At 62.4% G+C, this 111415-nt stretch carries 111 protein-coding genes and 1 tRNA gene (2 of these 112 running past the window's edge); 55 read left to right on the forward strand and 57 right to left on the reverse strand.

The features are described 5' to 3' along the window. On the reverse strand, positions 1 to 174 hold the 5' portion of the coding sequence (locus DT070_RS13610; protein ID WP_122955887.1) for an inositol monophosphatase family protein. 816 nt of this gene lie to the left of the window's left edge; only the first 174 of its 990 coding nucleotides appear in the window; its start codon is at positions 172 to 174; the stop codon falls past the left edge of the window. 141 nt (positions 175 to 315) lie between these two features. Here DT070_RS13610 and DT070_RS13615 point away from each other — a divergent pair, with 141 nt between their 5' ends. Together DT070_RS13615 and cysE are read left to right on the forward strand one after the other, a co-directional pair. After that, on the forward strand, positions 316 to 1122 hold the full coding sequence (locus tag DT070_RS13615) for an RNA methyltransferase (RefSeq protein ID WP_122955888.1): 807 nt from the start codon (positions 316 to 318) through the stop codon (positions 1120 to 1122). Positions 1123 to 1131: 9 nt separating this feature from the next. After that, on the forward strand, positions 1132 to 1908 hold the full coding sequence (gene cysE, locus DT070_RS13620) for a serine O-acetyltransferase (RefSeq protein WP_122955889.1): 777 nt from the start codon (positions 1132 to 1134) through the stop codon (positions 1906 to 1908). A gap of 22 nt (positions 1909 to 1930) precedes the next feature. On the opposite strand, the gene DT070_RS13625 is transcribed toward cysE, so the two are convergent. From DT070_RS13625 to yjgA, 3 genes are read right to left on the reverse strand one after another with little or no spacing between them, the layout of a single operon-like run. Beyond that, positions 1931 to 3202 (reverse strand): amidase, encoded by a 1272-nt coding sequence (locus DT070_RS13625; RefSeq protein ID WP_122955890.1) that lies wholly within the window; start codon positions 3200 to 3202, stop codon positions 1931 to 1933. Next, positions 3199 to 3813 (reverse strand): molybdopterin adenylyltransferase, encoded by a 615-nt coding sequence (gene mog, locus DT070_RS13630; RefSeq protein ID WP_122955891.1) that lies wholly within the window; start codon positions 3811 to 3813, stop codon positions 3199 to 3201. The genes DT070_RS13625 and mog overlap by 4 nt, the downstream gene beginning before the upstream one ends. Next, a complete protein-coding gene (gene yjgA, locus DT070_RS13635) occupies positions 3810 to 4439 on the reverse strand; it encodes a ribosome biogenesis factor YjgA (RefSeq protein ID WP_228778496.1) in 630 nt (209 codons plus the stop codon). Before yjgA ends, mog begins: the two co-directional genes overlap by 4 nt. Positions 4440 to 4464: 25 nt before the next feature. Between yjgA and pmbA the strand changes: the two genes are divergently transcribed. Both pmbA and DT070_RS13645 read left to right on the forward strand, forming a co-directional pair. Continuing rightward, positions 4465 to 5868 (forward strand): metalloprotease PmbA, encoded by a 1404-nt coding sequence (gene pmbA / locus DT070_RS13640; protein ID WP_122955893.1) that lies wholly within the window; start codon positions 4465 to 4467, stop codon positions 5866 to 5868. Positions 5869 to 5897: 29 nt separating this feature from the next. Beyond that, positions 5898 to 6797: a DMT family transporter gene (locus DT070_RS13645; protein WP_122955894.1), complete on the forward strand. Its 900-nt coding sequence runs from the start codon at positions 5898 to 5900 to the stop codon at positions 6795 to 6797. A gap of 7 nt (positions 6798 to 6804) precedes the next feature. Here DT070_RS13645 and DT070_RS13650 read toward each other — a convergent pair whose 3' ends face one another. From DT070_RS13650 to DT070_RS13710, 13 genes are all read right to left on the reverse strand, one after another. Then, positions 6805 to 7254: a GatB/YqeY domain-containing protein gene (locus DT070_RS13650; protein ID WP_122955895.1), complete on the reverse strand. Its 450-nt coding sequence runs from the start codon at positions 7252 to 7254 to the stop codon at positions 6805 to 6807. Positions 7255 to 7380: 126 nt separating this feature from the next. Then, the gene (rpsU, locus tag DT070_RS13655; RefSeq protein ID WP_007872347.1) at positions 7381 to 7593 is read right to left on the reverse strand and encodes a 30S ribosomal protein S21; all 213 of its coding nucleotides are present in this window, start codon (positions 7591 to 7593) and stop codon (positions 7381 to 7383) included. A 368-nt stretch (positions 7594 to 7961) separates the two neighbouring features. Then, on the reverse strand, positions 7962 to 9233 hold the full coding sequence (locus DT070_RS13660; RefSeq protein WP_240642551.1) for an NAD(P)/FAD-dependent oxidoreductase: 1272 nt from the start codon (positions 9231 to 9233) through the stop codon (positions 7962 to 7964). 135 nt (positions 9234 to 9368) lie between these two features. After that, the gene (locus DT070_RS13665; RefSeq protein ID WP_122955897.1) at positions 9369 to 10493 is read right to left on the reverse strand and encodes a sterol desaturase family protein; all 1125 of its coding nucleotides are present in this window, start codon (positions 10491 to 10493) and stop codon (positions 9369 to 9371) included. Between the two features lie 82 nt (positions 10494 to 10575). Further along, positions 10576 to 11343: a uroporphyrinogen-III C-methyltransferase gene (gene cobA / locus DT070_RS13670; protein ID WP_122955898.1), complete on the reverse strand. Its 768-nt coding sequence runs from the start codon at positions 11341 to 11343 to the stop codon at positions 10576 to 10578. Then, a complete protein-coding gene (gene ybiB / locus DT070_RS13675; RefSeq protein ID WP_122955899.1) occupies positions 11340 to 12263 on the reverse strand; it encodes a DNA-binding protein YbiB in 924 nt (307 codons plus the stop codon). The genes cobA and ybiB overlap by 4 nt, the downstream gene beginning before the upstream one ends. Before the next feature lie 243 nt (positions 12264 to 12506). Then, positions 12507 to 15395 carry a nitrate reductase gene (locus tag DT070_RS13680; RefSeq protein WP_122955900.1) on the reverse strand — a complete coding sequence of 963 codons (2889 nt, stop codon included), beginning with the start codon at positions 15393 to 15395 and terminating at the stop codon, positions 12507 to 12509. A gap of 22 nt (positions 15396 to 15417) precedes the next feature. Beyond that, complete coding sequence (nirD, locus tag DT070_RS13685; RefSeq protein ID WP_122955901.1) at positions 15418 to 15840, reverse strand: nitrite reductase small subunit NirD; 423 nt, start codon at positions 15838 to 15840, stop codon at positions 15418 to 15420. A 23-nt stretch (positions 15841 to 15863) separates the two neighbouring features. Continuing rightward, entirely contained in the window at positions 15864 to 18311 is a 2448-nt protein-coding gene (nirB, locus tag DT070_RS13690) for a nitrite reductase large subunit NirB (protein WP_122955902.1), read from the reverse strand. Positions 18312 to 18359: 48 nt separating this feature from the next. Next, positions 18360 to 19172, reverse strand: coding sequence for an ABC transporter ATP-binding protein (locus DT070_RS13695; protein WP_122955903.1), 813 nt, complete (start codon positions 19170 to 19172; stop codon positions 18360 to 18362). A 108-nt stretch (positions 19173 to 19280) separates the two neighbouring features. Further along, the gene (gene ntrB, locus DT070_RS13700) at positions 19281 to 20243 is read right to left on the reverse strand and encodes a nitrate ABC transporter permease (protein ID WP_122955904.1); all 963 of its coding nucleotides are present in this window, start codon (positions 20241 to 20243) and stop codon (positions 19281 to 19283) included. A gap of 25 nt (positions 20244 to 20268) precedes the next feature. Continuing rightward, positions 20269 to 21525 (reverse strand): CmpA/NrtA family ABC transporter substrate-binding protein, encoded by a 1257-nt coding sequence (locus DT070_RS13705; protein ID WP_122957404.1) that lies wholly within the window; start codon positions 21523 to 21525, stop codon positions 20269 to 20271. A gap of 345 nt (positions 21526 to 21870) precedes the next feature. Next, a complete protein-coding gene (locus DT070_RS13710; RefSeq protein WP_122957405.1) occupies positions 21871 to 23082 on the reverse strand; it encodes a nitrate regulatory protein in 1212 nt (403 codons plus the stop codon). A gap of 90 nt (positions 23083 to 23172) precedes the next feature. Here DT070_RS13710 and tsaD point away from each other — a divergent pair, with 90 nt between their 5' ends. Next, complete coding sequence (gene tsaD, locus DT070_RS13715; RefSeq protein WP_122955905.1) at positions 23173 to 24216, forward strand: tRNA (adenosine(37)-N6)-threonylcarbamoyltransferase complex transferase subunit TsaD; 1044 nt, start codon at positions 23173 to 23175, stop codon at positions 24214 to 24216. Between the two features lie 100 nt (positions 24217 to 24316). On the opposite strand, the gene DT070_RS13720 is transcribed toward tsaD, so the two are convergent. Further along, positions 24317 to 24727: an Hsp20/alpha crystallin family protein gene (locus DT070_RS13720; protein ID WP_122955906.1), complete on the reverse strand. Its 411-nt coding sequence runs from the start codon at positions 24725 to 24727 to the stop codon at positions 24317 to 24319. 141 nt (positions 24728 to 24868) lie between these two features. Here DT070_RS13720 and DT070_RS13725 point away from each other — a divergent pair, with 141 nt between their 5' ends. The 25 genes from DT070_RS13725 to DT070_RS13845 all read left to right on the forward strand — a co-directional run bounded on the left by DT070_RS13725 (position 24869) and on the right by DT070_RS13845 (position 48731). Further along, a complete protein-coding gene (locus DT070_RS13725) occupies positions 24869 to 26146 on the forward strand; it encodes a branched-chain amino acid ABC transporter substrate-binding protein (protein WP_122955907.1) in 1278 nt (425 codons plus the stop codon). A gap of 24 nt (positions 26147 to 26170) precedes the next feature. Beyond that, positions 26171 to 27406: a pyridoxal phosphate-dependent aminotransferase gene (locus tag DT070_RS13730; protein ID WP_255416871.1), complete on the forward strand. Its 1236-nt coding sequence runs from the start codon at positions 26171 to 26173 to the stop codon at positions 27404 to 27406. Positions 27407 to 27561: 155 nt separating this feature from the next. Further along, positions 27562 to 27828 carry a 30S ribosomal protein S15 gene (gene rpsO, locus DT070_RS13735; RefSeq protein WP_007864491.1) on the forward strand — a complete coding sequence of 89 codons (267 nt, stop codon included), beginning with the start codon at positions 27562 to 27564 and terminating at the stop codon, positions 27826 to 27828. Between the two features lie 220 nt (positions 27829 to 28048). Next, positions 28049 to 30166 carry a polyribonucleotide nucleotidyltransferase gene (gene pnp, locus DT070_RS13740; RefSeq protein ID WP_122955909.1) on the forward strand — a complete coding sequence of 706 codons (2118 nt, stop codon included), beginning with the start codon at positions 28049 to 28051 and terminating at the stop codon, positions 30164 to 30166. Positions 30167 to 30242: 76 nt separating this feature from the next. Then, positions 30243 to 31229 (forward strand): NAD(P)H-quinone oxidoreductase, encoded by a 987-nt coding sequence (locus DT070_RS13745; protein WP_122957406.1) that lies wholly within the window; start codon positions 30243 to 30245, stop codon positions 31227 to 31229. 7 nt (positions 31230 to 31236) lie between these two features. Further along, on the forward strand, positions 31237 to 31995 hold the full coding sequence (tpiA, locus tag DT070_RS13750) for a triose-phosphate isomerase (protein WP_122955910.1): 759 nt from the start codon (positions 31237 to 31239) through the stop codon (positions 31993 to 31995). A 33-nt stretch (positions 31996 to 32028) separates the two neighbouring features. Continuing rightward, entirely contained in the window at positions 32029 to 32448 is a 420-nt protein-coding gene (secG, locus tag DT070_RS13755; RefSeq protein WP_122955911.1) for a preprotein translocase subunit SecG, read from the forward strand. 114 nt (positions 32449 to 32562) lie between these two features. Next, positions 32563 to 32647: transfer RNA gene (locus tag DT070_RS13760), tRNA-Leu, on the forward strand. A 99-nt stretch (positions 32648 to 32746) separates the two neighbouring features. Beyond that, a complete protein-coding gene (locus DT070_RS13765; protein WP_007864471.1) occupies positions 32747 to 33106 on the forward strand; it encodes an NADH-quinone oxidoreductase subunit A in 360 nt (119 codons plus the stop codon). A 48-nt stretch (positions 33107 to 33154) separates the two neighbouring features. Next, positions 33155 to 33634, forward strand: coding sequence for an NADH-quinone oxidoreductase subunit B family protein (locus tag DT070_RS13770; RefSeq protein ID WP_092126779.1), 480 nt, complete (start codon positions 33155 to 33157; stop codon positions 33632 to 33634). A 2-nt stretch (positions 33635 to 33636) separates the two neighbouring features. Next, positions 33637 to 34245 carry an NADH-quinone oxidoreductase subunit C gene (locus DT070_RS13775; protein WP_122955912.1) on the forward strand — a complete coding sequence of 203 codons (609 nt, stop codon included), beginning with the start codon at positions 33637 to 33639 and terminating at the stop codon, positions 34243 to 34245. A gap of 23 nt (positions 34246 to 34268) precedes the next feature. Beyond that, positions 34269 to 35522, forward strand: a complete 1254-nt coding sequence (locus tag DT070_RS13780; RefSeq protein ID WP_122955913.1) for an NADH-quinone oxidoreductase subunit D — start codon at positions 34269 to 34271, stop codon at positions 35520 to 35522. 17 nt (positions 35523 to 35539) lie between these two features. Further along, positions 35540 to 36034 carry an NADH-quinone oxidoreductase subunit NuoE gene (gene nuoE, locus DT070_RS13785; RefSeq protein WP_122957407.1) on the forward strand — a complete coding sequence of 165 codons (495 nt, stop codon included), beginning with the start codon at positions 35540 to 35542 and terminating at the stop codon, positions 36032 to 36034. After that, entirely contained in the window at positions 36031 to 37425 is a 1395-nt protein-coding gene (nuoF, locus tag DT070_RS13790) for an NADH-quinone oxidoreductase subunit NuoF (RefSeq protein ID WP_122955914.1), read from the forward strand. The genes nuoE and nuoF overlap by 4 nt, the downstream gene beginning before the upstream one ends. Before the next feature lie 20 nt (positions 37426 to 37445). Beyond that, positions 37446 to 39602, forward strand: a complete 2157-nt coding sequence (gene nuoG, locus DT070_RS13795; protein ID WP_122955915.1) for an NADH-quinone oxidoreductase subunit NuoG — start codon at positions 37446 to 37448, stop codon at positions 39600 to 39602. After that, a complete protein-coding gene (nuoH, locus tag DT070_RS13800; RefSeq protein ID WP_122955916.1) occupies positions 39599 to 40672 on the forward strand; it encodes an NADH-quinone oxidoreductase subunit NuoH in 1074 nt (357 codons plus the stop codon). The genes nuoG and nuoH overlap by 4 nt, the downstream gene beginning before the upstream one ends. Before the next feature lie 3 nt (positions 40673 to 40675). Next, entirely contained in the window at positions 40676 to 41176 is a 501-nt protein-coding gene (gene nuoI, locus DT070_RS13805; RefSeq protein WP_122955917.1) for an NADH-quinone oxidoreductase subunit NuoI, read from the forward strand. 44 nt (positions 41177 to 41220) lie between these two features. Beyond that, the gene (locus DT070_RS13810) at positions 41221 to 41874 is read left to right on the forward strand and encodes an NADH-quinone oxidoreductase subunit J (RefSeq protein ID WP_122955918.1); all 654 of its coding nucleotides are present in this window, start codon (positions 41221 to 41223) and stop codon (positions 41872 to 41874) included. Continuing rightward, positions 41871 to 42179, forward strand: coding sequence for an NADH-quinone oxidoreductase subunit NuoK (gene nuoK / locus DT070_RS13815; protein WP_007864437.1), 309 nt, complete (start codon positions 41871 to 41873; stop codon positions 42177 to 42179). The genes DT070_RS13810 and nuoK overlap by 4 nt, the downstream gene beginning before the upstream one ends. 7 nt (positions 42180 to 42186) lie before the next feature. Next, positions 42187 to 44211 carry an NADH-quinone oxidoreductase subunit L gene (gene nuoL, locus DT070_RS13820; RefSeq protein ID WP_122955919.1) on the forward strand — a complete coding sequence of 675 codons (2025 nt, stop codon included), beginning with the start codon at positions 42187 to 42189 and terminating at the stop codon, positions 44209 to 44211. Between the two features lie 30 nt (positions 44212 to 44241). Then, entirely contained in the window at positions 44242 to 45717 is a 1476-nt protein-coding gene (locus DT070_RS13825; RefSeq protein WP_122955920.1) for an NADH-quinone oxidoreductase subunit M, read from the forward strand. A 30-nt stretch (positions 45718 to 45747) separates the two neighbouring features. Further along, positions 45748 to 47250, forward strand: a complete 1503-nt coding sequence (gene nuoN, locus DT070_RS13830) for an NADH-quinone oxidoreductase subunit NuoN (protein ID WP_122955921.1) — start codon at positions 45748 to 45750, stop codon at positions 47248 to 47250. A gap of 24 nt (positions 47251 to 47274) precedes the next feature. After that, entirely contained in the window at positions 47275 to 47577 is a 303-nt protein-coding gene (locus DT070_RS13835; RefSeq protein WP_122955922.1) for a DUF2818 family protein, read from the forward strand. Then, complete coding sequence (locus DT070_RS13840; RefSeq protein ID WP_228778495.1) at positions 47574 to 48188, forward strand: NUDIX domain-containing protein; 615 nt, start codon at positions 47574 to 47576, stop codon at positions 48186 to 48188. Before DT070_RS13835 ends, DT070_RS13840 begins: the two co-directional genes overlap by 4 nt. A 21-nt stretch (positions 48189 to 48209) precedes the next feature. Then, the gene (locus DT070_RS13845) at positions 48210 to 48731 is read left to right on the forward strand and encodes a DUF1178 family protein (RefSeq protein WP_122955923.1); all 522 of its coding nucleotides are present in this window, start codon (positions 48210 to 48212) and stop codon (positions 48729 to 48731) included. Positions 48732 to 48814: 83 nt separating this feature from the next. Here the strand turns inward: DT070_RS13845 and DT070_RS13850 are convergent, their stop codons facing one another. The 8 genes from DT070_RS13850 to DT070_RS13885 form a co-directional block, all read right to left on the reverse strand. Continuing rightward, a complete protein-coding gene (locus DT070_RS13850; protein ID WP_122955924.1) occupies positions 48815 to 49396 on the reverse strand; it encodes a GspH/FimT family pseudopilin in 582 nt (193 codons plus the stop codon). Further along, positions 49396 to 49926 carry a type IV pilin protein gene (locus tag DT070_RS13855; RefSeq protein WP_122955925.1) on the reverse strand — a complete coding sequence of 177 codons (531 nt, stop codon included), beginning with the start codon at positions 49924 to 49926 and terminating at the stop codon, positions 49396 to 49398. The genes DT070_RS13850 and DT070_RS13855 overlap by 1 nt, the downstream gene beginning before the upstream one ends. Next, the gene (locus DT070_RS13860) at positions 49923 to 54389 is read right to left on the reverse strand and encodes a pilus assembly protein (RefSeq protein WP_122955926.1); all 4467 of its coding nucleotides are present in this window, start codon (positions 54387 to 54389) and stop codon (positions 49923 to 49925) included. Before DT070_RS13860 ends, DT070_RS13855 begins: the two co-directional genes overlap by 4 nt. Before the next feature lie 22 nt (positions 54390 to 54411). Continuing rightward, positions 54412 to 55029: a pilus assembly protein gene (locus tag DT070_RS13865; RefSeq protein WP_122955927.1), complete on the reverse strand. Its 618-nt coding sequence runs from the start codon at positions 55027 to 55029 to the stop codon at positions 54412 to 54414. Position 55030: 1 nt separating this feature from the next. Further along, positions 55031 to 56068 (reverse strand): PilW family protein, encoded by a 1038-nt coding sequence (locus DT070_RS13870; protein WP_122955928.1) that lies wholly within the window; start codon positions 56066 to 56068, stop codon positions 55031 to 55033. A 1-nt stretch (position 56069) separates the two neighbouring features. Next, on the reverse strand, positions 56070 to 56690 hold the full coding sequence (gene pilV / locus DT070_RS13875; RefSeq protein ID WP_122955929.1) for a type IV pilus modification protein PilV: 621 nt from the start codon (positions 56688 to 56690) through the stop codon (positions 56070 to 56072). A gap of 421 nt (positions 56691 to 57111) precedes the next feature. Next, positions 57112 to 58425: a Glu/Leu/Phe/Val dehydrogenase gene (locus DT070_RS13880; RefSeq protein WP_122955930.1), complete on the reverse strand. Its 1314-nt coding sequence runs from the start codon at positions 58423 to 58425 to the stop codon at positions 57112 to 57114. Between the two features lie 185 nt (positions 58426 to 58610). After that, positions 58611 to 60449 (reverse strand): ABC transporter transmembrane domain-containing protein, encoded by a 1839-nt coding sequence (locus DT070_RS13885; protein ID WP_122955931.1) that lies wholly within the window; start codon positions 60447 to 60449, stop codon positions 58611 to 58613. 120 nt (positions 60450 to 60569) lie between these two features. Here DT070_RS13885 and DT070_RS13890 point away from each other — a divergent pair, with 120 nt between their 5' ends. The 9 genes from DT070_RS13890 to DT070_RS13925 all read left to right on the forward strand — a co-directional run bounded on the left by DT070_RS13890 (position 60570) and on the right by DT070_RS13925 (position 68637). Next, positions 60570 to 61136, forward strand: coding sequence for a MarR family winged helix-turn-helix transcriptional regulator (locus tag DT070_RS13890; protein WP_194965918.1), 567 nt, complete (start codon positions 60570 to 60572; stop codon positions 61134 to 61136). A gap of 100 nt (positions 61137 to 61236) precedes the next feature. Continuing rightward, positions 61237 to 62745: an efflux transporter outer membrane subunit gene (locus DT070_RS13895; protein WP_228778690.1), complete on the forward strand. Its 1509-nt coding sequence runs from the start codon at positions 61237 to 61239 to the stop codon at positions 62743 to 62745. Positions 62746 to 62846: 101 nt separating this feature from the next. Next, on the forward strand, positions 62847 to 64232 hold the full coding sequence (locus DT070_RS13900; protein ID WP_122955932.1) for an efflux RND transporter periplasmic adaptor subunit: 1386 nt from the start codon (positions 62847 to 62849) through the stop codon (positions 64230 to 64232). A 96-nt stretch (positions 64233 to 64328) separates the two neighbouring features. Continuing rightward, positions 64329 to 65897, forward strand: a complete 1569-nt coding sequence (locus DT070_RS13905) for a DHA2 family efflux MFS transporter permease subunit (protein WP_122955933.1) — start codon at positions 64329 to 64331, stop codon at positions 65895 to 65897. Positions 65898 to 66244: 347 nt separating this feature from the next. Continuing rightward, positions 66245 to 66547, forward strand: coding sequence for a hypothetical protein (locus tag DT070_RS21375; RefSeq protein ID WP_153976365.1), 303 nt, complete (start codon positions 66245 to 66247; stop codon positions 66545 to 66547). A gap of 126 nt (positions 66548 to 66673) precedes the next feature. Further along, positions 66674 to 67168, forward strand: coding sequence for a hypothetical protein (locus tag DT070_RS13910; protein WP_122955934.1), 495 nt, complete (start codon positions 66674 to 66676; stop codon positions 67166 to 67168). 166 nt (positions 67169 to 67334) lie between these two features. After that, positions 67335 to 67700, forward strand: coding sequence for a hypothetical protein (locus DT070_RS13915; RefSeq protein ID WP_122955935.1), 366 nt, complete (start codon positions 67335 to 67337; stop codon positions 67698 to 67700). Positions 67701 to 67921: 221 nt separating this feature from the next. Continuing rightward, entirely contained in the window at positions 67922 to 68107 is a 186-nt protein-coding gene (locus DT070_RS21780) for a DUF4375 domain-containing protein (RefSeq protein WP_369973953.1), read from the forward strand. A gap of 20 nt (positions 68108 to 68127) precedes the next feature. Further along, positions 68128 to 68637, forward strand: coding sequence for a hypothetical protein (locus DT070_RS13925; RefSeq protein WP_153976364.1), 510 nt, complete (start codon positions 68128 to 68130; stop codon positions 68635 to 68637). A 75-nt stretch (positions 68638 to 68712) separates the two neighbouring features. On the opposite strand, the gene DT070_RS13930 is transcribed toward DT070_RS13925, so the two are convergent. Beyond that, positions 68713 to 69150, reverse strand: coding sequence for a PaaI family thioesterase (locus tag DT070_RS13930; RefSeq protein WP_122955938.1), 438 nt, complete (start codon positions 69148 to 69150; stop codon positions 68713 to 68715). A gap of 192 nt (positions 69151 to 69342) precedes the next feature. Here DT070_RS13930 and DT070_RS13935 point away from each other — a divergent pair, with 192 nt between their 5' ends. Both DT070_RS13935 and DT070_RS13940 read left to right on the forward strand, forming a co-directional pair. After that, positions 69343 to 70317 carry a tripartite tricarboxylate transporter substrate binding protein gene (locus tag DT070_RS13935; protein WP_122955939.1) on the forward strand — a complete coding sequence of 325 codons (975 nt, stop codon included), beginning with the start codon at positions 69343 to 69345 and terminating at the stop codon, positions 70315 to 70317. Between the two features lie 12 nt (positions 70318 to 70329). Further along, positions 70330 to 71427, forward strand: a complete 1098-nt coding sequence (locus DT070_RS13940; RefSeq protein WP_122955940.1) for an ABC transporter substrate-binding protein — start codon at positions 70330 to 70332, stop codon at positions 71425 to 71427. A 9-nt stretch (positions 71428 to 71436) separates the two neighbouring features. Here DT070_RS13940 and DT070_RS13945 read toward each other — a convergent pair whose 3' ends face one another. Continuing rightward, a complete protein-coding gene (locus tag DT070_RS13945) occupies positions 71437 to 72042 on the reverse strand; it encodes a hypothetical protein (RefSeq protein ID WP_122955941.1) in 606 nt (201 codons plus the stop codon). A gap of 118 nt (positions 72043 to 72160) precedes the next feature. Continuing rightward, positions 72161 to 73081 carry a LysR family transcriptional regulator gene (locus DT070_RS13950; protein ID WP_122955942.1) on the reverse strand — a complete coding sequence of 307 codons (921 nt, stop codon included), beginning with the start codon at positions 73079 to 73081 and terminating at the stop codon, positions 72161 to 72163. Positions 73082 to 73282: 201 nt separating this feature from the next. On the opposite strand from DT070_RS13950, the gene DT070_RS13955 reads away from it, so the two are divergent. After that, complete coding sequence (locus DT070_RS13955) at positions 73283 to 73534, forward strand: hypothetical protein (protein ID WP_122955943.1); 252 nt, start codon at positions 73283 to 73285, stop codon at positions 73532 to 73534. A gap of 42 nt (positions 73535 to 73576) precedes the next feature. Here the strand turns inward: DT070_RS13955 and DT070_RS13960 are convergent, their stop codons facing one another. Genes DT070_RS13960 through DT070_RS21380 form a run of 3 tightly spaced genes read right to left on the reverse strand, consistent with a single transcriptional unit; the run spans position 73577 to position 76105 of the window. Continuing rightward, complete coding sequence (locus DT070_RS13960; protein ID WP_122955944.1) at positions 73577 to 74668, reverse strand: lipocalin-like domain-containing protein; 1092 nt, start codon at positions 74666 to 74668, stop codon at positions 73577 to 73579. 9 nt (positions 74669 to 74677) lie between these two features. Next, a complete protein-coding gene (locus tag DT070_RS13965; protein WP_122955945.1) occupies positions 74678 to 75757 on the reverse strand; it encodes a PLP-dependent cysteine synthase family protein in 1080 nt (359 codons plus the stop codon). Between the two features lie 54 nt (positions 75758 to 75811). After that, complete coding sequence (locus tag DT070_RS21380) at positions 75812 to 76105, reverse strand: DUF1127 domain-containing protein (RefSeq protein WP_164483762.1); 294 nt, start codon at positions 76103 to 76105, stop codon at positions 75812 to 75814. Positions 76106 to 76241: 136 nt separating this feature from the next. Between DT070_RS21380 and DT070_RS13975 the strand changes: the two genes are divergently transcribed. Beyond that, the gene (locus DT070_RS13975; protein WP_122955947.1) at positions 76242 to 77135 is read left to right on the forward strand and encodes a LysR family transcriptional regulator; all 894 of its coding nucleotides are present in this window, start codon (positions 76242 to 76244) and stop codon (positions 77133 to 77135) included. Positions 77136 to 77217: 82 nt separating this feature from the next. Here DT070_RS13975 and DT070_RS13980 read toward each other — a convergent pair whose 3' ends face one another. The 3 genes from DT070_RS13980 to DT070_RS13990 all read right to left on the reverse strand — a co-directional run bounded on the left by DT070_RS13980 (position 77218) and on the right by DT070_RS13990 (position 78779). Further along, entirely contained in the window at positions 77218 to 77565 is a 348-nt protein-coding gene (locus DT070_RS13980; RefSeq protein WP_153976363.1) for a hypothetical protein, read from the reverse strand. Positions 77566 to 77663: 98 nt separating this feature from the next. Then, positions 77664 to 78335 carry a glutathione S-transferase family protein gene (locus DT070_RS13985; protein ID WP_122955949.1) on the reverse strand — a complete coding sequence of 224 codons (672 nt, stop codon included), beginning with the start codon at positions 78333 to 78335 and terminating at the stop codon, positions 77664 to 77666. Positions 78336 to 78347: 12 nt separating this feature from the next. Next, positions 78348 to 78779 carry a DoxX family protein gene (locus tag DT070_RS13990; RefSeq protein ID WP_122955950.1) on the reverse strand — a complete coding sequence of 144 codons (432 nt, stop codon included), beginning with the start codon at positions 78777 to 78779 and terminating at the stop codon, positions 78348 to 78350. Between the two features lie 70 nt (positions 78780 to 78849). Between DT070_RS13990 and DT070_RS13995 the strand changes: the two genes are divergently transcribed. Continuing rightward, positions 78850 to 79761, forward strand: a complete 912-nt coding sequence (locus DT070_RS13995) for a LysR family transcriptional regulator (RefSeq protein WP_122955951.1) — start codon at positions 78850 to 78852, stop codon at positions 79759 to 79761. 20 nt (positions 79762 to 79781) lie between these two features. On the opposite strand, the gene DT070_RS14000 is transcribed toward DT070_RS13995, so the two are convergent. From DT070_RS14000 to DT070_RS14020, 5 genes are all read right to left on the reverse strand, one after another. Further along, positions 79782 to 80009, reverse strand: coding sequence for a hypothetical protein (locus DT070_RS14000; protein WP_122955952.1), 228 nt, complete (start codon positions 80007 to 80009; stop codon positions 79782 to 79784). Positions 80010 to 80214: 205 nt separating this feature from the next. After that, the gene (locus DT070_RS14005; protein ID WP_122955953.1) at positions 80215 to 80706 is read right to left on the reverse strand and encodes a hypothetical protein; all 492 of its coding nucleotides are present in this window, start codon (positions 80704 to 80706) and stop codon (positions 80215 to 80217) included. Positions 80707 to 80837: 131 nt separating this feature from the next. Next, positions 80838 to 81431 carry a tetratricopeptide repeat protein gene (locus DT070_RS14010; RefSeq protein ID WP_122955954.1) on the reverse strand — a complete coding sequence of 198 codons (594 nt, stop codon included), beginning with the start codon at positions 81429 to 81431 and terminating at the stop codon, positions 80838 to 80840. Positions 81432 to 81545: 114 nt separating this feature from the next. Then, entirely contained in the window at positions 81546 to 84149 is a 2604-nt protein-coding gene (locus tag DT070_RS14015; protein ID WP_122955955.1) for an ABC transporter permease, read from the reverse strand. A gap of 18 nt (positions 84150 to 84167) precedes the next feature. Then, complete coding sequence (locus DT070_RS14020; protein ID WP_122955956.1) at positions 84168 to 86048, reverse strand: tetratricopeptide repeat protein; 1881 nt, start codon at positions 86046 to 86048, stop codon at positions 84168 to 84170. A gap of 132 nt (positions 86049 to 86180) precedes the next feature. On the opposite strand from DT070_RS14020, the gene DT070_RS14025 reads away from it, so the two are divergent. Beyond that, a complete protein-coding gene (locus DT070_RS14025) occupies positions 86181 to 87149 on the forward strand; it encodes a threo-3-hydroxy-L-aspartate ammonia-lyase (RefSeq protein WP_122955957.1) in 969 nt (322 codons plus the stop codon). 5 nt (positions 87150 to 87154) lie between these two features. Here the strand turns inward: DT070_RS14025 and DT070_RS14030 are convergent, their stop codons facing one another. The 5 genes from DT070_RS14030 to mutL all read right to left on the reverse strand — a co-directional run bounded on the left by DT070_RS14030 (position 87155) and on the right by mutL (position 93039). Next, positions 87155 to 87799, reverse strand: a complete 645-nt coding sequence (locus tag DT070_RS14030; RefSeq protein ID WP_122955958.1) for an ABC transporter ATP-binding protein — start codon at positions 87797 to 87799, stop codon at positions 87155 to 87157. A gap of 9 nt (positions 87800 to 87808) precedes the next feature. Further along, a complete protein-coding gene (miaA, locus tag DT070_RS14035; protein WP_228778689.1) occupies positions 87809 to 88711 on the reverse strand; it encodes a tRNA (adenosine(37)-N6)-dimethylallyltransferase MiaA in 903 nt (300 codons plus the stop codon). Positions 88712 to 88786: 75 nt separating this feature from the next. Next, entirely contained in the window at positions 88787 to 90043 is a 1257-nt protein-coding gene (locus tag DT070_RS14040) for a multidrug effflux MFS transporter (protein ID WP_122955960.1), read from the reverse strand. 50 nt (positions 90044 to 90093) lie between these two features. Continuing rightward, the gene (locus DT070_RS14045) at positions 90094 to 90942 is read right to left on the reverse strand and encodes an alpha/beta hydrolase (RefSeq protein WP_122957410.1); all 849 of its coding nucleotides are present in this window, start codon (positions 90940 to 90942) and stop codon (positions 90094 to 90096) included. 156 nt (positions 90943 to 91098) lie between these two features. Then, entirely contained in the window at positions 91099 to 93039 is a 1941-nt protein-coding gene (mutL, locus tag DT070_RS14050) for a DNA mismatch repair endonuclease MutL (RefSeq protein ID WP_122955961.1), read from the reverse strand. 157 nt (positions 93040 to 93196) lie between these two features. Here mutL and DT070_RS14055 point away from each other — a divergent pair, with 157 nt between their 5' ends. From DT070_RS14055 to DT070_RS14070, 4 genes are all read left to right on the forward strand, one after another. Next, positions 93197 to 93850, forward strand: coding sequence for a hypothetical protein (locus tag DT070_RS14055; protein WP_122955962.1), 654 nt, complete (start codon positions 93197 to 93199; stop codon positions 93848 to 93850). 80 nt (positions 93851 to 93930) lie between these two features. Next, positions 93931 to 94590 carry a DedA family protein gene (locus DT070_RS14060; protein WP_122955963.1) on the forward strand — a complete coding sequence of 220 codons (660 nt, stop codon included), beginning with the start codon at positions 93931 to 93933 and terminating at the stop codon, positions 94588 to 94590. A gap of 90 nt (positions 94591 to 94680) precedes the next feature. After that, positions 94681 to 96015, forward strand: coding sequence for an aromatic ring-hydroxylating dioxygenase subunit alpha (locus DT070_RS14065; RefSeq protein WP_122955964.1), 1335 nt, complete (start codon positions 94681 to 94683; stop codon positions 96013 to 96015). Continuing rightward, the gene (locus DT070_RS14070; protein WP_122955965.1) at positions 96012 to 96506 is read left to right on the forward strand and encodes an aromatic-ring-hydroxylating dioxygenase subunit beta; all 495 of its coding nucleotides are present in this window, start codon (positions 96012 to 96014) and stop codon (positions 96504 to 96506) included. Before DT070_RS14065 ends, DT070_RS14070 begins: the two co-directional genes overlap by 4 nt. On the opposite strand, the gene DT070_RS14075 is transcribed toward DT070_RS14070, so the two are convergent. From DT070_RS14075 to tsaE, 4 genes are all read right to left on the reverse strand, one after another. Continuing rightward, positions 96507 to 96725: a glycine zipper 2TM domain-containing protein gene (locus DT070_RS14075; RefSeq protein WP_122955966.1), complete on the reverse strand. Its 219-nt coding sequence runs from the start codon at positions 96723 to 96725 to the stop codon at positions 96507 to 96509. It abuts the gene before it with no gap. Between the two features lie 151 nt (positions 96726 to 96876). Continuing rightward, positions 96877 to 97092, reverse strand: coding sequence for a glycine zipper 2TM domain-containing protein (locus tag DT070_RS14080; RefSeq protein WP_122955967.1), 216 nt, complete (start codon positions 97090 to 97092; stop codon positions 96877 to 96879). Positions 97093 to 97306: 214 nt separating this feature from the next. Beyond that, a complete protein-coding gene (locus DT070_RS14085; protein ID WP_122955968.1) occupies positions 97307 to 98698 on the reverse strand; it encodes an N-acetylmuramoyl-L-alanine amidase in 1392 nt (463 codons plus the stop codon). After that, the gene (gene tsaE, locus DT070_RS14090; RefSeq protein ID WP_164483763.1) at positions 98695 to 99183 is read right to left on the reverse strand and encodes a tRNA (adenosine(37)-N6)-threonylcarbamoyltransferase complex ATPase subunit type 1 TsaE; all 489 of its coding nucleotides are present in this window, start codon (positions 99181 to 99183) and stop codon (positions 98695 to 98697) included. The genes DT070_RS14085 and tsaE overlap by 4 nt, the downstream gene beginning before the upstream one ends. A 15-nt stretch (positions 99184 to 99198) precedes the next feature. On the opposite strand from tsaE, the gene queG reads away from it, so the two are divergent. Together queG and DT070_RS14100 are read left to right on the forward strand one after the other, a co-directional pair. Further along, entirely contained in the window at positions 99199 to 100272 is a 1074-nt protein-coding gene (queG, locus tag DT070_RS14095) for a tRNA epoxyqueuosine(34) reductase QueG (RefSeq protein WP_164483811.1), read from the forward strand. Between the two features lie 116 nt (positions 100273 to 100388). Continuing rightward, positions 100389 to 100742, forward strand: a complete 354-nt coding sequence (locus DT070_RS14100; RefSeq protein WP_122955970.1) for a hypothetical protein — start codon at positions 100389 to 100391, stop codon at positions 100740 to 100742. A gap of 291 nt (positions 100743 to 101033) precedes the next feature. On the opposite strand, the gene DT070_RS14105 is transcribed toward DT070_RS14100, so the two are convergent. Continuing rightward, complete coding sequence (locus DT070_RS14105; protein WP_122955971.1) at positions 101034 to 101939, reverse strand: AEC family transporter; 906 nt, start codon at positions 101937 to 101939, stop codon at positions 101034 to 101036. Between the two features lie 115 nt (positions 101940 to 102054). On the opposite strand from DT070_RS14105, the gene DT070_RS14110 reads away from it, so the two are divergent. After that, positions 102055 to 103035: a tripartite tricarboxylate transporter substrate binding protein BugE gene (locus DT070_RS14110; protein ID WP_122955972.1), complete on the forward strand. Its 981-nt coding sequence runs from the start codon at positions 102055 to 102057 to the stop codon at positions 103033 to 103035. Between the two features lie 92 nt (positions 103036 to 103127). Next, positions 103128 to 104030: a site-specific tyrosine recombinase XerD gene (xerD, locus tag DT070_RS14115; protein WP_122955973.1), complete on the forward strand. Its 903-nt coding sequence runs from the start codon at positions 103128 to 103130 to the stop codon at positions 104028 to 104030. Between the two features lie 215 nt (positions 104031 to 104245). Here xerD and DT070_RS14120 read toward each other — a convergent pair whose 3' ends face one another. Beyond that, complete coding sequence (locus DT070_RS14120) at positions 104246 to 105532, reverse strand: class I SAM-dependent methyltransferase (protein ID WP_194965917.1); 1287 nt, start codon at positions 105530 to 105532, stop codon at positions 104246 to 104248. Between the two features lie 89 nt (positions 105533 to 105621). Continuing rightward, entirely contained in the window at positions 105622 to 106437 is an 816-nt protein-coding gene (locus tag DT070_RS14125) for a ferritin-like domain-containing protein (protein ID WP_122955974.1), read from the reverse strand. A 149-nt stretch (positions 106438 to 106586) separates the two neighbouring features. Here DT070_RS14125 and DT070_RS14130 point away from each other — a divergent pair, with 149 nt between their 5' ends. Then, complete coding sequence (locus tag DT070_RS14130; protein WP_122955975.1) at positions 106587 to 107111, forward strand: gamma carbonic anhydrase family protein; 525 nt, start codon at positions 106587 to 106589, stop codon at positions 107109 to 107111. A 75-nt stretch (positions 107112 to 107186) separates the two neighbouring features. After that, the gene (locus DT070_RS14135) at positions 107187 to 108155 is read left to right on the forward strand and encodes an Hsp33 family molecular chaperone HslO (RefSeq protein ID WP_122955976.1); all 969 of its coding nucleotides are present in this window, start codon (positions 107187 to 107189) and stop codon (positions 108153 to 108155) included. Between the two features lie 29 nt (positions 108156 to 108184). On the opposite strand, the gene DT070_RS14140 is transcribed toward DT070_RS14135, so the two are convergent. From DT070_RS14140 to DT070_RS14160, 5 genes are all read right to left on the reverse strand, one after another. Continuing rightward, positions 108185 to 108640 (reverse strand): hypothetical protein, encoded by a 456-nt coding sequence (locus DT070_RS14140; protein ID WP_122955977.1) that lies wholly within the window; start codon positions 108638 to 108640, stop codon positions 108185 to 108187. Between the two features lie 9 nt (positions 108641 to 108649). Continuing rightward, a complete protein-coding gene (locus DT070_RS14145) occupies positions 108650 to 108925 on the reverse strand; it encodes a septum formation initiator family protein (protein ID WP_122955978.1) in 276 nt (91 codons plus the stop codon). A gap of 116 nt (positions 108926 to 109041) precedes the next feature. Continuing rightward, on the reverse strand, positions 109042 to 110325 hold the full coding sequence (gene eno, locus DT070_RS14150) for a phosphopyruvate hydratase (protein WP_122955979.1): 1284 nt from the start codon (positions 110323 to 110325) through the stop codon (positions 109042 to 109044). Positions 110326 to 110373: 48 nt separating this feature from the next. Further along, positions 110374 to 110664 (reverse strand): DUF1330 domain-containing protein, encoded by a 291-nt coding sequence (locus DT070_RS14155; RefSeq protein ID WP_122955980.1) that lies wholly within the window; start codon positions 110662 to 110664, stop codon positions 110374 to 110376. A 108-nt stretch (positions 110665 to 110772) separates the two neighbouring features. Next, positions 110773 to 111415, reverse strand: partial view of an FkbM family methyltransferase gene (locus DT070_RS14160; protein ID WP_122955981.1) — the 3' portion only. Its footprint extends 242 nt past the window's final position; only the last 643 of its 885 coding nucleotides appear in the window; the start codon falls outside the window, past its right edge; the stop codon is at positions 110773 to 110775.

Genomic DNA, 111415 nt, shown 5'->3' on the forward strand with positions numbered 1-111415 from the left:
GGTTTCGATGATCGCGGCTTCGGCGGCCTGGTCGATCTCGGTGACGAAGTCGTTGGTCTGCTTGACGGAGACGCGGACCGCTTCGACGTCAAGCGCCGCGCGGTTGATGATGGCGCCGGCAGCGCGCGCAGCCTTGATGGCCACGTTGAGCATGGGATGGAGATTGCTGGACATGATTTGTAGGGAAGAACGGGATAAACCGGCGCTGACGATGCGGGCGGCGGGCAATGGGGGGTATTTTCCCATAAATGGAATTTCCCCCGGTTTTTTGCCCGCCAGGCAGCCTCTTCAAGCGCTTCTAGGACAATCCAGCCCATGCGAACCCGATTTGTCCTGATCAACACCAGCCACGCCGGCAATGTGGGCGCCACCGCCCGCGCCATGAAAACCATGGGTTTTGACGACCTGGTCCTGGTGGCGCCGCGCTGGGCCAATGTGCTGAACCGCGAAGAAACCATCCAGCGGGCCAGCGGCGCCCTCGACGTGCTCAAAAACGCCCGCATCGTCGAAACGCTGGACGAGGCGCTGGACGGCATGGCCCACCTCTGCGCCACCGCCATGACGCCGCGCGACTTCGGCCCGCCCACGCGGGCGCCGCGCGAGCACTTTGCCGATTTGCTATCAAAAAAGGAGCTAAAAGCCAAGGCGCCGTATGGGCTGGAGCCCGATTCGGTTGCTTTTTTGTTCGGCTCCGAGCGCTTCGGCATGCAAAACGAAGACGTCTACCGCTGCCATGTGGCGCTGAGCATCCCGACCGACCCGAAGTTCGGCTCGCTCAACCTGGGCGCCGCCGTGCAGCTGATTGCCTATGACTGGCGCCAGGCGCTGGGCGGCTTCAGCGTGCAGCCGGCCATGGCCGAGCCGACGCAGGCCGACGCCGCGGCGGTGGCCGGCATGCTCAAACACTGGGAAGAGGCTTTGACCGGCATCGGCTTCCTGGACCCGGCCTCGCCTAAAAAGCTGATGCCGCGGCTCAATCAGCTCTTCAACCGCGCACAGCTCAGCCCCGAGGAAATCCACATCCTGCGTGGCGTGGCCAAGGCGATGCTGCAAAACGCGGCCATCACCACCCCAACGCCGCCTAAAGACAGCAGGCCAGCAGGGTCGGCGGACGGCCACTAAACTCCCCCCATGTTTTCCCGACTCCGCTCCGACATCCAGTGCATCCTCGACCGCGACCCCGCCGCCCGTACGGCCTGGGAAGCGCTGACCTGCTACCCGGGCCTGCATGCCCTGGTGCTGCACCGCCGGGCGCACTGGTGCTGGAACCACGGCTTCAAGTGGCTGGGCCGGTTTATCTCGCATGTTTCGCGCTGGATGACGGGCATTGAAATCCACCCCGGCGCCAAAATCGGCGAACGCGTGTTTTTTGACCACGCCATGGGCGTTGTCGTCGGCGAAACCGCCGAAATCGGCGACGGCTGCACGATTTACCAGGGCGTGACGCTGGGCGGCACCTCGCTCTACAAAGGTGAAAAACGCCATCCCACGCTGGGCAAGGACGTGGTGGTGAGCGCGGGCGCCAAGGTGCTGGGCGGTTTCCTGGTCGGCGACGGCGCCAAGATCGGCAGCAACGCGGTGGTGATCAAGCCGGTGCCGGCAGGCGCCACGGCGGTCGGCATCCCGGCGCGCATCATCCCGTCCAAAGTGGGTGAAAGCGCCGACGTCACGACCTCGCCCAAGTTCTCCGCCTACGGCATCACCCTGGACGACGACCCGATCGGGCAGGCCATGAAGGGGCTGATCGACAACGCGTCGTCCCAGGAGCACCAGATCGCGCTGCTGTGGCAGGCAATTGAAAAGCTCTCGAGCCCGCAAACGGCCATGAGCAAGGATTGCGTGCCCAAGGATGCGGCGCTGACCGAGACGTTTGAGGCCGACAAGCTGAACCAGCTGGTCGGCAAATAAGGCGCGGTGTCAGGCCGCGTTTTCAGCCAGTTTTGAGGGCCTGCTCAAGGAAAGCGGCAGCCTGCAGGCAGGTGCGGTCCGCATGCGGCGCGCCGATGATCTGCAGGCCCATGGGAAAGCCGTTCACGCCCCTGGCGCCCGCCACATTCACACAAGGCACACCCAGCAGCGTCCAGACGCGGTTAAAGATCGCCGTGCCGGTGCTGCCGTAGCCCGCAGGGGCTTCGTCCGGCGCGCTGGGTGTCATCAACACATCAAACTGGCCGAACCATTCGGCGCAGGCCTTGCGGCTCTGCGCGGCGGTGCGTTGCGCGGCTTCGTAGGCGGCGGGCGTGACCTTGCTGCCCGCCAGCAGGTAGTTGCGCAGGATGTCCGAGAGCGCTTCGGGGTGCTCATCCACTTCACGGGAAAGGCTGCGCCAGGCTTCGTAGCCCTGGATGACGTCCTGCGCATCGAAGGCTTGCTTGATCCAGCCGGGCAGGGTGATGGCTTTGATTTCGGCGCCTGCGGCTTTCAGCGCCTGGCTGCCGGTTTCCATGGCTTGCCGCGCGCTGGGGGACAGCTCGGCCCACGGATAGGCGTCCGGTACGCCGACCACCCAAGCCTTTGACGGAGCGGCGTCATCCATCGCCAGAGCCTGGCCGCTGAGCGCTTGGGCAAACCAGGCCGCCTCAGGCACGCTGGCGGCGAAAAGGCCTACCGTGTCGAGCGACCAGGAAAAACATTTGAGCCCCGGCGTGGGCAGCAGACCGAAGCTGGGTTTGAAGCCGGTGACGCCGCAGTAAGACGCCGGGCGGATCACCGAACCGCCGGTTTGTGTGCCGATGGCAAACGGCACCAGGCCTGCCGCCACGGCCGCTGCCGAGCCGGCTGACGAGCCACCTGGTGTGCGGCCTGCGGCATTCGGGTTCAGCGTGGCGGTCGGGTTCAGAAACGCAAATTCGGTGGTGCTGGATTTGGCGATCACCAACCCGCCAGCGCGGCGGATGACGCTGACGATGGCGGCGTCAAAACGCGCCGGCTGGGCGGGGTAGAGCTTTGAGCCATAGCGCGTGGGGAGGTCGCACGTGTCAAAGATGTCTTTGACGGCGACCGGCAGGCCTTGCAGCGGGCCTTTGAGCGTTGGGAGTTGGGCGAGTGCCGTGGGCAGGTCAAGGCGGGCGGTGAAGGCGCCCAGCGTGGCGTCTACTGCGTCGATGCGCGCATACGTTTCTGTGAGCAGGGTGGCGGCATCCAGCGTGCCGGCGGCCAACTGCGCGGCCGTTGCCATTGCGGACGGCGCGCGGTCGGTCATACGGCGGGTGTGCCCGGCGTACGAATGGCTGATTTGGGCCGGAATGCCTTGCACACCGCCGGGTCGGCTTCCAGGTAGGGGCCGCCAATCAGGTCGATGCAATAGGGCACAGCGGCAAAGATGCCGGGCACGACGGATTCACCGGATTCGTTTTTGAGGCCTTCCAGCGTTTCCTGGATGGACTTGGGCTGGCCGGGCAGATTGAGGATCAGGCTTTTGTCGCGAATGACAGCGCACTGGCGCGACAGGATGGCCGTGGGCACAAATTTCAGGCTGATCTGCCGCATCTGCTCGCCAAAGCCGGGCATTTCTTTGTGGGCCACGGCCAGCGTGGCTTCGGGCGTTACGTCGCGCAGCGCGGGGCCGGTGCCGCCGGTGGTCAGCACCAAAGAGCAGCCCGCGTCGACCAGCGCAATCAACGCGGCGCTGATGCCCGCCTGCTCGTCAGGGATCAGGCGCTCTTCAAAGGTGATGGGGTTGCGCAGCGCGCGTGTGAGCCACTCCTTGAGGGCGGGCAGGCCTTTGTCGACGTAAACACCGGCCGAGGCGCGGTCGCTGACGGAGACGATGCCGATCTTGACGGCGTCAAAGGCTTCTACGGCTTCGCTCATGCCTCAGGTTCCTCGGGCTCGTCAGCCTCTGCGGGGCCCTTCGCAAGGGCCTGCCGCACCAGCTGGAAGATTTCGCGGTAAGACTTGCCGTGGCGCGCGGCTTCACCCGGTTTTTCGGGCTTGGCGTCTTTGCGGGCCTGGCGGATCAGCGCGCGCAGCTGCTGCGAATCGGTATCGGGGTGTTCTTCGAGCCAGGTGCCGAGCGCGGCATCGTCGGCGATCAGCTTGTCGCGCCATTGCTCGGCCAGGTGCAGCGCCAGCGTCAGGTCGGCCGAGCCGTTGAGCTGTTCGTTGATCGCTTCGCGGATGGGTTCCGGGTCCAGCGGGCGCATCAGCTTGCCGATGAACTGCATCTGGCGGCGTTTGCCCTCGAAATTGGTGATCTTTTTGGCGTCGGCGATCGCGTCGCGCAGCTTGTCGGGTAAATCCAGGCGCGCCATCAGGTCGGCGCGCAGCGTCAGCAGCGCTTCACCGAGGGCCTGCTTCTCGTCGGCCTCGGCCTTGAGCTGGGTCTTGCTGGGCGGGCCGACTTCTTCAAGTGCGATTTCTTCGGGTTTGACGAAGCGCCCGTTGGACCAGTAGCCCTTGATGGCTTTGGGAATCGCCTTGGTAGTCTTGGTATTCATAGCAGTCAGTATCATAGCTACCCATATGACCCAAAAAGCTTCCTCACGCGCCGGCGGCGCAACCCGCAGCGCTTCCCGTCCCGAATCGGGCTTCAGCTACCACCGCGATTTTTTCGAGGAACTTGTCGACACCGCACTCTCGCATGCCAAAAAACTGGGCGCGACGGACGCCGCCGCCGAGGCTTCCGAAGGCTGCGGCCTGTCGGTCAGCGTGCGCAAGGGCGAACTGGAAAACGTGGAGCGCAACCGCGACAAGTCGCTGGGCATCACGGTTTACATCGGCAAAAAGCGCGGCAATGCCGCCACCAGCGATTTCTCCAAAGCCGCCATCGAGCAGACCGTGAAAGCGGCCTACGACATCGCGCGCTTCACGGCCGAAGACGAAACCTCGGGCCTGCCCGACGACCGCGACATCGCGCGCCAGCACCCGGCGCTGGATCTCTTTCACCCCTGGTCCATCGACTCCGAACAAGCCGCGCAGCTGGCCTTGCGCTGCGAGGCCGCCGCCCTGGGCACCTCCCGCCTCATCACCAACAGCGAAGGCGCCGGCGTGTCGGCCCAGCAAAGCCATTTTTTCAGCGCCCACACCAAGGGCTTTCGCGGCGGTTACGCCAGCTCGCGCCACAGCATTTCGGTCGCCCCGATTGCCGGCAAGGGCGACCAGATGCAGCGTGATGCCTGGTACAGCTCCATGCGCGACGCCGGCGAGCTGGCCGGCGCCGAGGCCGTGGGCCGCTACGCCGCCGAACGCGCGCTGGCCCGGCTCAAGAGCCGCAAGATCCCGACCACGCAATGCCCGGTGCTGTTCGAGTCGCCGCTGGCCGCAGGCCTTCTGGGCGGCTTTGTGCAGGCCGTGAGCGGCGGCGCGCTGTACCGCAAAAGCACCTTCCTGGCCGACAGCCTGGGCAAAGCGGCTTTCCCCAAACACATCGACATCGCCGAAGACCCGCATGTGCGCAAAGGCAAGGGCAGTGCGCCCTTTGACGAAGAGGGCGTGAAGACCAAGGCGCGCCAGGTGGTGGAGGGCGGACGCGTTGAGGGTTACTTCCTCAGCACCTATTCGGCCCGCAAGCTGGGCATGCGCACCACGGGCAACGCCGGCGGCTCGCACAACCTCACCCTGACCAGCCGCCACACCCGCGCGGGTGACGACCTGGACGCCATGCTGCGCAAACTGGGCCGCGGCCTTTTTGTGACCGAGCTGATGGGCCAGGGCGTGAACTACGTGACGGGCGACTATTCGCGCGGCGCTTCGGGCTTCTGGGTTGAAAACGGCCGCATCGCCTTCCCGGTGGAAGAAATCACCATCGCCGGCAACCTGCGCGACATGCTCATGGGTATTGAGGCCGTGGGCGCGGACGCCTACAACTACGGCGCCAAAACCGTGGGCTCCATCCTCGTCAACCGCATGAAGGTGGCGGGAAGCTAAGCGCTTTCCGGTCTGCTTCTCTTTTCCTGATGGCCCTGCCTGCCGAGACGCTGGCGCTGGTTGCGGCTGCTACCTGGGCCTGCTCCAGCCTGCTGTCGGCCACCGCGGTTGCCCGCATGGGGCCTTTTTCCTTCAGCCGCTGGCGCATGGCCTTTGCCTGTGTGCTGCTGTGGGGCATGGCGCTGGCCACCGGCAGCTGGCGCAGCCTGCAGCTGGACGGCGCCGGGGTGCTGGCCCTGTCGGGCCTCATCGGGATTTTTGTGGGTGACACGGCGTTGTTTGCCTGCATGAACCGCCTGGGACCGCGGCGCTCAGGCATCCTGTTTGCCACCCACGCGCTGTTCTCCGCTGTGCTCGCGTGGCTGTTTCTGGGTGAAACGCTGTCGGGCTGGGGCTTGCTGGGCAGCGCCCTGCTGGTGGGTGGAGTGATGACGGCAATTGCTTTTGGCCGGCGTGACACTGAATCGCACCAATGGGAGGCCACAAAAGGCCGGCTGGCCATCGGCGTCGGCCTGGGTTTGCTGTCTGCGCTGGGGCAATCCGTCGCCACCTTGATGCTCAAGCCGCTCATGCAGACCGGGCTGGACCCGGTGGCCGCCTCAGCCGTGCGCATGAGCAGCAGCATGGCTGCGCACCTCTTGCTGCTGCTGACAGGCTGGCGTCTGGTGCAGGCCACGCAGTCGCCGCGCTGGGTAGACCTGGGCTACACCTTTGCCAGCGCTGCGTTAGGCATGACGCTGGGCATGACCCTGATCCTCAAGGCGCTGCAGCACGGCAGCGCTGGCATGGTGGGCATGCTGTCGTCGGTCACGCCGGTGATGTTGCTGCCGCTCTTGTGGTGGGTGTACCGCCGCCGGCCCGCGGTGGGCGGGTGGATCGGGGCGGTGTTGACGGTGACGGGCTGCGCGCTGATTTTGCTGCGGCACTAAGACGTTTTTAGCCGGCCAGCGCGGCCTTCACGGCTGCCGACACCTGGCCCATATCGGCCTTGCCGGCGAGCTTGGCCTTGACTGCGCCCATCACCTTGCCCATGTCGCCCGGGCCGCTGGCGCCCAGTTCGGCCACGATGGCTTTGACGGCGGTGGCGACTTCGTCGGCGCTCAGGCGCGCGGGCAGGTAGGCCTGCAGCACGACGAGTTCGGCCGCTTCCTTGTCGGCCAGGTCTTTTCGCTCGGCTTTGATGAAGGCTTCGAGCGAGTCCTTGCGCTGCTTGATGAGTTTGTCGACGATGGCGATCACGGCCGCGTCGTCCAGCACCACACGCTCATCGACCTCTTTTTGCTTGAGGGCGGCCAGCAGCAGGCGGATGGTGCCCAGGCGCTCGCTGTCCTTGGCGCGCATGGCGGTCTTCATGTCTTCGGTGATCTGGTCTTTGAGTGCGGACATTGGTGATGCTCCTGAAGGGCGAATCGGGTGGGGCGGAATCGGCTGGGCTGGGGAGGGGCCAAAAACACAAAAGCCCGCAGAGCGTCCTCGTGCGGGCTTTTTTTGCCGTGAGGCGGTACTAAAGGATTAGTACAGCTTTTTCGGCAGTTGCATCGAGCGGATACGCTTGTAGTTGCGCTTGACGGCGGCTGCCTTCTTGCGCTTGCGTTCAGCCGTTGGCTTTTCGTAAAACTCGCGGGCGCGCAGGTCGGTCAGCAGGCCGAGTTTTTCAATGGTGCGCTTGAAACGGCGCAGAGCCACGTCGAAGGGCTCATTGTCTTTTACACGGATGGTGGTCATTGTTCAGTTGATCCAAAAGGTGCGCCTTAATTGATCTGATCAGGATCAGGCCAGGCGCGGGTTTGCTAGCAAAGCCTGAGATTATAGCACCCCCACGGTCGTTCACTTCGTGTAACTCCCTGCCCCCGAGGGGGCCGCCCGCCTGTGGCCCGGCGAAACCGAAAATTTAGCACACCCCTATCGGGCTCACTGCGTGTAGCCCTTTTCCCCTTTCAGGGGACGGTACCTGCGGCCCGGCAAAGCCGGTTCCGCGGTGCCCCGCTCGATTGAAGGGCTCTTTGGGCGGGACCAGTAACGGTATTTCACCAGTGGGGGCCGCGGGTCCGGCTTCGCCGGCCCCAGGCGCCGCCCCCTTGAGGGGGAACAGGCTACACGAAGTGAGCCTGGACGGGGGTGCTTTTAGCTTTCAATGCCTGGGCGCAGGCGTGCGCTGAAGCCCAGGCCCATTGGAAGTTGTAACCGCCCAGCCAGCCGGTGACATCGACGACTTCGCCTATGAAATAGAGGCCTGGCTGTCTGGATTCGAGGGTTTGGGAGGACAGGTCGCGGGTGTCTACGCCGCCGGTGGTGACTTCGGCTTTTTTGTAGCCTTCGGAGCCGTTGGGGGTGAGTTCCCAGCCGGCCAGGCGCTGGGCGAGGCCTAGCAGCGCCTTGTCGGTCGCCTCGCTGATGGGTTTTTGCAGCGCCGGGTCGGTGCTGACCCAGGCGTCGGCCAGGCGGCTGGGCACCAGGGTGGCGAGTTCGTTGGCGATCAGTTTTTTGGAGGTGGCCTTGGCGCGCAGCAGCAGGGCGGGCAAATCCACGCCGGGGGCCAGGTTGATGCGGATGGGCTGGCCTTCTCGCCAGAAGCTGGAGATTTGCAGCACCGCGGGGCCGCTGAGGCCGCGGTGGGTGAAGAGCAGGTCTTCGGAGAACACCACGGCTTTTTTGCGTTGTTTGGGCGTGGCGTCAACCGGGCTGGTTTCGATCAGCACCGGCAGCGCCAGGCCCGCCAACTGGGCATAGGGCGCCCAGGCTTCGCCGTCGAAGGTCAGCGGCACCAGCGCGGCGCGGGGCTCGACCAGGCGCAGGCCGAATTGTTTGGCGATGCGGTAGCCGAAATCGGTGGCGCCTATCTTGGGGATGGACAGGCCGCCGGTGGCGATCACCACCTGCGGCGCTTCGATGGAGCCGCGGTCGCTCTCAATTTGATAGCTGCCTGCCAAGGCCACGTCTGGGCTGGAGGCATATTTGATGCTTTTGATGGCGCAGGGCTGCCAACGCGTGACCTGGCCGGCGCCGCATTCGGCCAGCAGCATGTTGATGATGTCTTCGGCCGATCGGTCGCAAAACAGCTGGCCTTTGTGCTTCTCGTGGAACGGGATGTTGTGGCGCTGCAGCAGTTCGATGAAATCCTGCGGGGTGTAGCGCGACAGGGCCGAGCGGCAGAAGTGCGGGTTTTCGCCCAAAAATTGCGCAGGCGTGGCGTCGCGGTTGGTGAAGTTGCAGCGCCCGCCGCCCGAGATGCGGATTTTCTCGGCGACTTTTTCGCTGTGGTCGACCAGCAGCACCTTCAGGCCCAGTTGGCCGGCCTGCGCGGCGCAGAACAGCCCGGCGGCGCCCGCGCCGATGACCACGACATCGAATGAGTGGACGAGCACGCTCAGAGCACCGCTCGCCGTTCCGCGAGTTTCAGCCAGCATGAGCCGCGGAACCGGCTTTGCCGGGCCGCAGGGCGGGCGGCCCCCCCGGGGGGCAGCGCATTACGCGAAGCGAAAAGCGTGGGGGCCAAGTCCCTAACCCTTCCAGGTAAACGGAAACTTCAGCTGCTTGAGGAAACCGTTGGGCACGTAGTCGCCCAGCACACCATAACGCTCAGGCCAGAGCTTGGTGCTCTTCACGGCGGTGCCGAAGAAGTAGTCGATAAAGGCGTAATGCGCCGAGTAGTTGCGGTCCAGCGCTTCCTGGTCCTGGCTGTGGTGCCAGTGGTGGAAGTTGGGCGTGACGATGATGTAGCGCAGCGGGCCCAGGCGCACGCTCACGTTCGAGTGGTTGAAGACCGCCTGGAAGCCGACGATCACGATGTAGGCGTCGATCACTTCCTTGGAAAAGCCCAGCACGTAGATGGGCGCCAGGATCAGCGTGCGGGTGATCAGCAGTTCCAGGATGTGCTGGCGCGAACCGGCCAGCCAGTCCATGCTTTTGGCGCTGTGGTGCACCGCGTGCAGGCGCCACAGCACCGGCACCTCGTGGTAAGCGCGGTGCGTCCAGTACTGCACCAGGTCGGCCACCAGCACGATCAGCAGCACGCCGCCCCAGAAAGGCAGGTCCTGCACCCAGCCGCGAATACCGTCGTTGGCGGCCCAGCCGAAGAACTTGTGCACCAGCAAATTGGTCGCCAGCAGCACAAAGCCCACGATCATGTGGTTGACGATGAAGTGGTGAAAGTCGGTTTGCCATTCGGCGCGAAAAACCGGCTGGTCCTTGCGCAGCGCAAACAGCTTTTCGATGAAGATGAAGATCAGCGACGAGCCCAGCAGGTCGAGGATGAACCAGTCCAGGCCGATGTAGGGCGTGTTGTCGGCGAAGTCGTTCACCGGCACCTTGTGGCCGCCCAGCAGGGCCGTGGCCACCACCAGCAAAAAGCCGGCGCTGGCCAGCCAGCGTGAGCGGTTGAAGATGATGTTGACCAGCGAGATGCCACCGGCGATCGCCAGCGCCGCCAGCATCACGATGCGGATCACCTCGACGTTGTAGCTTTTGCGCAGCTGCGGCGTGGTGAGGTATTCGGGGAAGTGAAAAGCCAGCACGCCCAGGAAGCACAGGATGCCGAGGCTGAGGGCGATCACGCCGCTCATGATGCCGCTGCCGGGGCGAAGCTCGCCGTGGCTTTCTGTCAGGTCGTTGAGTTTGTCGAGCACCGCAGTTCCCTCTGTTGTTGTATGACTTCGGGAGTGTAGCTGCGGCGCCGCCGCAAAGAGGCCTGCCGCCCCGGTCGCCGGCTCAGGCGGCGCGTACGGCGTCGGGGTGCGAGGCGGCCAGCGCCACGCCGCTGATCACGTCGCCCACCACGATGACGGCGGGGCTGGCCATGCCGGCTTCGCGGATGGCGCCGGCCAGTGCGCCCAGCGTGGTGGTGATGTGGCGCTGCGTGGGCAGCGAGGCGCTCTGGATCACGGCCACCGGCGTAGAGGCCGGCAGGCCCGACAGCAGCTCGTCCTGGATGCGCTCGGAGCCGCTGACACCCATGTAGATCACCAGTGTGAGGCGTGCGCTGTGTGCCGTGGCGGCCAGGGCTTTCCAGTCGGTGCCGGTGTCGCCCGGCTTGGCATGGCCGGTGACAAACACCACGCCGTGCGCATGCTCACGGTGCGTGAGCGGCACGCCCAGCGAGGTGACGGCGGCCAGGCCCGAAGTGATGCCGTTGATAACTTGCACCGTGATGCCGGCAGCGCGAAGGTGTTCGACCTCTTCACCGCCGCGGCCAAAGATGAAGGGGTCGCCGCCTTTGAGGCGCACCACGTCTTCGCCTTCGCGGGCAGCCATCAGCATCAGCTTTTCAATAAAGGCTTGCGGCGTGGACTTGCAGCCGCCGCGCTTGCCCACATAAACAATGCGCGCCTCGGGCCGCGCAAAGGCCACGATCTCGTCGCTGACCAGGTCGTCCACCAGCAGCACGGTGGCGTGCTGGATAGCCTTCAGGGCCTTGAGGGTCAGCAGTTCCGGATCGCCGGGGCCTGCGCCTACGAGAGTGACTTTTCCGTGGTTCATGGTCGTGGGGTGATTTGAATTTGAGGAAGCAATTGCAAGATGTGTTCCACCTGCCGCGCAATCGAAGGTGGCACCGGCACACTGCCTGCCAATACGGCGCGAATGTAGTCCGCCGTGGCGGCTGCGTCCACCGTCTTGGGGAAGTCGGGAATGGAGGCCAGCGTGCCGGCCTGCGTCTCTTGCAGAAGTGAGCGCTGCCCGCCGATAAAGGCGTCCATCTGCGGCATGCGTCGCGCGTCGGCCACCACCTCGCCTTCGGTGCCGCGCAGCAGCAGGGCATTGGCGCCCGTCAGCTCAAAGGTCTGCGCCATCGACACCGCGTATTCGGGGTGCGTGTAGCTGCTCACCACCAGGCTTTTGCCCAGGCAGGGCGTCATGATCTTGACGAGGCTGTGCGCCGGGTTGCGCAGGCCGACGGCGCGGCGCACGTCCAGCAGGCGCTTGAGCGCCGGCAGCAGCAGCTCGGTCGGTGCAAACGCCACTTCGCCGTTTGCTATCTTTTTAATAGCTGTCAGTGCAGGTACACCAAGGGCCAGGAGCACTTCTGATGCAAAAACCCGGCTTGACTCGGTGGGCGTGCCGTGGATCAGCACCGGAACGCCTTCACGCGCCAGCAGCAGCGCCAGCAGCGGTGTCAGCACCGGCAGCTTGCGTGCGCCGTTGTAGCTGGGCAGCACCACCGTGGGGCTGCCTGTGGCGGGCAGGTGGTTCAGGCGCTGGTGCAGCGCATCGAGGAAACCCGCCATCTCTTCAGGCGTTTCACCCTTGATGCGCATGGCCAGGCAAAAGCCGCCGATCTCCAGGTCGGTCACGGTGCCGTCCAGCACCTGGCCCATCAGGTCCGTTGCCTGCTCGCGCGTCAGCGGGCGGGCGCCGTCTTTGCCGCGGCCGATTTCCTTGATGTACTGGCTAATACCCATAAACGTGATTGTCCGCCAACGCAGATAACTTCTCGTTATGAGCTAATGGGCCCCCACGCTTTTCACTGCGTGTAAGGCGCGAGGCCTTGCAGGCCGCGGCTCGCGAGACGCTTCGCCTCTGTCGCCTGTCCAAGCCTGCGCGGGCAGGCTTGGAGCCGCAGGCTCCAGCCCCTCGGGGGCCGTTTTTTCCTTGGGGCGGCCCGGCGGAAAAATGAGGTGCCCTTTGCATAAACCGCTCGTAGTTCACGCCACTTGACGTATTGGGATCACGGTGCGCGGTGCTGAAGGCGCAGCGTCGTTGCGCGCTGAACGCACCCGGCGTTTGAGTTCCGGCACACATGAGCCGCAGTTGGTGCCGCATTTAAGCGCGGCTTGCAGCGAAGCCAGGCGCTCCTCATCGGTGCCCAGGTGGCCGGCGCCGCCGCCACCGGCCGCCAGCAGCGACAGGTGTTCGTCAATGGCGATGTCGCTGACGTTAAAGCAGGTGCACACCGGCTTGCCGCGCGACTGCACCGCCACCGGTGGCTTTGCGCCTGGCAGCAGCAACAGCCGGCCGTAGGTGTGTGCCGGCAACTCTTCTTGCAGCAAGGTTTTGATCCAGGCCTGGGCGCTGGTGTCCCCTGCGAGTACAAAGCCGGCGAGGTGAGCATCGCCTCCGCTGCGCACCAGGCGCATGGTGCGGCGCTGGCCTTTTTTGCGATCGGCGTAACGCAGGACGTATGCCCCATCCAGGCCCAGGATGCGTTCCAGCGCGGCCAGCGTTTCGTCCGGCGGCGCCTCATGGCTGGCAGCGCGAAACAGCACGCCGGTGCGCTCGCGGCTGCGGTCGGCCAGCGGTGTGTTGTTCGAAAAAGGCACGCAGCTGGTGAAGGGGAATTGCGCCATCAGCGGCTTGAGCTGCTCGCGCGCCGTCAGCGCATCGCCCTCGGGCAGCCAGGCCATGGCCAGCAGCGTCCACGGCATGTCTGCTTTGAGGATCTTGACGGCGGCATGTTTGAGTTCCGGCTGTTTGGAACTGGGGCAATACGCCGAGGTGGTGAGCGCGTTGACGCCTGCCAGCGGCGCGCCGCCGGTGGACTGCCCGCTCAAATACTCTTCGCCCCAATGCATGGCGATAAAAGCCTGGCTCACCGCCACTTCTGGCGAGGCCTGCAGCGGCACCACGATGGAGCCGCGCTTGGAGGTGACATGCACCAGGTCGCCGTCTTGCAAGAGGCGCCGCGCCATGTCCTGTGCATTCATCTGCACGCAAGGCTCGGCCACATGGCCGAACAAACGCCCCAGCGTGCCGGTGCGGCTCATGCCGTGCCACTGGTCGCGCAGCCGGCCGGTGGTGAGGGAAAAAGGGTAACGCGATTCGCGCGGCTCGGCCACCGGCTTGTAAACGGTGTTGACAAAGCGGGCCTTGCCGTCGGCGGTGGGGAAGATGCCGTCTTCATACAGCCTGATCTTGCCGGCGGTATCGCCAGGCTTGAAAGGCCACTGCTGCGGTGCTGCATCCAGCAGCGCATAACTCAGGCCCGTGATGTCGAGGTCGCGGCCGCGGGTGGATTCGCGGTGTTCGTTCCAGATGGTTTCTGCGCCCGATGCTTCATCGGCGATTGAATAAGGGAAGAGGGTGGCGCCGGCTGGCGCGCGGCTGGGCAGCAGCTTCTCAAGCCGCTGCGCAAAGTCCACCGCAATCGACCAGTCATGCCGCGTATCGCCCGGCGCCGCCACCGCCGGCCGCACGCGGCTGATGCGGCGCTCGCTGTTGGTCACCGTGCCAATCTTTTCACCCCAGGTTGTAGCCGGCAGCAGCAGGTCGGCGTAGTCGCAGCTCGACGTGGTGGAAAAGGCCTCCTGCACGATCACCAGTTCGGCGCGCTCCATGGCGCGGCGCACGGTGGCCTGGTCGGGCATAGACTGGGCCGGGTTGGTGCAGGCAATCCACAGCGCCTTGATTTCGCCGTCGGCGGCAGCCTGGAACATCTCGACGGCGGATTTGCCCGGTGTTTCAGGCACGGAAGGAATGCCCCACAGCGCAGCCACTTCGGCGCGGTGATCGGGGTTGGCCAGGTCGCGGTGTGCGCTCAGCAGATTGGCCAGGCCGCCCACTTCGCGTCCGCCCATCGCATTGGGCTGGCCGGTTAGCGAGAAGGGGCCCGCGCCGGGTTTACCGATCTGGCCGGTGGCCAGGTGCATGTTGATGAGGGCGGCGTTCTTGGCGGTGCCGCTGCTCGACTGGTTCAGGCCCTGGCAATACAGGCTCAGCGTGGCGGCCGAGGTCGCAAAAAGTTTGGCGGCGGCCAGCAGGTCTTCTTTTTTGATGCCGCAGGTTTCGGCCACCAGGTCGGGTGTGTAGTCGCGCACCGTGGCCTTGAGCGCGTCAAAGCCCGTGGTGTGCGCCGCGATGTAAGCGGCATCCGTCCAGCCTTCCCACAGCATGATGTGCAGCATGCCGTTAAAGAGCGACACATCGGTGCCCGGCTGTATGCCCAGGTAAAGGTCGGCGATCTCGGCCGTGTCAGTGCGGCGCGGGTCGCAAAAAATGATCTTCAGCGCCGGGTTGGCCGCCCTGGCGTCTTCAATGCGGCGAAAGAGGATGGGGTGTGCATAGGCCGTGTTGCTGCCGACGATAAAAATGCACTGCGCGTGGTTCACGTCGTCGTAGCAGGCGGGCGGCGCGTCCGCGCCCAGCGTCTGTTTGTAGCCGGCCACCGCGCTGCTCATGCACAGGCGCGAGTTGGTGTCGACATTGTTGGTGCCGATCAGGCCCTTGGCGAGTTTGTTGAAGACGTAATAGTCTTCCGTCAGCAACTGGCCTGAAATATAAAAACCCACCGCATCGGGCCCGTGCTCGCGGATGATTTGCGCAAAGCTTTCGCTGGCAAAACCGAGGGCACCGTCCCACGACACCGGCTTGGGCGCCTCATGACGGTGCTCGCGCCGCATCGGCTGCAACAGGCGTGTCTGCCGGGTGACGGACGCCGTCGCCGTGAGCGCCAGTGTTGAGCCCTTGGTGCACAGCCGCCCGAAGTTGGCCGGGTGATCCGGGTCACCGCGCACGCCCGTGATCTCGTCGCCTTGCGATTGAATGATTACCCCACAGCCGACACCGCAATAGGGGCACGTTGATCGGGTTTCAGTCATGAATGCTCAAAAGGCCTTGCGTTCACGCCGTTTGAGGCGCCTGCACGGCAAAGCTTTCGTCGCCCAAAGCGCCAGAAGAGGCGCCGGGGCCCGCGCGCGGCGGCTGCAAATCCAGCGCCAGCGTGGCCAGTTCGGCAGCGTCCAGAAACACCTGGCCGGCATCCACCTTGCAGCTGAAGCTGGGCGTGCAGCCCTCGTCAGGTTGCTTGGCGCAGCCGTCTGCCAGGCCTATCGTCCAGTTGTGCAAGGGGCAGGCCACGCTGGTGCCAAACACAATGCCCTGCGACAGCGGTCCACCCTTGTGCGGGCAGCGGTCCAGCAGCGCAAACACCTGGTCCTGGTCGTTGCGGAACACAGCCACATCAATACCTTTGGCGCGTGAGACACGCCGCGAGCCAAGCACCGGGATGTCGGTGACCAGGCAGATTTTCTTCCATTCAGACATAGTGATATCTCAATTCAGGCCGGTCAGGCGGGCGTGAGTTTTTCGAACTGACGGGCGTCCACGGACGCTTCTTTCAGGTCAAACCAGGGATCCGGTTCACCGTCTAGCGCAAACTGCAGCTGCTCCCACAGCGCCTTGCGGCCTTCGTGGTCTTCGAGGATTTTTTTCTTCACATAGTCCAGGCCGACGCGGTTGACGTAGTGCACCGTGCGCTCCAGGTACCAGCCCTCCTGGCGGTAGAGCTCGCAGAAGGCGCCGGTGTATTCGAGCACCTCGGCTGCCGTCTTCAGCTTGGTGAAGAAGTGGGCCACTTCCGTCTTGATGCCGCCATTGCCGGCGATGTACATCTCCCAGCCCGAGTCGACGCCGATGATGCCGACGTCCTTGATGCCGGACTCGGCGCAGTTGCGCGGGCAGCCGCTCACCGCAAACTTGACCTTGTGCGGTGCATACATGCGCCACATGGCGCGCTCCAGGTCTTTGCCCATCTGCGTGCTGTCCTGCGTGCCCATGCGGCACCATTCGCTGCCCACGCAGGTTTTCACCGTACGCAGGGCCTTGGCATAGGCGTGGCCCGATGGCATGCCGATGTCTTTCCAGACGTTCTGCAGGTCTTCTTTTTTGACGCCCAGCAAGTCGATGCGCTGCCCGCCGGTGACCTTGACGGTTGGGATTTTGTATTTGTCGACCGCGTCGGCAATGCGGCGCAGCTCGCTCGCGGTGGTCTCACCGCCCCACATGCGCGGGATGACGCTATAGGTGCCGTCTTTCTGGATGTTGGCGTGGCTGCGTTCGTTGATGAAACGGCTTTGCGGGTCGTCCTTGGCCTGCTTGGGCCAGGTGCTGATCAGGTAGTAGTTGACGGCGGGGCGGCAGGTGGCGCAGCCGTTGGGCGTCTTCCAGTCCATGAACTTGAAGGTGTCGGAGATGCTGAGCAGCTTGTTGGCGCGGATGGCGTCACGCACTGCCTGGTGGCCGTGGTCGGTGCAGGCGCACATGGCCTTGAGCTTGGGCGTGGCCGAGTAGTCGCCGCCGGCGGTGAACATCAGGATTTGCTCGACCAGCCCGGTGCACGAGCCGCAGGAGGCGCTGGCCTTGGTGTGCTTGCGCACTTCATCGAGCGTGAACAGGCCTTTTTCCTTGATGGCTTTGCAGATGGTGCCCTTGTTGACGCCGTTGCAGCCGCAGACTTCGGCGTCGTCGGCCATCAGCGCGGCCTTGTTCTGGCCTTCATGGCCCGCATCGCCGAGGTTGGACTCGCCAAAAATCAGCTTGTCGCGGATGTCGCTGACATTGCGGCCATCGCGCAGCAGCTTGAAGTAGTAGCTGCCGTCCACCGTGTCGCCGTACAGGCAGGCGCCCACCAGCTTGTCGTCCTTGATGACCAGTTTTTTGTAGACACCGCCGAAGGGGTCGCTCATCACGATCTCTTCGGTTCCCTCGCCGCCCATGAACTCGCCGGCACTGAAGAGGTCGATGCCGGTGACCTTGAGCTTGGTCGACGTGAGTGATCCCGAGTACCGGCCGATGCCGAACTGCGCCAGGTGGTTGGCGGCTACTTTGGCCTGCTCGAACAGCGGCGCGACCAGGCCGTAGGCAATACCGCGGTGCGCCGCGCATTCGCCGACGGAATAGATGCGCGCGTCGGTCACGGTCTGCATGGTGTCGTTGACGACGATGCCCTTGTTGCAATGCAGGCGCATGGATTCGGCCAGCTGCGTATTGGGGCGAATGCCGACCGCCATGACCACGAGGTCGGTGGCCACTTCGCTGCCGTCCTTGAATTTGATGGACTTCACGCGGCCTTCTTCATTGCCGGTCAGTTCTTGCGTCTGCGCGCCGATGAGGAATTTGAGGCCGCGGTCTTCCAGCGACTTTTGCAGCAGCTTGCCCGCCACGTCGTCGAGCTGGCGCTCCATCAGCCAGGGCATCACGTGAACCACGGTCACTTCCATGCCGCGCAGCATGAGGCCGTTGGCCGCTTCCAGGCCCAGCAGGCCGCCGCCGATGACGACGGCTTTTTTGTATTTCGTCGCGGCATCGATCATCGCGTTGGTGTCGGCGATGTCGCGGTAGGCGATCACGCCTTGCAGGTCTTTGCCCGGCACCGGCAGGATGAAGGGGTTGGAGCCGGTGCACATCAGCAGGCGGTCGTATTCCTCTTCCGTGCCATCGTCGGCGCGCACCACACGCTTGATGCGGTCGATCTCAACCACTTTTTTGCCGGCATGCAGCGTGATGTGGTTGTCCTTGTACCAGTCCCAGGAGTTCAGCACGATCTCGTCCAGTGTCTGCTCGCCGGCCAGCACGGGCGACAGCAGGATGCGGTTGTAGTTGGGGTGGGGCTCGGCGCCGAAGACCGTGATGTCGTACAGGTCGGGCGAGACCTTGAGCAGCTCTTCCAGCGTGCGCACGCCGGCCATGCCGTTGCCCACCATCACCAGTTTGGGTTTTTTGACACGCATGTCCATCGTGGTTCCTTGGTTGTCTCGGTGTGTTTGCAGGCCTGCAAGCCGCCCTCAAGCGGCTTTTTCCACGTGGGCCTGGCGCGTGTACAAAAAGTCGATGACGGCCTTGCGGTAGTGCAGGTACTGGGTGCTTTCGGCCAGGTCCACGCGGTTGCGGGGGCGGGGCAGGTCAATGGCCAGCACCTCGCCAATGGTGGCCGCGGGCCCGTTGGTCATCATCACGATTCGGTCGCTCAGCAGCACGGCTTCGTCCACGTCGTGGGTCACCATGACCACCGTGCTTTGGGTGGTGGCGACGATCTGCAGCAGCTCGTCCTGCAGCTTGGCGCGGGTCAGGGCGTCCAGGGCGCCGAAGGGTTCGTCAAGCAGCAGGACCTTGGGCTCCATCGACAGTGCGCGGGCAATGCCGACGCGCTGCTTCATGCCGCCGGAAATCTCGCCCGGGCGCTTTTGCGCGGCAGGGGTCAGCCCGACCATGGCCAGCGCCGCATCGGTGCGGGCTTTGAGTTGCGCCTTGTTTTCGGTGGCCGAGAACACGCGCTCGACCGCGAGGTAGACGTTTTCAAAGCAGGTCAGCCAGGGCAGCAGCGAGTGGTTCTGGAACACCACGGCGCGCTCGGGGCCGGGGCCGGCGATCTCGCGGTTGGCGCACAGCAGGGTGCCCTGGGTGGGCGTGGTCAGGCCGGCGATCAGGTTGAGCAGGGTGGATTTGCCGCAGCCGGAGTGGCCGATCAGCGCGACGAACTCGCCCTTGGCGACCGTGAGATTGACGTTTTGCAGTGCGCAGAACGGGCCCTTCTTCGTTTTGAAGGTTTGCTCGACGCCCTGGATTTCGATGTACTTGCTGCTGAAAGATTCGCTCATGATGTGCTCCGGTTTTTAGGAGGACCACCGCGGAACCGGCTTTGCCGGGCCGCAAGTGGTGCCCCCTGAGGGGGAGGCGCCGAAGGCGCTTCGGGGGGAACGTTATTTCTAGTTTTTGACTTCTTCGAAGGTGAAGGCCGTGGCCAGCTTGATGAGCGCGAACTCCAGCAACAGGCCGACGATGCCGATCACAAAGATCGCGATGATGATGTTCTTGACGTTGAGGTTGTTCCACTCGTCCCAGACCCAGAAGCCGATGCCGACGCCGCCGGTCAGCATCTCGGCTGCGACGATGACCAGCCAGGCGGTGCCGACGGCCAGGCGCACGCCGGTCAGCATGTAGGGCAGTACGGCGGGGAAGAGGATCTTGGTGACGATCTTCCATTCGCTGAGGTTGAGCACGCGAGCCACGTTCATGTAGTCCTGCGGCACGCGCTGCACACCGACGGCGGTGTTGATGATCATGGGCCAGATCGAGCAGATGAAGATGGTCCAGATGGCGGCCGGGTTGGCGCCCTTGAAGACCAGCAGCCCGATCGGCAGCCAGGCCAGCGGCGAGACCGGGCGCAAGAGACTGATCAGCGGGTTGAACATGCGGCTCAAAAAGTTGAAGCGGCCGATCATGAAGCCGACCGGGATGCCGACGACAGCCGCCATGCCGAAGCCCATGGCGACGCGTTTGAGCGAAGACAGCACGTTCCAGCCGACGCCCTGGTCGTTGGGGCCCTTGCTGTAGAACGGGTCGCTGAAGATCTGCACCGCCTGGGCAAACGTATCTTTGGGCGAAGGGATGCTGCCTGCCGTTCCCATGAAGACCAGCTCCCAGACCAGCACCAGCAAGCCCAGGCCGAGCAGTGGAGGCAGGATGCCCAGCCAGAGATAGGAGAAGTCTCGCGGGGGTTTGGCGGCCACGGCCGGCGTGCTGGTTTTCATGTCATTTCGGGCTGTAGCCCGCGTTTTATCTTGTGGTGCCGCTATCAAATATGTAGCAGCCGGCTCTCTGGGTTTGTCCCCGCTGCGGGCTGCGGGTGTGGCTGCTTCAAGCGGGCTGTGGAAGACGGCGCTGACCATGGTGTTCTCCTTGGGGTAATCCAGCTCAGGCGCGGATCTTGAAAGAGTCCGCGTACTTTTTCGGGTCCTTGCCGTCCCAGACCGTGCCGTCGAGCAGCTTGCTGGTGCGCATCACGTCCTTCGGAACACTTGCTTTGGCGGCGGTGGCGGCCTCTTTGTAGATGTCGATCTGGTTGATCGTTTTGGCGATGCCAAGGTAGTCCGGGTGCTCCTTGATCAGGCCCCAGCGCTTGTGCTGCGTGAGGAACCACATGCCGTCGGACAGGTAAGGGAAGCTCACCGCGCCGTCGTTGTAGAACTTCATGTAGTTCGGGTCGTCCCAGGTCTTGCCCATGCCGTTCTGGTAGCGGCCCAGGATGCGCTGGTTGATGGCGTCGACGCTGGTGTTGACGTAGCTCTTGTCGGCCACGGTCTCGGCCATCTTGTTTTTATTGGTGAGGCTGGCGTCAATCCATTTGCCGGCCTCGATGATGGCGGCGGTGACGGCGCGCGCGGTGTTGGGGTATTTCTGTACAAACTCGGCAGTGGTGCCCAGCACTTTTTCAGGGTGATCCTTCCAGATGTCCTGGGTGGTCACGGCGGTCACGCCGATGCCGTCGATGATGGCGCGGTGGCCCCAGGGCTCACCCACGCAGTAGCCGTCCATGTTGCCCACGCGCATGTTGGCCACCATTTGCGGGGGCGGCACGGTAATGACCTTGGCGTCCTTCATCGGGTTGATGCCGTTGGCCGCCAGCCAGTAGTACAGCCACATCGCGTGCGTGCCGGTGGGGAAGGTCTGTGCGAAGGTGTATTCGCGCTTGTCGCTCGCCATCAGTTTCGCAAGTCCGGCGCCGTCGACGGCGCCCTTGTCGGCGAGTTTTTTGGACAACGTGATGGCCTGGCCGTTGTTGTTGAGGGTCATCAGCACGGCCATGTCTTTCTTGGGGCCGGCGGTGCCCATGTGCACGCCGTAGATCAGGCCGTAGAGCACGTGGGCGAAGTCCAGCTCGCCGTTGACCAGCTTGTCGCGCACGCCGGCCCAGCTGGCTTCTTTGGTGGGGATGATCTTGACGCCGTATTTCTGGTCGATCCCCAGCACCGAGGCCATCACCACTGAGGCGCAGTCGGTCAGGGGAATGAAGCCGATCTTGACTTCTTTCTTTTCAGGTGCGTCCGAGCCTGCCGCCCAGGCGCCGCCCGGAAGCATGCCGGTAAACAGCGCAGCGCTGCCGGCGGCGCCGGCTTTTTTGATGAAGTCGCGGCGGGCGGGTTTGAGAGGGCCATAAGACTGCTGCGTCATGTTGAACTCCTGGAGGCAAAAAAGAAGAAGAAAAACCTGGCTGAAAAACAAAACGGCGTCCATCTGGTCACCTGCACGAAGCGGGTAAAGAGATGGACGCCGTTGTCCTGGACAAGCCTCGAAAGACTTGCTGCGGGACCGTCTTTGGTCCTGCCATGGCAGTGAATCAAGCAGAAAACGTGCCAGCTGTTGACTTGGCAAGGCGGCGCGAAATTTCCTTTTGGAAACAAGCGCTTGGGAAAAAAGCGGGGGGGTTTGGGATGTCGCCAGGCGCTACCCAAGGTGGTGCGCGGCGGCGATTCAGGCACGGCATTTGTGCAGTGCAGCAGGAGATTGGCGGCGGCGTTAAAGGTAGTCGGCCATCGCCAGCACGGATTCGGCCACGTCCAGCAGCCGGCGGTTTTGGCTCATGGCGGTTTGCCGCAGCATCTTGTAGGCATCGTCTTCGCTGAGCTTGCGGGTGGCCATCAGCAGGCCTTTGGCGCGTTCCACCACCTTGCGCTCGTTGAGTGCGGCCCGTACGGTCTCAAGTTCGTCGCTCATGACCTGCAGGCGATGGGCCTGCTCCTGCACCAGGCCGAGGATGGAGCGTTCCAGCTGGGGCCCGTAGTGCGCGGGGGCGTGCGGGCCTGTGTCGGCCTGGCGCGAGAGTTCATCCAGGATGGCTTTCTGGTCGCGCAGTTCGGCATGTGCCTGGGCGATCTTGCGTTCGCACAGCCCGCGCAGGTTGGCCGCGAGCAGGTCTTCTACGGTTTTCATCGCGTCGATGCGCTGCGTGCAGCAGTCAAACCAGGTCTGGCTCAGGTTGGCGTCCAGCCTGCCACCGGCATTCGGGGTGCAGCCTGTGCGGCGCAGGCGCTCCAGTTCAGCGATGGATTCAACCGCCTGCAGGGCGATCCAGGCGTTCAGCACGGCCGGATCCGCAAAATCGGTGAACACCTCGAAGCAGCGCTCCTGCGATTCAATCAGGTGCTGCCACTGCTGCTGGCGCGCGGCGTCCGTATGGCCCGAAGCGAAGGTGGCGGCGCCGCAGGCACGCTCCTGTCCCGCAAACTCCTTGCCCTGCATGAAGTTGAACATGGCCACCAGCGCACGGGAAATCTCGGGGTCGGTGGCGCTGTCGGCCGCCTCGAAGACAACCACCAGCAAGCCGGCAATCAGCCGCGAGAAGCTTGTGGTGGACTCGTCGGCCGTGGTTGCCTGGGTGCTGACGCGCTGGCGCAGCGCCGGCAGGGCATCCAGCGCGTGCAGCACAAACGCGATGCGGCTGAAGAGGCGCGCGCCGTTACGCACGCGGGAAGGGTCGGTGTCCAGCGCGTCGAAATGCGTGCGCACGAACTGCTGGACACGCTCGCACTCGGCAACCTGCTGCGCGCGCTGGTCGGCAAAGCGGGTGCCCTGCGAGCCCAGAAATACATTGGAAATGCCCCGTTCCTTTTGCAGTGCATGGATCAGGCGGCCAATGGCATTGACCAGCTCGCTGGTGAGCGCGAGCTGCTCGAGTTCGCCGATTTCGCATTGGCGCGCAGCAACAAGAAAACTGAGTCCGGACTTCATCATGGGGGCGTTTTTTGCAAGAGCAGCAACATCCGTGCCGCAAGACCCTGCAAGGGGCTGGGCCCTGAGGGACACTTTACACTTGCCGGCATGCTGGTATTGGGAATCGAGTCTTCTTGTGATGAAACGGGCGTGGCGCTGGTGGATGCCGGCGGCAGCGGCGTGCCGCGGCTGCTGTCGCACGCGCTGTTCAGCCAGATCGACATGCACCAGGCGTATGGCGGCGTGGTGCCTGAGCTGGCCAGCCGCGACCATATCCGGCGCGTCTTGCCCCTGACGCACCAGGTGATGGCGGAGGCGGGCAGCAGCCTGGCACTGGTCGATGTGGTGGCGTACACGCGCGGCCCCGGCCTGGCGGGCGCGTTGCTGGTGGGCGCGGGCGTGGCCTGCTCGCTGGCGGCGGCGCTGGGCAAGCCGGCGATGGGCGTGCATCACCTCGAGGGGCATTTGCTGTCGCCCTTCCTGAGCGCCGACCCGCCGGAGTTTCCTTTTGTGGCGCTGCTGGTGTCCGGCGGCCACACCCAGCTGATGCGGGTGGACCGCGTGGGCAGCTACGAGTTGCTGGGCGAAACCATTGATGACGCGGCCGGTGAGGCCTTTGACAAGTCGGCCAAGCTGATGGGCTTGCCCTATCCCGGCGGGCCGCATTTGTCGAAGCTGGCTCAAGGCGGTGACGGCGCGGCCTTCAAGTTGCCGCGGCCCTTGCTGCACAGCGGCGACCTGGATTTTTCATTTGCCGGGCTGAAAACTGCGGTGCTGACGCAGGCCAAAAAACTGGGGCCTGACCTGGAAAGCCGCAAGGCCGATTTGGCGGCGTCTACGCAAGCGGCGATTGTGGAAGTGCTGGTGAAAAAATCATTGGCAGCCATGACGCAAACCGGGCTGAAACGCCTGGTGGTGGCCGGTGGCGTGGGCGCCAATGCACTGCTGCGCAGCCAGCTCAACGCCGTGTGCAAACAACGCGGCATTCGTGTGCATTACCCCGAACTGCATTTGTGCACCGACAACGGCGCGATGATTGCGCTGGCGGCCGGCATGCGCCTGCAGGCGGGGCTTGAAACGCTCAAAGGCGGCTACACGTTTGACGTGAAGCCGCGCTGGGAACTGGCCCCCACGGTCGCTCGCTCTGCGTAGCTCCCTGCCCCCCGAGGGGGCCGCCCGCCTGTGGCCCGGCAAAGCCGGTTCCACGGCTCATGCTGGCAGGAACTGATTCACGGCCCGATCGATCAATGGGTTATTGAATGTCGAGGCGCGTCACGTTGCTGACCGGGATCTTCTTGCCCAGCGTCAAGGTCAACACACCGTTCTCGAGTTTGGCCGAGCTGTTGGCGGTGTCGATTTCCAGCGGGAAGCGCCATGCGGCCTTGACCTTGCGGCTTGCTTCTTCTTTGCTGGCAATGCGAACCACATCGCCTTCGATGCTGATGTCCAGTTGCTCGCGGGCCAGGCCGGGCACGTCGAGTTGCAGGGTGTAGGCTTTTTCCTGGTCTTCCACGCTTGCGGCCTTGGCGGTGGTAACGGCGCCGGTGTCAGACAGCGAAGAGAAGGTGTCGTTGAGGAAGTTTTCCAGGGCGCCGTTGCTCACGACAGGGGCGTAGTGACGATGAAAGGCGCGGGCGGGGCGATGGGCGAGAGAGTAAAACATGGCTGTTCCTTGATGGGTTAACAAGGGGCGTTTTCCCCTTACACTGCGCGGCGCTCACCGTGATTGCCGCATGCACACCAGTTAGGTGTAGGGGCGGTTTATTCAAGGTTTACCCATGCGAAAGCAAGAGGCTATTTTTTTATGCAGAAACACTTGAAACGCCTGTTCGCGGCCCTATGTCTCGGCGCCTCGCTGGGCGCCGGCGCGCAGACGGCCGCCCAGGCGCCGGTGCCGGCACCTGTTCGTATTGCGCTCATCGAAAGCATGTCAGGCGCTTTCGCCAACACCGGTGAAGCGGTGTTCCGCAACCTGGTCTGGGCCACCGAGCGCGTGAATGCGCGCGGCGGCGTGAAGCTCGCGGGCGGGCCGCGCAACCTGGTCATTGAGCGCTACGACAACAAGGGCCAGAACGAAGAAGCGCTGGCGGCACTGCGCTCAGCCATTGATGACGGGGTGACCATCATTGCGCAGGGCAACTCGTCGGCGATTGCCGCCGTGCTGATCGACGCCATCAACAAACACAACGAGCGCGAGCCGAACAAGCGCGTGCTGTTCCTCAATTACTCGGCGGTCGACCCGATCCTGACGAACGAGAAATGCAGCTACTGGCATTTCCGTTTTGACGCACATGCCGATATGCGCATGGCGGCGCTGATGGATGTACTCAAGGACGACAAGGCGCTCAAAAGCATTTACCTGATCGGCCAGGACTACAGCTTCGGCCAGGCCGTGCTGCGCGAAGCGCGCAAGCAGCTCGGTGTGCAGCGCCCGGATGTGCAGGTCGTGGGCGACGAGTTGCATGCGCTCGGCCGCGTCAAGGACTTCATTCCCTACGCCGTGAAGATCAAGGCCAGCGGTGCGCAGGCGGTGCTGACGGGCAACTGGGGCAACGACCTGACGCTGCTGATCAAGGCCGCCAAAGAGGTCGGTTACGAAGGCAAGTTCTACACCTTCTACGGCAACGCGCTCGGCGTGCCGGGTGCGCTGGGCGATGCGGGTGTGGGCAAGGTGGTGGCGGTGGCAGACTGGTTCCCCAATGAGCCGGGCGCGCAGTCCGAGGCCTTCTACCAATCCTTCCGCCAGCGCTTTCCCAAACCGCAGGACGACTATGTTCACATGCGCATGCAGCTCATGATGGAGTCACTGGCCCAAAGTATCGACAAGGCGGGCAGCGCCGACGCCGGTGCGGTGGCGGCGCAGATGGAGCGCAGCACGGTCACCTTTGCGGGCCACAAGGGCGTGATGCGCGCGGCGGACCACCAGTTCCAGCAGCCGCTGCTGGTGGCGCTGATGGGCAAGCAGGGCTCGCCGGGGGTGAAGTTTGATGTGGAAGGCTCGGGCTACGGCTTTCGCGTCATCAAGACGATTTCGCCGGAGCGGGCCGAGCAGCCGAACAGCTGCAAGATGGTCCGGCCCTGAACCCGCACATCGCTTTCATCTTTCATTACTGACAGACGCCGGCAGGCAGATCGAAACACTCCCATGAGACAGGCCGTTTTAAACCTTGAAGAATCCATGATCCGCCAGGTGGCCAATGCCGGCATGGGGCGCACTGATGTGCTCAAGTTCTGGTTTGGCGAGAGCGATGAAGTGACGCCGGCGTTTATCCGCGATGCGGCGGCCACTTCGCTGCAGCAGGGCGAGACTTTTTATGCGCACAACCTGGGCCTGCCCGAGTTGCGGGAGGCGATTGCCGCCTATGCCACAGGCCTGCGCTGCGCCGGTGCCGCGCCTATCACGGCTGAGCGCATTGCGGTGACCTCGGGCGGCGTCAATGCGCTGATGCTGGCGGTGCAGGCGCTGGTGGATGCGGGCGACGAGGTGGTGGCCGTGACACCGGTCTGGCCCAATCTGACGGCCCAGCCGGCCATCATGGGCGCGCAGGTCCGATGCGTCAGCCTCAGGCCGGTGGCAGGCGAGTGGCGGCTGGACGTGGCCGAATTGCTGGCCGCCATCACGCCTAAAACCAGGCTGCTGATCGTCAACGCGCCCAACAACCCCACGGGCTGGACCCTGTCGCGCGCCGAGCAGGAGGCCATCCTGGCGCATTGCCGAAAAACCGGTACCTGGATCCTGGCTGACGAGGTGTATGAGCGGCTGTATTACGAACCCACGCCCAATGGCTGTGCGCCCAGTTTTCTCGATATAGCGGCGCCGGACGACCGCCTGGTGGTCGTTCACAGCTTTTCCAAGAGCTTTTTGATGACCGGCTGGCGCCTGGGCTGGCTGGTGATGCCGGCCACCATGACGCCTCACATGGGCAAGCTGGTGGAGTTCAATACCTCCTGCGCGCCGGTGTTCGTGCAGCGGGCCGGGCTGGTGGCGATTGAACGCACCGCCGACATCACCCCCCGGGTGGTGGCCCACCTGAAAACCTGCCGGGACACCCTGGTGCCGCTGCTTCAGGCGGTGCCGGGCGTCCAATTGGCGCCGGCCAAAGGCGGCATGTACGCCTTTTTCCGGCTGGAGGACCCCTCAGACCCCACTCGCTTCGGCGTCTCGCTGGAAACGGCCAAGCGGCTGGTGGTGGAGGCCGGGCTGGGCCTGGCGCCGGGCAATGCCTTTATGGTCAACCCGGGGCCCGAGGCCCAGGGCTGGCTGCGCTGGTGTTTCGCCAGCCAGGACGTCGCCAGGCTGGGGCAGGGGGTGGAGCGCCTCAGGCGCTGGCTTGGGGCCTGAGCCCGTTCTTCAGGCTATAATCCAAGGCTCTGTGCGGTTTGAGGCCATTTTTGGGCCTTTACCTGCCGGAACACGACGAAAGCGGTTTATTTCACTCCCATGTCGGGAACGCTGCTTCGCTCGCAAGCGCACCTCGGTGCAAGAAAGAGAAACCCATGATTGCAAAATCAGTCAAGGCCGAAATCGTTCAGGCCAACGCACGTGCCGCCGGCGACACCGGCAGCCCTGAAGTTCAAGTGGCGCTGCTGACCGGCCGCATCAACGAACTGACCCCCCATTTCAAGGCCAACGCCAAGGATCACCACGGCCGCCGCGGTCTGCTGCGCATGGTGAGCCGCCGCCGCAAGCTGCTGGACTACCTCAAGTCCAAAGATGCTGACCGTTACACCGCGCTGATCGCCAAGCTTGGCCTGCGCAAGTAATCGGTAAAAACGATTTGAAAGCGCCTGAGTTAGTTCACTAGCTCAGGCGCTTTTTACTTCGGAGCAAGGCAAAACGAGCACGCGCTGTGTCATTCCACAAAAAAAGCCCTGGTCAGGCGCCTGATCCCAGGCATTTTGTGGAATGGCATCGTGTTCAGCCAGCCACCGCTCCGGGCCTCCCGCACTGCCTCAAGTGCGTGAATTTAGTGGAGAAAAGAACATGAGCATTTTCAACAAAGTCACCAAGTCCTTCCAGTGGGGCCAGCACAAGGTCACGATGGAAACCGGCGAAGTCGCACGCCAGTCCAGCGGCGCCGTCATCGTTGACATGGACGGCACCGTTGTGCTGGCCACCGTCGTCGCCAAAACCGACGCCAAGCCCGGCCAGGATTTCTTCCCCCTGACCGTTGACTACCTCGAGAAAACCTACGCCGCCGGCCGCATCCCCGGCAGCTTCTTCAAGCGCGAAGGCCGCCCCAGCGAATTCGAAACGCTGACGTCCCGCCTGATCGACCGCCCGATCCGCCCCCTGTTCCCCGAAGGCTTCTTCAACGAAGTGCAGGTCGTGATCCATGTGCTGTCGCTCAACCCTGAAGTGGAAGGCGACATCCCCGCGCTGATCGCTTCGAGCGCCGCACTGTCGATCTCCGGCATCCCGTTCAACGGCCCGATCGGCGCCGCCCGCGTGGCCTACATCGACGGGCAGTACGTGCTGAACCCCGGCAAGACCCAGCTCAAGGATTCGAAGATGGACCTGGTTGTGGCCGGCACCGAAGCCGCCGTACTGATGGTCGAGTCCGAAGCCCAGCAGCTGTCTGAAGAAATCATGCTCGGCGCCGTGGTGTTCGGCCATGAGCAGGGCAATATCGCCATCAACGCGATCCACGAACTCGTGCGCGACGCCGGCAAGCCGGTGTGGGACTGGCAGGCTCCTGCCAAGAACGAGCCGCTGATCGCCAGGGTCAACGAACTGGCCGGCGCCAAGCTGCAGGCCGCGTACCAGATCCGCGCCAAGCAAGCCCGTACGCAAGCCTGCCGTGTGGTGACCTCGGAAGTCATGGCCGCCCTGAAGGCCGATGAAGTCGCATTCGACAGCGTCGCCGTTGAAGGCATGCTGTTCGACATCGAAGCCAAGATCGTCCGCAGCCAGATCCTGGCCGGCGAGCCCCGTATCGACGGCCGCGACACGCGCACCGTTCGCGCGATTGAAATCCGCAACAGCGTGCTGCCCCGCACCCACGGTTCGGCCCTGTTCACGCGCGGTGAAACGCAAGCGCTGGTCGTGACCACGCTGGGCACCGAGCGCGACGCGCAGCGCATCGACGCACTGTCGGGCGACTACGAAGACCGCTTCATGCTGCACTACAACATGCCTCCGTTCGCCACCGGCGAAACCGGCCGTGTCGGCTCGCCAAAACGCCGCGAGATCGGCCACGGCCGCCTGGCCAAGCGCGCGCTGATCGCCGTGCTGCCGACGAAGGAAGAATTCCCTTACACCATGCGTGTTGTGTCTGAAATCACCGAATCCAACGGCTCTTCGTCGATGGCTTCGGTCTGCGGCGGCTGCCTGTCGCTGATGGACGCCGGCGTGCCGATGAAGGCCCACGTGGCCGGTATCGCCATGGGCCTGATCAAGGAAGACAACCGCTTTGCCGTGCTGACCGACATCCTGGGCGACGAAGATCATCTGGGTGACATGGACTTCAAGGTTGCCGGTACCACCTTCGGTATCACCGCGCTGCAGATGGACATCAAGATCCAGGGCATCACCAAGGAAATCATGCAGGTTGCGCTGGCCCAGGCCAAAGAAGCCCGCATGCACATCCTGGGCAAGATGCAGGAAGCCATGGGCGAAGCCAAGGCTGAAGTGTCCGACTTCGCGCCGCGCCTGTACGTCATGAAGATCAACCCCGAGAAGATTCGCGACGTGATCGGCAAGGGCGGCGCGGTCATCCGCGCGCTGACCGAAGAAACTGGCACGCAAATCAACATCGAGGAAGACGGCACCATCACCATCGCCTCGAACGACAGCGCCAAGGCCGACGAAGCCAAGCGCCGCATCGCCGAGATCACCGCTGAAGTCGAAATCGGCAAGGTCTACGAAGGCCCGGTCACCAAGATCCTGGACTTCGGCGCACTGATCAACCTGCTGCCCGGCAAGGACGGCCTGCTGCACATCAGCCAGATCGCCCACGAGCGCGTCGAAAAAGTCACCGACTACCTGAGCGAAGGCCAGATCGTCAAGGTCAAGGTTCTTGAGACCGACGAGAAAGGCCGCGTCAAGCTGTCGATGAAGGCTTTGCTCGACCGTCCAGCCCAGGACCAGGACCGGGGCTGATCAGTATCTGCTATTGATTTTGTAGCTGCCAGCCCTTGCGTACCTTGGGCTGGCGGCACAAATGACCTGGATATTCATGAAAGCTGTTGAAATTACATCCTATGGCGCGCCTGAGGTTTTGCGCCTGGGCTCGCGTCCGGCTCCCGTTGACGGCGCCGGCGAAGTCCTGATTCGTGTGAATGCCAGCGGCGTGAACCGCCCTGATGTTTTGCAGCGCATGGGGCACTATCCGGTGCCGCCCGGTGCGTCGGACATCCCCGGGCTTGAGGTGGCGGGCGTGATTGTTTCCGGCGATGCCCGGGCAATGGCAGCCGCAGGCTTGAAAATTGGTGACCGTGTCTGCGCATTGGTGGCGGGCGGTGGTTATGCCGAGTTATGCGTTGCGCCTGTGGCGCAGTGCCTGCCCGTGCCTGAAGGGCTCAGCGATATCGAAGCCGCCTCCCTGCCGGAGACCTTCTTTACGGTTTGGAGCAATGTGTTTGAGCGCGCTCATTTGCAGCCGGGCGAAACGCTGTTGATCCAGGGCGGCTCCAGCGGCATCGGCGTGACGGCCATTCAGATTGCCAAGGCCTTGGGCGCCAAGGTGCTGGTCACCGCCGGCAGCGACGACAAGTGTGCCGCCTGCGTGGCCTTGGGCGCCGACCATGCCATCAACTACAAGACCAGCGATTTCGCCGAAGAGGCCAAAAAGCTGACGAACGGGAAGGGCGTCGACGTCATTCTCGACATGGTTGCCGGCAGTTATGTCGCACGCGAAGTCGACTGCATGGCTGAAGACGGCCGCCTCGTCATCATTGCGCTGCAGGGCGGCACCAAAGCCGAATTCAATGCCGGACTCGTGCTGCGCAAGCGCCTGACCATCACCGGTTCGACCTTGCGTCCGCGCTCTGTCGAGTTCAAGGCCGGTATTGCGAAAGCGCTGAAAGAAAAAGTCTGGCCGCTGATTGCCGGCGGCGCCGTCAAGCCGGTGATTCACAGTACGTTCGCCGCTGCGGATGCTGCCAAAGCGCACGCGCTGATGGAGTCCAACCAGCACGTCGGCAAAATCGTTTTGACCTGGTAAGCCAAAGATGAAAAAACTCATTGCGGGAAACTGGAAGATGAACGGCAGCCTGGCGGCCAACACCGCCTTGCTGGACGCGCTGGCGCAAGGTTTGGCCAATCCTGCAGCATGCGAAGTGGCCGTGTGCGTGCCCGCGCCATATCTGGCACAAGTCCAGGCCATGCGCGCTGCGAAAGCAGGTCTTGCTCCCGTTGAGTTGGGCGCGCAGGATGTCTCAGCACATGCCTCTGGCGCCTACACCGGCGAGGTGAGTGCCGCCATGCTCAAGGAGTTCGGTTGCCGGTTTGCCATCGTCGGCCATTCGGAGCGCCGCCAATACCATGGCGAAACGGATCAACTGGTCGCCGACAAAACCAAAGCCGCACTGGCCGCGGGCATCACGCCCATCGTCTGCATCGGCGAAACGCTGGCTGAGCGCGAAGCGGGCCACACCGAAGAAGTCGTCAAGCGCCAACTGGCCGCGGTGATTCACACCAACGGCCATTGCATCAGCGAAATCGTGGTGGCCTACGAGCCTGTATGGGCCATCGGCACCGGCAAGACAGCTTCGCCGGAAGAGGCCCAGGCGGTGCATGCCGTGCTGCGGGCCCAATTGAAAGCGGCGACGGACCAGTTCGCGCGCGTGAAGATTCTGTATGGCGGCAGCATGAACGCTGCCAATGCGGCGTCGCTGCTGGCCCAGCCCGACATTGACGGCGGCCTCATTGGCGGCGCGTCGCTCAAAGCCCCCGATTTTTTGACAATTATTGCTGCAGCCCGCAACTAGCAAGCACAGCACGCTATTAATTTAGGAGTAGATATGAACGTTGTATTAACCATTGTCCTTGCAGTGCAGATGCTCTCGGCGCTTGGCATGATTGGCCTGATCCTGGTGCAGCACGGCAAGGGTGCCGACATGGGTGCGGCGTTTGGAAGCGGCGGCTCCGGCAGCCTGTTTGGCGCCAGCGGCAGTGCCAACTTTCTGTCGCGCACCACCGGTATCCTGGCCGCGTTGTTTTTTGCCTGCACCTTGCTGCTCGCTTACTTTGGCGGCAGCACGCAGCCGCGCGCCGGCTCCAGCGTTCTGGAAGGTGCGGCGGTGACGGCTCCTGCCCCCGCGGCATCGGCCTCCGGCGCGACCCAAATCCCCGGCACCACGGTGCCCGCCGGCACCGGCGCTGCAGTTCCCGCCGCTCCTGCGCCGGCTGCATCGGGTGCTGCGCAAATCCCGACGAAATAACGCTTATTGCTGCTGCTTCCTCATGGGGGAAGCGGGATTTCAGGGTAAACTCTGAGACTGTCTGGAAAGCCCAAAACCGCAAGGTTTCCTCATGCCATCCAGACAATAAATACCGCGGACGTGGTGAAATTGGTAGACACGCTATCTTGAGGGGGTAGTGCCGAAAGGTGTGCGAGTTCGAGTCTCGCCGTCCGCACCAGATTGACATGCATCGGCAGCAGCGCTCCGGCAGTGCTGTCGGCTCAAACGGCAAACTGAAGCAAACCGCGCAAGTGGCTTTTCAGAAGTTGAATCCACGATGAACCTCGATCAATACCTTCCTGTTCTCCTGTTTATTCTGGTCGGTGTGGGTGTCGGCGTGGTGCCTCAGGTCCTGGGTCGTTTGTTGGGGCCCGTGCGGCCCGACAGTGAAAAAAACTCCCCCTACGAATGCGGCTTCGAAGCTTTCGAAGATGCCCGCATGAAATTCGATGTGCGCTACTACCTGGTCGCCATCCTCTTCATTCTTTTTGACCTCGAAATCGCGTTCCTTTTTCCCTGGGCCGTTGCGCTCAAGGAAATCGGTCCTGTCGGTTTCTGGTCCGTCATGATTTTCCTGGGCATTCTGGTCGTGGGCTTTGTCTACGAGTGGAAAAAAGGTGCGCTGGACTGGGAATAAGAAGATCCCGAGGGTTCTCTAGGCGAATCTCGCCACAAAGGTACGGGTATGTCACTTGAAGGTGTTTTCAACGAAGGCTTCATGACCACGAGTTACGACTCGGTGGTGAACTGGGCCAAGACGGGTTCGCTCTGGCCCATGACGTTCGGCCTCGCGTGCTGCGCCGTCGAAATGATGCATGCTGGTGCTGCGCGCTACGACATCGACCGTTTCGGCATGTTGTTCCGTCCCAGTCCGCGCCAGTCCGATCTGATGATCGTGGCCGGCACGCTGTGCAACAAGATGGGACCGGCGCTGCGCAAGGTGTATGACCAGATGTCCGAGCCGCGCTGGGTATTGTCCATGGGCTCTTGCGCCAACGGCGGCGGTTATTACCACTACAGCTATTCGGTGGTTCGTGGCTGCGACCGTATCGTGCCGGTCGACGTGTACGTGCCCGGTTGCCCGCCCACGGCGGAGGCGCTGATGTACGGCATCATCCAGCTGCAGCAGAAAATCCGCCGCACCAACACGATTGCGAGGGCATAAAAATGTCCTCTTCTCCTGTTTCCATGGAGCAACTCGCCGAAACGATTCGTGCAGTGCTTGGCGACAAAGTCAAAAGCCTGAACACCGCGCTCGGTGAAATCACCCTCACGGTGACTGCTGCCGACTACCTTGTAGCCGCAGCCCAGTTGCGCGATGCGCCCGGTTGCCGCTTCGAGCAGCTCATCGACCTTTGCGGCGTCGACTATTCCGAATATAAGGACGGCCAATACGGCGGCTTGCGGTATTGCGTGGTGTCGCACCTGCTGTCGGTCAGCCTGAACCAACGCGTGCGCCTCAAGGTGTTCTGCCCCGATGACGATTTCCCGGTGGTGGATTCTCTCAATGACATCTGGAACTCAGCCAACTGGTTTGAGCGCGAGGCTTTCGATCTTTACGGCATCATCTTTGAAGGTCACAACGACCTGCGCCGCATCTTGACCGACTATGGCTTTATCGGCCATCCTTTCCGCAAGGATTTCCCGACTTCAGGCCATGTGGAAATGCGCTACGACTCCGAGCAGAAGCGCGTGATCTATCAGCCGGTCACCATCGAGCCGCGTGAGATCACCCCCCGCGTGATTCGCGAAGACAACTACGGTGGCCTGCAGTAAGCAGCGTCGACAAGAGATACCCCATGGCTGAAATCAAAAACTACACGCTCAACTTTGGGCCACAGCATCCTGCCGCGCACGGTGTGCTGCGGCTGGTGCTTGAACTCGACGGGGAAGTCATTCAGCGCGCCGATCCGCATATCGGCCTGCTGCACCGCGCGACCGAGAAGCTTGCCGAAAGCAAAACCTACATCCAGTCGCTGCCCTATATGGACAGGCTGGATTACGTCTCGATGATGTCCAACGAGCACGCCTATTGCCTGGCCATTGAAAAGCTGCTCGGTGTTGATGTGCCGGTACGCGCACAGTACATCCGCGTGATGTATGCCGAAATCACGCGCCTGCTCAATCACCTGTTGTGGCTGGGTGCGCACGGTTTCGACTGCGGCGCGATGAATATCCTGATTTACTGCTTCCGCGAACGCGAAGCGCTGTTTGACATGTACGAGGCCGTCTCGGGTGCGCGCATGCATGCAGCCTATTTCCGCCCGGGCGGTGTGTATCGCGACCTGCCCGACAGCATGCCTCAGTACCGCGTCAGCAAGGTCAAAAATGCCAAGGCCATTGAAGCGCTGAATGAGAACCGCCAGGGTTCTCTGCTCGACTTCATCGAAGACTTCTCGAACAAGTTTCCGGGTTATGTTGACGAATACGAAACACTGCTGACGGACAACCGCATCTGGAAGCAGCGCACGGTGGGTGTGGGTGTCGTTTCTCCAGAGCGCGCACTCAATCTCGGTTTCACGGGCCCCATGCTTCGGGGTTCGGGTTTTGCATGGGACTTGCGCAAGCAGCAGCCTTACGACGTCTACGACAAGATGGACTTCGACATCCCGGTTGGCAAGACCGGCGACTGCTATGACCGCTACCTGGTCCGCATTGAAGAGATGCGTCAGTCCAATCGCATCATCAAGCAGTGCATTGACTGGCTGCGCGTAAATCCCGGCCCCGTGATCACCAGCAACCACAAGGTTGCCGCGCCGGACCGTGAATCCATGAAATCCAACATGGAAGAGTTGATCCACCATTTCAAACTCTTTACCGAAGGTTTCCACGTTCCGGAAGGCGAGGCCTACGCAGCGGTTGAGCACCCCAAGGGTGAGTTCGGCATCTATATCGTGAGCGACGGCGCCAACAAGCCTTACCGCCTGAAAATCCGCCCGCCGGGTTTCCCGCACCTCGCGGCCATGGACGAAATGTCGCGCGGCCACATGATTGCCGATGCTGTCGCCGTGATCGGCACCATGGACATCGTGTTCGGTGAGATTGATCGCTAAACCGGATGGTTTCCCCCATGATTTCTGAACAAACCAGAGTGCGGTTCGACCGCGAAGTAGCCAAATACCCGGCTGACCAAAAGCAGTCCGCCGTCATGGCATGCCTCACCATCCTGCAGGAAGAGCATGGGTATGTGAGCGCCGAGAGCGAGAAGATCGTGGCCGAATATCTCGGCATGGCGCCTATCGCTGTGCATGAAGTCACCACCTTCTACAACATGTACAACCAGCGCCCGGTTGGCAAGTACAAGCTCAATGTGTGCACAAACCTGCCTTGCCAGTTGCGTGACGGCGCCAAGGCGCTCAAGCACCTGGAGCACAAGCTGGGCATCGCCATGGGCGAGACCAGCGCCGACGGCCTGTTCACGCTGCAGCAGTCCGAATGCCTGGGCGCCTGTGCGGATTCGCCGGTGATGCTCGTCAACGACCTCACCATGTGCAGCTTCATGAGCAACGAGAAGCTGGACCAGCTCATCGAAGGTCTCAAATCCGCCGAGGCAAAGCAACCATGACGCTCGCACACCTGACCCCTCACAGCGCGGCCGCGCAAAGCGTGCTGTCCCAGTTCGCGGCCACCGGGGTGCAGACCTGCTTCCACGGCCGGCACATCAATCCGCAAATCCTGGCCGACCTCGACGGCAGCAATTGGCGGCTCAAGGATTACGAGGCGCGTGGCGGCTACCAGGCCCTGCGCAAGATCCTCAAGCAGGATGGCGGTGAGGGCATGACGCCCGATCAGGTCATTGCTGAAGTCAAGGCCGGCAGCCTGCGCGGCCGTGGCGGCGCCGGTTTTCCTACCGGCCTCAAGTGGAGCTTCATGCCGCGCCAGTTCCCGGGACAGAAATACCTGGTCTGCAATTCGGACGAGGGTGAGCCGGGCACTTGCAAAGACCGCGACATCATGCAGTACAACCCTCACAGCGTGATCGAAGGCATGGCGATTGCCGCCTATGCCATGGGTATCAGCGTCGGATACAACTACATTCACGGCGAAATCTTTGCGACCTACCAGCGCTTTGAAGAAGCGCTGGAAGAGGCGCGCGCCGCGGGATTGCTGGGCGACAACATTTTCGGCAGCGGCTTCAGCTTTCAGCTCCATGCCTCGCACGGCTTCGGTGCCTACATCTGCGGTGAGGAAACCGCACTGCTCGAATCGCTCGAAGGCAAAAAAGGCCAGCCGCGCTTCAAACCGCCGTTTCCGGCCAGCTTCGGCCTCTACGGCAAGCCCACCACCATCAACAACACCGAGACCTTCGCCGCGGTGCCCTGGATCATCCGCAACGGCGGCCAGGCTTACCTCGAGTGCGGCAAGCCAAATAACGGTGGTACCAAGATTTATTCGGTGTCGGGTGATGTCGAGCTGCCGGGCAACTATGAAGTGCCCATGGGCACGCCGTTCTCCAAGCTGCTGGAACTCGCGGGCGGTGTGCGCAAGGGTCGTACGCTGAAGGCCGTGATTCCCGGCGGCTCCTCGGCCCCAGTACTGCCGGCCTCCATCATGATGGAATGCACCATGGACTACGACTCCATCGCCAAGGCCGGCTCCATGCTGGGTTCGGGTGCTGTGATCGTTATGGACGACAGCCGTTGCATGGTCGAGTCGCTCAAGCGCCTGTCTTATTTTTATATGCACGAATCCTGCGGCCAGTGCACGCCCTGCCGCGAAGGCACGGGCTGGCTCTGGCGTGTCGTAGACCGTATCCACAACGGCCACGGCAAGCAGACCGATATGGACCTGCTGAACTCGGTGGCCGACAACATCCAGGGCCGCACTATCTGCGCGCTTGGCGATGCCGCGGCCATGCCTGTGCGCGCGATGATCAAACACTTCCGTCACGAGTTTGAAGCCATGATCAAACCACAAGTCTCCCACGCCCCGGTTCAGGCTGCTGCTCAGGCCTAAAGCCGCCGAAAGAAAAAAATATGGTTGAAATAGAACTCGACGGCCAGAAGGTGGAAGTGCTTGAAGGAAGCACGGTGATGCATGCGGCCGAAAAAGCCGGCACCTACATTCCGCACTTCTGTTATCACAAGAAACTCAGCATTGCCGCCAACTGCCGCATGTGCCTGGTCGACGTGGAGAAAGCGCCCAAGCCCATGCCGGCCTGCGCCACGCCTGTCACCCAAGGCATGATCGTGCGCACCAAGAACGACAAAGCCATCAAGGCCCAGAAGGGCGTGATGGAGTTCCTGCTGATCAACCACCCGCTGGATTGCCCGATTTGCGACCAGGGCGGTGAATGCCAACTGCAGGATTTGGCAGTGGGTTATGGCGGCAGCGAATCGCGTTACGAAGAAGAAAAGCGCGTCGTCTTCCACAAGGACGTCGGCCCGCTGATATCCATGCAGGAAATGAGCCGTTGCATCCATTGCACCCGCTGCGTGCGTTTCGGCCAGGAAGTGGCCGGCGTGATGGAACTCGGCATGTCGCATCGCGGCGAGCACGCCGAGATCGAAACCTTCGTGGGCATGTCGGTGGACTCCGAACTGTCCGGCAACATGATTGACATCTGCCCAGTTGGCGCACTGACCAGCAAACCTTTCCGTTACTCCGCCCGCACGTGGGAGCTCTCGCGCCGCAAGTCGGTCAGCCCGCACGACTCGACCGGCGCCAACCTGATCGTTCAGGTCAAGAGCAACAAGGTCATGCGCGTCGTGCCCCTGGAGAATGAAGACGTCAACGAATGCTGGATTGCTGACCGCGACCGTTTTTCATACGAAGCGCTCAACGGCGACGAACGCCTGACCAGCCCCATGCTCAAGCAGGGCGGCGAATGGAAAACGGTCGACTGGCAGACTGCACTTGAATATGTGGCCAACGGCCTCAAGCAGATCAAAGCCGACCATGGAGCCAACAGCATCGGCACACTGGCCAGTCCGCACAGTACCCTGGAAGAGCTCTATTTGGCCGCGTCATTGATGCGCGGATTGGGCAGCGAGAACATCGACTATCGCCTGCGCAACGCGGAATTCGCTACGCCGTCGGCCATCCGCTGGCTGGGCACTTCTATCGCATCTCTGTCGCAGTTGCAGCGCGTGCTGGTGGTCGGATCCAACCTGCGCAAGGACCATCCTCTCTTTGCACAGCGCATTCGCCAGTCCTTGCGCAAGGGCGGGGCGCTCAGCACCATCAACTCTGCCATTGAGCTGGCAAGCCCGGACGCCTGGGCCATGCCGGTCGCCAATACGTTGCTGGCAGCGCCTGAGGCTTGGGCCCAAGCCTTGGCTGATGTGGCAACAGCTATCGCGGCTGACAAGGGCGTTCCTGCGCCGGCCGCCGGCCAAGCTAGCGATGCTGCCAAGGCGATCGCCAAGTCTCTGCAGGGCGGCGAGCGCAAAGCGATTTTGCTGGGCAATGCCGCAGCCCATCATGCCAAGGCCTCCAGCTTGCTGGCGCTCGCCAACTGGATAGGCGAGCAGACCGGCGCGACCGTTGGCTACCTTACCGAGGCCGCCAATACCGTTGGGGCTCAACTGGCCGGTGCGTTGCCTGCTGGCAAGGGGCTCAATGCTGGCCAGATGCTGGACGGCCAGCTCAAGGCGGTGATCCTGCTCAACAACGAACCTGAGTTTGATTCCGCTGCGGGCGCTCGGGCGAAAGCCTCGCTCAATACCGCACAAATGGTCGTGACGCTAAGTCCCTTCAAGGCCAACATGGGCTTTAGCGATGTGTTGCTGCCAATCGCGCCTTTTACCGAGACCCCGGGGACCTTTGTGAACGCCGAAGGCCGGGTGCAAGGCTTTCACGCCGTCGTCAAACCGTTGGGCGATACGCGGCCTGCCTGGAAGGTATTGCGTGTGCTTGCCAACCTGTTGGGCTTGCCTGGTTTTGATTTCGAGTCGTCGCAAGATGTACTCAAACAGATCGGCGATGCTGATGCTGCGCAACTTCCGCCGGGCAAACTGGGCAACGGTATCCAGACCGGCATCGAACTTTCTGCGACTCCTGCTCATGCACCTGCTGTGGCCAGTATTTACCAGTTAGACGGACTGGTCAGGCGTGCGACATCGTTACAGCTGACGGCGGATGCCCGTCGCAGTGCCGGCGTTGAAGCAAAGCTTGAAGGGGTGGTCGCATGATTGACGGAATCTACGTCTTCGGCCAAGGATTGATGGGCGGTATTTGGCCGGCGACGATTTGGCCCGTGCTGTGGACTCTCATCAAGATTGTCTGTGTCCTGGCGCCGCTGATGGGACTGGTGGCTTACCTCACACTATGGGAGCGCAAGGCCATTGGGTTCACCCAAATTCGCCTCGGCCCTAACCGCGTCGGGCCTTTTGGCTTGCTCCAACCGATCGCCGACGCGCTCAAGCTGCTGACCAAGGAGATCATCATCCCCACGGCGGCGAGCAAGGGCTTGTTCGTCCTCGGTCCCATCATGACCATCATGCCGGCACTGGCCGCCTGGGCCGTGATTCCTTTCGGGCCTGAGATCGCGCTGGCCAACATCAATGCCGGCTTGCTGTTCCTCATGGCCATCACGTCGCTGGAAGTTTATGGCGTGATCATTGCGGGTTGGGCCTCCAACTCCAAATACGCCTTCCTGGGCGCTATGCGCGCATCGGCGCAAATGGTGAGCTACGAAATCGCCATGGGCTTCTGCTTGGTGGTGGTGCTCATGGTGTCGGGCAGCCTCAACATGACAGATATCGTGATGAGCCAGGGTAAGGGTACTTTGGCGAGCCATGGCTGGACTTTCCTGTCCTGGAACTGGCTGCCGCTGCTGCCGATTTTTGTTGTGTACTTCATCTCCGGCCTTGCCGAGACTAACCGTCACCCGTTTGACGTGGTCGAAGGCGAGTCTGAAATCGTGGCCGGGCACATGGTCGAATATTCGGGCATGGCCTTCGCAATGTTCTTCCTGGCTGAATACGCGAACATGTGGCTGGTAGCGATCCTCGCTGTGCTGCTGTTCCTTGGCGGCTGGTTGCCGCCTGTCGAAGCCCTGAGTTTCATCCCGGGCTGGATCTGGCTGGGTGCGAAGACCTTTGTGGTCGTCACCATGTTCCTGTGGGTTCGCGCCACTTTCCCGCGTTTTCGTTATGACCAGATCATGCGTTTGGGCTGGAAGATCTTCATCCCTGTCACGCTTGTCTGGCTGGTGGTCGTTGGGGCCTGGATGCAGACCCCTTACAACATCTGGAAATAAAACATGTCTTCCGCAGTAGCTTCCGTCAAGGATTTTGTTTCGAGCTTCATGCTCACCGAGTTGTTCAAGGGCATGGCCTTGACCGGCAAGTACATGTTCAGCCGCAAGATCACGGTTCAGTTCCCCGAGGAAAAAACGCCGTTGAGCCCGCGCTTTCGCGGTCTGCACGCGCTGCGCCGTTATGAAAATGGCGAAGAGCGATGCATCGCCTGCAAATTGTGCGAAGCGGTGTGCCCGGCGATGGCGATCACCATCGAATCCGATGTGCGCGAAGACGGCAGCCGCCGTACCTCTCGCTACGACATCGATTTGACCAAATGCATCTTCTGCGGTTTCTGCGAGGAAAGCTGCCCGGTGGATTCAATTGTTGAAACCCATATTTTTGAGTATCACGGCGAAAAACGTGGTGACCTGTATTTCACCAAAGAGATGCTGCTGGCCGTGGGCGACCGTTATGAGTCGGAAATTGCCGCCAACCGTGCGGCAGATGCCAAGTACCGCTGAATTCATAGACCAGGCTGCTGGCTCAAGAAAGAACCCACAAGAACATGGACGCTAAAACAGGTCTTTTTTATGTTTTCGCTGCGGTGCTGCTGTTTGCAGCATTCAAGGTGATTACCGCGCGCAACCCGGTGCATGCGGCGCTTTACCTCGTGCTGGCTTTTTTCCAGGCATCCGCTGTCTGGATTCTGCTCAAGGCCGAGTTTCTGGCCATCACTCTGGTGCTGGTCTATGTGGGCGCCGTGATGGTGCTATTTCTCTTCGTGGTGATGATGCTGGACATCAATATCGATAGCGTGCGAAAAGGCTTCTGGAAGCATTTTCCGCTTGCCGGATCTGTGGGCGCCATCATCGCACTTGAAATGTCTTATGTTCTGATGGGTGGTTTCCGTGAGCCTCCTAAGACTTCGGGCGTCGCCGGCCAGATCGGCGCACAGGTTTCCAATACCAAAGAGCTCGGCAAGCTGCTGTACTCCGAATATATCTATCCGCTGGAAGTCGCCGCTGTGATTTTGCTGGTGGCCATCATTGCCGCCATCGCATTGACTTTGCGAGCACGCAAAGACTCCAAATACCAGAACCCTTCAGAACAAATCCGGGTCAAGCGCGCAGATCGTGTGAGCCTGGTCAAGATGAAATCAGTCGTCGCTGCGCCGGTTATTGCCGCAGCCGAAGCACCCGCCGAGGAAAAGAAATCATGACGCTCACCCTCGGACATTTTCTTTCGCTGGGCGCGATGCTTTTCGCGCTATCGGTCATCGGTATTTTCCTGAATCGCAAAAACCTGATCGTCCTGCTCATGGCCATTGAGCTCATGCTGCTGGCGGTCAACATGAATTTTGTGGCCTTCTCTTACTATCTGAACGATATGGCCGGACAGGTATTTGTGTTCTTTATTCTGACCGTCGCCGCAGCCGAGTCGGCTATCGGCCTGGCCATCCTGGTGCTGCTGTTCCGCAACAAATCCAGTATCAACGTAGACGAACTCAACACGCTCCAGGGCTAAAAACAAGATGAGTCAAACCCTTTCCGCATCGGCCCTGCTGGCCGTCCCGCTGGCGCCGCTGGCCGGCGCCGTGGCGGCCGGTATCCTTGGTACCTCGTTCGGCGGCAACTGGATAGGCCGGCGCCTGTCGCACACGCTCACCATTCTGGGTGTGCTGGTGGCGTTCATCATCTCGGCCATGACGCTCAAGAGCGTGGCAATTGATGGCGCGCGCTTCAACGAGACGCTCTATACCTGGATGAGCGTCGGTGGCTTGAAGATGGAAGTCGGATTCCTGGTCGACGGCCTCACGGCCATGATGATGTGTGTGGTGACTTTTGTCTCCCTCATGGTGCATATCTACACCATCGGCTATATGGAGGAGGACGAGGGCTACAACCGCTTTTTCGCCTACATTTCGCTGTTCACTTTCTCCATGTTGATGCTGGTGATGAGCAACAACATGCTGCAGCTGTTCTTCGGCTGGGAGGCCGTCGGCCTGGTGTCCTACCTGCTGATCGGTTTCTGGTTCAACAAGCCGACCGCCATTTTCGCGAACATGAAAGCCTTCCTCGTCAACCGTGTGGGTGACTTCGGCTTCATACTTGGCATTGGCCTGATTGCCGCCTACGCCGGCACACTGAACTACGGCGAGGCTTTTGCCAAGGCTGACGAACTCTCCAAACTGACACTTCCGGGTACCGGCTGGATGCTGGTGACCGTGATCTGCATTTGCCTCTTCATCGGCGCCATGGGCAAGTCCGCGCAATTCCCGTTGCACGTGTGGCTGCCGGATTCCATGGAGGGCCCAACCCCGATCTCTGCGCTGATTCACGCGGCAACCATGGTGACCGCCGGCATCTTCATGGTGGCACGCATGTCGCCCTTGTTTGAACTCAGCGACACCGCGCTCAGCTTCATCATGGTGATAGGCGCCATCACTGCCTTGTTCATGGGCTTTCTGGGCATCATCCAGAACGACATCAAGCGCGTTGTCGCGTATTCCACGCTGTCGCAGCTGGGCTATATGACAGTGGCGCTGGGCGCTTCGGCCTATTCAGTGGCTGTTTTTCACCTGATGACGCATGCCTTTTTCAAGGCGCTGCTGTTCCTGGCTGCAGGCTCGGTCATCATCGGGATGCATCACAACCAGGATATCCGCTGGATGGGCGGCGTACGCAAGTACATGCCGATCACCTGGATCACCTCGCTGCTGGGCACGCTGGCTTTGATCGGCACGCCTTTGTTCGCAGGCTTTTATTCCAAAGACAGCATTATTGAAGCTGTGCACGAAAGCCATCTGGCGGGAGCCGGGTTTGCCTATTTCGCGGTGCTGGCAGGCGTTTTTGTGACGGCTTTTTACTCGTTCCGCCTGTATTTCCTGGTGTTCCATGGCAAGGAGCGCTTTGATCAAAACCCCGATGCACATCATCATGGCCACGACGACCATGGTCACCATGACGAGCACCATGAACCGCACGAATCCCCCTGGGTTGTGACGGTGCCGCTGATCCTGTTGGCAATTCCGTCCGTGGTCATCGGTTTCATGACCATTGAACCCATGCTGTACGGCGAGTTTTTCAAGGATTCGATTCTGGTGAATCTGGAGAAGCATCCCGCGATGGAAGAGCTGGCCAAGTTGTTCCATGGGCCCGCCCAGATGGCCTTGCACGGCCTTACCGCTGCGCCGTTCTGGCTGGCTTTGTCGGGCTCCGTACTGGCGTGGTACATGTACATGGTCAACCCGGCTCTGCCGGCTGCGATCAAACGCATGTTCATGCCGGTCTTCACCTTGCTCGAGAACAAGTATTACCTCGACTGGTTCAATGAAAACGTGCTCGCGCGCGGCACACGTGCGCTGGGCACCGCACTGTGGAAGGGTGGCGACCAGAAGCTGATCGACGGCGCGCTGGTGAACGGCTCCTGGAAGCTGGTTGGCTGGGTTTCAAGTGTTGTGAGACGGTTGCAGTCCGGCTACATCTATCACTATGCCTTCGGCATGATCATTGGCGTTTTTGTGTTGATGACGTATTTCGTCTGGCTCAACCGCTGATCAGTTCAACAAATACAAGGAAGAACAAGAATGGGTTTGTTGAGTCTTGCGATCTGGACACCGATTGTTTTCGGGGTGGTCCTGCTGGCTTTGGGCCGTGACGAGCAGGCGCGCAGCGTTCGCTGGATTGCGCTGATCGGTGCGGTGGTCAGCCTTTTGGTGACGCTGCCTTTGTACGGCGGCTTCGAGCTGGGCACCTCGGCCATGCAATTTGTGGAAAAGGGCAGCTGGATCCAGCGCTTTAATGTTAATTACCACCTGGGTGTCGACGGTATTTCCCTTTGGTTCGTGTTGTTGACCGCTTTCATTAATGTGGTGGTCATCATCGCCAGTTGGGAAGCCATCACGACGCGGGTGAATCAGTACATGGCGTCGTTCCTGATTCTCAGCGGGTTGATGATCGGTGTGTTCACGGCGCTCGACGGAATCTTGTTTTACGTGTTCTTCGAGGCCACGCTGATCCCGATGTATCTGATTATCGGCATCTGGGGTGGGCCTAACAAGATTTATGCGGCGTTCAAGTTTTTCCTTTACACGCTGCTCGGCTCGTTGCTGATGCTGGTCGCGTTAATTTTTCTCTACAACAAATCGGGCGGAAGCTTCGACATCCTGACCTGGCACAAGCTGCCTTTGGGAAGCACGGTGCAGACACTGTTGTTCTTCGCTTTCTTTGCGGCCTTCGCGGTGAAAGTGCCTATGTGGCCGGTACACACCTGGCTGCCCGACGTGCACGTTGAGGCTCCAACTGGTGGTTCAGCTGTTCTGGCCGCCATCATGCTGAAGCTGGGCGCTTATGGTTTCCTGCGCTTTTCCATGCCGATCGCTCCGGATGCATCGCATGAGTGGGCCTGGCTGATGATCGCGCTGTCGTTGATTGCTGTCGTCTATGTGGGCTTGGTTGCTCTCGTGCAGCAGGACATGAAAAAACTGGTGGCCTATTCGTCGGTGGCTCACATGGGTTTTGTCACTCTCGGCTTCTTTATCTTCAATGATCTGGGTGTATCGGGCGGCCTGGTGCAAATGATTGCCCACGGCTTTGTTTCAGGCGCTATGTTCCTGTGCATCGGCGTACTGTACGACCGTGTCCATTCGCGCGAAATCGCCAGCTACGGCGGCGTGGTGAACACCATGCCCAAGTTTGCGGCCTTTGCACTGCTGTTTGCCATGGCTAACTGCGGTCTGCCGGCCACGGCTGGTTTCGTGGGCGAGTGGATGGTGATTCTGGGGGCCGTCAAATACAACTTCTGGATAGGCGGCGCGGCGGCGACAGCACTTATTTTTGGTGCAGCCTATACCTTGTGGATGTACAAGCGCGTCTACCTTGGTCCTGTGGCGAATGACGATGTCAAGGCACTTGCCGACATCAACAGCCGCGAGTTTCTAATGCTTGCAATGCTGGCCATTGCCGTTCTGTACATGGGCATTTATCCAAAGCCGTTTACGGATGTGATGAATACCTCGGTGGCGGACCTGCTCAAGCATGTCGCAGTCTCCAAGCTGAACTGAAGCTGAACTGAGCAACTACAAAGAATTCAGATGATTGACAAACTATCCTGGATCACGGTTTATCCCGAAATCGTTCTCCTGATCATGGCCTGCGTGATCGCGCTGGTGGACTTGGGCGTCAAGTCGCCTCAGCGCACCTTAACCTACGTGCTCACCTTGCTGACACTGGCTGTGGTGGCCGCCATGGAAGCAGCTTACGCAGTGGGTGGGCAGACTTTCTACGGTTTCGGCAACATGGTGGTCAGCGATCCCATGGGCGGCTGGCTCAAGTGCTTTGCCTGCATCACCTTGATGATTACGCTGGTCTACGGCCGCCCTTATGCGGCGGATCGCGACATGCTGCGCGGTGGTGAATTCTTCACGCTCAGCCTGTTCGCGCTGCTAGGCATGTTTGTGATGATCTCGGGCCACAACTTCCTCGTGATCTACATGGGACTGGAACTGCTGACGCTGTCCAGTTATGCCCTGGTCGCATTGCGCCGTGACAACGCCACTGCAACTGAAGCGGCCATGAAGTATTTCGTCCTGGGCGCATTGGCCTCCGGTTTCCTGCTATACGGTCTTTCGATGCTGTACGGTGCGACCGGCTCACTGGATCTTAATGAGGTGTTCAACGCCATTGCCAGCCGCCAGGTCAAGCATCAGGTGCTGGTTTTCGGTCTGGTGTTTATCGTGGCCGGTCTGGCCTTCAAGCTGGGTGCCGTGCCTTTCCACATGTGGCTTCCTGACGTTTACCAGGGTGCACCTACCGCGGTGACGCTTTTGATCGGTGGTGCACCGCAGCTGGCCGCATTTGCCATCTGCATCCGCTTGCTGGTGGAAGGATTGCTGCCGCTGGCGATTGACTGGCAGCAAATGCTGGGATTGATGGCTATTGGCTCCTTGCTGGTGGGTAATCTCGCTGCTGTAGCCCAATCCAACCTCAAGCGCATGCTGGCGTTTTCAACCATTTCACAAATGGGCTTCCTGCTGCTGGGCTTATTGGCCGGCGTGGTGAACGGCAACCAGCTCAACACCGAATCGGCTTACAGTGCCGCCATGTTTTACGCGGTGACCTATGTGCTCACCACTTTGAGCGCTTTCGGCATCATCATGCTGCTGTCACGCGCAGGGCACGAGTCTGAAGAAATCACCGACCTGGCTGGGTTGAACCAGCGCAGCCCGTTGTACGCGGGGGTGATGGCTATCGGCATGTTCTCGCTGGCCGGCCTGCCGCCGCTGGTGGGGTTCTATGCGAAGCTGTCTGTTCTGCAGGCGCTCATTTCGTCGCAGCAAACCATGTATGTCGTGCTGGCCGTTTTTGCGGTGCTCATGTCGCTGATTGGTGCGTTCTACTATCTGCGCGTGGTGAAGGTCATGTACTTCGACGCACCACTCGCTCACAATGCCCAGCCCGTCTCTGCACCGACGGATGCCAAAGTGGTGTTGGCGATCAATGGCGTACTTATCCTTGTTCTGGGCATGATGCCTGGTGGTTTGATGACACTTTGCGCCCAGTCGATCAACAGCATCGTCAAATCCCTGGGCACCTAGCCCGGTTTCGTTCTCTCCCGTCCCATGACCCAAACTGCGTCAGTCTGGCTGGTCGTGCTGCTGGCCTTGCTGGCCGCCAACTTGCCTTTTGTAAGTAATCGCCTGTTTGCGGTTTACGCCCTCAAATCCTCCAAGAACCTGGCCATCAGGGTTGGGGAGCTGGTGATCTGGTACTTCATCATCGGCGGCGTGGGCTTGTACCTTGAACAGCTAACCGGCCAGATAGCACCTCAGGGATGGGAGTTTTACGCTGTCACCGGCACGCTCTTCATTACCTTTGCTTTTCCCGGATTTACCTGGCGCTATCTATTCAAGCATCGTGCATGAAAGCGGAACCGAGTCCCGATGAGTCAGGCAAGATGGCGGATGCCCATCTTGTGGAAACCCGGCTCGACTCGATGGAAATTCTTAAAGGGGATTTTCTGCATGCGATGCGTGACACCGTCAGGCTTCCTGATGGCGCGCGGGCGACGCGTGAATATGTGATCCATCCCGGGGCTGTGATGATCGTGGCCCAGCTTGATGACGGCCGTCTGATACTGGAGCGTCAATACCGGTATCCGGTTCAGTCTGTCATGGTGGAATTTCCCGCAGGCAAGTTAGACCCCGGTGAGGAGTCACTTGTATGCGCGCAACGTGAGCTGCTGGAGGAGACCGGCTACGTTGCACGCGAGTGGGCGCGGGCTGGTGTGATGCACCCGGTAATTTCCTATTCGACGGAGTTCATCGACATCTGGTTTGCGCGCGGACTGACGCTCGGCCCGCGCAAACTCGATGCAGGCGAGTTCCTGGACGTCTTCACTGCCACACCGGCGGAACTACTGGCCTGGTGTGCCAACGGCCAGGTGACAGACGCGAAAACGCTGACGGGTGCGCTGTGGCTTCAAAACGTGCTGTCCGGAGCGTGGGCTTTGGACTGGCGGCCTGCCGGCTCGTAGAACCGGGTAGATAATTCGGCCATGAAGGTCTTGAATCTCCAGTGCGCGCACCAGCATTCGTTTGAAGGCTGGTTTGCGTCCGAAGAAGATTTCCGCAACCAGCTGTCGCGCGGTCTTATTGAATGTCCCATGTGCGCGGACAAACTCATTCAAAAACTTCCCAGTGCACCACGGCTGAACCTGGGTGGCCATGCAGGCCAGGGTTCATCCGGGCAAGGCAGTCAGCAGACGGCTTCTTCAGATCCTGCTGTATCAACCGCGAAAGGCGTAAAGACATCAAATTCGGTTGCCGTGGTGACCCCCGCCGAACGGAGTCGTGCAGAACAAGCGGAATTCTTGAAAGCCTTGCGCAAAGTGTTGGCGCACTCGGAGGACGTCGGTCCCCGTTTTGCCGAAGAGGCTCGCCGAATGCACTATGGCGAGCTTGAAGCGCGAAATATTCGCGGGCAGGCAAGTGTGCGCGAAGCTGCAGAGTTGATGGATGAAGGTATCGACGTCATTCCGCTGCCCTTGTTGCCCGGCGGTAATGGGCCTTTGCAGTAAAAATCTGAGCCATCAAAGCAGGCACTGGAAGCACGAAGAAACCAAGGCTCCTGTCTTGGTTTAATCGTGGATTCACAGCGCACTCATTGAGTGGCGCTTTCAGCACAACTGGTGTCGGTTGCTCTCGCAGGTTTGCATGCTCTCACCCGGCCGGTTTTGGCGATCACAATTCGCCTTGTCTGTTCGTACATAGAGCGGCCGGACAGGTCGTTGCGGCTCAGACTTAACGTTAGCGCACTGAACCCATCGTCCTTCAGCCTGGAATAGCCCGAGCCATCGTACAGGATGTAAGGCGCTGCAACCGCCGCGCTGCCGGTGCCGGATATGCTGAAGTAGCTCTCAAGGGGTTCCTGCGTCAGTATTGTGATGTCGTTTGCCTCGCTATAGGCCTTGTTCCCGTCCTTATCGACGAAGACGATCCACCCCTTGATCCAGGATCTGCCATCGGCGGGCACAACCATGGCCTGCATTCCACGCTTCATGGCCTCGCCTCGTGCCGCATTGATGGCCGACAGCAGTGTGTTGATGGCTGAGGTGAGTTCGGCATTGCGCTTGTACGCAGTGAAGCTGGGTACGGCCACCAAGGCGAGCACGGCGGCGATCGTCAGTGTGACCATTAACTCGATGAGGGTAAAACCCTTCTCTTGCGATCGGATGCGGATCATTACCAGCACAGTTTTGATGACGCCATGGCCAGCGCGTCGGTGTTGCTGCCCGGCGCCGTGCAATCCTTTGTGCCAGTGCTGGTCATTCGTAGCGAACCAACGGCTGGGTCATTGCCAATGGGTTTGGCGATAACCCGGATGCAATCCTGCGTTGACATGACGGGCGTCGTCGAGGTGCTGCTTTGTGGGCAGGCATCCGCCATTAACAGATAGGCAGAAGTCGCCAGGTTCTCCCCGGAAAAGGTCTTGAACGGCACTGCGGTTGATGCGGTAAAGCCGCAAGCAGATGCTGCTGTTGCCGTCGCGACGCCTGCGGTATCGGTGGTGAATGCCAGGTAGCAGTTCTTCTGCGTCATGAAGCGTTCTTGCTGTTGTAGCAATTCAGCCAGCGCCGTTTTGGCTTGGGCGCGTTTCCCTTTTAGAACTGAGGACATGTACGACGGATAGGCAACGGACGCCAGCATCGCAACGATCGCGACCGTAATCATCAATTCAATCAGCGTAAAACCCTTGTTGCGTATTCTCTTCATGATGCGTTTTTCTGGTACTGGTAGTTATTGATCTGTCGCCAGCTCAATCTTGCGGCTCGCAAATTGCCGCGGACTGCCCCGCTGGCGGCTACGCCGGAAGAGCCTTGTTGCACAACCTGCCGGAGGTCAGTCTTTGTCAGATCGCCAGTTGTGGCGTTGGTGGCATACGTCGCTCCGGAGGTGATCTCAAAAACCAGAGGTTCTCCAAGAAGTCCTACGGTTGAGGCCGTAGCGTTGCCTTGTCCGGTGTCGATGTTGATGACGTATGCCTTGCCTCCTCCTCCGGCCTTGGGGCACGGCTCCGCAGCCGCGGTTGAGCCGGGAATGAGACTGCCAAATATCAGGTTGTCGCCGGCCACTGTCGCGCTATTCACGACGCGCTCTCCCGTTTCGGGGAAGTCAACCACCCAGCCCGACCTTTGAGTGGCATCCAGGTCACTGGCTGCACGCCCCCAGATGAACGCCGGCACCGTTACTGCACCGGTTGTCGCGTTGATGCTGCCGCTTTGAAGTCGACCGCGGCCGGAGATGACGCTGGCGGCTGCAGGGCTGCTGTCTGCGGCAGTTGACCCGTTGTCGTGAATGACGTGCAGCGAGTTGGTACCGGTTGCCGTGTTGTCTGCGGTTTCGAGGTATTTCCCGGTGGCGAACGCGATATAGGTGGTTCTGACACCTCCCACCATGGGGCCCGCCACCACACTGGGCGCCATTGAAATGGGCTGGCGAACAGGTGTGCTTCCCCCGGTGCTGGCGATATAAAGCGGATAGGGCAGGGGAGAAGCCGTGGTGCCCTTGTTGTAAGCCGAGAGCTTGTTCATGTTCCAGTCCGTGGAACCACGCGAAGAGAAATTCAGCTTCCAGAGGTTGCCATGCAAGTCGCCCATATAGACCTGCGTGACTTCTGCCGCAACGCCGAAAACGGGTTGAAAATTGATCAGACCCGTAGCCATCGTTGCACTGAGCGTCGCGTTGATGGGTAGAGAAATTTTGTAGTAATTGGGCGATGCACCGGTCGCGGTCCATGCCGCGCCTGCGGGTTTGTCCAAGGCCAACAAGAACAGTGCCGGTTTTCCGGTGTCACTGAAAATCCCTCCAAAGGTGCCGTCGGGAACATAGTTGTTCACGCCGCTGGCTACCATCGCAAACCATCGATAGGTCGGGGTTGCAGCGTTGGGTGCACTGGTCCGCAGTTTCACGATTTTGGGGCGCCCAACGACATACCCCAGATCGGGATCGTCCGCGTGGGTGAATTCCCACATGACTTTGGACGCGGAAAAAGCGGATGGATTGGTCACATCGAGTGCAAACACACCGGCCCCTCCTGCGCCTGTGCCTGAAACCAATACGGTCTTCCAGTCGGTTGAGTCCCCGGCGTATCCGACCTGTGCTTCGGCCACTGCGGGTGTCGCGTCAACATAACTCCGGTGGTTGTAATCTGTTCTTGTCAATGCGGCCAATTTGGGTCCCATCCAGCTGGGGATGTAGCCGAAAAGCTCGTCGCCCGTACTTGCGTTAAAGGCGTGGAGCATGCCGTCGTTGGCTCCAACGAAGATGGCTGCCGTCCGGCTTGCATTGGCTGTCACAAACCCAGGGTAGGTGCTGCTGGGCCCCACATTGCCGGTGGGCGCGCCTGAATAAACGATGCCGGAGTTAACAATGTCGCCCAGGAGTTTGGTGCGTTTTCGGAAGATGCCCGTTTCTTTCGACCTGTCGCCCCGAAGATAATTCAACCGGTCCTCAGCCAGCGCATCTGCAGTGGAGCTTGGAGTGATTTTGGCCAGGTGCGTTTCAAGTGGGGTGCCTCTTATTTCGCTCCAGGTAAATGACAAGGCTACCGGGTCGGCCGTGGCGCCAGCCTTACCGACAACGATATTGCGAGAGGTGGCCGGTGTTGCCCGCGTTGACAGTCTTTCCGCGGCGCTCCAGTTGGGCTGAGTCCCGACGGAGGCGACATTGTTGCTGTCTACCGTGAGTGGAAGAGACAGTACGTCCCCGCTCCAGTCTGTCGTGTCAAACGCAGCCTGGTAAATCGTGCTGCCGGCCTGGGTGATGTTTTTGCTGGAGGTGGCGCTGCCTGCGATGCTTCTGGCGCTGCTAAGCACCCGGCTGAAGATGTTGTCGAATGCACGAAGAACGGCGCGGCCATCGCTTTGACGGTAATAGGTGCTGGCTTCACCCGGTGTTGAGGGATCTTGCCAAACGTTGTTGTCGGTGGTGCCGTCCTGTCGCTGGAACGGATTGCCATAGGTGTTGTAGGGCTTGCCGCCGATGTTGGACGGGTCAGTTTCGAAGCCACCATACTTGGCCGCAGTAAAAAACTGGTTTTTGTAACGCCGGTCAGTCTCGTCAGAGGCTCTCCCGTAGGCGTCGACATCAAAGAAGAATGATTTGACCCGCAAACCGGGGCGTTGCTTGGCGGTCTCGTTCGTCCAGGTGGTGCCGCGTATGTCGTGGGTATTGGCCCAATAACTGGTTCCGAGAACCTGGCTGGCGTATGAAGTGGAGGCCACATTGTGGTTGGGGGCGTTGGGGTTGCCCGTGCTACGCCCGACACCTTTTCCATCCAGGTAGGTTCGCACCTCGTTTTTTTCAAAGGCCTGGACCACAGAGCGCCAGTAACCGATGTTCAGGATGTTGTTGGCTTCATTGGGAGTGGGGAGGCGGCTGCCTGACCTGTTGCCGTCCCAGGTTTCAATATCCCCAATCGTGACGATGTTGCTTTTCAGGCATGAGTAATCTGCCGTCCGCAGCCGGTCACCGCCGTAGGGGTCAGTCCATGTTGTAACGATTGGGAAACCGTCCAGCATCTCGGTAGTTAAGGGGAGGGCTACAGCCTCACGGGTTGGCTGCAAGCCCTGGAGGTACCGAAGCGCTTCATAGTGCAATTCACCCACCGGGTCGAAACTCTTGTATCTGCCCGGCACGGGTCCGGTCCGGCCAAATTTATTCACGTAATTGATGACGCCGCTGATCCCTGGGGCCTGCGTGGTGTCCCCGTCGGGGTTCGACACGAACACACCGGTATTTGCATTCCATTCCGCGTTGGGGTTGCCGCCGGTGGCCGTGTTGTCAACACCATTGGTGTTAAATGTCTTGGCGCCCACATACTTCATGGGTGCACGCAAGACACCGCCAACCCTGCTACCTGAGTCCATGAGGTAGCCGAAGGCGGCCAGTCGCATCTGTTCGCCGTATTTCTGGATGGCGCCAACAGGCTTGTAATTTCCGTTCGGGTATTGGGTGCAAAGCCCGTAGTCACGGTTGTCTTGCAGCGCACCTGCTGAGGTTTCGCATACCTGTACGCGGCTATAAAAAAAGCTGTCGGTACTTAAACTGGCGCTGTTGGACGCCGGCGCCCACGGCCCGGTGTAGGGCCTGGAATAGCAGGCCTTCGCAACGCCAAAGAGCGGATCACCCAATACGTTGTGATCGCATGGAGCCGTGTTAGCAGCGGGCACTACCTTCCAGCCCCCCGGAGCGCCGTACCAGACCTCCCTGGTTCCTGAAAAATTGCAGATGCCGCCCTGAGGCGCACAAGACTCGGTGTCGGCGGGCCGGTCGCCTGAAACCTGGGTGACAGGCCCAAGATTGCTGGTCGGGGTTGCGACGCCCAAGGTGTACGTGCCGGTGTCTCCGCAATTGCCGCCTCTCTGGGTGCCGAAGTAAATGCGATCAAGCGTGTTGGCAATCCAGACATCGCTTCCTGCCGCCTGGGTTTTCATGACCGCAGGAATGGCGCCCCAATAGTTGTTGGCGCTGCCGCCGTCTCTTTGCAATTGTTTGGCCGGAAAAAACTCCGTGTTCCACATGCAACCCGCGACCCCTCCGTTGGGGAGCACCGCGCGCTGCAATATCGTCAAGTCGGGCCTGTCGATGTAACGATCGCCTCCGGTCAAGGAGAGTCGCAGCATGTCGATGGCTGAGCTGCTGGCCCAGTTCAGAAAATTTCCGCTGAAGGCGTTGGTGCACATCCTGCTGGTAGCGGGGCCGCTGCGATCGAATCGTTTGTAGTCAGCCGTGGTCTGGCCGGTTTGGGGCGTTTCCGTTGGCGCGTTGTTGTAGGTGTAGCAGCTCTCCGCGTCGTAGTACCCCAGGTATTCCTTGGCATTGGTGTACGTGTCGTCAGTTACGGCGTGAACACCCGCCAGGTATTGGGCGCCTACTGTCGGAGCTTCCACAGACAAGGCGAGCGTGATGGCCGGTTTATCCCCGCCGGTCGCTGCAAAGAGCGGACTTGTTGCCAGCGTGATCGCAGGAATACTCGGTGGGGAAGCCTGCCCTGATGCGATCAGCGAGACCAGTGCAGCCGTCACAAAGAAGGAGGCAGCCAGCAGCCAGCCCTTGCGCGGATGCTTCGCCAAATACCCTTGCCGCAACAGCGAAGCTTGACTGCATGCGGTGGAGAATCTTTCTGGCAGCGCCACACGGAAACAGGCGATAAAAGTTTTTGGGTTGATCTGCATGTTGCTGGTGCTCTTCTAACGACTATTTGCGGTAAATCATTTGCATAACCGCCTGTATGTCTTTGCGGGGGCCAAAGCCCATCGCGGTCACGCGGTAGACATAGCGGGGGGAAAGATCGCTGGCGTCCCTGTGCGCAGGATCTCTGATCGCCTCGATCACATAGCGGGGAGGTTTAAAAGGCTGTATCCCGGTGGAGCCCGCAGCAAAGGTGCGGCCGGTAAATGTGCCGTAGGCTGTGGACGGCGCATCGTTTGACGAATCCGAGAAATCAAAATTGGCGGTCAACCAGACGGGGCGTCCGGTGATTGCCATTGCGCAAAGGCCGCGACTGTTTCCGCTTTTGCCACACCCCTCTATAAATGCCTGCTCATTGGTGACCGGGGAGAATATGCTGCTCCGTGTCGAAGACGGGCTGGATATGTCCTGCTCAGCATCAAGAAGAGCGGCTTCTGCAGCCTCCCAGGCCATTTGCTGGTCCCGGTCGTTGCGGGCCCCTCTTTCGCTCATCATTGAGATCTTGATGCCTGCGATTCCCAGTATGGAGATGATCGTCAGGATGATCATGATCATGATGAGCGACGCACCGCGCTGATTGGCCGCGCCACGAAAAGCTTGCGTTGAAAAGACTTTTTTCTTCATCTCAAAGTCCCTCTTTGTTACGCAGTTGAATCGTGAACGTCACAGCCTGACGCAGCCGGGTGTCCGCAGGCGAGGTGAAGATCGTGCCTGGGTCGTCGCGGGCGGAAGACATGGCGGAGCCGGCTGTGCCTGTCACCGATGCTTTGGCGAGCCCGAGTGGATAAAAAGTTTGCGCCTCTTTTTGTTGAGTCGAGCCTTCCGCGCCTCGCAGCACCATCCCGATGCGCAGGCTGCGCACGCGGCTCCAGTTGGCATTGGTGGCAGCCGTGTTGCCGGCAACCACCATCTGATCGGCACGCAAATAGCGGTCTGCAACGTTGGGGGCCACTGGAGTCGCCGTGGGCGCCGTATTGGGGGTCACGCCTGCGACGCCATACAAGACCTGGAAGTTCTCCACACCGGAGATGATGGGTTGCGCTGTGGAGGGGCCTGTACTGCACATCAGCGATGGCTCACCCTGGCTGACGTCGACATACAGAACACTGACCATGCGGTCGTCGCGATCAACCGGCACCGTAGTGGACGGGGTGCCGGAACAGTCGATCATGGTCATGTCTGACCGGCCCGATCCCGGAAAGGTTTCGACCGCCTGGTGGCGCAAGATCAGGATGTCGCTGCCGTAGCCGACAGAACTGGTTCGCCACGCCGTGGAACTGTTATACGGGTCGGTAGCGCTGGGATATGCGTTGTTGACGCCGGATACATCGGGATTCGCGGCGCCGGCGCCGGCCAGGCCAACGGTATTGTTCGACCTCGGTGTTGCCGCGTATTCAACATCCCGGAATCCGGCCTGGGCACCGAGCCGCAGCAAAAGGGCGCTTGCAAAGCGGGCGTTGTCTCCGAGCTGCGCGGCCGCGTCGACAGTGGTCAAGCCGCGCCGGCTGACAATCAGTGAGGAGACTGCCGCGAGGGCAATGACAAGGCTGATCACCAGCGCGACCAGCAGTTCCACGAGCGTAAGCCCCGATTGCCCCCGCGATTTTGAAGTGTGAAATGAGCCCTTAGCGCGAAGCTGAAGGGTGACGCGATGCTGTTCCATGCTAGGTCGAATTGCCTGGAGTGACGGGAAGCACCAGCGACGGGACTGTGCCTTGCTCTATCGCATTTGCACCTGTTGCCGATCGGTCGGTAGAGAGCCGGGACCATCCGATCTTGATCACGGTTGTCGCACCTGCGCCTGTACCAGTGCAAGCAAAACGAGGCATTCCATTCGCATCAAACGGCGCGGAGTCCACGCAGATATTTACATAGGCGTTGGGCAGTTCCGCACGCACGCGGGTGAGCCACTCGGTCAGCTGTGCGTTGGCAATTTCGGCAGCGCTGGAACAGGGCGTCGCACCAGGAGCCACATTCAGGCAATAGGACGGACTGCTGGGTAGCACATCGGACGGGTCATAGTGGCCAAGGTAGGGGTTGTCTGCTGCCGGTAGCAGCCCGACCTCCTTGTTTTTTCGCATCATTTCGGCCAATTCGTGCGCCAGGCTTCCTGCGGTGGCCTGTATCCGGGCCTGGCGATTGGATTGCAAGGCCGAGGCCTGCAAACCGACCATGCCGAGCAAGCCGAAAGACAGGATGACCATGGAGATAAGCACCTCCAGAAGTGAAAACCCCCGGGATGGGCGCAGGGCCCGCGCATTGCGGTTGCTTCGGGCGCGCGGCATGAGTGAATTTTTTTTCGGGGTCTTCACGACTGCAAAGTTGTTTATTTATATGGAGGCGGTGCCGTGGGCGCGCTGCTTTCCCGTGAGTTTTCAGTGGTGAAGTGGGCGCGCGAACAAGGCGCTGTTGTGCTGCGTTTTGATTACTTGAAGAAAATTCTAGGTATCGCTGTACTACACATGGATTACCTATGCGGATTGAAATGAGTCGGCGGGACTCGTCTGACAGAAGTGGCTCAGAGGGTGATGAGCGGTGCGGTCTGCCGCCGTTGGGAATTCGTTGATTTAAACGAGGCGGGCTTGAGCGGACCAAGATGCACCCTGCAAAAGTGCCGCATGTGTTTGTGCACCGCCCATAAAAAAAGCCCGGGGCTTGCAGGCCACCGGGCAATTGAAGGGTTCAGCGAATCAGCGAATCAGCGGATCAGGGATACAGGCCGCGCAATTCGCGCGTATGCAGGATGCGTTTGCAGGCCACGATGAATGTCGCGGTGCGCAGGCTGACTTTCTGGTCTTGCGCCACATGCCAGACAGCGGCAAAAGCGTCTTTCATGATCTTGACGAGGCGCTTGTTGATTTCTTCTTCGTCCCAGAAGAAGCTGGAGAAATCCTGCACCCATTCAAAGTAGCTCACCGTCACGCCGCCGGCATTGGCGATCACGTCCGGCAGCACCAGCACATTGCGGTCGTGCAGGATGTCGTCGGCGGCCGGCGTGGTGGGGCCGTTGGCGCCTTCGATGATCATGCGTGCCTTGATGCGGCCGGCGTTGGCTTCAGTAATCTGCTGCTCCAGCGCGGCGGGGATCAGGATGTCGCACTCCACGTCCCAGAACTTGTCGTTGGCGATGACTTCTGCCTGCGCAAAGCCGCCCACGCTGCCGGTGGCTTCCACATGCTTGAGCAGCGCCGGCACATCCAGGCCCGCTTCGCGGTAAATGGTGCCGCCGTGATCTTGCACGGCCACCACGCGCGCACCGGTTTCGGCAAACAGCTTGCCCGCCACGCCGCCCACATTGCCGAAGCCCTGCACGGCCACCCGCGCGGTCGCAATATCAAGCCCGATGTGTTTGGCTGCTTCCACGCCCACGGTGTAGACGCCGCGGCCGGTCGCCTCTCGCCGGCCCAGCGAGCCGCCCAGGTCCACCGGCTTGCCTGTGACGACGCCGGTCGAGGTGGAGCCGGTGTTCATCGAATACGTGTCCATCATCCACGCCATGATCTGGTCGTTGGTGTTGACGTCAGGCGCCGGGATGTCTTTGTTGGGGCCGATGATGATGCCGATCTCGCTGGTGTAGCGGCGCGTCATGCGCTCGAGTTCGCCGCGCGAGAGCTTCTTCGGGTCGACGCGGATGCCGCCCTTGGCGCCGCCGTAGGGCACGTTGACCGCGGCGTTCTTGACCGACATCCAGGCCGACAGGGCCATCACTTCAGACAGCGTGACGTCCTGGTGGAAGCGCACACCGCCTTTGCCGGGGCCGCGTGAAACGTTGTGCTGCACGCGGTAGCCTTCAAAGTGCGCCACGGTGCCGTCGTCCATGTGAATGGGCACGTCGACGATCAGCACGCGCTTGGGCCGCTTGAGCGTTTCGGCCCAGCGCGCCAGGCTGCCCAGGTGGGGGATGACGCGGTCTACCTGCTGCAGGTAGTTGCCCCAGGGGCCAAGGTTGTCGGCCTGAAGGTAGGAAGGAAGGGGGTGGGAGCCGTTGGGGATGGGGCTCGATGGGGCTGCGTGTGACATTGACAAAACTCCTTGTGGGATTTCTTGCGAAAAAACTCAATGCACGGAGCTTAAAAGCCGGCCTTTAATTAGTCCAAGGCATTGTGAACCAAACTCTATGCAAATAATGCATATGCATGGACTTGAATTCCGCTACCCCTTTGCAGGCGGTGGCAGGGACTGAAAGCACCGCTTCCGCAGAGCGGTCAAACGGTGAACTGCAGCGTCGCCAGCCGCGCATAAACACCGCCGCGGTTTACCAGTTCGGTGTGCGTGCCTTGCTCCACCAGCCGGCCGTGGTCCAGCACCAGGATGCGGTCGGCCTGCTGCACCGTCGCCAGGCGGTGCGCAATCACCAGCGTGGTGCGGTCCTTCATCGCCGATTCAAGTGCTGCCTGCACCATGCGTTCGCTTTCGGCATCGAGCGCGCTGGTGGCTTCGTCCAGCAGCAGCAGCGGCGAGTTTTTCAGCATCGCGCGCGCAATCGCAATGCGCTGGCGCTGCCCGCCCGACAGCCGCACGCCGCGCTCGCCCAGGAAGGTGTCGTAGCCTTCGGGCAGGGCGGTGATGAACTCATGTGCAAAGGCTGCCTTTGCTGCCGCCTTGGCCTCGTCATCCGTCGCACCGGGTTTGCCGTAGCGGATGTTTTCCAGCGCGCTGGTTGAAAAAATCACGGCGTCCTGCGGCACGATGCCGATGCGCTGGCGCAGGTCTTCCAGTGTCATGTCGGCTGTGCGCACGCCATCGAGCTCGATGCGCCCTGATGCCGGGTCGTAAAAACGCAGCAGCAGCTGGAACACGGTGCTTTTGCCCGCACCGCTGGGCCCCACGATGGCGACGGTCTCGCCGGGCGCCACGCTCAAGGTGAAATCCTGCAGGGCGGGCTGTGTCGGGCGTGACGGGTAATGAAAGGTCACTGCTTCAAATTTGATAGCGCTACCTCCTTGTATTACCTGGGCTGGTAGCGGATTTGAGGGTGAAACGACCGGTGAGCGCGATTGCAGCAATTCCATCAGCCGCTCAGTGGCGCCGGCCGCGCGCAGCAGGTCGCCGTACACCTCGCCCAGCACGGCGGCCGCGCTGGCCAGGATGATCACGTACACCACGGTCTGGCCCAGGTGTCCGGCCGAGATGTCGCCGCGCATCACCGCCTGCGTGCCCTGGTACAGCCCCCACAGCAACCCCGCCGATGTCGCGATGATGATGAAGGCCACCAGCACCGAGCGCGCCCGCGTGCGGCGAATCGCGGTGTTGAAGGCGTTGGTGGTCGACTGGTCGAAGCGGGCCGATTCGCGCGCTTCGGCGGTATAGCTTTGCACGACGGGGATCGCATTGAGCACCTCCGCGGCAATCGCGCTGGAGTCGGCCACGCGGTCCTGGCTGGCGCGCGACAGCTTGCGCACGCGCCGGCCAAACCACACCGACGGCGCGACGATCAGCACCAGCCCGCCCAGCACCTGCACCATCAAATAGGGGTTGGTGTAGACCAGCATGCCCAGCGCGCCCACGCCCATCACCGCGTTGCGCAGGCCCATGCTCAGCGACGAACCCACCACCGTCTGCACCAGCGTTGTGTCGCCGGTCAGGCGCGACAGCACCTCGCCGGTTTGGGTGGTCTCAAAGAACTCGGGGCTTTGCCGCAGCACATGGCCGTATACCGCGTTGCGCAGGTCGGCCGTGACCCGTTCGCCCAGCCAGCTCACCATATAAAAGCGGCCCGCTGAAAAAAGCCCCAGTGCCGCGGCGACGGCAAACAGCTCAAAGAAGTGCGTGCGCAGCGCCATCAGCTGCTGGCCTTTGTCGGCCGCACTCAGGCCGCCATCGATCAGGCTGCGAAGGGCCAGCGGAAACACCAGCGTGGCGACGGCAGCCATTACCAGGAAGAACATGGCCAGCAGGATGCGCCCGCGGTAAGGCCGCAAAAAGGGCAGCAGGCCGGACAGCGAACGGGGCGAACCTTTGGCGCCAAGGGCGCCGGGGGAGGCGACTGCAGGAGGCGCGGAAGGGGCAATGGGCGAAGAAGGGGAAGCAGAAGAGGTAGCCATTGCACGAGTTTAGTCACAAAGCCAGCCAACCCATTGCCTTAACAAAGGCATCCCAAGCAACAAAAGCCCAAACAAACACCGCCTTGACATTAATTGCTTAGGCATGTATTATTCGTCTCCATGAAATCCAAAACCGCCAGCCCGCCATCCGGTCCCCAAGCCGGCCAGCCATCGCCAGCCACGCTGGAAACCCCTTTGTGCGGGTTGCCGGCGGAGTTTTATTGCGCCTCCGACTACGACGCCGGCCAAAGCACCGGTTACCTGATGCGCCAGATCATTAACAGCGTCTCGCAGCAGGTCACGCGTGAGCTCGAGCCGAAAGGCCTGACCAACGCGCAGTGGGTGCCCATGCTCAAGCTGTACCTCGGAAAGGCCTCGACCGTGGCGGAGCTGGCGCGCCAATGCCAGCTCGACGCCGGCTCCATGACGCGCCTGCTCGACCGGCTGGAAGCCAAGGGCTTTTGCCGCCGCATCCGCTCCAGCGACGACAGGCGCGTCGTGAATATCGAGCTGACGCCCGAGGGCCGTGAAGCCGCCAAGGAAATCCCCGCCGTACTCAGCCGCGTTCAAAACGCCCACCTGGCCGGCTTTTCGGTGGAGGAGTGGCAAAGCCTCAAAGGCTATCTGCGCCGCATTCTCGAAACCGCGCACACCCTTCAAGCAGCGAATGAAAAAGATGACAAATAACAGCAACACACTTTGCGGCGCCTCCGCTGGCGCATGTTCCAGCCACGTCGACCCCATAGAGCAAGCTGAGCGCCTGCCCGTGTGGCGCGCCTCTTTCCGCATGGCCCTGGTGGCCGCCGCCAGTGTGGTGGCCGTGGGCCTGATGGCGACCGGCCTGACTGGTTGCGCCGACATGTCCGGCATCACGCCGCAGTCCACCTTGCGCGATGCGCCTTCGCTGGGACTGAGTGCAGAAGCCACCACGGCCCAGGCGCCGCTGGCCGCCGAATGGTGGCGCGAATTCGGCGACGAGCAGCTCAACACGCTTGTAGCCCAGGCCCTGCAAACCAGCCCGACACTCAAGCTCGCGCAGGCGCGCCTGGCACGCGCGCAAGCCGTGACGGAAGTGGCCGACGCCGCTACCTTGCCGCAGCTCACCGGCCAGCTTGATGCGACCCGCCAGCGCTACACCGCCAACGGCGCGGTGCCGCCGCCGCTTGCGGGGTCCATCCGCGAAAGCGGCACGGCACAGCTCAACGCCAGCTGGGAGCTCGACTTTTTCGGCAAGAACCGCGCAGCGCTCGACGCAGCCCTCGGCAGCGCCAACGCCGCCGAAGCCGACGCCCAGGCCGCGCGCGTGCTGCTGGCCAGCAACGTCGCCCGCACTTACTTCCAGTTGGTGCGCCTGAATGAGCAAACCAATGTGGCGCGCCGCACGCTGGCCCAGCGGGAAGAAACGCTCAAGCTGGTGCGCGACCGCGTGGACGCCGGCCTGGACACCCGGCTGGAACTGCGCCAAAGCGAAGGCGGCCTGCCCGAAGCGCGCCTGCAGCTGGAGACGCTGCAAGAGCAGATGGCCCTGACGCGCAACGCCCTGGGCGCGCTGGTTGGACAGCCAAATATGGCTCTAGCCCAGACACCGCCTGCACAGTCCGCTATCAAAAATGTAGCAATCGGCGCCAGCATCCCGGCCGACCTGCTGGGCCGCCGCGCCGACATCGCTGCCGCCCGCTGGCGCGTTGAGGCTTCGTCCAAAGACGTGGTCAACGCCAAGACCCAGTTCTATCCCAACATCAACCTTGTCGCTTTCGCCGGTTTTTCCAGCATTGGCCTGGGCCAATTGACGAATTCGGGCAGCCAGCAATGGGGTGTCGGCCCCGCGCTGCGCCTGCCGATTTTTGACGCCGGCCGGCTGCGCGCCAACCTGCGCGGCAAAACCGCCGACCTTGACGCAGCGGTGGAAAGCTACAACGCCGCCGTGATCGACGCGGTGCGCGACGTGGCCGACCAGGTCGCCTCATCGCAAGCCATTGCTCGCCAGCAAACCGAGCAACGCGCCGCACAGGAAGCCGCTGAAAGCGCTTATGAAATCGCCGTGCAGCGCTACAAGGCCGGCCTGGGCAACTACCTCAATGTGCTTACGGCTGAGACCAGCGTGCTGGCCCAGCGCCGCCAGGCGGTAGACCTGGCCGCCCGCGCGCTGGACACGCAGGTCGCGCTGATCCGCGCGCTGGGCGGTGGCTACGCGGCCGCCCCGGTGGCGACGGCATCTGCCCCGCCTACGGACGGTGCTACCAAAAAAGTAGCTGACTATCAAGGCGCTGCCTTGGCTGGAGCCACATTTCATTAATAACTTTCTGCCGGCCCCCTGCGCTATCGGGCCGCCATCACGCAGACATCACGCAAACAAGCAACGCATAACGAACACATCACAAACGGATTGCAAACACCATGAGCACACCTGAATCCACCAACGCTTCCGCCGCCGCCACCGCACAGCCCGCCGGCAACCCCAAACGCAAAAAAGCCCTCACGGCGCTGGCCGCCGTCGTGGTCGTCGCCGGCCTGGGCTGGTCGGCCTATGAATACCTCGTCGCCAGCCACTATGAGTCCACCGACAACGCTTACGTGCAAGGCAATGTGATCCAGATCACGCCGCAGATCGGCGGCACCGTCATGGCCATCATGGCCGACGACACCGACTTTGTGAAAGCCGGCCAGACGCTGGTGCAACTCGACCCGGCCGACGCCAAGGTCGCGCTCGAGCAGGCCGAGGCCGCACTGGCCCAAGCCGTGCGCCAGGTGCGCACGCTGTACGCCAACAACGGCACGCTCGCCGCGCAGATCGCGCTGCGCGACGCCGACGTGGCCAAGGCGCAGAGCGACATCGCCCGCGCCAGCGACGACCTGAACCGCCGCCAGTCGCTCACCGGCAACGGAGCGGTGTCCAAAGAAGAACTCAACCACGCCCAGACGCAACTGGCCAACGCCAGGAGCGCGCTGGCCGCGGCGCAGGCCGGTGTGGTCGCCGCACGCGAGCAGCTCACCAGCAACCAGGCGCTGACCGAAGGCACCAGCATCGAGCAGCACCCCAGCGTGCAGGTCGCTGCCGCCAAAGTGCGCGAAGCCTACCTGGCCACGCAGCGCGCCGGCCTGCTGGCGCCTGTCGACGGTTACGTCGCCAAACGCACGGTGCAGCTCGGCCAGCGTGTGGCCGCCGGCACGCCCATGATGTCCATCATCCCGCTGAACCAGGTGTGGGTCGACGCCAACTTCAAGGAAGTGCAGCTGCGCAATATCCGCATTGGCCAGCCCGTGACCTTGGTGGCTGACCTTTACGGCAAAAAGGTCGAATACAAAGGCGCGGTGTCAGGCCTGGGCGTCGGCACCGGCGCGGCCTTTTCGCTGCTGCCCGCACAAAACGCCACCGGCAACTGGATCAAGGTGGTGCAGCGCGTGCCCGTGCGCATCGCGCTGGACGCCAAACAGCTCGCCGACAACCCGCTGCGCGTGGGCCTGTCGATGGACGCTGAAGTTGACGTGAGCAACAAGGACGGCAAGACGCTGGCCGACGCTCCGCGCGACGCTGCGCTGGCCCACACGCAAACCTACGGCGCGCAGGACGATGCGGCCGATAAAGATGTGCAGCGCGTGATTGCCGCCAACACCGGCAAGCCGGTCAAGGCCGCCAAGGCGGATGCCGCAGCCAGGCCCCGCGATGCCGCAGCCGAGGCCGTGCCCGCCGTGCGCCGCGAAGCGCCAGGCGCAGGCGCGCCGCATCTGCTGTCGGTCGCCAGCCACGGCGTGGCCGCAGCGCCCACCGGCCAGGCGCATTAAGACCCGTTGCCGGTTGCCGCGCCTTTGATCGTTCTTTGATCGCGCTGCTCCGGCTCTGATCGGCTCATTCACCGGCTCAAACTCCTCCAGGTTCCCATGGCCTCCGCAACTGCTTCCGACTACATCCAACCGCCGCCGCTGACAGGCTCGGCACGCCTGTGGGGCACGCTGGCGCTTTCCGCCGCGACCTTCATGAACGTGCTGGACACCTCGATCGCCAACGTGTCGCTGCCGGCCATCGCCGGCGACCTGGGCGTCAGTCCCAACCAGGGCACCTGGGTCATCACGAGCTTTGGCGTGGCCAACGCGATTGCCGTACCGCTGACCGGCTGGCTGTCGCAGCGCTTCGGCCAGGTGCGGCTCTTCACCACCAGCGTCATCCTGTTCGTCATCACCTCGTGGCTGTGCGGCCTGGCGCCCAACATGACCACGCTGATCTTCCTGCGCGTGCTGCAGGGCCTGGTCGCCGGGCCCATGATTCCGCTGTCGCAGGCCTTGCTGCTGTCCAGCTACCCGAAAGCGCTGGCCGGGCTGGCGATGGCGCTGTGGTCCATGACGACGCTGATCGCGCCCGTGATGGGGCCGCTGCTGGGCGGCTGGATCACCGACAACATTTCCTGGCCGTGGATTTTTTACATCAACATCCCGGTCGGCTTTGCCGCGGCCTTCATCACCTGGAGCATCTTCAGGAAGCGCGAAAGCATGACGCGCAAGCTACCGATTGATTCCGTGGGGCTGGCGCTGCTCGTCATCTGGGTCGGTGCGCTGCAGATCATGCTCGACAAGGGGCAGGAGCTGGACTGGTTCCATTCCGGCGAGGTGATTGCGCTGGGCATCGTCGCGCTGGTCGGCCTGATCGCCTTCGTGATCTGGGAGCTGACCGAAGAACACCCGGTGGTGGATTTGACGCTCTTCAAGCGGCGCAACTTCTGGGCCGGTGCCTTGGCGCTGTCCGTCGGCTACGGCCTTTTCTTCGGCAACGTGGTGCTGCTGCCGCTGTGGCTGCAGCAGTACATGGGCTACACCGCCACGCAGGCCGGCATGGTGCTGGCGCCTGTCGGGGCCTTTGCCTTGCTGCTGTCGCCCATCGTCGGAAAAAACATCGCCAGGGTCGACCCGCGCCGCTTCGCCGCGTTTGCCTTCATGGTGTTCGGGCTGGTGCTGTGGATGCGCTCGAACTTCAACACCCAGGCCGACTTCACCACCATCATGATCCCCACCATCATCCAGGGTGTGGCCATGGCCTTCTTCTTTATCCCGCTGGTCACCATCACGCTGTCAGGCATCTCGCCCGACAAGATCCCGGCCGCCTCGGGCCTGTCCAACTTCGTGCGCATCACCGCTGGCTCTTTCGGCACGTCCATCGCCACCACCATCTGGCAAGACCGCGCCGCCATGCACCACGCGCAGATCAGCGAATACGTGAATCAGGGGAGCGTCGCCACCAACAGCGCCCTCACAGGCCTGGCCGGCGCGGGCCTTTCCCCCGACCAGGCCCTGGGCACCATCAACCGCCTGGTCGACCAGCAGGCCTACATGCTGGCGGCGAATGATGTGTTTTATGTCTCGGCACTGATCTTCTTGCTTTTGATTCCGCTGGTGTATTTGACCAGGCACGCCAAAGCCGGGGCGGGGAGTGCGGATGCTGCGGCCGGAGCGCACTGAGACAGTTGCAACTCGGTTCAATCAAAAAGGCGCCTTGGGCGCCTTTTTCTTTGTGCTATCAAATCAATAGCTACTCGTGCATGTGGATATTGGGCTACAGGCCTATTTAATACAAAAATTTGCGGTCGATCAGGTGGCATTTGACCAACGCGGCCCATCATCCACCAGTGGCGCCATGCTGCGGGTTTCCCCGGAATTTTGCTATTCGTATGAGTTCCGTAAATTTCCTGGAGGTCCAATACGCGATTGGCTAACGAGCGTTTTGATGCTTGAGTTGAATGCCAGCCATCGGGCTGTTCCGCAGGTGTGCGGTCTAGGTACTCCAGCCATCTCAACGAAATAAATTCATGGCACTCACCACAATTGATGCAGTTTGTTCGCACTGCAAAACACGTTTCAATGCGCTTCCGAAAAAAACCTTTCTCGGCTTCCAGCAACTGTCGTGTCCGGAGTGCAGGAAGGAGCTTGTATACCCGCTGACACCGGGCTATCGAATGACCTACTGGGCATTGTTCGCGTTCATGATGTTTTTGATCTCCAGCGCCCTTGCGCGAGGTGAGTACGGGGTGACCGGAGTGCCCGGCATCGCTGTAATGATCGCGCTCATCCGCGACTGGAGCATCAGGGATCGGGTCGAGGCCAACGCATAGCTCTCCACGGCGAGGCCGGTGGTCAAACACTTCCACGCATACGGACCCACGACACCAGGAAGCGGCTTCGCCGCTACGCGTTGTGGCCTGTCATTCTCAACGTTAGCACCCACAAGTCACCACTCCATGAAAAAACTCATTCTCCTTGCACTCGTCGCGGCCGGCGCCTGGTGGTACTTCGCCGGAGGGCGCAAGTTATCCGACGAGCACGTCAGGGCCTTCTATCGCGGCGTTGAGGTGGCCACGCTCGAAAGAAAACCGCAAGACTTGTGCGCGTTGCTTGCCGACAATTTCGAGTCCACCGGAACCGTGACAATCGGCGGCCAAAGTCACACAGAGACGCAGAACAAGGCCGGAGCCTGTGCAGCTTATCAAGGCCTCTATGAAAGCTGGGAGAAACTCGGCGAAAAGATGGGCGGAACGCTCCAACTTGATTTCAGCTACACGGTTCACAGCGTAGCAATCTCGCCCGACAACAAGACTGCGACAGTTGATATCAGCAGTTCACTGGACGTGGCAGGCTCCATCATGAACATTCGCTCTCGCAGTACAGACACCCTGATTCGCAGAAACGGAAAGGTCTTGTTGCTTCGCAGCGAGAGCAAAGGGTTCATCCAGTGAGTCAGGGAGCCCACGCACTTGAAGCCACGCTCGAACAAATAGATGCAGGGCTCTTGGCGCTCACCGAATCGGAATCGGGCGGCACGGTAATTTGATGTCTGAGCGGGATTTGCCACCGTCAGCCTCCCGGTGTGAATGCTTCAAAAAAAACCTCAAGGAGATTTTCATGCATCCTGTGATCGCAAAGACCTTCGGCGGTCTTTCAACGGCTTACTACTTTCGTCAGCTCTTCTTCGGATTGCTGTTTCCGGTTCTATTTATTGCAATGTGCAATGCAGGGTCTCGCCCGCTTGCTGTTCCATTTCTGGCGTATCTCCTGCTTGCAGTCAATACCCTCTTGTATCCCTACTCTCGCTTCGTATATGAAAGTGCGGTTGGGTTCATCATGGGTGACAACGTCTTCTTTGTGAGCGCGTTTTCTCTGCTGGTCGTCAAGTTCATGACCATGGCCATTTGCTGGGTTGCCGCCATCTTCATTGCCCCAATTGGCCTCCTCTACCTCTACATCCATCACAGCCGGACCAACGCGTAGGCTGCCAGGTCCAGTACGGGCTGGCTCACACGAGTTTTTGATGCCTAAACACAATCGCAACCATCCGCCGGAGCCGCAAGGTTCTCGGCTACATCAGACTGGCAAGATGACAAAGAAAAAAAAAGAGCACTGCTTACTGGGATCTCGTCGAACCCGTTTGGGAGTCAATTTCCATCTACGAAGGCGTTCGGGTTTTTCTCAAGCAGTTCAAGGATGCGCCTATACCGTCTCGGCATCTCTTTGCTGTGCATTGGTGTCAATCCGAAATATGCAATGGCGGTTTCATGCAATTCTTCGCCAATTCGACGGGGGTGCTTGCTCCGGAGGTCGCTTTCCTTCAGTGCAAAGTCGTATCCGTTTATGGACTGTTTACACTCGTTCGGGTTAGCCATCCGGTCACTCATTGATCTTCAACCTGATAACGAACATGAATAAAAAAATCATCACAGCCCTGTTGCTTGTCCCCGCCATCCTTGCGGGCTGTGCCAGCTACAACTACACAGACGCTCCGCCGACGATGGGCAAGATGTATTCAAAATACGCCTATCTTGGTTACGAGGGCAAGCCAAGACCCATCGAGGATGTAGGCATCGTCACAACCGATGGGTTGATCAAAATCAGATCAGTGGACGGTTTGCCGGCCTCCAGCTACACAGAGCTCAAGACTTCTGGTTTCTATTCGGGCGGCCGTTATCAACTGCATTTGCTGCCCGGTGTGCACACGCTGACCATGGGGTTCTCGGATGACCGGGGCGGTGGCTCGCGCTCCTGGTCGACTTCCGACATTACTAAAACCATTTCATTGAGCAAAGGGCAGGTTATTCACTTGTCCCTATATGGCGATGGCAGATCATGGACAGCGAAAGAGTCTGACGGAGGCAGTGCGCTTGCAGTGATCACCAGCGACTTCAAAGAGCTGAGTGAAAAAACCAGGTGAAGGCTGAATTCAGCGCACCATCTCACCCGGCAAGGTTGAGCGCTGAAGCACCGGCAGCAGAGGTCGTCAAGCGCCTTAAGCGGCTGGCGCTGCCAATGGTTCCACCGGCACCAGAATCGCATTGCCAGTAGCCACCAGCAGCAACTCACCACCCTCCTGCTCGGCAAAAAGCTCCGCACTCGCAAACACCTGCTTGCGCCCGGCCTTCACCACGCGCCCACGCGCTACAAAACTCCGGCCCACGGCCGGCGCCAGGCAGTTCACCGAAAAGTTGGAGGCCAGCACCCGGCCCACGACGGTGGCGGCAGCGTAACCACAGGCGGTGTCCAGCATCGCGCCTATGAGGCCGGCGTGCAGGTAACCCGAGTACTGGCCCATGTCGTCCTTGCGCCAGTCCATGCGCAACTCGGCCTCGCCGGCTGCGGTATGCGTGACCTTGAAGCCGGCCCACCGGTTAAACGATGCGCTCTGGTTCACGGCCTGCAGGGTTTTCAGGAGTGTTGGGTCTGTCATGAATGGAAATATAGGACGGGTGGCGACGGCGCGCTGTACCGTGGGCGACAAGCCGGTTCGGGATGTGCAGGGGGTAGGTTAAAGGCAGTAGTTGAAAAACGGATAAGCACATCCGGACTTCTTCCTTCCGGTTTGGGGCGGGGCTTCCTATAGTTCGCTTCCCCTCCTCAGGAAGTTCAGGAAGCCCGTCTCATGAAGCTCTTTCCCCCAGCCCTGGCGCTTGCTGCGCTGATCGGGGCCGCAGCGCCTGCCGCCTCCATCGCCGCAGACGCCTATCCCTCCAAACCCCTGCAAATCGTGGTGTCGGCCGCGCCTGGCGGCAGCCCGGACATCCTGGCCCGCATCGTCGGCCAGGCCTTGAGCCAGCGCCTGGGCCAGCCTGTCAGTGTGGACAACAAACCTGGCGGCGCGGGCAATATCGCCGCCAACCATGTGGCCCGCTCGGCGCCGGACGGCTACACGATTTTTGTGGCGGCCGACGGCCTGTCGATCAACCAGACGCTCTTCAGCAACCTGCCGTTTGATGCACGCACCAGCTTCGCACCCATCGTGCATGCAATCTCTTCCCCCCAGGTGTTTGCCGTGCACGCCGACGTGCCGGCGCGCAGCGTGCAGGACTTCCTCAAGCTGGCCAAAGCCGAGCCTGGAAAATACGCACTGGCGTCTCCCGCCATCGGCACCACCGGCCAGCTGGGCGTGCTGCTGCTGCAGAACCAGGCCAACATCAAGATCAAGCCGGTGGTGTACCGCAGCGCGCAGCCCGCGCTGACCGACGTGTTGGGCAAACATGCCGACGGCATCATCGTCACCATCGCCCCGGCGCTGCCCTTTATCAAGGAAGGCAAGCTGCGCGCGCTGGGCGTGTCGACCGCTACACGCTCGGCGGCGTTGCCGGACGTGCCCACATTTGCCGAGCAAGGCTTGCCCAACTTCAAGTTCGATTCCTGGCAGGGTTTTGTTGCGCCCGCAGGCACGCCCAAGCCGGTGCTGGAGCGCCTGAACCGTGAAATCAACGCCGTGCTCAAAGACCCCGAAGTCAGGGCCAAGCTGTTGGCGCAAGCCTTCGACCCGGTGGGCGGCACGCCTGAGGCCTTTGGCAAGGTGATCGTGGACTCGATCGGCAGCTGGGAAAAAGTGATTCGCGCCAACGACATCCGTGTTGACTAAAGAAAGTTCTTCATGACCATCACTCCTTTCTCCAAGCCGCTGGATCAGCTCTGGTACACACGCTGCCCGGTGCCGACGGCCTCCGGCATTGCCATCCACCACGGCTGGATCAACCAGGAGTTCGCCAAAGACGGCATTGCCGTTTCTTCCTTGCGCGCCTCGGCGGATCGCAGTGTGCGCGAGTCGCATTTCGATCATCGCCAGGCCAACTCTTTCCGCCAGGGGGGCAATGCACCACCCATCTGGTCGCGCTCGCAAGGGCAAGATGTGGTGGTCGTCGGGCTGACCTGGCTGCCGCAATACCAGTCCATCCTTGCGTTACCCGGCTCGGGCATCCAGACTTTGGGCGACTTGAAAGGCAAGCGGCTGGCGCTGCCGCGCCGCGTCAATGAGAAGATCGATTTCTGGCGGGCTTCGGCCCTGCAGGGTTATCTGCAGGCGCTGGCGCTTGAGGGGCTCACTGAGGCTGATGTGACGCTGGTCGATTTGCCGGTGGATGAACCGTATATCGGCAACGTGTCGACCTCCGGCTCCGGGCCGCTGTTTGACGCGCATCAGTTTGCCAAGTCGGCGCGGGCCGAAACCTTTGCGCTGATCCGCGGTGACGTCGACGCGATTTACCACTACGGCGCGGCCGGACCGGCACTGCAGTCCTTCCTCGGCGCGCATGTGGTGCTGGACATCAACCACCATGCCGACCAGAAAGTCGCCATCAACAACGGCACGCCCAACGTGTTGACGGTCAGTGGTGAGTTGCTGCGCAAGCACCCCGCCATCGTGGCCCGTTACCTGGCGCAGGTGTTGCGGGCAGCGCGCTGGGCCAAAACGCACCGGGAAGAGACCGCCGCGATTGTGGCGCGCGAGGTGTCAGTGGCGGAGGAATGGGTGCCTGAAGCTTTCGATGAGTCGCTCTACGGCGACCTGGAACCCAGCCTGCGGCCTGAGCTTGTCGATGCCCTGGAGGTCCGCAAGGATTTCCTGTTGCAGCACGGTTTTATCCAGAACGATTTTTCTGTGGCCGACTGGATTGACGCCGCGCCACTGGCTGAGGCGCACAAGCTGCTGGGGCAGGAAGCCGCACCTGGCGCCGAAACGGCCAAAGCCGCCTGATTCTTAGCGTCAGCGGCCGACCACGGCGCTATAGGCATTGCGCGTTTCGGGCGAGACGGCTGCGAGCAGCTGCTCGTAAGACGTCTTGTGCCGCACCAGCACGCGCGCGGACGCCACGGTTTTTGATTTGCAAAACCAGTGGCAGCTGTGCTGCATCAAAAACAACTCGGCCGACATGGTGAAGGCCTTGGTTTTGAGGGAGTGGCCTGCCTTGTTCTCGACCGCGTTCAGGATCCCTTGCGCATGGATGGCCAGGGCTTTGCGCATGTCGAAGGTGAGGGCGGGGAGCAGCCGGTCGGCGTAGGGAAAAAAAATCGGCAACTTGCTGACGCGCGCATCGGCTTCATCCACCTTGGCAAACGCGGCAACAAAGCTGGTGAACTGGCCGCACAACTTGACTTCGGAGCTGGCCAGCTGGTTCCAGATCTGGTCGCGGCGCTCCGGATCGTTTTCGCCGAGCGCCCGCAGGTAGCCCTCGGTCAGGGTCTCCATCAGCTTTTCGATCTGGTACTGGCCGAGGCAGCTGCCCAGCAAGGCGATTCGCCTGCGCTCGTCTTTTTGTTTGAGAAGAAAAGTGCCGACAGCGACAAAAGTCACCAGAAGAAAGAAATCCATCGTTGCTTTATGTTGAAAAGGGGGAGGTCGGGGAGGCCGGCTGGGCAATCACCCAGTGTAGTCATCCTGCGTGGTGTGCCGTGTGATCAACCCCACGCGTACGCAGTGCATTGCGGCGTCACGGCGCGGCTTGTTTGCCTTTTCCATCGTTGCCGGGCGCTGTCGGCAGCTTGGCCGTGCGGGGCCTGCTGTTGGGCCCGCCGGCTGCGGCAAGGCGCAGCCCGGCCAGCGCCGGCTCCAGCACCTTCATGTCGGCGTTGCCTGAATAGACGGCATACGCCGGGTACAAAAATTCCGGCTTGCCCGGCACGCGGTACAGGCGCTTTTCCTTGATGTGCTGGCGCACCACGTTTTGCCGGAAGTAACCCGAGCCACCCACCGCCAGCAGGTACTCCAGTCCCAGCGGCCCCAGGCTGGAGGACACGCCGACGCTGGAGAGATCGGGAAATGCCAGGCTGTGCTGCGCCGAGAATTCGCGGCCCCAATCCACGTAGACGTAATCGGCGGGCTTTGGCATTTCAAGGCCGGGGGAGGTGGTGACCAGCACCAGTTTCTCTTCAATGAGCAACTCGATCCTGAGGCCGGGGCGTTGCCGGGGCGCATACGCAATCACGATGTCCAGCGTGCCGTGCGCCACGCGTTCGAGCAGGTCATCCGCAACGCCGACTTCGGTGCGCAGCGCCAGGTCGGGCGCGTGTTTGCGCATCCAGAACAGCCAGTCGAGCATCAGCGGCTGCCAGAGACTGATCTCGCAGCCCACCGTCACCAGCGCACGCCGCCCGGGCGGCACAGCCATCTGGTGCCGGGCCCTTTCCCAGACCTGCACCAGCGTCATTGCGTGCCGCACGAACTGCTCGCCGGCGGGGGTCAGCGAGGCGCCGGCCTTGTTGCGCACGAACAGGGTGCGCCCCAACAGTTCCTCCAGCGTCTTCACGCGGGCGCTCACGGCGGTCTGCGTGACGTGCAGGCGCTCCGCCGCCTGGACAAAGCTGTGACAGGACACGATCTCGAGAAAGGTACGGGCGAGGTTGATATCCATGGCTTGTCTCCCGGCGTGGCGGTTTTTGTCCGCTTTTTGTCTGAATGGCGCTCACTCTGGAGGGTACGCTCTATATGCAGTTTTATTGCATTGAAACGCAATATTAGTCGTTTTACTTTTATACTCGTTAACCCTATATTCTCGTCATGACCTCTGGTTTTGGCAGTTGTCGCCACTCAAGTCACCTCGAAAGGCCCTTCCATGACACGCACCGCATTTTTCACTGAGCCCGCTTCCGCCAACGCCTCTGTCGGCGGCCGTTCGTCGCCGGCGTCCGTTTCGTCTTCGTCTTTCCTGAGCAAGGTGCTGGGCGCCGCGCAATTCCTGCTGCCGGGCGCGCCTTCCGGCGTTGAGGCAAAGTCTGCCGCGGGCCAGCCTTACCCATGGCTGCCGGCGCACATCCGCCGCAACATGAGCGCGCGCAGCCAGCGCCTGATCCGCGCCGACTATTAATCCTCTTGGGGGCGCAGGCCGCTACTGCGGCCGGCGCCGGCGCTACATCCTCAAGCGCTGGGCGTAGCCCGTCATCTCCAGATACCCCATCCCCACCTGCTTGCCGTTGCTGTCGATCAGCTCGCTCAGGCCTTCCCAATAAATCGCACCGGTCGACTGGCGGCTGTCCAGCTCCTGGTTGTCGATGACGGCGCGCACGGTATAAAAATCAGCCGGCGTGCGCACGATCCATTCCACCGGGTAAGTGGCCTGCGTCAGCGGGCTCTTCCAGCGTCGCACCGGCTTGAAGATCACTTCGCCGCGGGTAAAGGTATAGAGCCCACCCTTGGGTGAGCGAAATGAGCCACCATCCCAGAGCGCATTGCCGTCCTTGTCACGCAGCCTGAAGGCGGTGAGGGCGCTGCCGTCCAGCAGGTTCATGCCGATCCAGTCCCAGCCCAGGGCGTCGGGGTGCAGGATTTCTTCGCTCCATTCGTGGTCCAGCCAGGCCTTGCCGGTGACGTCAAAGCTCTGGCCTTTGACCTGCAGGCTGCCGCGTGTGGCGAGTTGCGGCTGGCTGTAGTAGTAGCTGGCCTGTTTTTCATCAGGGCCTTTGCGTGACAGGCCCTTGTTGCCTTGCAAGAGCACCGCTTGCGTCTCCTCAAACTGCAGCTTGATCGCGAAGTCGGTGGCCGGCAGCTCTGCTGTGTAGGTCGTCCCATCGGCCTTGAGTGACCAGTCGCGCAGCTTCAGGTCCATGTCTTGCTCATCGGCAGAAGCCAGCCCAAAACCGTCGCGCGCGATGCGCTGGTCATGCCAGAGTTTTTTGCCTTGCACGTCGGTGATGGCGGCGTGGGCAAAAAGCAATTGTTTGGCGGCGAATTTCGACGCCATGCCTTGCGTGGCATCCACCCGTGAGCGGAAGAAGGTCAGCTGAAAGCCGAACACGCGGTCGCCGGCATCTTTGGCCCTTGCCTGCCCCGTGATGTACCACCACTCGGTGCGAAAGCTGGGGTGGGCGCCGCGGTCGCGCGGGAACACCAATGCCTTTGCGGGCAGCGCGTGGGCCGGGGCACCCCATCCAGCCAGCGTGGCCGCGCCACCCAGCAGCAACTGGCGTCGCAGCAAGCTCACAGGCAGCGGGGGAAATTGCATGAGGTTTCTTCAGCGGGCCGGCGCGGGCCGCATCAAGCGTTCTACCTGTTCGCAGGCCGCCGTGCAGTCGCCCATTTTGTCGGCCACCCACTCGGCGTTGTGGTACGTGGGCAGGTAACGCTCGCCCGAATCGCACAGCAGCGACAGGATGGAGCCCTGCTCACCGCGCTCCAGCATCTCATGCGCCAGCGTCAGCATGCCCACCAGGTTGGTGCCGGTCGAAGGCCCGACGCGGCGGCCCAGCAGGCGCGAGAGCGCCTGCATGGCAGCCACGGATGAGACATCGGCGACTTCTACCATGCGGTCTATCACGGTGCGGATAAAACTGGCCTCCACGCGCGGGCGGCCTATGCCCTCGATGCGCGAACCGACGCCGGTGATATTGGCATCACCCGTACGGTGATAAGCCCCAAACACCGAGCCCGCCGGGTCGGCCACACACAGCTGGCTGTTATGGCGCTGGTAGCGCACATAACGCCCTATGGTGGCGCTGGTGCCGCCCGTGCCCGCGCCCACCACGATCCAGCGCGGCACCGGGTGGCGCTCGTGGGCCATCTGGCTGAACATGCTTTCGGCGATGTTGTTGTTGCCGCGCCAGTCGGTGGCGCGCTCGGCATAGGTGAACTGGTCCATGTAGTGGCCGCTGGTTTCCAGCGCCAGCTTGCGCGCGTCGTCATACACCTGCGCCGCGCTGTCCACCCAGTGGCAGCGCCCGCCGTAAAACTCGATCTGCGCCACTTTCTCGGGCGAGGTGCTGCGCGGCATCACGGCAATAAAGGGCAGGCCCAGCAGCCGCGCAAAGTAGGCCTCACTCACCGCGGTGGAGCCGCTGGAGGCCTCGACGATGGTGGAGGCCTCGTGGATCAGCCCATTGCACAGCGCATACAAAAAGAGCGAACGCGCTAGCCGGTGCTTGAGGCTGCCGGTAGGGTGGGTGGACTCGTCCTTGAGGTAGAAGTCGATGCCGCGCGCCGCAAATTCCGGCAGAGGCAGGGGGATGAGATGGGTGTCGGCGCTGCGCTGGTAGTCGGCCTCAATGCGGGCGATGGCGGCGCTGAGCCAGGGGCTGCTGGAGTGGGGTGCGGTCATGGCCCCGATTCTCGCAGCAAGACCCGCATCCGCCAACGTGGGCGAAGCGGGCCTTCAATACCAGCCGGCGTTCCATGACGACGGCTCACTGAACAAGGCCGGAATCTCGCTGCGGCCTATGCCCAGGTCGCTGAGTTCGTGGCTGCTCATGGCCATGAGCTCGTCGCGCTGCAGGCGGGTGGGCACCTGCTCATAAGGCGCGGCTGCGCACGGCGCTTCCCTGAACCAGGCGTTGCTCAATTGCCGGCCCAGCCTGCGCACTGCCGCCGGCAAAGCCGCGAGGCGGCGCAGGAAGTCTGCGAACGGCCTGAAGCTTGGGCTGACGGTGGGAATGGCGGCGGAAGGCATGGGGTTCTCCTTGTGGGGTCGGAAGGTCTGAAATGAAGCCAGGCGCCCATGGTGCAATTTATTCTGGTATTGTGGAAGTTGAGTTTTCTGATTAAAACTATCAGGATTGCTGATAATCCCCGGTAAGGGAGCTTTTATGCGAGAACTGAACCTGGACCAATTAAGAACGCTGGTGGCCATCACCGACCTCGGCACCTTCTCCGCCGCGGCGCAGGGCCTGCACCTGGCGCAGCCCACCGTCAGCCTGCATGTGAGCGAGCTTGAAAGCCGGCTGGGCACACCGCTGGTGGTGCGCGGCGGCCGGCGCGTCGAGCCGACACCCGCAGGCGCCATGCTGGTCGAGCGCGCCCGCCGCCTGCTGCGCGACGCCGACGATGCGGTGGATGCGGTCAAGCGTCACGTCGAGGGCCGCACCGGCCGTGTGCGCTTGGGCACCACCACCGGTGTGCTGGTGTACTTTTTGCCGCAAGTACTCAAGGCGATGGAAGAGGCCCATCCCGACATCGATGTCGAGGTCAGCATTCTGGGCTCGGCCGACACGCTGCAGCGCTTGATTGAAGGCACGCTCGATGTCGGCCTGGTTGCCACGCCCCCACCCGCGCAACGCGGCATGGTGATCACGCACTGGCGCAGCGACCCGATGATGGCCTTTGTGCCCAAACGCTGGAAGGCGCCCAAACACGCCACACCGGCGTGGCTCGCCTCACGCCCATTGATCTTCAACGAAACGCCCACCCACATGTACCGCATGACCATGGCCTGGTTTGCCGATGCGGGTTTCACGCCGCGTGCGCGGATCGAGCTCAATTACTCCGAGGCGATCAAGAGCCTGGTGGCAGCGGGTTACGGTGCGGCGGTGTTGCCGAGGGAGCAATCAGTGGAGGAATCCAATGTGCGGCACGACGTGCAACTGGTGCCGCTCAAGCCCGCGTTGACACGTCACACCGCCATGGTGCACAGGCCGCTGGATGCATTGGATGGCGCTACGCGCAACTTGCTCAAGACCCTGGCGACGTTTCGTCAGGCTTGAGCTGCTGCGCGATTTGTGCGGTTCAAGACGCCGGTGCAGAGCGGCGTAATTTCCGTATCTGCATTGGGCCCAAGGCGGAAGTTCAGGTTGAACGACGAACCAAGGTCTCCAGGTTCTCATACGAGTAGCCTTCGCGGCGCGTGATCAGGGTATTCGCCCGACTCATCAGCTTCCGAGACGGGGTTCCTGCGGCATGTAACTCCAACAATGCGCTTGCGATGTCTGCAGCCCCTATTGCCCTGTAGGCTTCGGCAAATATGTGCATCGTGGAAAACCCGTATCGATGGACTAACGCGTCAATGCCGTCCTTGTCGCAGTAAACCTCCGCCTCGGAGATCGCAAAGACCTGCTGGCGCATGCCCGCGAGAGACGCCAGACCTTGTCGCTCGCCGACTTCAATTGCATTGCGAATTTCGGCATCTACATCCATGGCACTCCCCCGCATTTGAAAAGCTTTTTACAGGCATTTGAATTTTGTCGAATGTCCGCTTCTGGCCGAATGCAGCCATCCGCTTTATAGCATCAGGCTCAACCTTCATGCTCCGATATGCGGCGCGAGAGCTCAGAGCCGCGAGCCAGGAAAAAGCGGTGCAGCTCTGCGGCATAACCGCTGCCCACCGCTTGCCGGACTGACAGGCGCGCAGCGAGAGCGGCGCGCCAGGCGCGAACTTTCGGCAGACCGTCAAAGAACCCCGTTTCACCGACGCTCTCCAGCACATCGAAGTAACGAAACACTGGTCCGAACACGGCGTCGACCATGCTGAAAGCAGCGCCGGCGAAGTAGGGCCCTTGCTCGGGCGGCACAGCCTCGATCTGGGAAAACCGCTGCTGCAGGTTTTCACGCTGCCGGGCGAGCGCCGCCGCATCGGGCGCGTTGTAAAAGGCCGCAATGGTGTTGAGCACACCAGAGCCAAACTCCATCCACGCACGATGCTGCGCGCGCTTCAGCGCATCCGCAGGATGCAGGCGCGGCAGCAGCGTGTCGTCCAGGTATTCGCAGATTACGGCGGATTCAAAAATCGTGTCATCGTCCACCATCAGCACCGGCGTTTTGCCCAGTGGCGACACGGCCTTGAACCAGTCGGGTTTGTTTGCCAGGTCGACATAGCGGCGTTCAAACGCGACTTCTTTTTCGGCCAGCACGATGGCGGCGCGTTGTACGTAGGGGCACAGGGTGTGGCTGATGAGGGTCATTTGCATGATGCTTCCCTTTCAAGCTGGAACGAAGAGACGGCTGCGGCGCAGCGCCAGTTTGCCGTCACCCAGCAGCCAGTGCGCCATCGTTGCCGCCAGCAGGAACACCGGATATTCCCAGCCGCCCTTGGGGTTGGTAAACACCCAACCATTGGGTAGGTGCACCCAGGCCGCCACCAAAAGAATTGGCGCCAGCAGCAGCGACACCTGGCGGCCGTAAAAGCCGAGCAGCAACGCAGCCCCGCCGGCCAGTTCCATCGCCACCACGGGGTAGACCATAAAACCGGGCAGGCCCACGGAGCCGAAAAACTGCGCCGTGCCGGGCAGCGTGTAGACCACGATCTTGAGCAGTGCGTGGGTAACCCACATGAGGCCCAGGCTGATGCGCAGCAGGGTCGCGCCCCAGTCTTGAGGGGTGGTGGATGCAGAAGAATGCGTTGTCGTGTTCATGAAAACCTCGCAATAAAGTGAAAGAGGCCGCCACTTTACGATTGCAAAAAAGCAATGTAAATTGGCGTACATGAAAACATTCACTGCAAAATCGCAATACGCCTTGACGGCCTACGACCTGCAAACCTTGCTGGCATTGGTGCGTGGCGCCACGCTGGCCGAAGCGGCGCGGCGGCTGGAGGCGGATGCTTCCACGGTGTTCCGCTCGGTGCAGCGCATTGAGAAAAGCCTGGGCCAGCGCCTCTTTGAACGCTCCCGCCAGGGTTATTTGCCGACCGAGCCCATGCTGGCCCTGGTGCAGCATGCCGAGCGCATCGAAGCCGAGCTGGAGGCTGCGCGCGCCAGCGCCCAGCGGCCGCATGAAGGCGTGTCGGGACGGGTGCGGCTCACCACGACCGACGCCGTGCTGCGCGGGCTGGTGCTGCCTTCGCTCAAGCCCTTGCTCGCGCAGCATCCTTTGCTGCAGCTCGATATGCGAACGGGCAACGAACTCCTCAGCCTCAGCCGACGCGACGCCGACCTGGCCTTGCGCGCCACGCGCAAGCCGCCCGATCACCTGGTGGGGCGAAAGCTGGGCACGGTGCGTTTTGTGGTGTGTGGCTCCAAGGCGCAAGCCAAGGCCGCGTCATCCAAAAAGACCAGCGCCTTGATGGACACCCTGGCCAGCGCCGACTGGATAGCACCCGACGAATCGCTGCCCGAACACCCGTCGGTGCTGTGGCGGCGCAAGCAGTTTCCCAAGCTCACGCCGCGCCATCATGCGGACGGCATTGTGGCGGTGATGGATGCGATCAAGGCGGGCTTGGGGGTGGGCATCGTGCCCGTCTTCATGCTGGAGAGTGAGCCTGCGTTGGTGCCATTGGGCGGCACGCTGAGTGACTGCGAATCAGACCTGTGGCTGCTGGCGCACCCCGAGTCGCGCCACCTGCGAAGAATCTCGGCGGTGTACGACCACTTTGCGGCCAGTATTCGATTGGCCTGAGCGCTGGCTTGACGATAAATTCAAAACGACTGGCCCGCACCGGAGGTGCGAAACACAACTTCCCCGCTGGGAATGTGCACAACGCGCACTTCCTGGCGCGTGGGGTCGGCCACGCTTTTGACGGCGACGGCTACCGCCAGCGAGTAGTCGGCATAAAGATGCTGGGAATTGGCATGCAAGAGGCTGCCTTGCACAGGGTCAACGTTTTCAATGCGGTAGTCATGTGGCGGTGCTTTTGAAGATGCCATGGTGAAGACCTCTTTGAAGTGATGCCTCCATGGTATGAGCGCCGCGCGCTTGCGTGATGACAATTGCGGGTCAAAAGCGTGACGGTGAGTAAGCAAACGAAAGCGCCTTGCCGGCGCCTCACCGCCATTGGGAAAAACTAAATACTTCTAAAGTTCGCCAGAGCCCAAGTAGCGCTTCCCCAACTGGCGAAGATGGTTTGCGAAGTCAGTGCAACTCGCGCTTGGGGTCGTCCTCCGACCACTCGAGGTTCTTCATCTCGACGGCCACCGACTTCAGCATCTCCAGCGCGGCTTCGGGTGTCTGCACAATGCCCAGCCAGCCGAAAAGATGGTGGCGCAGGAACAGCAAAATCTTTCCGGTCAATGGGTCGCAGGCGACCCAGTGCCGCGGGCTGTAGCAGGGCTCCAGCGCGCACAGCGGCGGGCAGTCCAGCGGGTAGGGCGGGTCCATGGAGGCGCGCAGCCCGGCCAGGTCGGTCACCAGCGCTTCCAGTTCTTCGGCTTGCAGCGTGAGCGGTTGCGTGGGCTGAAGCGTCACGCTGCCATCGTCGTTGCGCAAGGCCAGCAGGCCATGGGCCAGCCGCACGGGCGCCTGCGGCGCACGCGCTTCAATCGAGGCCGCGCCTGCCTGTGCGCCGGTGCTGTGTGCACGCGGCATGACGGTATTGGGAACGTTGGGAAAAGTGCTGGTGCTCATAGGGGGCTCCACGTGCAGGGTGACGTGGATCCAGTGTGCTGCGCAGCCCTGCTGCAAGACGTGGGAATCAGGCCCCGGCCCCTGTAGGACGGCGCAGGTGTATCAGGAAAGCCAAACCAGCACTTACCTGCTTACTCGCACTCCAGATCCCCATAGCTAAAGGCCTTTGCTTTGGGCTGGCCCTTATTCAGCGTATCCACCCAGCGCCGGCCTTCTTTGACGTTTTTTGAAACACCATCACCCAGGCAGTAGCCCGTCGCTACATTGAGCATGGCCGGCCGTATGCCACCGGTGGCTGCCTTCAGGTAGTAGTCGAAGGAGGCGGCGTCATTGCGCGCAACCGCTTTGCCGGATTTGTATTGGGCGCCCACGGCCTCCTGGGCCACCGGATGTCCGGCATCCGCTGCCAGTTTGAGCCATTCAAAAGCGGCGGCGGGATCCTTTACCTGCAGCCAAAGTCCCGTGACATACATCGCCGTGGGAATTTTGAGGTCGGCAAATGTTCTCATCCGCTCCAGGGCGAGCGCGGGGTCTTTGGGGGCAAGGTTGATGATGTGCTGGATGTGTGCAGGTTCGCTGCCGGATACGATGAGCTCCACCAGTTTCGAATCGGGGAGGTTTCTTACCCCTGAGAGGTAGGGGTCGGGCCACGTGATCTGGGCTTGAGCATTGAATGACGTCATGAGCAGCAGAAGAGCCCAGCGCGAAAAGGATGAAAAGGTCATGAATTGGCTCCGGGTTGAAAGCGCGAAAGCATAAAAGTCTTCTGGCCGATGGGGCCTACCAATTGATTTCGATTGAAGGGGCGAAAGATTCAGCGTTTTCTGCTGGAGATAGCTTTACCAGTCTTCCTTCACCGCCAGCACCGCATCCTTGCCCGCCGCCGCGCGGCCCGCCAGCCAGGCCGTCACCGTGCCGGCCAGCACCACGGCCGCGCACAACAGGCCCAGGCGCTGCCAGGGCACCATCAGGTCCATGGTCCAGTGAAAGCTTTGCGGGTTGACCACATACACCAGCACGGCAGACACGGCCAGCCCCAGCGCCATGCCGGCCAGCGCGCCGATGAGCGTCCAGGCCGCGCCTTCGCCGGCCACCACGGCGAGGATTTGCCGGCGCGTCAACCCGAGGTGCGCCAGCAGGCCGAACTCTTTGCGGCGCGCCAGCATCTGCGCGCTGAAGCTGGCGGCCACGCCGAAAAGTCCGATAGCAATCGCCACGCCTTGCAGCCAGTAAGTCACGGCAAAGCTGCGGTCAAAGATCTTCAGCGAGGTGGCGCGCAACTGGCTGACGGAGGCCATCTCCAGCAGCGCGCCAGCGCCGGACTGGCGCTCGGCCAGGCCGCGCACGGCTTGCTGCACGTCGCTGTCGCCCGCGCCAGCGCGCAGCCACAACGCCAGCTCGTTGGCGCGGCGATCGCCGGTCAGGCGCTCAAAGTCGCGCTGGGCCATGGCGATGGCGCCGAACTGGCGGGCGTAGTCGCGCCAGACACCGGCGACGTAGAACTGCGGCGTTGTTGTTACGGATGATTTTGCTATCAAATCAATAGCTGCTTGCCCAGGCTGTACCTGGGCTGGAGGGCTAAAAGACTGTGAAGATTGTGAAAGCGCCTGCGACAGCAGGGGAAAGCCCTGGCCGGGGCGCAGTCCGTACAGGTCCACCATGGGCTCACTGATATAGATGCCGATCTGCCCCGCCGGCACCTCAAGCGCCTGGCCGACCAGCGGCAGCGCGGTGGCCGGCTCGTCCAGCGGCCGCGCGATCAGCGTGACGGCGGGCAGCGCCGCATCGAGCAGCAGCGGCGTGGTGCGCAAGGCGCCCACCCGCGCCACGCCGGGCAGGCTGCCCAGCGCCGCGACGAACTCCGGCGAAAAATACGCCGTGTCGCTGGCCGAGGTGCCCAGCGCCGTGCGCACATACAGGTCGGCCGGCAGCACCACGTCCAGCCAGCGCGTCACCGATTCGCGAAAGCTGGCGACCATCACCGTCAGCGCCACCGCCAGGCTGAGCGAGGCCACCACGCCGCTGACGGCCACCGCCGCGCTTTCACGCACACGGCGTGCGCGCTCTACCGCCAACAAGGGCAGCAACCGGTGCGCAACCCAGGGGCTGAGGCGGTCGTAAAGCAGGGCAATCAGCCAAGGCAGCGCGGTGATGCCGCCCACCAGCAGCAGGCCGACCGACACATACGCGGCCAATGGAACGCCGAACACCGGGGGCGCCAGCGCCAGCAGTGCGCCGGCCGCCACCAGGGTCATGCTGAGCCAGTGCGTGCGGCCGGTGCCGGTGGCCATGCCCAGGCCTTTGAGGGTTTGCGCCGGCGGCAGTTTTTGCGCGGCACGCGCCGGCCACCAGCCGCCCACACACGCGGCCAGCACGCCGAGTGCACCGTAGGCCAGCGCGGCCCAGGCGCTCCACTGCAGGCCGGGCGCCACGCCGGTGAAATAGCCGCCACCCAGGTCGCCGCCCAGCAGCCGCAGCGCCAGCGCAGCCAGGGCGGTGCCCAGCGCAATGCCCAGCGCGCTGCCCACCAGGCCCAGCAACAGCGACTCCATCAGCACCAGCTGCAGGCGTTCGCGGCCTGTCAGTCCGAGCACGCCCAGCAAGGCAAACTGTTGTGCGCGCTTGGCCACGCTGAGCGACAGCACGGAGAACACCAAAAACGCGCCGGTAAAAAGCGCCACCAGCGCCAACACCGTCAGGTTGACGCGGTAGGCGCGCGAGAGGTTGCTCACGCGCTCGGCCGCGTCGCCGGGCGCGGCAGCGGTGATGCCGGGCGCCAGCTGCAGCGACGCGATAAAAGCCTGCGCGTCGGCGCCGGGTTTGAGCTGCACGTCGATGCGGGAGAGGTGGCCGGCCTTGCCGAACAGGTCTTGCGCGGCGCCTATGTCCATCACGGCCAGCGGCCCGCCGCCGGCGCCCACGCTGCCCGCTACTTTGACGCGGCGCAGTTCCAGGCCGCTTTGCAGAGCCAGCGCATCGCCGGTAAAGAGCTGCCGCGCGGCCGGGTTCAAAAACACGCTGCCCGGTGTGAACAGGGCAAAGCGCTCCGCTTGTGAAGACGGTACCGGCATCAAAGCCGGCGCAATGGGCGCCACCGCCAGCACATCCACGCCGATGATGCGCAGGGCAAGTCGGCCGGCTTTGGCGTCCACCGCGTAGGTGCTGATTTCAAGCACCGGGCTGGCCAGCGCCACTTGCGGGTGGTTGGCCACACGCGTGTACAGGTTTTCGTCAAAGCTGCCTTGCACGGCGCGCAGTTCCAGGTCGGGCTGGCCGTTCACGGCGCGCACCGCCTGCGAGAACTCACTCAGCGCGGAAGCATTGATGAGCTGCACCGAAAACGCCAGCGCCACACCCAGCGTCACGGCCACGGCCGCCGCGGCATTGCGCCACGGGTGGTGCTGCAGCTCGCGCCAGGAAAAGCTTGTGAGCAGGGCACGCATGGCTGAACGCGTGCCGGCTCAGTCTTTGCGGGGCTGGCGCGTTTTGGCGGGTTTGGCCAGGCCGGGGGGGTTGGCGGCCCACTCGCGCAAGTCCGCATGCAGGCGCTGCAAGACAGGTTCCCACTCGTGGAACTGCGACTGGCGTAGCAGGCGCGTGTGCGGGTACCAGGGGCTGTCTTCACGCTCCAGCAGCCAGACCCAGTGCGGGTTCACGTCCAGCGGCACCCAGCAGGGCTTGCCCAGCGCGCCCGCCAGGTGGGCGGTGGAGGTGCAGACGCTGATGACCAGGTCCAGCTGCGTCATGAAAGCGGCCGAGTCATTGAAGTCGCCGATCCCGGGCGTCAGGTCAACCAGGGGCAGGCCGGCCGCGCGGGCCTTTTCCACATCGTGCGCCGCGCCGAACTGCAGGTTGTAAAAGCGCACGCCCGGCACATCGGCAAAACGGGTGTAGGCTTCAATGCCCACGGCGCGCAGCGCGTTGCGCTGGTGCGTGAGGCTGCCGCTCCAGGCCAGGCCCACGCGCAGTTGGCGGTCCGGGTGGTCTTCTGCCAGCTGCTTTTTCCAGTGCGCCACCCGCGCCGGTGTGGGTTTGAGGTAGGGCGCCGGCACGGCCAGGTCGTCCGCACCGAGGCCCAGGTGCAGGGGCAGCGACAGCAAGGGACAGTGGCAGTCAAAGTCGGGGGGCGGCGTTACGTCGTCAATGACGGGCCCGTCCAGTACACCCTTGAAGCTGGCGTCCAGCAGCGCCTTCAAAGGCTTGAACGCACTGAGCAGCAGGCGCCCACCCTGCGCATGCACCCGCTCGGCCAGGCGCGGCAGGTAGCGCACAAACTGCAGGATGTCGCCGGCGCCTTGCTCGGTCCACACCAGCAGCGTCTTGCCCTGCAGCGGCTCACCCTGCCAGCGCGGCCGCGACAGCTCCTGCCGCTGGTTGCGCAGTTCGGGGGCGCCGTTCCAGCGCGATTCATGCAGGGGCCAGCCTTCGGCAAAATCGCCGCGCAGCAGGCGCTGCATGGCCAGGTTCCAGCGCGCGCCGGCGTAGTCCGCATCGAGCGCCAGCGCCTGCCTGAAGCAGGCTTCGGCTTCGTCCCACTGCTGGTATTCCTTCAGCAGCAGGCCGAGGTTGTTGCGGGCGATGGCGTAGTTGGGAAGCTGCGCGCAGGCGATGCGCAACTGCTCCTGCGCGCCGTCGATGTCAAAGCGGTTCTTCAGCAGTACGGCGAGGTTCACGCGCGCCAGCGCGTTGTCGGGGTGGGCCGCAACCTCCCGCTGGAAAATCGGCAGGGCTTCGTCCTGCCGGCCCGTGTTCATCAGTGCGGCGGCGTAGTTGTTCAGCAGCAGGGGAAACTTCGGCGCGTGCGCCAGCAGCGCTTCATAAATCGGAATCGCCTCGGCATGGCGCTCAAGCTGCTGCAGGGTGGACGCGAGGTAAAGCTGCACGGCCACATCGCCGGGCTGCTGTTCGGCCAGCCGCGCAATCACCGGCAGCGCCTCGGCATACCGTCGGCTGTCATACAGCACCGCATGCCACTCCTGCAGGCCGTCGATGGCCTGCGGCAGCAGTTCGTGGGCCTGCCTGTAGGCCTGCGCGGCCGCATCGAGGTGCCCGGTGGCCCGTTCAAGCCGGGCCAGCTCTATCCATGCCGGGAAAAATTTCGGGTTCAGGCGCAGCGCGTGCTCAACCTCCGTGCGGCTCTGTGCAAGCTGCTGCCCCATGCGCGCCGCCAGCGCTGCAAACACGTGGGCCAGCGCGTCTTTTGGGCGCTGCTGCAGCACGCTGCGCAGTGCGGCCTGCGCCGCCTGGGGCTGGGACTGGTTGAGCAGGTGCTGCACGGTGGCCAGGTCCGCGGGGATGTGGCTGGGCGTGATTTCCAGGGGAGTCGACGGGGTTTCAGGCATGGCAAGGGTGACTATAACTGTGCCCCTCGCGCACCTGCGGGGCGGCGCTGCGGCGCAGGGTGTCGGCTATCATGAATCGCATCCCTGAACCGTTTTTTGAACCGCCCTTATCGAAGAAAGCCTGAGCCTTCCATGCAACTCCCCACCTATGACGACGTGATTGCCGCAGCCGCCCGGATTGAAGGCCACGCGCACCGCACACCCGTTCTGCAGTCCGCCACCGCCGATGCCCGGTGGGGTGCGCAGTTCTTCTTCAAATGCGAAAACTTCCAGCGCATGGGCGCCTTCAAGTTTCGCGGCGCCTTCAATGCGTTGTCGAAGTTCGACGCGGCGCAGCGCAAGGCCGGCGCCATCGCTTTTTCGTCAGGCAACCATGCGCAGGCGGTGGCCCTGTCGGCGCGCATGCTGGGCATGCCCGCAGTGATCGTCATGCCGCAGGACGCACCGGCCGCCAAGCTGGCTGCCACACGCGGCTACGGCGCTGAAGTGGTGCTGTACGACCGTTTCACCGAAGACCGCGAGGCCCTGACAAAAAACCTGGCGACCGAGCGTGGCATGACGCTGATCCCGCCGTATGACCACCCGGACGTGATTGCCGGCCAGGGCACGGCCGCCAAAGAGCTGCTCGAAGAAACCGGCCCGCTGGACCGCCTCTATATCTGCCTGGGCGGCGGCGGGCTGACCAGCGGCTCGGCGTTGTCCGCGCGGGCGCTGGCGCCGAAGTGCAAGGTCTACGGCGTCGAGCCCGAAGCAGGCAACGACGGCCTTCAGTCGCTGCGGGCCGGCCGCATCGTGCGCATCGAAACACCCAAAACCATTGCCGACGGCGCGCAGACGCAGTACCTGGGCGAGTACACCTTCGGCATCATCCGCCGCGATGTGGACGACATCTTCACCGTGAGCGATGCGCAGTTGGTGGAAGCCATGCGCTTTTTTGCCGAGCGCATGAAGATGGTGGTCGAGCCGACCGGTTGCCTGGCGTTTGCCGCGGCTTGCACCGCACTGGAAGGCGGCGCGGGCAAGGGCGAGCGCATCGGTGTGATCGTCAGCGGCGGCAACGTCGACATGGCGCGCTACGCCGAGTTGCTGGCGGGGCGCTGAAAAATTCAGGCGGTGATGCCGCTGGCGCTCAGGTGCAGCCTGCGGTCGGCGCGCGCAGCGGCGGCTTCGGAGTGGGTGACCAGCACCAGCGACGCACCTTGCTCGCGCGTCTGCGCAATCAGCGCGTCCATCACCAGCGCGGCGGTGGCCGGGTCCAGGTTGCCGGTGGGCTCGTCGGCCAGCAGCAGGCTGGGCCTGTGCACCAGCGCCCGCGCAATCGCCACGCGCTGCAGTTGCCCGCCGCTGAGCTGCTGCGGCAGGCGCGCGCCCAGGCCGGCCAGGCCTACCGCGCCCAGCATGGCCTGGACCCTGGCATCGTCGGGCTCGTTGAGCAACAGCAAGGGCAGCGCCACGTTCTGCGCCACATCCAGGTGCGGCAATACATGGAAAGCCTGGAACACAAAACCCACATGGCGGCGGCGCAGCAGCGCACGTTCATCGTCGCTGAGGGCATCCAGGTCCTGGCCGTTGAGGCGCACAGAGCCTTCATCCCAGCTGTCCAGCCCGGCCATGCAGTTGAGCAGCGTGGATTTGCCCACACCCGATTCACCGACGATGGCGACGAACTCACCGGGTGCGACATCGAGTGACACACCGGCAAAGACGGGCGTGTCTGCGTAGCGTTTGGTGAGGTTGCGGACCTGAAGCATGAGTGGATGCTACCCGCGACTGGCTGGGTGGAGCAGGCGTTCGATGGTTTGCAGCACCTGCGCTACCGGCTCCTCACTATCACAAGCCACCACCTGCCGCTGCGGCATGGAGCGCAGCCAGGTGATCTGGCGCTTGGCCAACTGGCGTGTGGCGAAGATGCCTTTGTCGCGCAGCTCGCTCATCGGATAAACGTTATCGAGTGCTTCCCAGGCCTGGCGGTAACCCACGCAGCGCATGGACGGCAGGTCGGGGTTCAGGTCGCCGCGTGCGCGCAGGGCCTTCACCTCGTCGATAAAGCCCGCCGCCAGCATGGCGTCAAAACGCTGGGCAATGCGTTCGTGCAGCCAGCCCCGGTCTTGCGGTTCAAGGGAAATAAGGCCTCCAGCCATTGGTGTACCTTGGCTTGTAGCTATCTTTTTAATAGCGCCTTGCTGGTGGAAGAAGGACAGTGGCTGGCCCGAGACACGAAACACTTCCAGTGCACGCGAGATGCGCTGCGAGTCATTGGGTGCCAGCCGCGCGGCTGTCGCCGGGTCCACGCGGGCAAGTTCGGCATGCAGGGCAGGCCAGCCTTTGGCCGCCGCCTCCTCGGCCAGCGCGGCGCGCACGGCGGGGTCGGCCTTGGGCATGTCGTCCAGCCCGTCAAAGAGGGCCTTGAAGTACAGCATGGTGCCGCCCACCAGCAGCGGCAGCTTGCCGCGCGCGGTGATCTGGCCGATCAGTTGATGGGTGTCGGCCACAAACTCGGCGGCGCTGTAAGCCTGCAGCGGGTCGCGGATATTGATCAGGTGGTGCGGCACGGCGGCCAGCTCGTCCGGCGTGGGTTTGGCGGTGCCGATGTCCATGCCGCGGTACACCAGCGCTGAATCGACGCTGATGATTTCCACGCCGTACTGCCGTGCGATGGCCATGGCGGCGGCGGTCTTGCCCGAGGCGGTGGGCCCGGCGATGCAGATGTAGGGGACGCTCACGTGCTCACCGGCGGCTCAGGGTTTGGCGGCGGCCTCATGGGCAGGCTCGCCGTATTTCTGCACCACCGTCCAGGCCGCCGTGGCGATCAGCACGCTCCAGAGCCAGATGCCGTGGGTGAGCGGCCGCACCGTGCCGTCCATGTGGGTGCCCAGCCAGCCGCCCATGGCAAAGGCCACCAGCATCATGAAGAAGCCGTTGAGCGCCGACGCCGCGCCCGCTGCCTGCGGGAAAGGCCCCACGGCGCCGCTTTGCCCGCAGGGCTGGTGCACACCGTGGGCCAGCATGAAGAGGTAGTAGGGCAGCATGATGGCCCAGACGTTTTGCACGCCGAACAAGGCCAGCACGCCCATGGTGGTGCCGGCCGTCAGACTCAGGCAGGCGGCAATGGCTACCGAGCGCCGCACGCCGAAGCGCGGCAGCAGGCGACGGCAGATGAAGGTGCCGGCAAGGTAGCAAAAGCACATCGAAAACATCACCAGGCCGTAGCCGGTTTTGCTCAGGCCCAGCACCTTGATGAAGACGAACGACGACGTCGCCAAAAAGGTGAACAGTCCGCCGTACGACGCCGCCGTCAGGGCCGAGAAGGCCAGGAAGGTGGGGTTGCGCACGATGTGCAGCCAGGTGCGAAACAGCGTGGCCGGCTGCAGCGCGTTGGGGTTTTTCTGCGCCAGGGATTCTTCAAAGCGCAGGCTGACCAGCGCCAGCGCGGCCGCGCCGAACACCGCCAGCGCCGCCAGCGCGATGCGCCAGCCGTACAGTTCGGACAGCAGGCCTCCCAGCGGCGCACTGATGCAGGCCAGCACGCCCAGGCCGCTCAGGCCCTTGGACATGACGCGTGCGCCTTCCAGCGGGTGGTACAGGTCGCGCACGATGGCGCGTGCGCACATCACCACCGCGCCCATGGCCGCGCCCTGCACGATGCGCCAGACGATGAGCAGGGCCATCGACGGCGCCAGCGTGCTGCCGATGGAGGCGAGCGTGTAGGCCGTGAGGCCCCACAGCAGGATGGGGCGGCGCCCGAAGCGGTCGGACAGCGGGCCCCAGATGAGCTGCGAGGAGCCGAAGGCCAGCAGCAGCGCACTGAGCGTGAGCTGGGCCTGTGACATGGCCGCGCCAAAACCCTCGGTGAGTGCGGGCAGCGCGGGCAGGTAGAGGTCGGTGGTGACGGGCTGTATGCCCAGCAGCATCGACAGGATGAGCACGATCAGCCCGGTGGACATGCCGGTCGGCGAGGCGGCAGCGGCAGCCGGCGATAGGTGAGGGGAGGGCATCCGGCTGAGGTTATCAGATTGCCCCAGCCGGGGCAGCGCGCTCGGGCCGGCTACTTCAGCTGAAAGAGCTGGGCCAGCGCCTGCCGGTACTGCGGCTGCCCGACCATGTTGGTGTCGTGGTGCGAGCCGCCCTCGACCAGCATGAAGAGCTTGGGCTCGGCCGCCGCCTCATAGAGCTTGCGCCCCAGGTCGGGCAGGATGAGCCGGTCTTCGCCGCCGTGCACCACCAGCAGCGGCGAGCCGATCTTGTCGACCTTGCGCACGGCCTCAAAGCGCTGGGTGATCAGCAGCGACACCGGCATCCAGCCCCATTGCGGCGAACTGCTCACCACGTCGGCAATCGAGGTGAAGGTGCCTTCGACGATGGTGCCGCGCTCATCGGCCACTTCGGTGGCCAGGTTGATGGCAATCGGCCCGCCCAGCGAGTGGCCGAAGATATAACGCGGGCGGTTGGGGTAGGTTTTGGCCAGCCAGTCCCAGGCGGCGCGGGCGTCTTCATAGGCGGATTTTTCGGACGGCAGCTCGTTCGTGCTTTTGCCGAAGCCGCGGTAGTCAATCGCCAGCACCGAAAAGCCCAGCTCTTGCATGCGGCGCATGCGCGGCGCGGAGCCGGTGACGTTGTAGCGGGCGCCGTGCAGGTAGAGCAGCACAGGCGCCTGGGCAGTATCGGGTTTGTCGCTGGCCAGCCAGAGGCCGTGCAGGCGCACGGGTTTTTCGGTGGCAGACGAAGTGAAGTCTATCCATACGTCCTCCATGCCCACGGCCGCCGCGGCGCCGCCGCTCCAGGTCCGGTCGCTGGGCTGGAAGATCCAGGCGCGCTGTTTTTCGTCGAGGGTGGCGCAGCCGGCCAGCAACGCCAGCGCCGTGCAAAAGGTGATGAAGAAGTGCCAGCGTTTCATGGTCATGACTGAGTGAATTCGGCTGAAAAAGTTCTCAGGGGCGGTTTTACGCCGCGCCGCTTGCCCGATCTGTACCAGCTGCGGGCATGCAATTCTTGCGCCTGTACGCCCTCCAGGCCGTATCCGTGCCGTGAAGTTTTGAAAAGCCGGGCGGCTTTAGCGCCCGCGCATGAAGAGGGCGTCGAGCTCTTTGATGCTGACCTGGCGCCAGGTCGGCCGGCCGTGGTTGCACTGGTCGGAGCGCTCGGTGGCTTCCATCTGGCGCAGCAGGGCGTTCATCTCGTCCAGCGTGAGCTTGCGGTTGGCGCGCACCGCGCCATGGCAGGCCATGGTCGACAGCAACTCGTTTTGCGCCCGCTGGATCACGGTGCTGGCGTCGTGCTGCGCCAGTTCGGCCAGCACGCTGCGGGCCAGCTCGACCGCATCGCCTTGCGCCAGGCTGGTGGGCACGGCGCGCACAGCCAGGGTTTTGGGCGAGAAGGGGGTGATCTCCAGGCCCAGCGTGGCCAGGGTCTGGGCGCTGGCTTCGGCTGTGGCCACTTCCTGCGGGCTGGCAGGGAATGTGGCGGGAATCAGCAGCGGCTGGCTGGCGATGCCGGCGCCGTCGCCGGCGTCCATCTGGGTTTTCAGGCGCTCGTACACGATGCGCTCGTGGGCGGCATGCATGTCGACGATGACCAGGCCCTGGGTGTTTTCAGCCAGCACGTAAATGCCCTGAAGCTGGGCGATGGCGCGGCCCAGCGGCCAGTCGCCGGCGGGCAGTTGCTCGTTTTCCATCACCGTTCGGGCTGAGCTTTGCCTGTCCTGAGCTTGTCGAAGGGTCGACGCCGCTGTGGTATCAAGCCCTTCGACCCCTTCGACCCCTTCGACAGGGCTCAGGACGGGCGGCTCAGGGCGAACGGAAGATTTTGCAGGCCACATGGCTTCAAAGTCCGACACGCGGTTACCGCCGTTTGCTACAAAATTAATAGCGGGTTGTGCCCATCCCGCCTGGGCGAAAGACCGATTTGGCTCCAAATCGCCGTTGGGCGCCCCGGCCACCGCAGCAGCGGTAGTCACTGCCGAGCGCGGCACGGCCAGCGCGTTCTCTGTCGCGTGGCGCACCGCCTGGTGCACCTCGCGGCTGTCGCGAAAGCGCACCTCGATCTTGGTCGGGTGCACATTGACGTCCACGCGGGCCGGGTCGATCTCGACATACAGCGCATACACCGGCTGGCGGTGGCCGTGCAGCACGTCTTCATACGCGCTGCGTGCCGCATGGGTGAGCACCTTGTCGCGCACATAGCGGCCATTGACATACGCGAACTGCTGGTCGGCGCGTGAGCGGGCGGCATCCGGGATGCCAGCCACGCCCCACACACGCACGGCAGGCAGGCCGTCGGCGCGGCGGGCGCTGCTTTCGTAGCTGACGGCGACGGATTGCTCGACAAACTCGCTGCCCAGCACATCGGCCAGGCGCTGCTGGTGGGCCTTGTCGCCGCTGGCGGCGCGCCACTGCTCTACCAGCTTGCCTTCGTGCCAGATGGCAAAGCCCACATCGGGCCGCACCAGCGCATGACGGCGCACGGCCTCGATGCAGTGCGCCAGCTCGGTGGCGTCGGTTTTCAAAAACTTGCGGCGCGCCGGCGTGGCGTAAAACAGCTCACGCACTTCCACGCTGGTGCCGCGGCTGCGCGGTGCGGGCTTGAGCTCGCCGGTGCGCCCGTCAAGCTGCCAGGCGTGGTCGTCGGCGGCGGTCCGGGACAGCAGCCTCATGTCGGCAATGGAGTTGATGGCGGCCAGCGCCTCGCCCCGAAAGCCCATGGTGCCCACGGCTTCCAGGTCCTGCAGCGAGGCGATCTTGCTGGTGGCGTGGCGCCGCAGCGCCACCGGCAGCTCTTCGCGCGGAATGCCAAAGCCGTCGTCTTCCACCAGGATCAGCCGCACACCGCCGGCCAGCAAGCGCACCGTCACCTGGGTGGCGCCGGCGTCCAGCGCGTTGTCGACGAGCTCGCGCACCACGGAGGCCGGGCGCTCCACCACTTCGCCGGCCGCGATCTGGCTGATCAGTTCGTCGGGGAGCTCGCGGATAGGGCGGCGGGTGGTCGTGGTGATCATTGCTGGGGATTTTAGGGGTTTGCCCTTTTTGGCGATCAAAAGTTGCGCAGAGCCCGGTGGGAGCCATGGGTTTGCGTCCCGAACTTGTAATATTCTGTTGCTTGCGCATAGGCGCTGCGCCAGGTCCCGCCGATTTGCCCGCCACTTGAAGGAAGCCATGCCATTCAAAAAAATACCTCTGCTTTTGTCTGTCTGGGGCTCTTTGTCCCTGTTCAGTGCTGCCCAGGCGCAGGGCACGCAAGCCCCTGTGTGTGTGCACGATGAAAGTGTCAAAGAGAGATTTTTGCCGGTGGAGCTTTTCACCGGCAGCCCCATGCCCGCCGGCAACGAGCTGGTCATGGTCCCGGTGGACCGCACTTACACCTTCAGCGACGAGCTGCCGGACGGCTCGCTCGCCGGCGGCGACGTGACGCTCAAGGGGCCTGTCGCATGGCAAGGGCAGGGCGGCAAGAACTACGAGGTTTACGAGCGCAAAGTGCCGCGGGCCTTCGAGCGCTACGCGATGACGGCAGACCGCACGGGCATGGGCCGGGTGTTTGACCAGCGTATCGGCAACATCACCAACGAAGGCAAATACCCGATCGGCCTGTGGACCCAGGGCCAGAAGCGCACCTACGGTACGTATTACGAATTTCCCCGCGGCACGCGCTACGAGCCTTCGCACCTCGAAATAGAAAAACTTTCCTGCGTCTGGCAGGGCATTCCCGGCGCCATGCAGTACGGCTACAAGACGAGCGGCAGCAGCTACGGCTACGTCTATGCGCCCGGCCAGGGCCTGGTACACGTGATGACCCGGGTGCGCGCGAACTGACGAACGGATGCCAGGCGGCATGGCCTGAGCGCGGAACGGGCATTCGGGAAAGCGTGCGGGCACCTGTCAAAATCGGCGATATGGAACTAGCCGCATTTCTCATCGATTTCATCCTTCACGTCGACAAGCACCTCGAGGCCTTTGTCACCAGCTACGGCGCCTGGGTTTACGCGCTTTTATTCCTCATCATCTTTGTCGAAACCGGCGTGGTCGTCATGCCGTTTTTGCCGGGCGATTCGCTGCTGTTTGTGGTGGGCGCCATGTGCGGCGTGGGCCTGATGAGCTTTCCGGTCGCGGTGGGTTTGCTGTTTGTGGCCGCCGTGCTGGGCGACCAGTGCAACTACACCATAGGCCGGGCGCTTGGGCCCAAGGTCTTTCAGTGGGAGAACTCCCGCTGGTTCAACAAAAAGGCCTTTGACCAGGCCCATGCCTTTTACGAACGTTACGGCGGCGTCACCATCATTGCGGCGCGATTCATGCCCTTCCTGCGCACCTTCGCGCCTTTTGTGGCGGGTGTGTCGGACATGACGCGCAGCAAGTTCACGCTCTACAACGTGGCAGGCGCCGCTTTGTGGGTAGGCGGCATCGTGACGGTGGGTTACTTCTTCGGCAACATCCCGTTTGTCAAAACCCATCTCGACAAAATCATCTGGGCCATGATCCTGATCCCCGGCCTGATCGTGATTTTTGGCGCGTGGAAAGCCAGGCGCAAGGCCATGTCGGCCGTTCCCCCGGCCTGAATCCCGCACGGGGCGGGAATAACCCGGTGTGTGGGAGTTAGTAAGTAAGCGTATTATTTATCCTGCACCCTCATTCCTGTGCGAGGTCCCATGAACGCGCCGCCCCTTTCAAGCACCGAACTCTCCCGCTGGACGCAGCCCGGCTCCAGCCGTGTCCCTTTCTGGGCCTACACCGATGCGCAGCTTTACCAGCGCGAGCTGGAGAAAATCTTTTACGGCGCGCACTGGTGTTATGTCGGGCTGGAAGCCGAGATCCCCAACGTGGGCGATTACCGGCTCACCCATGTGGGCGAGCGCCAGGTGCTGATGGTGCGCGACCGCATCGCACCCAAAGACCGCGCCACCGACCACGGCATACGCGTGGTGGAAAACCGCTGCGCCCACCGCGGTGTGCGCTTTTGCCAGAACCCGCAGGGCAATGCCCGCAGTTTTGTCTGCCCCTACCACCAGTGGACCTACAAGCTCAACGGCGACCTGGCGGGCCTGCCCTTCAAGGACGGCGTCAAAGAGGCCGATTGCGTCAACGGCGGCATGCCGGAAGGCTTTGACCTGAAGGACCACGGCCTGACCAAGCTGCGTGTGGCGGTGCTGCACGGCCTGGTGTTTGCCACCTTCAGCGAAGACACCGAGCCGCTCGAGGACTACCTGGGCCCGCAAGTCATGCCCTGGCTCAACCGCATCTTCAAAGGCCCGGAAGGCGCACGCAAACTCACCTTGCTGGGCTACAACCGCCAGCGCATTCCGGGCAACTGGAAGCTGATGATGGAAAACATCAAGGACCCATATCACCCCGGCCTGCTGCACACCTGGTTCGTCACCTTCGGCCTGTGGCGCGCCGACCAGAAAAGCCGCATGGTGATGGACGAAGATGGCCGCCATGCCGTGATGATTTCGCGCCGCAACGAGGGCGGGCAGAACGCCGCAGTCACCGAGGGCGTGACGTCCTTCAAGGCCAACATGGCCCTGCACGACGACCGCCTGCTGGACGTGGTGCCCGAGCCCTGGTGGAAAGTGCCTGACCCTTCCAATCCGGGCAGCGACATCATGCCCACCGTCACCATGATCACGCTGTTCCCCAGCCTGATCATCCAGCAGCAGGTCAACTCGCTGAGCACCCGCCACATCGTGCCGCGCGGCCAGGGCGAGTTTGATTTCATCTGGACGCACTTCGGCTTTGCCGACGACACGCCCGAGATGACGCAGCGCCGCCTGCGCCAGGCCAACCTGTTCGGCCCGGCGGGTTTTGTCAGTGCCGATGACGGCGAGGTGATCGAATTCAGCCAGGCCGGTTTTGCGCAGGCGGGCGACAGTGGCTCTACCTTGTGTGAGCTGGGCGGAACCGGCACCGAGATGACCGAACACATGGTCACCGAGACTCTCATCCGCAGCATGTATGCCTACTGGAAGAAGGTCATGGGCTTATGACAACAAGCGAGCAAGGACTGCAGCGCCTGCTGCTGCAGCAAGAGGTCGACCAGCTCAACGCGGCATACGCGGCGGCGCTGGACGAAAAGCGGTTTGAAGCGTGGCCGGATTTTTTTGTGGAAGACGGCCGCTACAAGGTGCAGGCCCGCGAGAACTTTGACCGGGGGCTGCCGCTGGCGCTGATGGCGCTGGAAAGCCGCGGCATGATGAAAGACCGGGTCTACGGCGTCACGCAGACGATCTATCACGGGCCTTATTACATGCGCCACATCATCGGTGCGGCGCGTGTTGTGTCGCAAGAAGGTGAGGTCATCAAGGCCGAAGCCAACTACGCAGTCTTTCGCACCAAACCGGGCAGCGTGAGCGAGGTCTACAACGTAGGCCGCTATATCGACGAGCTCATTAAAAAAGACGGCCTCCTGAAATTCAGGAGCCGTCTTTGTGTGTATGACAGCGAGATGATCCTCAACTCGCTGATTTATCCCGTCTGATTATCTTTTCTTGCCGACCTCATTGCCGATGAGCGCACCGGCTGCCGCACCGCCAATGGTGGCAAGCGGACCGCCGAGCAGCACGTTACCAGCGACACCGCCTACCACAGCGCCTGCAGCGGTGCCGATCTGGGCGTTGGTCGGGTGGCTGGCGCAACCCGTCATGGTGGCAAGAGCAAGAACACAGGCCGCAGCTGTCATCGAAAATTTTGAAATCATTGGGTTTACCGGTTGCGGACTTCATGGTGAAGCCACTGGTTGTTGATGTTGTGACTGACCGGCGGATCTTAAGCGGGCGGAACAGTGTGAAACGGGTTCGCAGAGTGGTTGGAACCACTCTGCGAAGCTACTTACCTTTTTTTACCGAAGCTCAGCGTTTTTTGCCGACTTCATTACCGATCAGGGCGCCGGCTGCTGCACCGCCCACGGTGCCGAGCGTGCCGCCCAAGACGGCATTGCCCACCAGGCCGCCGGCCACTGCGCCAACGCCGGTGCCGATTTGTGCATTCGTCGGGCTTGTGCTGCAACCGCCGAGGCCGATGAGTGCCGCTGCTGCTGCTGTCGACAGGATAAGTTTCGTGTTCATGGTTGTTTACCTTTGCTAAGAGTTTCAGGCTCCTGCTGATGACATTCACTGTGAAGTCCCGGCCCTGCCTGTGACCTCAATGTAGGTGGGCAGCCGTTCCAGGGCTGTAGGAGAAGGTCGCCGCAGACTGTCGGCCCGCTGCAGTCTTAAGTGGTAATCCCGGCGCTCAGGCGGTCTGGCGGCCTGCGGTGATTCGCACCCGGTGCGCCGTTGTCTACACCGTGCGGTTGCGGGCCAGCGGCGGGTTTTTGGCGAAGTAGCGCGAGATGCCGCGCATCAGTGCGTCGGCCAGTTGGGTCTGGTACTCGTCGCTGCGCAGCTTGGCTTCTTCGTCGGGGTTGCTGATGAAAGCGGTTTCCACCAGCACGCTGGGAATGTCCGGCGCTTTCAAGACCGCGAAGCCGGCCTGCTCAACCTTGGGTTTGTGCAGCTTGCCGACATTGCCTATCTCGCCCAGCATGGCGCTGCCCAGCTTCAGGCTGTCGTTGATCTGCGCGGTGGTGCTCATGTCCAGCAGGGCTTTTTGCACCTGCGCATCCTTGGCCTTGACGTTGATGCCGCCTACAAGGTCGGCCGAGTTTTCCTTGTCGGCGATCCAGCGTGCGGCGCTGCTGGACGCGCCCTTTTCACTGAGCGCAAATATGCTGGCGCCTTGCGGCCGGGCGGTGAAGAAAGCGTCGGCGTGGATGCTGATGAAGAGGTCGGCCTGCACGCGGCGCGCCTTCTGCACGCGCACGTGCAGCGGCACAAAAAAGTCGGCGTCGCGTGTGAGGTAGGCGCGCATATTGGGTTGCGAGTTGATGCGGTCGCGCAGGCGGTGGGCGATTTGCAGCACCACGTCTTTTTCGCGCGTGCCGCCAGGGCCGACGGCGCCCGGGTCTTCACCGCCGTGGCCCGGGTCCAGCGCCACGATGACGAGGCGGTCGGTCTTGTTCCTGGCGATCAGGGCCGCTTCGGGTGATGGCCTGGCGCCGCCCGGGCCCGGGGTTTTGTCCTTGTCTTTTTCTGCAACGGCTGCCGGCGGCGGTTTGCTGCCTTCCTGCTTGCCGGACTGTTTTGCAATCAGGTCGGCAATGGGGTCGCTGCCGGTCGTGGGAGAGGGGGACGAAGAAGCGCCGGCCTGCTTGTCCGCCAGCTTCTCGGCGATCAGCGCTTCCAGCGGGTCGGCCACCTGTGTCGGGTAAAGGTCAAACACCAGCCGGTACTGGTAGGCCGCGACCGGGGGCAGGGTAAAGACCTGCGGCAGGATGGGTTGCTTGAGGTCTATCACCAGCCGCACCACGCCGGGCGCGTTTTGCCCGACGCGTATGCCCGAGATATTGGGGTCGTCGGACTTCACCTTGGCCACCAGCTCGCGCAGCGCGGGGATGAGGTCTATGCCTTCAATGTCGACGGCCAGCCGCGGCGGCTCGGCGACGAAAAACTGGCGCGCCTTGATCTCGCCGTCGGACTCGATGGTGAGCCGGGTGTAATCCTTGGACGGCCAGACGCGCACCGCCACGATGGTGGCGCCGCGTGCGATGTGCTGCACGCCCAGCAGCAGCACCACGCTGCCCAGTTGCAGGGCATTGCGGCGGGTCAGGGTCGTAAGGGCCTGCCGCTTCATGCGAGCAGTTCCGCGCCTGTGGGCGTGTGGGCTGTGAGGGTGACGGCGCGGGTGTCGTCCGGCAGGACTTCCAGGTGCAGCAGCAGGTCCGGTTGCGGCAGGTGTGGGCCGGCCTTTTCCGGCCATTCGACCAGCTTGAGGCCGGTGCTGGCAAAGATGTCGCGCAGCCCGGCTTCTTCCCACTCACGTGGGTCGTTGAAGCGGTAGAAGTCAAAGTGCCAGATGTTCATGCCGGGAAGCGTGTAGGGTTCGACCACCGCGTAGGTGGGGCTCTTGATGCGGCCTTCAACGCCCAGGCTTTTCAGCAAATGGCGCACAAAGGTGGTTTTGCCCGCGCCCAGGTCGCCCTTCAATTCGATCAGCGCGCGGCCGGTGGCCGGGCGCCTGGCCAGCGCCTGCGCGAACGCTGCCGTGGCCGCTTCGTCGGGCCAGGCAATGTTTTTTACAATCAGCGGGTGTCCGCCAGCAACTCTTTGAGCAGTCATCAATTCGTTTCTCAAATTCAAACTTGGGCGCGCGAGCTTGGATTTTCGCAAATTGGCATTGCCGGCGTTGATTTATCGTCGGCTGAGCCTGGATTATCGGCCTGGGTGGCGGCGGGCTTTCATGGCGACATGCATTACATGGCCGCGCACGGCCTCAAACGCGCCCGGCCGGCCGAGTTGATTCCGGGCACCGTGAGCGTCATCACCGCCCGCATGGACTACCTGCCGGCCTCGACAGCCGCGGCGCCGGGTGAATGGCAGGCCATGGAGTTCAGCCGCCTGGAACGGCCCGACGAAGGCATCGTGTCGGTCTATGCGCGCGGCCGCGACTATCACAAGATACTGCGCAGCCGCCTGCAAAAACTCAGCGAGCGCATCTCTGAACACGTGGGGGAAATGGGCCACCGCGCGTTCACGGACTCGGCCCCGGTGCTGGAGGCCGAGCTGGCGGCGCGCAGCGGCCAGGGCTGGCGCGGCAAACACACGCTGCTGCTCAACCGCGAAGCCGGCTCCATGTTTTTCCTGGGCGAGATCTATGTCGACATCGCCCTGCCGCCCAGCGAGCCGGTGACGCCGCACTGCGGCACCTGTCAGTCCTGCATCGACGTATGTCCCACGCGCGCCATCATCGCGCCACACAAACTCGATGCGCGGCGCTGCATCTCCTACCTGACCATCGAGCATGCGGGCGCCATCCCGCTGGAGCTGCGGCCGCTGATCGGCAACCGCATCTACGGCTGCGACGACTGCCAGCTCATCTGCCCCTGGAACAAATTTGCCCAGCGCAGCGCGCTGCCGGATTTTGATGAGCGCCAGGGCCTGACAGGCCAGCAGCTGGCGACCTTGTTCGCCTGGACGGAGGACGAGTTTTTGCGCTTCACCGAAGGCAGCCCGATCCGGCGCATCGGCCATGAGCGTTGGCTGCGCAACATCGCCGTGGCGATGGGCAACGCGCTGCGCGTGCTGGATGAGGCGCACAGCTTGCCTGTGCGGGCGGCCTTGCAGGCGCGGGCGGCGGGCTCGGGCGAATTGGTCGCGGAACACGTGAACTGGGCGCTGGGCCAGTTTGATGATAAAAACGGCCTCTAGCTCAGGCGGTGTATAGGGATGTAGCTACTGAATTGATAGCAACCGGCTGTAAATTTGATTTGGCATTGACACGTTATTGACTCGCACTGTGCCTTGCGCATGAAAGGAAGACTCGCATGGACCCAACGATTTCAGGCGCCCTGGCGTCGCTGTTCGGCGCCGCCGTCGGCGGAAGCATCACTTACTTTTTGAACCGCCAGCAGCACCGGCACCAGCTGGCGCTGGCGCATGAGCAGCACAAGACGGAGTTCATGGCCGAAGAAACGGCGCGCCACTTTCTTAACCACAAGGGCTACACCGACCGCTCGTTTGAAACCCTGCAATCTCATTTGGGCGGGTTTGACGAGGAGGAGTTGCGCAGGATTCTGGTGCGGGCGGGGGCGATTCGGGTTTATCGGGAGGATGGGTCGGAGTGGTGGCGCTTGTTGAGTCGCATGGATGAGTACATCGCAAGGAAAAACGCCTCTTGATATCTGCTGACGCTTGCTGGCCGGGGGTTGCCCGGCGGCAAGTAACTTTCTTTTGCTTCGCCAAAAGAAAGTCACCAAAGAAAAGGCGACCCTGCTGGCTGCGTCCCTTCGCTTCGCTGCGGGCAACCTGCGGTGCTCGGCCCAGACGGGGTCAAAAACAACTCGCCTTCGGCTCAAACAAGTTTTTGCCCTGATCCGTCTGGTCCTCCGCTCCTCGGCGCATCCAGAAGGGGCAATCGGGGGCGGGATCGGGAATCGAATACCGGACAGCCGAAGATCCGCGGGCTTGGCCTAGCGCAGGATGCCCAGCGCAAACGGCAAGCTGACCACGCCCAGCATCGTGGAAAGCGTGACCAAACCCGCCACATAGCCGCCGTTGTAGCCCATGCGCGCGGCCAGCACGTAGGCGCTGGAGGCGGTGGGCAGTGCCGAGAAGGCGAGGAGGATGGTGGTCTGTGTGACGGAAAGTCCAAACACTTTGGCCAGACCCATCGCCACCAGGGGTGTCAGCAAGTGCCGTATCGAGAGAACGGCAACGGCCAAGGTCTTGGCTTGTGTCAGGTGGGCGAACTGCATGCCGGCGCCTGCGGCCATCAGGCCCAGTGCCAGGGAGGCGGCGCCTATGCGGGTGACGGTGGGCTCGAGCCAGACGGGCAGGGTGAAACCCAGCAGGTTGGCGGCGAGGCCGGTGGCGGTGGCCAGGATCAGCGGGTTGCGCAGCAGCTCTCCCATGAAGCCGCGCTGGGCGTGGCGGGCCATGGGCCACACCGCCGCGACGTTGAAGAGCGGCACGCAGACGCCGATCAGCACCGCGATCAGCTGCAGGCCCTGTGCGCCGGCCAGCCGGTCGGCGATGGCCAGGCCGATAAAGGAGTTGAAGCGAAAGGCCACCTGCGCGGCGGCGGCGTGTTCACGCGTATCGATGTGGCGGCGCAGCCAGGGCAGGTGCGGCAGGCTGTAGGCCATGGCAATGCCGGCCACGCCCATCAACACACCGGCGCTGATCAGGCTGGAGGTGGCGCCCAGGTCCAAGGGGCTTTTCACAATGGAGTGAAAGAGCAGGACTGGAAACAGGAAGTAATAAACCAGGCTCTCTACCTGCTCCCAGACCGTGCGGTTGAGGGCGGTGTAGCGGCAGACGAGATAGCCGCAAACGATCAGGGAAAAATCGGGGAAAAGAAGCTGCGCGTAATTCACCCGCCGAGAATAACCGTAATCCCTCCGGGTTTGCCCTTATGCGTAATCCACAACCCGCGGGCATGACTCTTGCGCTTACCATTCCTGCTGTTTTCTCTATCTGAAGGACCTGACTATGAAACGACGTTATCTCTTTGCCTGCTCTGTGGTGTCTGCGCTTGCGCTGGGTACCGTTGCAGGCCCTGTTCTGGCGCAGGGATACCCCAACAAGGTGGTCAAGCTGCAGGTGCCTTTCGCGCCGGGCGGCACGACCGACATCGTGGCCCGCGTGATTGCAGAGCCTTTGGGCAAAGCCCTTGGCCAGAGCGTCATCGTCGAGAACAAGGCCGGTGGCGGTGGTGTGGTCGGTGCGCTGGAAATCGCGCGCACCGTTCCCGACGGCTATACGCTGGGCGTGGCCACGGTGTCCACCACCGCGGCCAACCCGGCCATCAACCCCAAGATCCCGTACAACACGCTGACGGACTTCACGCCCATCATCAACATCGCCGCCACGCCGAACATCATCGCGGTGCACCCGAGCTTTCCGGCCCGCAACTACAAGGAGTTTGTGGCCGAGCTGAAGAAGAACCCCGGCAAGTATTCCTACTCGTCGTCGGGCACCGGCGGCATCGGCCACCTGCAGATGGAGCTTTTCAAGAGCATGTCGGGCACTTTCGTGACGCACATCCCGTACCGCGGCGCAGGACCGGCATTGAACGACACGGTCGCCGGCCAGATCCCGATGATTTTTGACAACCTGCCGTCGGCCTTGCCTTTCATCCAGCAAAAGCGCCTGATCCCCATCGTGGTGGCGGCGCCCCAGCGCCTGGCCGTGCTGCCGGATGTGCCGACCTTCAAGGAAGTCGGCCTGGAGCCGGTGAACCGCATGGCCTACTACGGCATCATCGGCCCCAAGAACCTGCCCAAGGAAGTGGTCGACAAGGTCAGCGCCGGCGTGAAGAAGTCGCTGGAAGATCCGGCCATTCGCAAGCGCATCGAAGACACGGGTTCGCTGATCATCGCCAATACGCCCGAGCAGTTCACAGCGCAGATCAAGGCTGAATTTGACGTCTACAAAAAGGTCGTGGATTCGGCCAAGCTCAAGCTGGACTGATCTCTGGGTTCGGGGCCGGTCCAATCCGGCTCACCATTTCACGGGCCGCCGCGCATTTGAATGCCCGGCGGCTTTTTTGTTATGGTCACCCCATGCATGCAGAAAGCCAGTCCAGCATTGATGGGTTTATCGACGCCTTATGGCTGGAAGACGGCCTGTCGAAAAACACGCTGACGGCTTACCGCCGCGACCTTTCGCTGTACGCCGTCTGGCTGGCAGCCAAAGAGCAGGGCGGGCGCAAGCTCGACGAGACGGCCGAGGCCGACCTCAACAATTACTTTTCAGCGCGGCACGCGGCGACCAAGGCGACATCGGCCAACCGGCGCCTGACGGTCTTCAAACGCTACTTCCGCTGGGCGCTGCGCGAGCGTTTCATCACGGCCGACCCGACGCTCAAGCTCCAGTCGGCCAAACAGGCGCTGCGCGTGCCCAAGACCATGAGCGAAGCGCAGGTCGAGTCCCTGCTGGATGCGCCCGATGTCGACACGCCGCTGGGCCTGCGCGACCGCGCCATGCTGGAGGTGCTGTACGCCAGCGGCCTGCGCGTGAGCGAGCTGGTGGGGCTCAAAACCTTTCACGTCAGCCTCAATGAAGGTGTGCTGCGCGTCATGGGCAAAGGCAGCAAGGAGCGGCTGGTGCCTTTCGGCCAGGTCGCGCGGGAATGGATCGTGAGATACATTGCCGACGCCCGCCAGGCCATCCTGGGCGGCCAGCAGACCGACGACCTGTTTGTCACCGGCCACGGCAAAGGCATGAGCCGTGTGATGTTCTGGATGCTGGTGAAAAAGTATGCGCAGCTGGCGGGTATTCACTCGCCGCTGTCACCCCATACCTTGCGCCATGCGTTTGCCACGCATTTGCTCAACCACGGGGCTGATCTGCGCGCAGTGCAAATGCTGCTGGGGCATGCGGACATTTCCACCACCACGATTTACACCCATGTGGCGCGTGAGCGGCTCAAAGCCTTGCATGCACAACATCACCCGAGAGGATGAGGCCGTCACAGTTGTCCACTGTGCTGGTATTGGAACTCTTCTCTCCGTTCGCCCTGAGGTATCGAAGGGCCGGCGTGCTAGAGGGAGAGGCTTCGATTCCGCAGCCCGAACGGAGAAGAGTTCAGGCGTAACTATCCGGGGGTATCTCACCAGCAGGTGCCGCGGAACCAGCTTGGCCAGGCCGCAGGCATCGCCCCCTGCAAGGGGGGAACAGGCTACACGGAGTGAGCCTGGACGGGGGTGTACATATATTTTCTGGTGAAGGGATAGCTGGACTGTGCGCCGGTAACGGCCGTGTTGTGCACATCGCCCGAAGGCCGCGCCGCCAGCATTTGATGCAGTGAGATCCAGCCCTGCTCAAAGCTCATGGCGCTGCCCGCCAGGTAGAGGCGGTAGGCACGCAGCGTTTTTTCGGCGCGCTCGGTTCCGCCATCCGCAGCCAGCACCCGACGTGCGTCTTCGAGCTTCGCCTCCAGCGCATCCGACCAGTTCCACAGCGTGCGCGCATAGTGGGGGCGCAGGTTTTCGGTGTCCACCATCTCCAGGCCTGCGCGCGACATGTGCTCAAGCACCGCGCTCACGTGCATCAGTTCCCCGCCGGGGAAGATGTACTTTTCGATGAAGTCGCCCATGCCGGCGCCGAGCTGGCGATTCTCCAGGCCGCCGGCGGTGATGCCGTGGTTCATCACCAGGCCGCCCGGCGCCAGCAGGCGCATGATTTTCTGGAAGTAGGCGGTCATGTTGGCGTGGCCCACGTGCTCGAACATGCCGACGGAAGACACCTTGTCGAAGGGCTGTTCTTCCGGCAGGTCGCGGTAGTCGCGCAGCTCCATGCGTACGCGTCCGCCCAGGCCTTTTTCTTCAATCAGGCGATTCACATGGGCATGCTGGTTTTTTGACAGCGTGATGCCGGTGGCGTCAACGCCGTAATGTTCTGCGGCCCACAGCAGCAGGCCACCCCAGCCGGCGCCGATGTCGAGAAAGCGCTCACCGGGCTTGAGCATCAGCTTGCGGCAGATGTGGTCCAGCTTGGCCTCCTGCGCCTGGGCCAGCGTCATGGCGTTGTCGCTGTAGTAGGCGCAAGAATAAACCCGCCGCGGATCCAGCCACAGGGCATAGAAGGCGTCTGAAACGTCGTAGTGAAACTGGATCTGCGCCGCGTCGCGCGCGTGGGTATGGGCGGCCAGCGATTTGGCGCGGTGCAGCAGTCCGGACCACCAGCCGGTGTCGCTGTGCACCGGGTTGCCCGGCAGCAGCTTGGTGACGGCGCGCATCACGTCGCGCATGGCGCCTTCGAGCTGGAGCTTGCCTTCGACGTATTCCTCCGCCAGCGCGCCGATCTGGCCGGCCTTGAGGCGGGCGATGCTGGACCAATGGGAAAACGCCAGCTTGACGGGTGCGTTGGCCGAGCCCAGACGCTGGCCTTGTGGCAGCTGAAGGGCGATGTCCGCGGGCAGGCGCGGCAGTTGCGGCGGGATGTCTGGAACGAGGTGCCTGATCATGCGCAAACTCCTTTTCAGGTGGTTTTGCAGTCTAGCGAGGTTCCAAAAACCCTGCCGGCGTTGAATGTAGGAGAACGCCCCGTCGTGGACTAGGAATTCAGGAAGGCCAATTCGGCCTCGTCAAAACCCGCCAGGCGCCGGGCATCCAGGTTCAGCGGGCCCTTCAGGCGGGGCGCCCCGTACTGCCGGGCCAGCACCGGGTAGGTCGCCACCGGGTCCAGCCCGCGCTGGGCGCACAGGTGGCGGTACCAGTGGTTGCCGATGGCGACATGGCCGATTTCGTCGCGCAGGATGATGTCCAGGATGGCCACGGCCGCCAGCGCCTCGGGCGTGCCGACTTTGCGCAGTTTGGCTTGCATGGGCGGGGTGGCGTCCAGACCGCGGGCCTCCAGCGTGCGGGGCACCAGCGCCATGCGCGCCAGCACGTCGCCCCCGGTTTTGGCGGTCATGTCCCAGAGTCCGGTGTGGGCCGGGAAGTCGCCGTAGTCGTAGCCCATGGATTGCAGGTGGGCGCGCAGCAGGCTGAAGTGGTGGGCCTCCTCGGCAGCCACCTGCAGCCAGTCGAGGTAGTAGGCGCGCGGCATGCCGGGAAAGCGCCAGATGGCGTCCAGGGCCAGGTTGATGGCGTTGAATTCGATGTGCGTTACCGCGTGGAGCAGGGCGGCCAGGCCTTCATGGGTGAAGGGGGAGCGCTTGGGCACGTCGAGGTGGGAGCGCAGCTCGGGCTTCTGCGGGCAGCCGGGCAGGCCGGCCGGCGCCTGGAGCGGCAGGTCGGTTGCTATCAAAATGGTAGCTGCTTGCCTATACAGTGCCTGGGCTAGAAGCACTTTTTGCCCTGAATCGGCCTGCAGCAACGCCTGCAACGCTTGCTGGCGCAGTTCGGCTGGAGGCGGTGTCGTCGTCATGGAGGAATTGTCGGCGATAGCGGGGCGGGGCTCACGCCTGTACGGGCAGACACGGGGCAGGGCGCTCCTTACAATCGGGGCTTCAAGGCCTTTGTCCTTCATGGACCCGCCCCGCCTTCCTCCCCTCCCTTAAACCCAAACAACAAATCATGGCTATTTACCAACTGGACAAGCTGACCCCCGCCGTTCCCGCATCCGCCTGGGTGGCCGACAACGCCCAGGTCATCGGCGATGTGCGGCTTGGCGAGGACTGCAGCGTCTGGTTTGGCGTGGTGATCCGTGGCGACACCGAAACCATTACCGTGGGCCGTGGCACCAATGTGCAGGACAACAGCGTGCTGCATGCCGACATGGGCGTGCCGCTCACCCTGGGTGAAGACGTCACCGTCGGCCACCAGGTCATGCTGCACGGCTGCACCATCGGCGACGGCTCGCTGATCGGCATCCAGGCGGTGGTGCTCAATCACGCGAAGATCGGCAAGAACTGCCTGGTCGGTGCGGGCTCGGTGGTCACCGAAGGCAAGGAATTTCCCGACGGCTCATTGATCATCGGCAGCCCGGCCAAGGCGGTGAGGCAGCTGTCCCCCGAGCAGATCGAGGGTTTAAAAACGATCGCGAAGCACTATATTGAGAATGCCGGCCGTTATAAGACCGGGCTCAAGAAGATCGCCTGAAACCCAAAATGACCCAACAAAACAAGTACATACAGAGCGCTGGCGCCAGTGCTCCCATCCCAGTCAGGGGGCTCAATGTCCGAACTGCATAAATTCATCTTTGACGGGCTGCCTGTGCGCGGCATGCTCGTGCGCCTGACGGACTCCTGGCAGGAAATCCTCAAACGCCGGCAGGCCGGCGGCGGCTACCCGGTCGAGGTCATGCACTTGCTGGGCGAAATGACGGCTGCGGGCGCGCTGATGCAAAGCAACATCAAGTTCAACGGCGCGCTGATCCTGCAAATCTTCGGCGACGGCCCGGTCAAGCTGGCCGTGGCCGAGGTGCAGCCCGACCTGACCCTGCGTGCCACGGCCACCGTCACCGGCACGGTGGACCCGGGCAGTACCCTCAGCCAGCTCGTCAATGTGAGCAACCAGGGCCGATGCGCCATCACACTGGACCCCAAAGACAAGCTGCCGGGGCAGCAGGCGTACCAGGGCGTGGTGCCGCTGTTTGGCGACCACCACGAAAAAATCGAAAACCTGGCGGAAGTGCTGGAGCACTACATGTTGCAGAGCGAACAGCTGGACACCAAGCTGATCCTGGCCGCCGACGGCAATGTAGCGGCGGGCCTCTTGATCCAGCGCCTGCCGGTCAAGGGCCAGGGCAACCTGGAGGGCACGATCGACCGCGACGCCAATGAAGACCAGATCGGCGTGAACGAAGACTACAAACGAATCGCCATGTTGGCCGGCACGCTCAAGCGGGAAGAGCTGCTGACGCTGGATGCCGACACGATTTTGCGCCGCCTGTTCTGGGAAGAGCAGGTCACGCGGTTTGAGCCCTTGAGGCCGAGCTTTGCCTGCAGTTGCTCACGCGAGCGCGTGGGCAGCATGCTGCGCAGCCTGGGCACGGGTGAGATCGAAAGCATTATTTCGGAGCGTGGCAAGGTGGCGGTGGGCTGCGAGTTCTGCGGTGCGCAGTACGACTTCGACCCGGTCGATGCCGCCCAGCTTTTTACCAGCCAGACCCGTCAGCAGCCGCCGACTTCGACGGTGCAGTAGCCCTGCGCCTGGGACGAAGCAGCGTTCCGTCAGGCCGCAGCGCTGTTGCGCTGTGCCAGCAGGTCGCTGAGCAGGCGGTGTTCGCAGACCGGGTCGCTGCATTTGTCGCACACCCAGGTCCAGGCGCCCTTGCCGCCGCGGCGGGCCGCACTGGCACGTCGCAGGTCGGGTAAGGGCGGATTCACCGCGTCCAGCGCCTGCGCCAGGCGCTGGTCCGCGGTGCCATACATCACACGATAGGGAATGCCGGCCGATGCGAAGGCTGCGCGAATGGCCTGGTCGGCGTCCAACTGGGCCGCGGCGGCCCGCGGAGCGGCCTCAAGGCCTGTGAGCAGCACCAGGTCATGGCGGGCCAGGTCGGGCGCAAAAGGAGGTGTTGCCACCGTCACCTCAGCCTGGCGCCCCGACATCTGCAGGGCATGCCCCAATGCGGCGGCGAGCGGGCTTTTTCCGGAAGACGGAGCGCCCGCGATGGCGATCTTCATCACAAGCGCCTATTTGGTGATCTGCACGAAGATTTCATTGGGCTTGACCATGCCCAGCTCGGTGCGGGCCTTTTCTTCCACCATCTCCAGGCCTTCCTTCAGGTCCCTGACTTCGGCCGCGAGCTGGTCGTTGGCGGCCTGGGCCTGCGTGTTTTTGGCGAGCTGCTCAGTCAGCCGGTGCTGCATTTCGCGCACGCTGGGAATACTGCCCCGGCCAACCCAGAGCTGCGCGTGGAATATCGCCAGCAGCGCAATCAGGATGGCGGGGACGAGGCGGTTTCCCATGCCTATGCTTGAAAGTGATGGTTAAAGGACAAGGTTTTTTCGCCGGGCCGCCTCAAGAAAAAACGCGCCCCCTCGGGGGGCAGCGAAGTACGCGAAGCGACGAGCGTGGGGGCCATTTACTTCAGGTTGTAAAAAGCATCGCGGCCTGGGTAGGACGCGATGTCACCCAGGTCTTCTTCGATGCGCAGCAGCTGGTTGTACTTGGCCATGCGGTCCGAGCGCGAGAGCGAGCCGGTCTTGATCTGGCCCGCGTTGGTGCCCACGGCGATGTCGGCAATCGTGGAGTCTTCGGTTTCACCCGAACGGTGGCTGATGACGGCGGTGTAGCCGGCGCGCTTGGCCATCTCGATGGCGGCAAAGGTCTCGGTCAGGGTGCCGATCTGGTTGATCTTGATCAGGATGGAGTTGGCGATCTGCTTGTCGATGCCTTCCTTGAGGATCCTGGTGTTGGTGACAAACAGGTCGTCGCCGACCAGCTGCACTTTTTTGCCCAGGCGCTCGGTGAGGATTTTCCAGCCGTCCCAGTCGCCTTCGGCCATGCCGTCTTCGATGCTGATGATGGGGTATTTGTCGACCCAGGTCGCCAGGATGTTGGTCCATTCGGTGGCGTCCAGGCTCAGGCCTTCCGCGCCCAGGACGTATTTGCCGTCCTTGTAGAACTCCGACGCGGCGCAATCCAGGCCCAGGGCGATTTGCTCGCCTGCGACATAACCCGCGGCGTCGATGGCTTCCAGGATCATCTGGATGGCGGCTTCGTGGTTGGTCACGTTGGGGGCAAAGCCGCCTTCGTCGCCGACGGCCACGCTCATGCCCTTGTCGTGCAGGATTTTCTTGAGCGCGTGAAAAACTTCAGCGCCGTAACGCACGGCTTCGCGAAAGCTCGGTGCGCCGACCGGGATGATCATCAGCTCCTGCAGGTCCAGGTTGTTGTTGGCGTGCGCGCCGCCGTTGACCACGTTCATCATGGGCACGGGCATTTGCATGGCGCCGCTGCCGCCGAAATAACGGTACAGGGGCAGGCCGGCTTCTTCAGCCGCCGCACGTGCCACGGCCATGCTGACGGCCAGCGTGGCATTGGCGCCCAGGCGGGATTTGTTGTCGGTGCCGTCCAGGTCGATCAGCGTGCGGTCCAGGAAGGCCTGCTCGCTGGCGTCCAGGCCGAGTACGGCCTCGGAGATTTCGGTGTTGATGTGCTCGACGGCCTTGAGCACGCCCTTGCCGAGGTAGCGCGACTTGTCGCCGTCGCGCAGTTCAATGGCTTCACGCGAGCCGGTGGATGCACCGGACGGGACCGCTGCGCGGCCCATGACGCCTGACTCCAGCAGCACGTCGCATTCAACGGTAGGGTTGCCACGGCTGTCGAGAATTTCGCGGCCGACGATATCAACAATTGCACTCATTTAGGTTCTTTCAAAATCAGAAGATAAAACTAAAACTAAAAACTTTTGCTACACACCCTCGACCAACACCATCCGCATGACGGCGATACCTTGGCGTGATTGGCGGGCCGCATCGTATTCGGCCGATTCATTGAAAGCACGGGCCTGCTCCATGCTCGGGAACTTCAGCACCACGATGCGATTGGGCGTCCAGTCGCCTTCCAGCACTTCAAGCTTGCCGCCGCGTACGCAGACCTCGGCACCGTGCGCCTGCATGGCAATGCTAGACAGTTTTTTGTACTGTTCGTATTGTTCGGGGTTCGTAACTGTGACGTTGGCAATGATGTAGGCGCTGGGCATGTCGGCTCCGAAGGTTCTTTGAAAGGCCCCGCCGGTGCGGGCTGTTTTTTTTGCCGTCCGGCCCGGGTCTGCCCGGCCGTCGATTTGTTTGAGTTCTGAAGGTGGGTGTTAAAGAAACCGGACCTGTGCACCTGACCAAGTCAAGAGTGTATAGGTCAGGCTGTCCTCCCTGAGTTCGATGTGCTTGTCGCCGACTGTCGCTTGCGTCAGTCCTTCTACCAATACCCTTTCCACCGGTACGCACAGCATGTCGAGGGACACGCCCCGGAATACATCCTCCGCCTGGCTGCGGTAGTTGCCAGCGTTGAACATGGGCGCCACATAGTAGTAGCACGCGTAATTGAAGGGGGCCAGGAAGCCGACCAGGTCGTCGCGGTTGCCGGCGGGCCTGCCGGGCAGGGGGGTTATTTCAAGAAAGAGCAGCGGGCGCAGGCGCGTGAGGGTGTCCTGCGCGCCTTTGAGCAACTCGGGCTCGTACCCTTCGATGTCCGACTTGAGGAAGTCCAGCCGTGGCAGCTGAAGTTCATCCACGCTTTTTTGCGTGACGCGTTCGGTTTTGTCGTAGGTGCGCCTGACCAGCGATGCGGAGCCGAAGTTGTTGATGGCGTTCGGGTCAAGCACCGGGAAGTCGACCGTGCCGCCGGCAGCCCCTATGGCTGCGTGGTGCGCATGCACGTTCAGGCATTCATTGAGTGCAAGATTCGCGCACAACAACTGGTGAGTGTGCCGGTTGGCTTCGAAAGCCAGCACG

This window comes from Polaromonas sp. SP1, assembly GCF_003711205.1.
Lineage (GTDB): Bacteria > Pseudomonadota > Gammaproteobacteria > Burkholderiales > Burkholderiaceae_C > Polaromonas.

Excerpts from the sequence above, each read along its gene's own strand:
- DT070_RS13615 (WP_122955888.1), top strand. The coding sequence starts at position 316 with ATGCGAACCCGATTTGTCCTGATCAACACCAGCCACGCCGGCAATGTG.
- cysE (WP_122955889.1), top strand. The coding sequence starts at position 1,132 with ATGTTTTCCCGACTCCGCTCCGACATCCAGTGCATCCTCGACCGCGAC.
- DT070_RS13625 (WP_122955890.1), bottom strand. The coding sequence starts at position 3,202 with ATGACCGACCGCGCGCCGTCCGCAATGGCAACGGCCGCGCAGTTGGCC.
- mog (WP_122955891.1), bottom strand. The coding sequence starts at position 3,813 with ATGAGCGAAGCCGTAGAAGCCTTTGACGCCGTCAAGATCGGCATCGTC.
- yjgA (WP_228778496.1), bottom strand. The coding sequence starts at position 4,439 with ATGAATACCAAGACTACCAAGGCGATTCCCAAAGCCATCAAGGGCTAC.
- pmbA (WP_122955893.1), top strand. The coding sequence starts at position 4,465 with ATGACCCAAAAAGCTTCCTCACGCGCCGGCGGCGCAACCCGCAGCGCT.
- DT070_RS13645 (WP_122955894.1), top strand. The coding sequence starts at position 5,898 with ATGGCCCTGCCTGCCGAGACGCTGGCGCTGGTTGCGGCTGCTACCTGG.
- DT070_RS13650 (WP_122955895.1), bottom strand. The coding sequence starts at position 7,254 with ATGTCCGCACTCAAAGACCAGATCACCGAAGACATGAAGACCGCCATG.
- rpsU (WP_007872347.1), bottom strand. The coding sequence starts at position 7,593 with ATGACCACCATCCGTGTAAAAGACAATGAGCCCTTCGACGTGGCTCTG.
- cobA (WP_122955898.1), bottom strand. The coding sequence starts at position 11,343 with ATGAACCACGGAAAAGTCACTCTCGTAGGCGCAGGCCCCGGCGATCCG.
- ybiB (WP_122955899.1), bottom strand. The coding sequence starts at position 12,263 with ATGGGTATTAGCCAGTACATCAAGGAAATCGGCCGCGGCAAAGACGGC.
- DT070_RS13680 (WP_122955900.1), bottom strand. The coding sequence starts at position 15,395 with ATGACTGAAACCCGATCAACGTGCCCCTATTGCGGTGTCGGCTGTGGG.
- nirD (WP_122955901.1), bottom strand. The coding sequence starts at position 15,840 with ATGTCTGAATGGAAGAAAATCTGCCTGGTCACCGACATCCCGGTGCTT.
- nirB (WP_122955902.1), bottom strand. The coding sequence starts at position 18,311 with ATGGACATGCGTGTCAAAAAACCCAAACTGGTGATGGTGGGCAACGGC.
- DT070_RS13695 (WP_122955903.1), bottom strand. The coding sequence starts at position 19,172 with ATGAGCGAATCTTTCAGCAGCAAGTACATCGAAATCCAGGGCGTCGAG.
- ntrB (WP_122955904.1), bottom strand. The coding sequence starts at position 20,243 with ATGGTCAGCGCCGTCTTCCACAGCCCGCTTGAAGCAGCCACACCCGCA.
- DT070_RS13705 (WP_122957404.1), bottom strand. The coding sequence starts at position 21,525 with ATGACGCAGCAGTCTTATGGCCCTCTCAAACCCGCCCGCCGCGACTTC.
- DT070_RS13710 (WP_122957405.1), bottom strand. The coding sequence starts at position 23,082 with ATGAAGTCCGGACTCAGTTTTCTTGTTGCTGCGCGCCAATGCGAAATC.
- tsaD (WP_122955905.1), top strand. The coding sequence starts at position 23,173 with ATGCTGGTATTGGGAATCGAGTCTTCTTGTGATGAAACGGGCGTGGCG.
- DT070_RS13720 (WP_122955906.1), bottom strand. The coding sequence starts at position 24,727 with ATGTTTTACTCTCTCGCCCATCGCCCCGCCCGCGCCTTTCATCGTCAC.
- DT070_RS13725 (WP_122955907.1), top strand. The coding sequence starts at position 24,869 with ATGCAGAAACACTTGAAACGCCTGTTCGCGGCCCTATGTCTCGGCGCC.
- rpsO (WP_007864491.1), top strand. The coding sequence starts at position 27,562 with ATGATTGCAAAATCAGTCAAGGCCGAAATCGTTCAGGCCAACGCACGT.
- pnp (WP_122955909.1), top strand. The coding sequence starts at position 28,049 with ATGAGCATTTTCAACAAAGTCACCAAGTCCTTCCAGTGGGGCCAGCAC.
- DT070_RS13745 (WP_122957406.1), top strand. The coding sequence starts at position 30,243 with ATGAAAGCTGTTGAAATTACATCCTATGGCGCGCCTGAGGTTTTGCGC.
- tpiA (WP_122955910.1), top strand. The coding sequence starts at position 31,237 with ATGAAAAAACTCATTGCGGGAAACTGGAAGATGAACGGCAGCCTGGCG.
- secG (WP_122955911.1), top strand. The coding sequence starts at position 32,029 with ATGAACGTTGTATTAACCATTGTCCTTGCAGTGCAGATGCTCTCGGCG.
- DT070_RS13765 (WP_007864471.1), top strand. The coding sequence starts at position 32,747 with ATGAACCTCGATCAATACCTTCCTGTTCTCCTGTTTATTCTGGTCGGT.
- DT070_RS13770 (WP_092126779.1), top strand. The coding sequence starts at position 33,155 with ATGTCACTTGAAGGTGTTTTCAACGAAGGCTTCATGACCACGAGTTAC.
- DT070_RS13775 (WP_122955912.1), top strand. The coding sequence starts at position 33,637 with ATGTCCTCTTCTCCTGTTTCCATGGAGCAACTCGCCGAAACGATTCGT.
- DT070_RS13780 (WP_122955913.1), top strand. The coding sequence starts at position 34,269 with ATGGCTGAAATCAAAAACTACACGCTCAACTTTGGGCCACAGCATCCT.
- nuoE (WP_122957407.1), top strand. The coding sequence starts at position 35,540 with ATGATTTCTGAACAAACCAGAGTGCGGTTCGACCGCGAAGTAGCCAAA.
- nuoF (WP_122955914.1), top strand. The coding sequence starts at position 36,031 with ATGACGCTCGCACACCTGACCCCTCACAGCGCGGCCGCGCAAAGCGTG.
- nuoG (WP_122955915.1), top strand. The coding sequence starts at position 37,446 with ATGGTTGAAATAGAACTCGACGGCCAGAAGGTGGAAGTGCTTGAAGGA.
- nuoH (WP_122955916.1), top strand. The coding sequence starts at position 39,599 with ATGATTGACGGAATCTACGTCTTCGGCCAAGGATTGATGGGCGGTATT.
- nuoI (WP_122955917.1), top strand. The coding sequence starts at position 40,676 with ATGTCTTCCGCAGTAGCTTCCGTCAAGGATTTTGTTTCGAGCTTCATG.
- DT070_RS13810 (WP_122955918.1), top strand. The coding sequence starts at position 41,221 with ATGGACGCTAAAACAGGTCTTTTTTATGTTTTCGCTGCGGTGCTGCTG.
- nuoK (WP_007864437.1), top strand. The coding sequence starts at position 41,871 with ATGACGCTCACCCTCGGACATTTTCTTTCGCTGGGCGCGATGCTTTTC.
- nuoL (WP_122955919.1), top strand. The coding sequence starts at position 42,187 with ATGAGTCAAACCCTTTCCGCATCGGCCCTGCTGGCCGTCCCGCTGGCG.
- DT070_RS13825 (WP_122955920.1), top strand. The coding sequence starts at position 44,242 with ATGGGTTTGTTGAGTCTTGCGATCTGGACACCGATTGTTTTCGGGGTG.
- nuoN (WP_122955921.1), top strand. The coding sequence starts at position 45,748 with ATGATTGACAAACTATCCTGGATCACGGTTTATCCCGAAATCGTTCTC.
- DT070_RS13835 (WP_122955922.1), top strand. The coding sequence starts at position 47,275 with ATGACCCAAACTGCGTCAGTCTGGCTGGTCGTGCTGCTGGCCTTGCTG.
- DT070_RS13840 (WP_228778495.1), top strand. The coding sequence starts at position 47,574 with ATGAAAGCGGAACCGAGTCCCGATGAGTCAGGCAAGATGGCGGATGCC.
- DT070_RS13845 (WP_122955923.1), top strand. The coding sequence starts at position 48,210 with ATGAAGGTCTTGAATCTCCAGTGCGCGCACCAGCATTCGTTTGAAGGC.
- DT070_RS13850 (WP_122955924.1), bottom strand. The coding sequence starts at position 49,396 with ATGATCCGCATCCGATCGCAAGAGAAGGGTTTTACCCTCATCGAGTTA.
- DT070_RS13855 (WP_122955925.1), bottom strand. The coding sequence starts at position 49,926 with ATGAAGAGAATACGCAACAAGGGTTTTACGCTGATTGAATTGATGATT.
- DT070_RS13860 (WP_122955926.1), bottom strand. The coding sequence starts at position 54,389 with ATGCAGATCAACCCAAAAACTTTTATCGCCTGTTTCCGTGTGGCGCTG.
- DT070_RS13865 (WP_122955927.1), bottom strand. The coding sequence starts at position 55,029 with ATGAAGAAAAAAGTCTTTTCAACGCAAGCTTTTCGTGGCGCGGCCAAT.
- DT070_RS13870 (WP_122955928.1), bottom strand. The coding sequence starts at position 56,068 with ATGGAACAGCATCGCGTCACCCTTCAGCTTCGCGCTAAGGGCTCATTT.
- pilV (WP_122955929.1), bottom strand. The coding sequence starts at position 56,690 with ATGCCGCGCGCCCGAAGCAACCGCAATGCGCGGGCCCTGCGCCCATCC.
- DT070_RS13880 (WP_122955930.1), bottom strand. The coding sequence starts at position 58,425 with ATGTCACACGCAGCCCCATCGAGCCCCATCCCCAACGGCTCCCACCCC.
- DT070_RS13885 (WP_122955931.1), bottom strand. The coding sequence starts at position 60,449 with ATGGCTACCTCTTCTGCTTCCCCTTCTTCGCCCATTGCCCCTTCCGCG.
- DT070_RS13890 (WP_194965918.1), top strand. The coding sequence starts at position 60,570 with ATGAAATCCAAAACCGCCAGCCCGCCATCCGGTCCCCAAGCCGGCCAG.
- DT070_RS13895 (WP_228778690.1), top strand. The coding sequence starts at position 61,237 with ATGGCCCTGGTGGCCGCCGCCAGTGTGGTGGCCGTGGGCCTGATGGCG.
- DT070_RS13900 (WP_122955932.1), top strand. The coding sequence starts at position 62,847 with ATGAGCACACCTGAATCCACCAACGCTTCCGCCGCCGCCACCGCACAG.
- DT070_RS13905 (WP_122955933.1), top strand. The coding sequence starts at position 64,329 with ATGGCCTCCGCAACTGCTTCCGACTACATCCAACCGCCGCCGCTGACA.
- DT070_RS21375 (WP_153976365.1), top strand. The coding sequence starts at position 66,245 with ATGGCACTCACCACAATTGATGCAGTTTGTTCGCACTGCAAAACACGT.
- DT070_RS13910 (WP_122955934.1), top strand. The coding sequence starts at position 66,674 with ATGAAAAAACTCATTCTCCTTGCACTCGTCGCGGCCGGCGCCTGGTGG.
- DT070_RS13915 (WP_122955935.1), top strand. The coding sequence starts at position 67,335 with ATGCATCCTGTGATCGCAAAGACCTTCGGCGGTCTTTCAACGGCTTAC.
- DT070_RS13925 (WP_153976364.1), top strand. The coding sequence starts at position 68,128 with ATGAATAAAAAAATCATCACAGCCCTGTTGCTTGTCCCCGCCATCCTT.
- DT070_RS13930 (WP_122955938.1), bottom strand. The coding sequence starts at position 69,150 with ATGACAGACCCAACACTCCTGAAAACCCTGCAGGCCGTGAACCAGAGC.
- DT070_RS13935 (WP_122955939.1), top strand. The coding sequence starts at position 69,343 with ATGAAGCTCTTTCCCCCAGCCCTGGCGCTTGCTGCGCTGATCGGGGCC.
- DT070_RS13940 (WP_122955940.1), top strand. The coding sequence starts at position 70,330 with ATGACCATCACTCCTTTCTCCAAGCCGCTGGATCAGCTCTGGTACACA.
- DT070_RS13945 (WP_122955941.1), bottom strand. The coding sequence starts at position 72,042 with ATGGATTTCTTTCTTCTGGTGACTTTTGTCGCTGTCGGCACTTTTCTT.
- DT070_RS13950 (WP_122955942.1), bottom strand. The coding sequence starts at position 73,081 with ATGGATATCAACCTCGCCCGTACCTTTCTCGAGATCGTGTCCTGTCAC.
- DT070_RS13955 (WP_122955943.1), top strand. The coding sequence starts at position 73,283 with ATGACACGCACCGCATTTTTCACTGAGCCCGCTTCCGCCAACGCCTCT.
- DT070_RS13960 (WP_122955944.1), bottom strand. The coding sequence starts at position 74,668 with ATGCAATTTCCCCCGCTGCCTGTGAGCTTGCTGCGACGCCAGTTGCTG.
- DT070_RS13965 (WP_122955945.1), bottom strand. The coding sequence starts at position 75,757 with ATGACCGCACCCCACTCCAGCAGCCCCTGGCTCAGCGCCGCCATCGCC.
- DT070_RS21380 (WP_164483762.1), bottom strand. The coding sequence starts at position 76,105 with ATGCCTTCCGCCGCCATTCCCACCGTCAGCCCAAGCTTCAGGCCGTTC.
- DT070_RS13975 (WP_122955947.1), top strand. The coding sequence starts at position 76,242 with ATGCGAGAACTGAACCTGGACCAATTAAGAACGCTGGTGGCCATCACC.
- DT070_RS13980 (WP_153976363.1), bottom strand. The coding sequence starts at position 77,565 with ATGGATGTAGATGCCGAAATTCGCAATGCAATTGAAGTCGGCGAGCGA.
- DT070_RS13985 (WP_122955949.1), bottom strand. The coding sequence starts at position 78,335 with ATGCAAATGACCCTCATCAGCCACACCCTGTGCCCCTACGTACAACGC.
- DT070_RS13990 (WP_122955950.1), bottom strand. The coding sequence starts at position 78,779 with ATGAACACGACAACGCATTCTTCTGCATCCACCACCCCTCAAGACTGG.
- DT070_RS13995 (WP_122955951.1), top strand. The coding sequence starts at position 78,850 with ATGAAAACATTCACTGCAAAATCGCAATACGCCTTGACGGCCTACGAC.
- DT070_RS14000 (WP_122955952.1), bottom strand. The coding sequence starts at position 80,009 with ATGGCATCTTCAAAAGCACCGCCACATGACTACCGCATTGAAAACGTT.
- DT070_RS14005 (WP_122955953.1), bottom strand. The coding sequence starts at position 80,706 with ATGAGCACCAGCACTTTTCCCAACGTTCCCAATACCGTCATGCCGCGT.
- DT070_RS14010 (WP_122955954.1), bottom strand. The coding sequence starts at position 81,431 with ATGACCTTTTCATCCTTTTCGCGCTGGGCTCTTCTGCTGCTCATGACG.
- DT070_RS14015 (WP_122955955.1), bottom strand. The coding sequence starts at position 84,149 with ATGCGTGCCCTGCTCACAAGCTTTTCCTGGCGCGAGCTGCAGCACCAC.
- DT070_RS14020 (WP_122955956.1), bottom strand. The coding sequence starts at position 86,048 with ATGCCTGAAACCCCGTCGACTCCCCTGGAAATCACGCCCAGCCACATC.
- DT070_RS14025 (WP_122955957.1), top strand. The coding sequence starts at position 86,181 with ATGCAACTCCCCACCTATGACGACGTGATTGCCGCAGCCGCCCGGATT.
- DT070_RS14030 (WP_122955958.1), bottom strand. The coding sequence starts at position 87,799 with ATGCTTCAGGTCCGCAACCTCACCAAACGCTACGCAGACACGCCCGTC.
- miaA (WP_228778689.1), bottom strand. The coding sequence starts at position 88,711 with ATGGCCATCGCACGGCAGTACGGCGTGGAAATCATCAGCGTCGATTCA.
- DT070_RS14040 (WP_122955960.1), bottom strand. The coding sequence starts at position 90,043 with ATGCCCTCCCCTCACCTATCGCCGGCTGCCGCTGCCGCCTCGCCGACC.
- DT070_RS14045 (WP_122957410.1), bottom strand. The coding sequence starts at position 90,942 with ATGAAACGCTGGCACTTCTTCATCACCTTTTGCACGGCGCTGGCGTTG.
- mutL (WP_122955961.1), bottom strand. The coding sequence starts at position 93,039 with ATGATCACCACGACCACCCGCCGCCCTATCCGCGAGCTCCCCGACGAA.
- DT070_RS14055 (WP_122955962.1), top strand. The coding sequence starts at position 93,197 with ATGCCATTCAAAAAAATACCTCTGCTTTTGTCTGTCTGGGGCTCTTTG.
- DT070_RS14060 (WP_122955963.1), top strand. The coding sequence starts at position 93,931 with ATGGAACTAGCCGCATTTCTCATCGATTTCATCCTTCACGTCGACAAG.
- DT070_RS14065 (WP_122955964.1), top strand. The coding sequence starts at position 94,681 with ATGAACGCGCCGCCCCTTTCAAGCACCGAACTCTCCCGCTGGACGCAG.
- DT070_RS14070 (WP_122955965.1), top strand. The coding sequence starts at position 96,012 with ATGACAACAAGCGAGCAAGGACTGCAGCGCCTGCTGCTGCAGCAAGAG.
- DT070_RS14075 (WP_122955966.1), bottom strand. The coding sequence starts at position 96,725 with ATGATTTCAAAATTTTCGATGACAGCTGCGGCCTGTGTTCTTGCTCTT.
- DT070_RS14080 (WP_122955967.1), bottom strand. The coding sequence starts at position 97,092 with ATGAACACGAAACTTATCCTGTCGACAGCAGCAGCAGCGGCACTCATC.
- DT070_RS14085 (WP_122955968.1), bottom strand. The coding sequence starts at position 98,698 with ATGAAGCGGCAGGCCCTTACGACCCTGACCCGCCGCAATGCCCTGCAA.
- tsaE (WP_164483763.1), bottom strand. The coding sequence starts at position 99,183 with ATGACTGCTCAAAGAGTTGCTGGCGGACACCCGCTGATTGTAAAAAAC.
- DT070_RS14100 (WP_122955970.1), top strand. The coding sequence starts at position 100,389 with ATGGACCCAACGATTTCAGGCGCCCTGGCGTCGCTGTTCGGCGCCGCC.
- DT070_RS14110 (WP_122955972.1), top strand. The coding sequence starts at position 102,055 with ATGAAACGACGTTATCTCTTTGCCTGCTCTGTGGTGTCTGCGCTTGCG.
- xerD (WP_122955973.1), top strand. The coding sequence starts at position 103,128 with ATGCATGCAGAAAGCCAGTCCAGCATTGATGGGTTTATCGACGCCTTA.
- DT070_RS14120 (WP_194965917.1), bottom strand. The coding sequence starts at position 105,532 with ATGATCAGGCACCTCGTTCCAGACATCCCGCCGCAACTGCCGCGCCTG.
- DT070_RS14125 (WP_122955974.1), bottom strand. The coding sequence starts at position 106,437 with ATGACGACGACACCGCCTCCAGCCGAACTGCGCCAGCAAGCGTTGCAG.
- DT070_RS14130 (WP_122955975.1), top strand. The coding sequence starts at position 106,587 with ATGGCTATTTACCAACTGGACAAGCTGACCCCCGCCGTTCCCGCATCC.
- DT070_RS14135 (WP_122955976.1), top strand. The coding sequence starts at position 107,187 with ATGTCCGAACTGCATAAATTCATCTTTGACGGGCTGCCTGTGCGCGGC.
- DT070_RS14140 (WP_122955977.1), bottom strand. The coding sequence starts at position 108,640 with ATGAAGATCGCCATCGCGGGCGCTCCGTCTTCCGGAAAAAGCCCGCTC.
- DT070_RS14145 (WP_122955978.1), bottom strand. The coding sequence starts at position 108,925 with ATGGGAAACCGCCTCGTCCCCGCCATCCTGATTGCGCTGCTGGCGATA.
- eno (WP_122955979.1), bottom strand. The coding sequence starts at position 110,325 with ATGAGTGCAATTGTTGATATCGTCGGCCGCGAAATTCTCGACAGCCGT.
- DT070_RS14155 (WP_122955980.1), bottom strand. The coding sequence starts at position 110,664 with ATGCCCAGCGCCTACATCATTGCCAACGTCACAGTTACGAACCCCGAA.